The organism is Pseudomonas flexibilis, assembly GCF_000806415.1.
Classification (GTDB): Bacteria; Pseudomonadota; Gammaproteobacteria; order Pseudomonadales; family Pseudomonadaceae; genus Serpens; species Serpens flexibilis.
This window is the reverse complement of the sequence record NZ_JTAK01000003.1, coordinates 167,876-268,610: the sequence shown is the minus strand read 5'-3', so window position 1 is coordinate 268,610 and position 100,735 is coordinate 167,876. Positions and strand designations below refer to the sequence as shown.

Below are 100,735 nucleotides of genomic sequence, written 5' to 3'. Positions count from 1 at the left end.
GTTTTTGATTTTGTGGTGTTGGCAGGTTGGCGCCTAATCGGAGACGTGTGGTATCGTCGGCAGCGTCAGATGTGTATCAGAGTGAGAAGCAGATTGGGTGATGGTGAAGTCGACCAAACCGAAAATTTGCAACGAACCGCAAAGCCGACAGACATCACATACCCGTTTCGGGGTAGCGCCTTAACCGCGATGCCCCAACCGAATTGCTTGACGACCATAGAGCGTTGGAACCACCTGATCCCATCCCGAACTCAGCAGTGAAACGACGCATCGCCGATGGTAGTGTGGGGTCTCCCCATGTGAGAGTAGGTCATCGTCAAGCACCTAAAACCAAAACCCCAATCCGCAACCGCGGGTTGGGGTTTTGTCTTTGTTGGCTTTGCAAATTCAACTTTTCGCCCGTCAGGCCGTTAACTTCTTACATTCATTTTCTAGGCGCTCCGCAATGGCTGTTCAACAAGACAACGCTCTGATCAATGACCTGATGGAACAGGTACTATTCCTGGTTTCCCACCCCACTCTGAATGCGGAAGCGCCTGATCAACAGGAAGTGGATCAACTGTTCGCCGAGGTTCGCCAGAACATCTGGCACATGCTGTCCGAAAAACTGGACCTGGCTGGCAGGGAACTCAACGAGCACACCGCCAAAGCCCTCGATGCCATCATTTATGTGGTCACCGGGCTGGGTCAGTCCATTGGTGGGGCGGCCGACGAAGAGGCGCAGTTGGCTCTGCTGAACAAGGCGCGCGGAGAGGTCTGGTACGTGGTAGAAAACCACATCCTCTGACCCGGTGCTGGGCCCACTCGTTATTGCAGCGGGCCCAGCAGTGTGTTGACATCCTCTTCGCTGAGTTGCCAGCCACCCTCAGCGCCGCGAAGCAGGCCGTCGGCCAGCTGTGCCTTGTGGCGTTGCAGCTGCTGAATTTTTTCTTCCACACTGCCCCTGGCGATCAGCTTGTAGACGAAAACTGGTTTGTCCTGCCCGATGCGATAGGCGCGGTCACTGGCTTGCGCTTCGACAGCCGGGTTCCACCATGGATCGAAGTGGATCACCGTATCTGCAGCCGTCAGGTTGAGGCCGGCGCCTCCGGCCTTGAGGCTGATCAGAAAGACCGCATGCTTGCCAGCCTGGAATTCGCGCACTGGCGTGGCGCGATCCCGGGTGCTCCCGGTCAGCAGGGTGTAGCTGATATGGCGACGTTTCAGTTCCTGTTCGATCAGCTCCAGCATGGCGGTGAACTGCGAAAACACCAGTACCCGTCGGCCTTCGGCACTCAGTTCCTCCAGCATCTCGAGTGTGGCCACCAGCTTGGCCGAGTGTTCCGCCCTGCCGTGCCCTTCATCCAGTAGGCGTAGGTCGCAACAGGCCTGACGCAGACGCAGCAAGGCCTCAAGGATCACCAGCTGGCTGCGTGCCAGCCCCTGGCGCTGGATCTCCTCGCGCACCTTGCTATCCATTGCCAGGCGCAAGGCCTCGTAGCGATCACGCTGGGCCGGGGTCAGTTGTACCCACTGAGTGATCTCGGTCTTCGCTGGCAGTTCGGGGGCAACCTGTTGCTTGGTGCGGCGCAGCAGGAAGGGCTGCACCCGTGCGCGCAGCAGGGTAAGTCGTTCGAGATCGCTGTGTTTTTCGATGGGAGTTCGGTAATGGCGGGCGAACTCCTGCTCCCGTCCCAGCCAGCCCGGCATCAGGAAGTGGAAGAGCGACCAAAGTTCACCCAGATGATTTTCCAATGGCGTCCCGGTCAGACAGAGGCGTTGCCGGGCGTTGAACATTCCCAACGCCAACGCGGCCTTGCTGCGTGCGTTCTTGATGTTTTGCGCCTCGTCAAGGATCAGCAGGTGCAGGTGCTGACGGCTCAGTCGCTCGGCATCACGCGGCAGCAGGGCGTAGCTGGTCAACAGCAGATCATATTCCGCAAGCCGTCCGAATTCCTGATGGCGGCGCGGCCCTTGAAGAGCCAGAACCTTCAACTGCGGGGTGAATCGTGCGGCCTCATCCAGCCAGTTGGGAATCAGGCTGGTGGGCATGACAATCAGCGCCGGCGCGGTCAGTCGCCCTGCATTCTTCTCCGACAGGATGAACGCCAGGGTCTGCAGTGTCTTGCCCAGCCCCATGTCGTCGGCCAGTACACCGCCCATACCCAGCTCACCCAGCGCACGCATCCAGGCCACACCCTGTTGTTGATAGGGTCGCAACTGGGCCTGCAGGCCGGCGGGTTGTGGCATAGGCTGCGAACTCAGGGTGTTGAGCCGGTGCGCCAGTTCTCGCAACCGTTCACCACCCTCCCAGCGCAAGGCATCGTCCGCCGCCTCCAGCCGCTGCAGGCGTGCCGCATCGGCCAGCGGCAGGCGTAGCTGCTGCAGATCGGCCGGTTGCTCCTGGAAGTACAGCTCGCCCAGGTTCTGCAGCAGCGGCCTGAGGCGAGCCAGTGGCAAGGCTACGCGCTGTCCGCCGGGCAAGAGGGCGAAGAGAACCTCGTCATCCGCGGCGTCCTGCGCGTCGGCCGTCAGCAACCAGGGCCGGCTGCGAATGGCCTGCAGCAGAATGGGTAACAGGCTGATGCGCTGCCCGTCCACTTCGATGCCCATTTCCAGATCGAACCAGTTCGGATCGCTCGCTTCGTTGACGTGGGCATACCAGTGATCCACCTGGGCGAGGTTGAAATGAAAGTCCGGCAGGATGGTGATATTCCAACCCTCCTGGCGCAGCATTGGCACGCCATCGCGGGTGAACTGCATCCAACTGGTGGTATCGGGCAATTCGAAAGGCTCGCCATCCTTTTCGCCAAGGGCCTCGCTGACCCGCAGGGCGATGCTGAACCCCAGCTCGGCGAGGCGCTGGCGATAGAGGGTTTCGCGCTCCACATCACGGCGGATACGCAACTGGCGGCCCGGAGCGATGAAGCGCAGCAGGTCGCCGGTGGCCTTGCCGTGTACACGCTGTCCGTCGTACTCGAATGTCAGCGCGGCGCGGTGCTGGATCTGCTCGGTCATGCGCCCTTTGCGGGCATCGAAATGCACACGGACATGGCTGTTGAGCAGCAGGTGTGGCCGCGGTTCCAGGTCGGTGCGCAGGATCTGTTCGACTTCGGGCTCGCTGGCCCGCGGTGCGATGCCTCGGCGATGGGCATCCTCCAGGGCCAGCAGGGCTGCTACCACGTGCTTGCAGTTGTACCCCACCGGGCAGCTGCACAGGCCGTGCACTTCCCAAGGGGCGTTACTGCGGGGCTGCAGGCGTATGGACTGCCGATAGTCGTGCTCTTCGGAGCCCCGGCAGCGGGCTTTGAGAATCTGCCCTTCGATGGCGAGCAACGTGGAGCGGCCCTGTTCCGCGTAGCGCCGACCGCGCGCCACGCAGCCCCCTTCGAAACGCTCGAGCCAGTCGCGCTGGGTCACCCTGCGGATGTCGGCGCTCATGAGCGGCGATCCGCTGTTGGAGAAAGGTACAGGTCGAACTGCATCAACTTCACAGGCCGAATCAGGGAAACCGCAAATTCTCGCACGGCCGCCGGCACCTGGGCAGCCCCGGGCGATGCGTTGCATCGTTACAGGGCAGGATTGCGAGCGAGTTGCCGCGATGGTGCGCACCCGTGCGCAACCGGAAACGCCGCGATGCTCTGGAATGCCATAGTTGCCGTTGGTCGGAAGCCGCGCAAGCTGGTGCGCCCCTTGCTCTGCCTGTGATGAGACTTACCAACGGCGAGGGCGGCAACCATGTTCGATCCCTATCGGTACCTGAGGCTCGCCTTTGCGGATGACTTTCGCGTGTGCTTCAGCCCGCAGCGGGCGGATGGCAGCCGCCTGCTGGTGCTGTGCGATCGTCAGAACCGGCTGATCCGGCGCCGGCTGTCGGCGCGCGAGCTGCAGGATCCGGACGCGTTGCGCCGGCTGATTCGCAGCATTCGATTTGGCATCGCCATCGAACGTGGCCAGGCATTGCTCTGGCTGATCAGAACTGACGCCGTAGACCGAAACGCTTGCTCAGCACGCGATCCAGCACGCCGCCGGGTAACCAGGCGGCCATGAGCGGCAGGCTGCGGCTGCCGTTGCCCAGGCGCAGCACGCGGGGGCGTCTGCGCGCCTGGACAGCGGCGAGCACCGCGCGGGCGAAGTCCGCCGCGGGTGTCGGGTTTTGCTGGGAGGCTCTGGCACGGGCCCGGATGCCATCTCGCATTGGCCACCAGGGGGAGGACTCGTTCAGCATTGCCTCGGCCTGCTGGCTGGCATGAGCACCGAAGCTGGAGGCGATGGCGCCGGGCTGGACTTCCATGACCTGGATACCGAACGGTGCCAGTTCCAGGCGCAAGGCGTCGGAGAGTGCATGCACCGCAGCCTTGGAAGCGCAGTAGGCGCCAGCGAACGGCGTGACCAGCACACCGGAGACACTGCCTATGTTGATCACCAGGCCACGGCTGTCGCGCAGCAGGGGGAAGCAGGCGCGGGCCAGCTCGATCGGGGCGAACACATTGGTCTCGAACTGCCGGCGCAGCGCGTCGGCACCACCATCCAGCAGTGGGCCCATGGCGCCGTAGCCGGCGTTGTTGACCAGTACGTCGAGCCGTCCGGCCCGCTTTCGCAGATCATCGCCCAGCTCCAGTACCGCTTGGGCGTCGTTGACGTCCAAGGCCACGGCGGTGAATCCCGCCGCGGCCAGGGCGGCGAGATCCTCGGGTTTGCGGGCGGTGGCCCATACGCGGTAGCCGGCCGAGAGGAATGCATCGGCCAGGGCGCGGCCGATGCCACTGGAGCAGCCGGTTATCAGGGCAACAGGTTGGGTCATGGCGTGCCTCGCTCGTTGTTATGTCGGGCACTGTAAACAAAAAAGGGAGCGCCTGGCGCTCCCTTGTTTTGCATGGCCTGCTAGTCGAACAGGCCGAAGGTCAGGCGGCTCCACCAGGAGCGCTTGCGTTCCGTCTTCAGCTCGTCGGGCAAGGCGTCCTCGGCTTCCTCGTACTGGCGTTGCACGTCCTGGCTGGCCCGGGTTTCGCCGGGTTCCAGGGTGGTGTCGGTCTCTACCAGCCCAAGGGTCGCGCGGGCCAGCCAGCCGCGTTCGTCCATGCTTTCCCGCGGCACGAAGCGGCCGTTGTCCAGGCTCGGGTGCTGCGGGTAGTTGAGCTTCAGAGTCGCCAGGCTGCTGGCCGCGAGGTCATCCAGCCCCAGGTGCTGATAGGCTTCGACCATCAGGGCCAGGCCGTCACCCACCGCTGGCGTTTCCTGGAAGTTCTCCACCACATAGCGGCCGCGGTTGGCGGCCGCCACATAGGCCTTGCGGGTCAGGTAGTACTGGCCGACATGCACTTCGTTGGCGGCCAGGCGGTTGCGCAGGAAGATCATGCGCTGCTTGGCATCCGGGGCGTAGCGGCTGTTGGGATAGCGGCTGGTGAGTCGGGCGAATTCGTTGTAGGAGTCGCGCGCCGCGCCGGGATCGCGCTTGGACATGTCCAGCGGCATGAAGCGCGCCAGCAGTCCGTTGTCCTGGTCGAAGGCAGCCAGGCCCTTGAGGTAGTAGGCGTAGTCGACCTGCGGGTGCTGCGGATGCAGGCGGATGAAGCGATCGGCGGCGGACTTGGCAGCCTCCGGCTCCATGTTCTTGTAGTAGGCGTAGATCAGTTCCAGCTGCGCCTGCTCGGCGTAGCGGCCGAAGGGGTAACGGGACTCCAGGGCCTTGAGCTTGTTCACGGCGGTGGTGTAGCTCTTGTCGTCCAGCGCGGACTGCGCCTGGCGATACAGCTCGGCTTCGCTGAGTTCGTCGTCCTTGGACTCCTGGGAGGCGCAGGCGGCAAGGGCCAGGGTGGCGATCAGCAACAGATGTTTCACGTGCATGGCGGCTTGCGTCCCTGTGACGGCCGCGGGCCGTCCTGATATAGTGTGCGGCCCGGAACTCCGGGCCAGGACGCCGTATTTAATCACAAGCGCCGCCCCAGTCCAAAGGCCGCGCCCCGTTGCCCAGCATGTCACCGACTCCCACGCAAACCATTCAGCTGCGCGCCGAAGTTCCCTACGAACTGGGTGGCCAGCGCCTCGACCAGGTTGCCGCACAGCTGTTCGCCGACCATTCGCGCTCGCGCCTGACCAGCTGGATCAAGGACGGCCGCCTGACCGTCAACGGTGCGGTGCTGCGTCCGCGCGACATCGTGCACGGCGGCGCCGTGCTGGAGCTCGAGGCCGAGCAGGAAGTGCAGGGCGATTGGGTAGCCCAGGACATCGCCCTGAACATCGTCTACGAAGACGACCAGTTGATGGTGATCGACAAGCCGGCCGGCCTGGTGGTGCACCCGGCGGCCGGGCACGCCGACGGCACGCTGCTCAATGCGCTGCTGCACCATGTGCCGGGTATCGATCAGGTACCGCGTTGCGGCATCGTGCATCGTCTGGACAAGGACACCACCGGCCTGATGGTGGTGGCCAAGACCCTGGAAGCCCACACCACGCTGGTGGATCAGCTGCAGAAACGCACCGTCAGCCGCATCTACGAGGCCATCGTGATCGGCGTGATCACCGCCGGCGGCACCATCGACGCGCCCATCGGCCGTCATGGCACCCAGCGCCAGCGCATGGCGGTGAGCGTCGGCGGCAAGCCGGCGGTCAGCCATTACCGGGTGCTGGAACGCTTCCGCTCGCACACCCACGTGCGGGTCAAGCTGGAAACCGGGCGCACCCACCAGATCCGCGTGCACATGACCCACATCGGCTATCCGCTGGTCGGCGACCCGGTGTACGCGGGCCGCTTCCGCATTCCGCCGGCGGCCAGCCCCACGCTGGTCGACAGCCTGAAAAACTTCCCCCGGCAGGCGCTGCACGCGCGCTTCCTGGAGCTGGAGCACCCGACCACCGGCAAGCGCATGAAGTGGGAATCGCCGCTGCCCGAAGACTTCGTCTGGCTGCTCTCCCTGCTGCGCCAGGACAGCGAGTCCTTCGTCTGATGATGACCGACTGGCTGGTCCCCGACTGGCCGGCGCCGGCCGGCGTACGCGCCTGCGTGACGACCCGCAGCGGCGGCATCAGCCAGTCGCCGTTCGACAGTTTCAACCTCGGCGATCACGTGAATGACGATCCGCAGGCGGTGGCCGAGAACCGCCGCCGCCTGCGGGACGCCCTCGACTGCCAGCCTGCCTGGTTGAGCCAGGTGCATGGCATCCGCGCGGTGGAAGCCGATCCCGCCCGCGTCCAGGAAGCTGATGCCAGCTGGAGCGCCACGCCGGGCGTGGCCTGCGCCATCCTGACCGCCGACTGTCTGCCCGCGCTGTTCTGCGACCGCGCCGGTACCCGCGTGGCAGCGGCGCATGCCGGCTGGCGCGGGCTGGCCGGCGGCATGCTGGAAGCCACCCTCGATGCGCTGGATTGCCTGCCCGGAGAGGTGCTGGTCTGGCTCGGCCCGGCCATCGGGCCGGAGGCGTTCGAAGTGGGGCCGGAAGTGCGCGAGGCCTTCCTGGTTGGACATCCGCAAGCGGACGCGGCGTTCCGGCCGAGCGCCAATTCCGGCAAGTACCTGGCCGATCTTTATCAGTTGGCGCGCATCCGCCTGGCCGCGCGCGGCGTCACCGCCGTGTATGGCGGCGGGTTGTGCACCTGGAGCGACCCACGCTTCTACTCGTACCGCCGCGCCGCGCGTACCGGGCGTTTCGCCTCGCTGATCTGGCTGGCGCCGCGATAACAGGCACCGCTGCCGATTGTGTAGGGGCCGAGCCGCGATGCGCTTGTGCAGGCGCCACCCAGGAGCTCGCGACTGAAGTCGCTCCTACAGTTGACCCTGCAGCTTCTCGGCACCTGCGACCTGGCGTCACGGCTCGCCCGGCGCCCTTGAATCCTTGGGCATCATCCTCATCTAAGGAGCATCCACGGGCCGTTCACCGCCCGCTCGCTTCTCAATGAGGAACCTCTTCATGCGTATCGATCGTTTGACCAGCAAGCTGCAGCTCGCGCTGTCCGACGCGCAGTCCATCGCGGTGGGCTTCGATCACCCGGCCATCGAACCGCTGCACCTGATGCAGGCGCTGCTGGAGCAGCAGGGCGGCTCGATCAAGCCGCTGCTGATGCAGGTCGGTTTCGACGTCAACAGCCTGCGCCAGGCGCTGACCCGCGAGCTCGACCAGTTGCCCAAGCTGCAGAACCCCACCGGCGACATGAACCTGTCCCAGGACCTGGCGCGCCTGCTCAACCAGGCTGACCGCCTGGCCCAGCAGAAGGGCGACCAGTACATCTCCAGCGAACTGGTGCTGCTCGCCGCGCTGGACGAGAACACCAAGCTTGGCAAGTTGCTGCTCGGCCAGGGCGTGAGCAAGAAAGCGCTGGAGAACGCCGTCACCAACCTGCGCGGCGGCGCTGCGGTCAACGATCCCAACGCCGAGGAAGCGCGCCAGGCGCTGGACAAGTACACCGTCGACATGACCAAGCGCGCCGAGGAAGGCAAGCTCGACCCGGTGATCGGCCGCGACGACGAGATCCGCCGCACCATCCAGGTACTGCAGCGCCGCACCAAGAACAACCCGGTGCTGATTGGCGAACCCGGCGTGGGCAAGACCGCCATCGTCGAGGGCCTGGCCCAGCGCATCGTCAACGGCGAGGTGCCGGACGGCCTGAGGGACAAGCGCCTGCTGTCGCTGGACATGGGCGCGCTGATCGCCGGCGCCAAGTTCCGCGGCGAGTTCGAGGAACGCCTGAAGGCGGTGCTCAACGAGCTGGCCAAGCAGGAAGGTCGGGTGATCCTGTTCATCGACGAGCTGCACACCATGGTCGGCGCCGGCAAGGCCGAGGGCGCCATGGACGCCGGCAACATGCTCAAGCCGGCCCTGGCCCGTGGCGAGCTGCACTGCGTGGGTGCCACCACGCTGGACGAGTATCGCCAGTACATCGAGAAGGACGCCGCCCTGGAGCGCCGCTTCCAGAAGGTGCTGGTCGACGAGCCCAGCGAGGAGGACACCATCGCCATCCTGCGCGGCCTCAAGGAGCGCTACGAGGTGCACCATGGGGTGACCATCACCGACGGCGCGATCATCGCGGCCGCCAAGCTCAGTCACCGCTACATCACCGACCGCCAGCTGCCGGACAAGGCCATCGACCTGATCGATGAGGCCGGCAGCCGCATCCGCATGGAAATCGACTCCAAGCCCGAGGAGCTGGACCGCCTGGATCGCCGCCTGATTCAGCTGAAGATCGAGCGCGAGGCGCTGAAGAAGGAAGACGACGAGGCCACCAGGAAGCGCCTGGAGAAACTCGAGGACGACATCGCCAAGCTGGAGAAGGAATACGCCGACCTGGAGGAAATCTGGAAGTCGGAGAAGGCCGAGGTGCAGGGCACCGCGCAGATCCAGCAGAAGATCGAGGTGGCTCGCCAGGAAATGGAGGCCGCGCGGCGCAAGGGCGACCTGGAAGCCATGGCGCGCATCCAGTACCAGACCATTCCCGACCTGGAACGCAGCTTGCAGATGGCCGAGCAGCATGGCCAGGTGGAAAAGCAGCTGCTGCGCAACAAGGTCACCGACGAGGAAATCGCCGAGGTGGTCTCCAAGTGGACCGGCATCCCGGTGGCCAAGATGCTGGAAGGCGAGCGCGAGAAGCTGCTGAAGATGGAAGACATGCTGCACCAGCGCGTCATCGGCCAGCACGAGGCGGTGGTCGCGGTGGCCAACGCGGTGCGCCGCTCGCGCGCCGGCCTGGCCGACCCGAACCGTCCTAGCGGTTCGTTCCTGTTCCTCGGCCCGACCGGCGTGGGCAAGACCGAGCTGTGCAAGGCGCTGGCCGAGTTTCTCTTCGACACCGAGGAGGCGATGATCCGTATCGACATGTCCGAGTTTATGGAGAAGCACGCCGTGGCTCGCCTGATCGGCGCGCCGCCCGGCTATGTCGGCTACGAGGAAGGCGGCTATCTGACCGAGGCGGTACGCCGCAAGCCGTACTCCGTGGTGCTGCTGGACGAGGTGGAGAAGGCCCACCCGGACGTGTTCAACATCCTGCTGCAGGTGCTGGAAGACGGCCGGCTGACCGACAGCCATGGCCGCACCGTGGATTTCCGCAACACGGTGGTGGTGATGACCTCCAACCTCGGCTCGGCGCAGATCCAGGAACTGGTCGGCGACCCGGACGCGCAGCGCGCGGCGGTGCTGGATGCCGTCAGCCATCACTTCCGGCCGGAGTTCATCAACCGCATCGACGAGGTGGTGGTGTTCGACCCGCTGGCCCGCGAGCAGATCGCCGGCATCGCGCAGATCCAGCTGGGCCGCCTGCGCCAGCGCCTGGCCGAGCGCGAGCTGAGCCTGGAGCTCTCCGACGAGGCCATCGACAAGCTGATCGCGGTCGGCTACGACCCCGTATACGGCGCCCGCCCGCTCAAGCGCGCCATCCAGCGCTGGATCGAGAACCCGCTGGCGCAGCGCATCCTGGCCGGCGACTTCGCACCCGGCGCGGTGGTGCAGGCCAAGGTGGAGGGAGACGAGATCGTCTTTGCCTAACCTGTTTCGTCTACGACCAATGAACAACGGGGGCCTCTGGCCCCCGTTTTCGTCTGCGGGCATGCTGCAGGTTCAATTTTGCCTTGGAGACCTGCCCATGCTGATGCGCGCCGACCGTTCGACCCTGCTGGTCATCGATATCCAGGAACGCCTGTGCCCGGCCCTGCACGAGGCCGAGGCGCTGGTGGACAACAGCGCCTGGCTGATCCGTGTGGCGCGCAAGCTGAACGTGCCGGTGCTGGTCAGCGAGCAGTACCCGAAGGGGCTGGGCCCGACCGTGGCGGCCTTGCAGCCGTTGCTGGAGGGCGTGACGCCGGTGGAAAAGGTGCGCTTTTCCACCGCCCGGGAAGCGGCGCTGCTGGCCCAGCCCGGCGGCGAGCGTGAGCAGTTCGTGGTGTGTGGTGCGGAGACCCACGTCTGCGTGCTGCAGACGGTGCTGGAACTGCTGGAAGCCGGCCGGCAGGTGTTCGTGGTCGAGGAGGCGGTGACCTCGCGCACGCCGGCCAACAAGCAGCTGGCGCTGGCGCGCATGCGGCAGGCCGGCGCGCAGATCGTCTCGGGCGAGATGGTGGCCTTCGAGTGGATGGAACGGGCGGGGACCGAGACGTTCAAGGAAATCAGCCGGACGCTGATTCGCTGAACTGCCAAAGAGTTGGCGATATCGCGCCGATATCATGGCAGGCTTCTTGCTGGCGCACGGACTAACGTCAATCCCTGCACCATTTGGAGGCACGATGAGGCCTGTTCCGTTGCACAGCCCTTGGCGCGACCGTCGCCACCGACTCTATGCACTGCTCGTCTGGATGCTGGTCGGCCTGCTGCTGACCCGTCCGCAGACCCAGACCGGTGTTTTCATCGCGCTGGGTGTCTTTCCGCTGCTGGGCATCCTGGCCTTGCTGCTGCACCGCTGGTGGATCAATCGTTTCGCCCGCAGCAACCTGATGCACGCCATCTACGTCGGGCTGGTCATGCTGGTGAGTGGCGGGGTGTTCGAAGCCATCCAACTGCTGCGGCCCTACCTGGGCGAACATTTTCTCTGACGCGCCGCAGGCGCGCCGTGCCCGGCGCGCGCGATGGTGGACAGGAGAAACGCTGTCCGCCCTACGGGTCCGCGCCGTTTCGTAGTGTGGATCGCGCTCCACCGATCCACCATGCGCGCCGTCAGGCAGCGCTAGCCGCCTTCTCCGCCCTGCCAGCCCTTGCGCCAGGCCTCGCGCTGCTTGGGCGTCAGGAAGGTCCATGACACGAAGCGGCTTTGCTTCTGGCCCTGCGCCATCGGCGTGATGCGGATATCGCGCGCGCCCAGCGCTTGCAGGCGGCTCTCCAGGCCCGGCAGGTTGCCCGCCTTGGACACCAGCGTGCTGAAGCGGTAGACCTGCGTGGCGAACTGCGCGCTTTCATGGGCCAGCGTGTCGATGAACGCCGCTTCGCCCCCGGGACAGTGCAGCTCGTTGCTCTGCCCACCGAAGTTGAGCACCGGCAGGGCACGCTTGGGGTCCAGCTTGCCGAGGTTGCGCCACTTGCGCCGGCTGCCGCTCAGCGCTTCGTCCGCCGAGGCGTGGAACGGCGGGTTGCACAGGGTCAGGTCAAAGCGCTCGTCCGGCTGGATCACGCCCTGGAAGATATGTGCGGGGTCGGCCTGCTGGCGCAGCTCGATACGTTCCTGCAGGCGATTGGCACGCAGGATCTCCGCCGCCGCCTTAAGCGCGGTGGCATCGATGTCCGCACCGACGAAACGCCAGCCGTATTCATGCAGGCCGATCAGCGGGTAGACGCAGTTGGCGCCGCTGCCCACATCCAGCACCCGAATCCGCGGGCCCTCTGGGATGCGGTTGCCGTTGTCGCCGGCCAGCAGATCGGCCAGGCCGTGCAGGTAATCGGCGCGGCCGGGAATGGGCGGGCACAGGTAACCGGCCGGAATGTCCCAGTGGCGCAGGCCGTAGTGCTGGCGCAGCAGCGCGCGGTTGAACACCTTCACCGCTTCGGGATTGGCGAAGTCGATGCTCGGCTTGCCATAAGGATTGGTGATGACGAAACGCGCCAGTTCCGGACAGATTTTGATCAGGGCGGGAAAGTCGTAGCGTCCCTGGTGGCGGTTGCGTGGGTGCAGGGCGGGGGCAGCGGTGGACATCGGGAAACATCGGCGGGCGGATAGGGCGGCGATTTTCCCATATCCATGCGGGTGGAGGGGAGCGTCGCTCGCTCGTGGGTGCGCCCCCTCTACCCGGCCCTCTCCCGCGAGGGGAGAGGGGGAAGCCGACTCAGCCGCGCTTGCCCAGCACGCCGCGCAGGGTTTCCTGGATATCGGCGGGGATCAGCACGGTCTTGGCGTTGGTGCTCTTGCTTAGGCCTTCCATGGCGGCGATGTACTTCTCGCCGAGCAGGAACATCATCGGGCCGGTTTCGTTGCCGATGGCCGAGGTCACGCGACGAATCGCCTCGGCCGACGATTCCGCCAGGGTCACCTGGGCATCGGCGTCGCGCTTGGCCGATTCCAGGCGGGCCTCGGCCTCCAGGATCGCCGCCTGCTTGGCGCCTTCGGCGCGGGTCACGGTGGCCTTGCGCTCACGCTCGGCGGCGGCCTGCATTTCCATGGCGCGCTGCATGGATTCGGACGGCTTGATGTCCTGGATCTCCACCGACTTCACGGTCAGGCCCCAGTCCACGGCCTCGTCGGCGATGCTCTCGCGCAGGCGGGCCTTGATCTTGTCGCGCGAGGACAGCGCCTCGTCCAGCTCCATCTCGCCGACGATCGAACGCAGCGTGGTCATGATCAGGTTGCGGATCGCCTCGGAGAAATCGGTCACCCCGTATACCGCCTTCACCGGATCGGTGACCTTCACGAAGGCGATGGCGTTGGTGAGGATCACCGCGTTGTCGCGGGTAATCACTTCCTGCTCCTGCACGTCGAGGATGATGTCCTTGGTCACCAGCTTGTAGGCCACCCGATCCAGATAGGGAATCAGGATGTTCAGCCCCGGTCGTAGCGTGCTGTGGTACTTGCCCAGGCGCTCGACCACCCATTCCTCACCCTGCGCCACCAGGCGCACACCTTTGGCGACGGTGACCAGAATGAACACCAGCAGCACTACCGCAACGATCAATCCTTCATTCATGGATCTACTCCTTAAGCCTTGGCAACCTTGAGAAAACTGCCTTCCACGGAAATCACCCGCACGCGCTCACCGGCGGCAATTGCGGATTCGGCCACGCAGGCCCATTCATCGGCGCCGAGGATCGGGCGCTGGAAGCGCACCTTGCCGCGCTGGAACGGCTCGACCGCGCCGACCAGCAGGCCGACTTCGCCCAGCACCGTGCCGTCGGCGGTGCCGATCAGGGTCTTGTGCCGGTCGCGGCGGAACACCTTGAACCACAGCGCCACCATGGCCAGCGAGGCCAGCCCCCAGACCAGCAGCTGCGTGGTCAGCGCCAGAGCGCCGGCCAGCAGCATCAGCAGGCCGACCAGCAGCGCGCCCAGGCCGAACCAGAGTACGAAGAAGGCGGGGATCGCCAGCTCCAGCAGGATCAGCAGCACGCCGCCGACCACCCAGTACCACCATTCGATCGTCATCGTTTCCCTCCGGGATGAATCGCCCGCGCAGCCTACCAGTTCGACCGCCGCATCGCCCGTCGCAGACGCTTACAGCGGAAACACCAGCGGCACCAGCAGTACCGTCACCAGCATCACCAGCAGGGTGAAGGGAACGCCGATCTTCACGAAATCGCCGAAGCGATAGCGGCCCGGTCCGAGCACCAGGGTGTTCACCGGTGAGGAGATCGGTGTCATGAACGCCGCCGAGGCGGCCAGCGCCACGGTCATGGCGAAGGGGTAGGGCGACACACCCAGCTGTTGGGCCAACGAAAGCGCAACGGGCGCCATCAGCACGGCGGTGGCGGTGTTGGAGATGAACAGCCCGGTCAGCGCCGTGACGGTGAACAGGCAGGCCAGCAGCACCTGCGGGCCGGCGTCGCCGAGCAGCGCAAGCAGGCCGTCCACCGCCAGCGCGATACCGCCGGTCTTCTGCAGGGCCAGGGCAAACGGCAGCATGCCGACGATCAGCACCAGGCTCGGCCAGTGGATGGACTTGTAGGCGCTGTCCATGTCGATGCAGCGGAAGGCGCCCATCAGCAGGCAGGCCAGCAGCGCGGCCAGGGCATTGGGCACCAGGCCGCTGACCATCAGCAGGATCATCACCGTCAGGCTGAACAGCGCGTGCGGCGCGCGGTCGCCGGCCGGCACCACCTCGTTCACTTCCATCGGCAGGCTGAGCACCAGGAAGTCACGGGACAGGCCATGCAAACGGTCGATGTTCTTCCAGGACCCGGCGACCAGCAGGGTGTCGCCAGGGCGCAGCTTGTCGTCGACCAGCACGCCTTCCAGCGCTTCGCGGTTGCGGCGCAGGCCCACCACGTTGAGCTGATGGCGGCTGCGGAAGCCCAGCTCCTGGATGGTCTTGCCCGGCAGCGTCGATTCCGGCGGCAGCGCTACCTCCGCCAGGCCCAGCTCATGGGCGTGGTCCGCGTAGTAGGAACTCTTCAGTTGCAGTGGCGCCAGGCCCAGCTCGTCATAGGCGCCCAGCAGGGCGATGGCGGGGCTGGCCAGGTCGACCAGCAGGATGTCGCCGGCCTGCAGGTTGGTGCTGCCGGTGGCCATCATCAGTTGGTTGCGGAAGCGCCCGTGGCGTTCGACGGCGATCACGTTGATGCCGTACTGGCTGCGCAGCTCCAGCTCGTTGAGCAGGCGGCCGGCCAGCGGCGACTCCGGCAGCACCCGCAGGCGCCGCTCGCGTTCGGAAAGCCGGTAGTCGCGCGCCAGATCGGCCAGGGTATGGCGCGAGCGGTCGCCGGCCGACTGGCCGTCGTCGCTGCGCAACCAGCGCCGGGCGAACAGCATGTAGCCGATGCCCAGCGCCAGGATGGCGAGGCCTATGGGGGTGAAGGCGAAGAAATCGAAACCGCCCAGCCCGGCGCGGCGCAGCTCGCTGTGCACCACCAGGTTCGGCGGGGTTGCCACCAGTGTCAGCATGCCGCTGATCAGCCCGGCGAAGGCCAGCGGCATCATCAGCCGGCCGGGATTGATGCGCAGCCGCGCGGCGATGCCCATGACGATCGGGATGAAGATCGCCACCACGCCGGTGGAACTCATCACCGAGCCGAGGGTGGCCACCGCCAGCATCAGCAGCACCAGCAGGCGCGTCTCGCTGCTGCCGGCGGTGCGCACCAGCCAGTCGCCCATGCGGTAGGCGATACCGGTGCGCACCAGGCCATCGCCGATGATGAACAGTGCGGCGATCAGCACCACACTCGGGTCGCTGAATCCGGCCAGTGCCTCCGGTACCGTGAGAATGCCCAGCAGTGGCAGCGCCACCATGGCCAGGACGGCTACCACGTCCATGCGCGGTTTATTGCGTACGAACAGTGCGACACAGCAGGTGAGCAGGGCGAGAACCAACAGCAGATCAAGGGTCATGGAGATACGACAAGGAAGGCGTGGCGAAATGCCGGCATACGATACCGGTAACCGGGGTTTTTGGAAGGCCCCGGGTCGCGGGGGTATCAGGGGTAGCCGAGGATGGCCTTCAGTTGCGGCAGATGGTTTTCGATCCAGCGCGGATCGATCGGGCCCCAGTCGCGGATGCGGTAGCGGCCGGCGTTGTGGCGTTCGCCGTCGCCTTGCTCGAAGGTGCAGTCGATGTCCAGCTCGGCCAGTGCCTCCAGGGTGTCCTGGGCGGTGCGGCGCGGCATGCCGGTGGCGGCCATGATGGCCGGCACGCTGCTGGCGGTTTCGCTGTGGATCAGCCAGGCCACGTACAGGCGGCGGTAGAAGCTGGTCTTGGTCTTGCTCGGTGGCATGGAGGTGACTTCCCTGTCAGGCGGGGCGCCGTAGCGCCCCGGAGGAGGAACATCAGAGCATATTGATCGCGAAGTAGGCGGCCGCGCCGGCGGTATACCCGAGGAAGGCCAGCAGAGTGACGCGACGGATGTACCAGAAGAAGCCTATGCGTTCCATGCCCATCGCCGCCACACCAGCCGCAGAGCCGATGATCAGCGAGCTGCCGCCGGTACCGGCGCAGAAGGCCAGCAACTCCCAGAAGCGTCCGTCGGTGACGAACTGGGCGAGCCAACCGCTTTCCTCGGCCGCGGCGGAGGCCAGCATGCCATCGCTGACCAGCGGGTACATCTTCATGGCACCGGCTACCAGCGGCACGTTGTCGACCACGGCAGAAAGCAGGCCGATGGCGTAGTTGATGGCGAAGATGTTGCCCAGGCTGTCGCGCAGCAGAGTGGCAACCTGGGTCAGGTGACCGGCGGTGGCCAGCGAGGATACCGCCAGCAGGATGCCGAGGAAGAACAGGATGCTCGGGGTGTCGACGCGGTGCAGCACGCCGATCACCGACAGCGGGTGCTTGTGCTCGGCGAGCTTGTTGCGGTGCAGCATCTCGGTGGCGACCCACAGCACGCCGAGGCCGAACAGGATGCCCATGTAGGGTGGCAGGCCGGTGACGGTCTTGAACACCGGTACGAACAGTAGGGCGCCCAGACCTAGGGCCAGTACCAGGTTACGCTCGAAGTCGGTGGTGACGGGCGGGTGTTTCTCGCCCAGGTGCTTCTGGCTGCGCGGACGCGGCGCCTCGCCGTGCAGGCGGAAGCTCAGCACGATCAGCGGCACCAGTAGGCAGATCAGGCTGGGAATGAACAGCTGGGTGATCACGCCCTGGGCGCTGATCTGGCCGCCGATCCACAGCATGGTGGTGGTCACGTCACCGATCGGCGACCAGGCGCCGCCGGCGTTGGCGGCGATCACCACGACGCCCACGTACAACCAGCGCTCCGGACGGCCGCGTACCAGCTTGCGCAGCAGCGAGATCATCACGATGGTGGTGGTCAGGTTGTCCAGTACTGCGGACAGGAAGAAGGTCAGCAGGCCGATGATCCACAGCAGCGACACACGCTTGCGGGTGTGGATGCGGTCGGTGATCACCTTGAAGCCGCCGTGGGCGTCGATCAGCTCGACGATGGTCATGGCGCCGAGCAGGAAGAACAGGATCTCGGCGATCTCGCCCAGGTGGTGACGCAGCTCGCCCACCACGAAGACGGAGGAGTCCGCCGGGTTATGGGTGCCGAGCTCCAGCAGCGGCAGGATCTGGTCGGCGCCCAGAACAAGCACCGCCCAGGTGAGGGCGGCGGTGAGGAGGGCCGAGGCGGCCTTGTCGAGCTTGAGCGGATGTTCGAGCGCGATGCACAAATAGCCAACGATAAAGATGGCTGCCATCAGGAGATACATGGACATGACTCCAAAGTGAGGGGATTCGTGCGCGGGAGGCTCGGCTGGCGTGGAGCTGATGAGGTAATAGCCAGGCGCCATCATCCGTCATGGCTGGGCATTATGCCTGTTTGGACGGGTGAGCGAAATTGTCGCAGGTCAAGCGTGCGGTAAAACCCGGAAACAGATCGCGAATCGATCTGCTCCGGGCTTCGGGGGAGGGTTACAGCGTGGCGATGCGCTCGCGCTGTTCAGCCAGCTTGGCCAGGGCCTGTTCGGCCTCGGCCAGCTTGGCGCGCTCCTTGTCGATTACCGCCGGCGGGGCCTTGTCGACGAAGCTGGCGTTGGACAGCTTGCCGCCGACGCGCTGTACCTCGCCCTGCAGGCGGGCAATTTCCTTGTCCAGGCGCGCCAGCTCGGCATCCTTGTCGATCAGCCCGGCCATCGGCACCAGCACGCGCATCTCGCCGACCAGGGCGATGGCGGCCAGCGGCTCGCGCTCCTCGGCGCCCAGTACGCGCACCGATTCCAGCTTGGCCAGCTTGGCCAGCAGTGGCTCGAAGTCGCGCAGGCGGCGGCGATCCTGCTCGCTGGCGTTGGCCAGCACCACGTTGATGCGCTTGGCCATGGAGATGTTCATCTCGCCGCGAATCTGCCGCACGCCGAGCATGAAGGTCTTCACCCAGGCGATGTCGGCCTCGGCATCGGCGTCCAGCCTGGCCTCGTTCGCCACCGGCCAGGGTTGCAGCATCAGGGTCGGGCCTTCCTTGCCGGCCAGGCCCTTGATGCGCTGCCAGATCTCTTCGGTGATGAACGGCATGATCGGATGGGCCAGGCGCAGGATGACTTCCAGCACGCGCACCAGGGTGCGGCGGGTACCGCGCAGGCGCTCGGCGGGCGCGTTCTCGTCCCACAGCACCGGCTTGACCAGCTCCAGGTACCAGGCGCAGTACTCGTCCCAGATGAACTCGTAGAGGGCCTGGGCGGCCAGGTCGAAGCGGAAGGCGTCCAGGTGGCGGGTGACATCGTCCTCGCAGCGCTGCAGCGCGGAGATGATCCAGCGGTCCACGGCGGACAGCTCGACGGGCTCATCGTTGACGCCGCAGTCCTTGCCGTCGGTGTTCTCCAGCACGAAGTTGGTGGCGTTCCATAGCTTGTTGCAGAAGTTGCGGTAGCCCTCGACGCGGCCCATGTCGAACTTGATGTCGCGGCCGGTGGAGGCCAGCGAGCAGAAGGTGAAGCGCAGGGCGTCGGTGCCGTAGCTGGCGATGCCTTCCGGGAACTCGGCGCGGGTCTGCTTGGCGATCTTCTCGGCCAGCTTGGGCTGCATCATGCCGCTGGTGCGCTTGGCCACCAGGGTTTCCAGGTCGATGCCGTCGACGATGTCCAGCGGGTCGAGCACGTTGCCCTTGGACTTGGACATCTTGTGGCCCTGGCTGTCGCGCACCAGGCCATGGACATAGACGGTTTTGAACGGGATCTCGCCCATCAGGTGGGTGGACAGCATGATCATCCGGGCGACCCAGAAGAAGATGATGTCGAAGCCGGTGACCAGCACGTCGGTGGGGTGGAAGGTCTTCAGGAAGTCGGTCTGCTGCGGCCAGCCGAGGGTCGAGAAGGTCCACAGGCCGGAGCTGAACCAGGTGTCCAGCACGTCGTCATCCTGGCGCAGCGCCTCGTCGTTGCGGATGCCGTGCTTCTTGCGCACTTCGGCCTCGTCGCGGCCGACGTAGACGTTGCCCGCTTCGTCATACCAGGCCGGAATGCGGTGACCCCACCACAGCTGGCGGCTGATGCACCAGTCCTGGATGTCGCGCATCCAGCTGAAGTACATGTTCTCGTACTGCTTGGGCACGAACTGGATCTCGCCGGTCTCCACCACGGCGATGGCCTTCTCGGCCAGCGGCTTGGTGGACACGTACCACTGGTCGGTCAGCCAGGGCTCGATGACCGTGCCGGAACGGTCACCCTTGGGCACCTTCAGCGCGTGATCGTCGATCTTCTCCAGCAGGCCCATGGCCTCGAACTCGGCGACGATGGCCTTGCGGGCATCGAAGCGGTCCATGCCGGCATAGGCGGCCGGCAGTTCGGCATCGACGTGCTCGTTGACGCTGCCGTCCAGGTTGAACACCTGGGCGCGCGCCAGCACGGCGGCGTTCTTGTCGAAGATGTTGATCAGCGGCAGGTTGTGACGCTTGCCGACTTCATAGTCGTTGAAGTCGTGGGCCGGGGTGATCTTCACGCAGCCGGTGCCGAACTCGCGGTCGACGTAGTCGTCGGCGACGATGGGAATCAGGCGGTTGACCAGCGGCAGCAGCACGTGGCGGCCGATCAGGTCCTTGTAGCGCTCGTCCTCAGGGTGTACGGCCACGGCGGCGTCGCCGAGCATGGTTTCCGGGCGGGTGGTGGCCACCACCAGGTAGCTCAGCCCTTCGGCGGTCTTCGCGCCCTCGGCCAGCGGATAGCGCAGGTGCCAGAGATGGCCCTTCTCGTCGTGGTTCTCCACTTCCAGGTCGGAAATGGCGGTGTGCAGCTTGGTGTCCCAGTTGACCAGGCGCTTGCCGCGGTAGATCAGGCCGTCCTCGTGCAGGCGCACAAAGGCTTCCTTGACTGCCTCGGACAGGCCTTCGTCCATGGTGAAGCGCTCGCGCGACCAGTCCACCGAGCTGCCCAGGCGACGGATCTGCCGGGTGATGGTGCCACCGGACTGCTCCTTCCATTCCCAGACCTTCTCCAGGAACTTCTCGCGGCCCAGATCATGGCGCGACAGGTTCTGCGCGGCCAGCTGGCGCTCCACCACCATCTGGGTGGCGATGCCGGCGTGGTCGGTGCCCGGCTGCCACAGGGTGTTGCGACCCTGCATGCGGCGGAAGCGGATCAGCGCATCCATGATCGCGTTGTTGAAACCATGGCCCATGTGCAGGCTGCCGGTCACGTTCGGCGGCGGCAGGGCGATGGTGTAGGACTCGCCGGACCCTTGCGGGGCGAAATAGTTGTTCGCCTCCCATTCGGCGTACCAACGGGATTCAATGGCGTGCGGCTGGTAGGTCTTGTCCATGCGGCGGGACCCTTAACGGCTGATCGGAAAAAGCCGGTGAGTATAAGGCAAAGCCGCGATGCCTGTGGGAGCGGCTTTTGCCGCACGAGTTTCCCTGCGGCGCGTTCCCGTTACGACTTCCCGGCGCGGATCAGGGTGCCCATGCGCTGGCGCAGCCGCTTGCGGATTTCGTCCTCGATGCGCGGCAGGTACTCATCCAGCACTTCCTGGAAGACCAGCTCGGCCGCATTGCGCAACTCGTCGTTGCTGCGCCGCTCGGTACTCGGCGCGGCGGCCGGCTTTGGCGGAAGAACGCCCGGCTCGAGCACATCGCTGAGCACGGGAATGCCATCGGCATCCAGGGCATCGGTGAGCAACGGCGGCTCGGGGGCGACCCGAGGGCGTTGCGCGCCCGGACTTTGCAGCGGGGAAGTGGGGCGGGGCGGCGGTTTGCGTTCCATGACGGCTGGTGGACGCTCAGAGTTCGACACGCTGTGGAGCATAGCCGCGTTGGCGGTACTGACGGAAATGTTCCCGGCAGATGGTCAGCAGCTCGGGCGCCTGGTTGACGATCTCGATCACCCGGCTGTAGCGCTCGGGGTCGGCAGGCAGATCGGGGTGCAGGTTGATCAGCAGACCCTGCGCATGGGCCGGTTGCTGGTCGACGCCGATCACCACCGGGGCATCCGCGCCATCCTCGTGGCGGTTGTGGGGGATGAAGCTGGCGCTGCGGTAGCTCCACAGCAGGTTGTCCAGCGCTTCGCAGTCGGCCTCGTCCGCGCCGCGGATGAACACGGTCAGGCCGGCGCGCCAGGCCTTGCCGGCCAGCTGGCAGGCGACCTTGAGGCGCTGGCGCGGATCGCTATCGGGCAGGACGTAGAACTCGACGCGTGGCATGCGGCTTCCGGGTCAGGTGAGGCGGGCGCCGGATCTCGACGCCCGCGCGGGAGGATCAGCCCTCGCTGCGGTCCAGCAGGTACTGGGTCAGCAGCGGGACCGGGCGGCCGGTGGCGCCCTTTTCCTTGCCGCCGCTGATCCACGCGGTGCCGGCGACATCCAGGTGCGCCCAGGGATACGCCTTGGTGAAGCGCGACAGGAAGCAGGCGGCGGTGATGGTGCCGGCCTTCGGGCCGCCGATGTTGGCGATGTCGGCGAACGGACTGTCCAGCTGTTCCTGGTAGTCGTCGAACAGCGGCAGCTGCCAGGCGCGGTCGTCGGCGGCGACGCCGGCGCCCAGCAGCTGCTGCACCAGGGCGTCGTCGTTGCCCATCAGGCCGGAGGTCTGGCTGCCCAGCGCGACGATGCAGGCGCCGGTCAGGGTGGCGATATCCACCACGGCCTTGGGCTTGAAGCGCTCGGCGTAGGTCAGGGTGTCGCACAGCACCAGGCGGCCTTCGGCGTCGGTGTTGAGGATCTCCACGGTCTGCCCGCTCATGGTGGTGACGATGTCGCCCGGGCGGGTGGCGCGGCCGCTCGGCATGTTCTCCGCGCAGGCCAGCAGGCCGACCAGGTTGATCGGCAGGCCGAGTTCCAGCACGGTCTTGAAGGTGCCGAGCACGCTGGCGGCGCCGCACATGTCGTACTTCATCTCGTCCATGCCCGGGCCGGGCTTGAGGCTGATGCCGCCGGTGTCGAAGGTGATGCCCTTGCCGACCAGCACGTAGGGCTGCTCGCTTTTCTTCTTCGCGCCCTGGTACTGCAGGACGATCAGTCGCGGCGGCTGCTCGCTGCCCTGGGCCACGGCGAGGAAGGCGCCCATGCCCAGCTCACGCAGCTTTTTCTCGGTGAGAATTTCGACCTTCAGGTGCTTGTGTTCGACGGCCAGCGCCTCGGCCTGTTCGGCCAGGAAGCTCGGGTGGCACAGGTTCGGCGGCAGGTTGCCCAGATCGCGGGCCAGTGCCATGCCGGCGGCGATGGCGCTGGCCTGGCGGGTGGCGCGCTCGGCGTCATCGGTGGCGGCGGTCAGCAGGGTGATCTTCTTCAGCTTGCGCGGCTTGGCCTTTTCGCTCTTGAAGCGGTCGAATACGTAGTTGCCGTCGGCCAGGCACTCGGCGATCAGGCGGGCGCGGCCGTAGGCGTCGCGGTCCTTGACCTGCACGTCGTCGAAGGCCAGCGCGGCATCGCCGCCGGCCAGTTCCTTGAGCACGCCGAAGGTGGCGCCGAGCACCTTGCGGAACTGCTTGGCGGACAGGGAGTCTTCCTTGCCGCGGCCGACCAGCAGGATGCGCTCGGCCTTGATGTTCGGCAGGCCCTGCAGCAGCAGAGTCTGGCCCGGCTTGCCGGCCAGGTCGCCACGCTTGAGCAGCGCGCCCAGCGCGCCCTCGCTGGCGGTGTCCACCGCACGGGCCTGCTCGCCCAGCTGCTGGTCTTCGCCGACCGCCAGCACCAGCGTGGCGGTCTTCAGGGTTTCCGGGCGGGTATTTTTGACAAGGAATTCCATTGCTGTGTGTCCCCAAGACAAAGGGTCGGCTTTGCAGGATAATCGCCGGCTGATTTCAGTGGCTCGCCGGACGGTGGGCCGGCCCGAGAATGCGGCTAGTGTGAGCGTTGCCGCCCGCGGCTGACAACCCTGGAGTGCCCCGTGTGATCATCTTCCGCTACCTGTCCCGCGAGCTGTTGGTCACCGCCACCGCGGTCAGCGCCGTGCTGCTGGTGATCATCATGAGCGGGCGCTTCATCAAGTACCTGGCACAGGCGGCGCAGGGCATGCTCGACCCCAGCGTGCTGATGTGGGTGATGCTCTATCGCATGCCGGGTTTCCTGCAGTTGATCCTGCCGCTGGGCTTCTTCCTGGCGATCATGCTCAGCTACGGCCGCCTGTACCTGGAAAGCGAAATGGCCGCGCTGTCGGCGTCCGGCATGAGCCAGCAGCGCCTGCTGCTCTACACCCTGGGGCCGGCCGCGCTGCTGGCGCTGGTGGTGGGCTGGCTGTCGCTGGCGCTGGCGCCGACCAGCGCCCAGTCCTCGTGGGAACTGCTGGCGTCGCAGAAGAACCTGAGCGAACTGGAGACGCTGTCCGCGGGGCGCTTCCAGGAGCTGAGCTCCGGCAGCCGGGTGACCTACACCGAGTCCCTGAATGCCGAGCGAACGGTGCTGAACGGCGTGTTCATCACTGAGCGTGACAAGAATGGGCAGATCACCAACCTGGTGGCCGAAACCGGTCGGCAGCTGATCCAGGAGGATGGCCGACGCTATCTGGTTCTGGAGAACGGCTACCGGTACGACGGCGTCCCGGGCCATGCGGATTACCGGGTGCTGCGGTACGACCGCTACGGCGTGCTGCTGCCCAGCCCGGAGGGCGGCCTGACCCCTAATCGCAGCCTGGATGATGATCCCACCGCCAGCCTGTGGGGACACGCCGGCCGGGCCCAGCAGGCGGAGCTGCAGTGGCGTCTGTCGCTGCCGCTCATCGTGCTGGTGATGACCCTGTTCGCCGTGCCGATGGCCAAGGCCAACCCGCGCCAGGGCCGTTACCTCAAGCTGCTGCCGGCGCTGTTTCTGTACATGAGTTATCTCGGCCTGCTGATCGCCATGCGCAGCCAGGTGGAAAAGGGCGGCATCCCCCCGCAGATCGGCCTCTGGTGGGTGCACCTGCTGTTCCTGATCATTGGCGCGCTGATCTTCTTCTGGGAGCCGCTGTCGTTGAAGTGGGCCGCGCTGCGCGCCGCCCGGCAGGAGGGTCGCCCATGAACCGGCTGGATCGTTACATCGGTCGCCAGGTGCTGATGTCCATTCTGGCGGTCCTCGGGGTCCTGTGGGGATTGTCGCTGCTGTTCGCGCTGATCGATGAGCTGGCTTTCATGCGCGGCCAGTACGGCGTGCCCGAGGTGATCGAGTATGTGCTGCTGACTTCGCCACGCCGTCTGTATGAATTGCTTCCGATGGGCGCGCTGATCGGCTGCCTGATCGGCCTGGGCACGCTGGCGAGCAGCAGCGAACTGACGGTGATGCGCGCTTCCGGTGTGCCGCTGGTGCGTATCGTCGGGGCGGTAATGGCGCCGATGCTGCTGCTGATGGTGCTGGGCCTGGCGTTGTCCGAATTCGTGATGCCGAAAACCGAGGTACTCGCCGATTTCAAGCGCGAAATGGCGCGCAACGGTGGTCAGGCGCTGAGCTCCAAGGGGTTGTGGCATCGGGAAGGCAACCAGTACGTGCACATCAACGCCGCGCGCAGCGATGGCGTGATGCTGGGTATCACGCGCTTTACCTTCGATGACGCGCGGGTACTGCGGGAGTCGAGCTTTGCCGCCCGCGCCGAGTTCGTCGGCGATCACTGGGTCCTGCACGAAGTGGTCGGCACGCGTTTCGCCGAGCAGAGCACCGAGGTCATCCGACAGCCCACCGAGATCTGGCGGGTGGAACTGACGCCGCAGCTGGTCGGCACCCTGATCACCGAGCCGGACGCCCTGTCCATCAGTGGCCTGTGGCAGTACGCGCGCTTCCTCGGCGGCCAGGGGCTGGACAACGGCCCCTACTGGCTGGCGTTCTGGGGCAAGGTGCTGCAGCCGCTGATCACCGCCTCGCTGGTGATCCTGGCCATCTCCTTCATCTTCGGCCCGCTGCGCTCGGTGACCCTCGGCCAGCGCATCTTCACCGGCGTGCTGGTGGGCTTCGTGTTCCGCATCATCCAGGACCTGCTCGGCCCGGCCAGTCTGGTATTCGGCTTCTCGCCCCTGCTGGCGGTGGTGCTGCCGGGCGCGGTCTGCGCCCTGATCGGCCTGCGGCTGTTGCAGCGCGCAGGCTGACCTGAAGGATTCAGCGCTGGCGGCGCCAGGCGTTGCCAGCGATCACCAGCAGGGTGACGGCGGTCAGCGGCAGGGCGTAGCCGACCAGGGCATGACCGAGAATGCTGGCTTGCGGCAAGCCGACGCTGAACAGCACCAGATAGCTGGTGTAGGCGACGTAGTAAGCCAGGAACAGAAGGCCTTCCCAGCGGTTGATCCGGTAGCCGACGAAGAACACCGGTAGGCAGGCCACGGCCACGGCGATCATCACCGGGAAATCGAAGGCCAGGGCGTTGGGGGAGACCGAGATCGCCGCAGGCGATACCAGCGAGGCCAGGCCCAGCACGCAGAGCAGGTTGAAGATGTTGCTGCCGACAATGTTGCCTACCGCGATATCGCGCTCGCCCTTGACGGCGGCGATCAGCGAGGTGGCCAGCTCTGGCAGCGAGGTGCCGACCGCGATCACCGTCAGGCCGATGACCAGCTCGGAGAAGCCCAGCGCCCGCGCCAGCGACACGGCACCTTCCACCAGCAGGTTGGCGCCACCCACCAACAGCGCCAGACCGGCGACCAGCAACAGCAGATCGCGGGCCCAGGCGTAGGGCCTGGGTGTCTCGTGCAGGCCGTATTCGGTGCCGAACTCATCGCTGGCACTGCCCGGATCCTTGCGGCTCTGCACGATCAGGAACAGCGTGTAGATCACCACGGCGGCAAACAGCAGGGCGCCGTCGAGGCGGCTCAGCTCGCCATCCCAGGCCAGGGCAAACACCACCAGGCTGGCGCCGATCATGATCGGCACGTCCAGGCGGATCAGCTGGCGCGACACCGTGAGCGGCGCGATCAGCGCGGTGAGGCCGAGGATCAGCAGCACGTTGGCGATATTGCTGCCCACCACGTTGCCGATCGCCAGGTCGCCGCTGCCGGCCAGTGCCGACTGCACGCTGACGGCGGTTTCCGGCGCGCTGGTGCCGAAGGCCACCACGGTCAGGCCGATCACGAGGGGTGAGATGCCGAAGCGCGCGGCCAGGCGCGCGGCGCCCCGTACCAGCAGCTCGGCGCCGATCACCAGCAGGATCAGCCCCGCGATCAGATAGACGAACGTCATCAGACTCATGAATGTGCATCCTGGAAGCGGGCCGGCGGGCCCGAAGGGTTTCGTTCAGCGGGGCCGCGCTTGTGCCGGCCACGCCATCAGGGCGAGAAAAAGGTATTCAATTGCGGCTGGTCAATCGCTCCACGCGCACCTGGGCGACACCGCTGCGCAGCATGTCCAGACGTTTGGCGGCGGCGCGCGACAGATCGATCACCCGTCCCTTGGCATAGGGGCCGCGGTCGTTGATGCGCACCACCACCGACTTGCCGTTCTTCAGGTTGGTGACTTTCACACGCGTGCCGAAGGGCAGGCTGCGATGGGCGGCGGTGAGGTCATGCTGGTCGAAGGGCTCGCCGCTGGCGGTCTTGCGACCGTGAAAGCGGGGGCCATACCAGGAGGCCTTGCCTTCCAGGGTCTTGTGCGGGCTGGCTTCGACCGGGGCGGGAAGCAGCGCGGTGTGCTGGTTGCCGGGGTTGCTGCAGGCGAATAACAGAACGGCGCTGAGCAGGATAAAGAGATAACGCATGCGAGGACCGGATGGGTTAGGCGCCCACGATGGGCAGGATAACGGCATGCCGGTGATCCGCCCGGATACGGCATGCCCCGGTGCCGGCCTTCCATGGCCGACGGGTAATCAACCTTCGAGTTTCTTCTTGAGCAATTGGTTCACCTGGCCGGGGTTGGCCTTGCCCTTGGAGGCCTTCATGGCCTGGCCGACGAAGAAGCCGAACATCTTGGCGCGCTTGGCCTCGTCGCTGGCGCGGTACTGCTCGACCTGCTCGGCGTTGGCCGCCAGCACCTCATCCAGCATGGCTTCGATGGCGCCGCTGTCGGTGACCTGCTTGAGGCCCTTGCTTTCGATGATCGCATCGGCCGTCGCGCCTTCGCCGGCGGCCAGGGCTTCGAAGACCATCTTGGCGATCTTGCCGCTGATGGTGTTGTCCTGGATGCGCTGGATCAGCCCGCCGAGCTGGGCGGCAGAGACCGGCGACTGCTCGATGTCCAGGCCTTCCTTGTTGAGCAGGCTGGACAGCTCGCCCATCACCCAGTTGGCGGCCAGCTTGGCGTCGCCGCAGACCTGCTGCACGGCCTCGAAGTAGTCGGCCATTTCGCGGCTGGCGCTCAGAACGCCGGCGTCGTAGGTCGACAGGCCGAACTGGCTTTCGAAGCGTGCGCGCTTCTCGGTCGGCAGCTCCGGCAGCTCGCCGCGCACCTGCTCGATGAAGCTGTCCTCCAGCACCACCGGCAGCAGGTCGGGGCAGGGGAAGTAGCGGTAGTCGTTGGCTTCTTCCTTGCCGCGCATGGAGCGGGTCTCGTCCTTGTTCGGGTCATACAGGCGGGTTTCCTGAATGACCTTGCCGCCGTCCTCGATCAGCTCGATCTGCCGCTGGATCTCGTGGTTGATCGCCTTCTCGATGAAGCGGAACGAGTTGACGTTCTTGATCTCGGCGCGGGTGCCGAACGCTTCCTGGCCTTTGGGGCGCACCGACACGTTGCAGTCGCAGCGCAGCGAGCCTTCGGCCATGTTGCCGTCGCAGATCCCCAAGTAGCGCACCAGGGCGTGGATGGCCTTGACGTAGGCCACCGCTTCCTTGGCCGAACGGATGTCCGGTTCGGAGACGATTTCCAGTAGCGGCGTGCCGGCGCGGTTCAGGTCGATCCCGGACATGCCATGGAAGTCCTCGTGCAGGCTCTTGCCGGCGTCTTCTTCCAGGTGCGCGCGGGTGATGCCGATGCGCTTGACCGTGCCGTCTTCCAGGGTGATGTCCAGGTGGCCCTTGCCGACGATGGGGTGGTCCATCTGGCTGGTCTGGTACCCCTTGGGCAGGTCCGGATAGAAGTAGTTCTTGCGCGCGAACACATTGGTGCGGCCCAGTTCGGCGTCAATGGCCAGGCCGAACTTCACCGCCATGCGCACGGCCTGCTCGTTGAGCACCGGCAAGGTGCCCGGCATGCCCAGGTCGATCAGGCTGGCCTGGGTGTTGGGCTCGGCGCCGAAGGTGGTGGCGCTGGCCGAGAAGATCTTCGATTGGGTGGAGAGCTGGGCGTGGATTTCCAGGCCGATCACGGTTTCCCATTGCATGTGGGGCGTTCCTCGAATTCTGTAAGCCCCTCTCCCCTCGCGGGAGAGGGGTTGGGGAGAGGGGGCAAGCCTTTTAAAACCCTTCCGGCGCGCGGGTGTGCCAGTCGCTGACCTGCTGGTACTGGTGCGCCACGTTGAGCAGGCGGCCTTCCTGGAAATACGGCGCCAGCAGCTGCACGCCCACCGGCAGGCCGTCGACGAAGCCAGCCGGCATGGACAGGCCCGGAATACCGGCCAGGTTGGCGGTGATGGTGTAGATGTCTTCCAGGTAGGCGGCGACCGGGTCGTTGGCCTTCTCGCCGAGCTTCCAGGCCGGGTTCGGCGTGGTCGGGCCGAGGATCAGGTCCACCTCGCTGAAGGCGGCGACGAAGTCGTTCTTGATCAGCCGGCGGATCTTCTGCGCCTTCAGGTAGTAGGCATCGTAGTAGCCGGCCGACAGCGCGTAGGTGCCGACCATGATGCGGCGCTTCACCTCGGCGCCGAAGCCTTCACCGCGCGAACGCTTGTACAGGTCTTCGAGGTTGACCGGGCTCTCGCAGCGGTAGCCGAAGCGCACGCCGTCGAAGCGCGACAGGTTGGAGCTGGCCTCGGCCGGGGCGATCACGTAGTACGCCGGGATGGCGTGCCGCATGTTCGGCAGGCTGATGTCCTTCACGGTGGCGCCGAGCTTCTTCAGCTCTTCCACCACGGCCAGCACGCGCTCGGCGATACGGCTATCGAGACCGTCACCGAAGTATTCCTTCGGCAGGCCGATGCGCAGGCCGGCCAGCGGCTGGGTCAGCGCGGCCAGGTAGTCGTCCACCGGCTGGTCGACGCAGGTGGAATCCTTCGGGTCGAAGCCGGCCATGGCGCCGAGCAGCAGCGCGCAATCCTCGGCGGTGCGGGCGATCGGGCCACCCTGGTCGAGGCTGGAGGCGTAGGCGATCATGCCCCAGCGCGACACACGCCCGTAGGTGGGCTTGAGGCCGGTGAGGTTGGTCAGCGCGGCCGGCTGGCGGATCGAGCCGCCGGTGTCGGTGCCGGTGGCGGCCGGGATCAGTCGCGCGGCCACGGCGGCGGCCGAGCCGCCGGAGGAGCCGCCCGGTACGCGGCTGGTATCCCAGGGGTTTTTCACCGGGCCGTAATGGCTGGACTCGTTGGCCGAGCCCATGGCGAACTCATCCATGTTCAGCTTGCCGAGGCTGACGGCGCCGGCGGCGGCGAGCTTCTCGACCACGGTGGCGTCGTACGGCGCCTTGAAGCCGGTGAGGATCTTCGAGGCGCAGCTGGTCAGCACGCCCTGGGTGCAGAACAGGTCCTTGTGGGCAATCGGCGCGCCGAGCAGGGCGCCGCTCTCGCCGGCGGCGCGACGAGCGTCGGCGGCGCGGGCCTGTTCGAGGGCCAGGTCCTCGGTGACGGTGATGAAGCTGTTCAATTGCGGGTCGAGCTGGTGGATGCGGCCCAGTAGCGCGCGGCTCAGCTCTTCGGCGGAAAACTGCTTGGCGGCCAGCGCGCGGGCGATCTCGGCCAGGGTCAGTTGGTGCATGGGAAACCCTTTCCTTTATTCGATGACTTTCGGCACGAGGTACAGGCCGTTCTCCACGGCCGGGGCGATGGCCTGGTAGTCATCGCGATGATTCTGCTCGGTGACCACGTCGGCGCGCAGGCGCTGGGTGGCTTCCAGCGGGTGGGCCAGCGGCTCGACACCGTCGGTGTCCACAGCCTGCATGGCGTCGATCAGGCCGAGGATGTTGTTCAGGGTCTCGGTGGTTTGCGGAATCTCGCTTTCGCCGAGCCCCAGGCGGGCCAGGTGGGCGATCTTTTCCACGTCGGAGCGTTCAAGCGCCATCGGGGAGTCTCCAGGAAACGCGCGGAAGGCGGGGCCGCGATGGCGCTGCCCCGCGAAATGCCGATGCATCGGGCCTCTGGCCCGGTCGTGAGCGTGGCAATCTAACACAGAGCCAGCCTTGCCCAAAATTCCCCCACTTTGCTAGAGTCAGCTGCCTTTTTTCCACGCGTTGCCTTTAGGGTCCCCGACTAATGTTCAAAAAACTGCGTGGCATGTTTTCCAGCGATCTGTCGATCGACCTGGGCACAGCCAATACCCTGATTTATGTGCGCGAACGCGGCATCGTGCTCGACGAACCCTCTGTCGTCGCCATCCGTAGCACCGGAAACCAGAAAACCGTCGTCGCTGTTGGTAGCGAAGCCAAGCGCATGCTGGGTCGTACCCCGGGCAACATCGCAGCCATCCGTCCGATGAAGGACGGCGTGATCGCCGACTTCAGCGTCTGCGAGAAGATGCTGCAGTACTTCATCAACAAGGTGCACGAGAACAGCTTCCTGCAGCCGTCGCCGCGCGTGCTGATCTGTGTGCCCTGCAAATCCACCCAGGTGGAGCGCCGCGCCATTCGTGAGTCCGCGCTCGGCGCCGGCGCCCGCGAAGTGTTCCTGATCGAAGAGCCCATGGCTGCCGCCATCGGCGCCGGCCTGCCGGTCGAGGAGGCCCGTGGCTCCATGGTCGTCGACATCGGTGGCGGCACCACCGAGATCGCCCTGATCTCCCTGAACGGTGTGGTGTATGCCGAATCCGTGCGTGTCGGTGGCGACCGTTTCGACGAAGCCATCGTCACCTACGTGCGCCGCAACTACGGCTCGCTGATCGGCGAATCCTCTGCCGAGCGCATCAAGCAGGAAATCGGTACCGCGTTCCCGGGCGGCGAAGTCCGCGAGATGAACGTGCGTGGCCGCAACCTGGCCGAAGGGGTGCCGCGCAGCTTCACCCTCAACTCCAACGAAGTGCTGGAAGCCCTGCAGGAATCCCTGGCGACCATCGTCCAGGCGGTCAAGAGCGCCCTCGAACAGTCGCCGCCGGAACTGGCCTCGGACATCGCCGAGCGCGGCCTGGTGCTGACGGGCGGCGGCGCGCTGCTGCGCGACCTGGACAAGCTGCTGTCCCAGGAAACCGGCCTGCCGGTGATCATCGCCGAGGACCCGCTGACCTGCGTGGCTCGTGGCGGCGGTCGCGCACTGGAGATGATGGATCGCCACTCCATGGACCTGCTGTCCACCGAGTGAGCCTTGTAGCGGCGTCCGGCCCTCGGGCAACGCGGCTTTGCGGCCGGACGCACTGACCAGGCACCCAGCGAGGATCCGCCCATCAAACCCTTATTCGTCAAAGGCCCTGCGCTGAGTGTGCGCCTGCTGGTGCTTGCCGTGCTTTCGGTCGTGCTGATGGTGGTGGATGCCCGCTTCGAAACCCTCAAGCCGCTGCGCAGCCAGCTTGGCCTGTTGCTCACCCCGGTCTATTGGCTGACCGACCTGCCGCTGCGGGTCTGGGAAGGCATGAGCGAGCAGGTGGCCAGCCGCAGCGAACTGATTGCCGAGAACCAGCAACTGAAGACCGAGGCGCTGCTGTTGCAGCGCCGCCTGCAGAAACTCGCCACCCTCACCGAACAGAACGTGCGTCTGCGCGAACTGCTCAACTCCGCCGCGCTGGTCGATGACAAGGTCATCATCAGCGAGCTGATCGGTCTCGATCCCAGCCCCTTCACCCAGCGCATCATCATCGACAAGGGCTCGCGTGACGGCGTGTTCGTCGGCCAGCCGGTGCTCGACGCCAGCGGGCTGATGGGCCAGGTGGTCGAGGTGATGCCCTATACCGCGCGGGTCCTGCTGATTACCGACAGCGTGCACAGCGTGCCGGTACAGGTGAACCGCAACGGGCTGCGTGCCATCGCCAGCGGCAGCGGTTCCGACTATCTGGAGCTGCGCCACGTGCCGGAAACCTCGGACATCAAGGAAGGCGACCTGCTGGTCAGCTCCGGTCTGGGCCAGCGCTTCCCGGCGGGCTATCCGGTGGCACGGGTCAAGTCCGTGGTGCATGACGCCGGCCAGGCTTTCCTGCAGGTCCAGGCACTGCCGACCGCGATGCTCAACCGCAGCCGACACCTGCTGCTGGTGTTCAGCGATGCACGCACGCCCGAGGAACGCGCCAGCGCCGCCGGCCTCGCGCAGGATCGGGTCGACGCCGATCACGAGGTGGAGCCGCCGAGCGAGCCGGTCGAGGCGCAGGATCAGGAGCTGGAGCCGTGAGCAGCGAACGTCCCAACAACGGCTGGGTTATCTGGGCCACCCTGCTGGTCGCCCTGCTGCTCAGTGTCGCGCCGCTGCCCGGGAACCTGGATCTCATCCGCCCGCTGTGGCTGGGCCTGGTGGCTGCCTACTGGGCGCTGGCCCTGCCGCATCGCGGCGGCATGGCGCTGGCCTGGGGCTTCGGGCTGCTGCTGGATGTGCTGTCCGGCACCTTGCTGGGGCTCAATGGCATCCCGCTCGCGCTGATCGTCTTTCTGGTGCTGAACCTGCAGCAGCGCCTGCGCATGTTTCCGCTCTGGCAGCAGGCCATGGTGCTGATGGTGATTCTCGGCATCGCGCAGCTGGTGCTGCTGTGGCTCAACACCCTGGCGGGCAACCGGCCGCCGACGCTGCTGTTCCTGGTGCCGGTCCTGACCAGCTCGATTCTCTGGTTCTGGCTGTACCTGGCCCTGCACTGGCTGCGCCGTCGCTTCGACGTCTATTAGCCGCCCGCTAGGAATCTTGCCGGCTGCGTAACCGCTGTACGCGTAGCCGGGCTTCGGATATTTGGAAGGATCTGACATGCCCGCGCTATACCTCGCCTCGGCCTCGCCGCGACGCCGCGAATTGCTGACCCAGATCGGCGTCGTGCACGACCTGCTGCCGGTGGACATCGACGAGACTCCCCGACCTAACGAAGCTCCCGCCGCATACGTGCAGCGCCTGGCGCAGGAGAAGGCTCAGGCCGCGCTGGCGCGCCTGGACCCCGCGCAGCCGCTGTGCGTGCTGGGGGCCGACACCACCGTGGTGCTGGCCGGCCGGATCCTTGGCAAGCCGGCCGATCGCGCCGACGGGCTGGCGATGCTCGCGGCCCTGTCCGGCCAGACTCACCAGGTGCTGACCGCCGTGGCCCTCGCCGATGCCCGGCGCTGCGAAGTGCGCCTGGTGGAAAGCCGCGTCACCTTCCGCGCCATTGCGGACGAGGAAGCCGCCCGCTACTGGGACAGCGGCGAGCCCGCCGACAAAGCCGGTGGCTATGCGATTCAGGGGCTGGGCGCGGTGTTCGTGCGCGAACTGCAGGGCAGCTATTCCGGGGTGGTCGGCCTGCCGCTGTGCGAAACCGCCGAACTGCTGGCCGCGTTCGGCGTGCCCTGTTGGTCGGGAACGTTATAGGCTGGGAACAGGATGTTCACGCGAAGCCGTCATCCGGCTTCGGTCATTTTTCAGGAATCAGCCATGAGCGAAGAAATTCTGATCAACATCACGCCGATGGAATCGCGCGTGGCCGTGGTCGAGAACGGTGTGCTGCAGGAGGTGCATGTCGAACGCACCCAGCGTCGCGGCATCGTCGGCAACATCTACAAGGGCAAGGTCGTCCGCGTGCTGCCCGGCATGCAGGCGGCCTTCGTCGACATCGGCCTGGAGCGGGCCGCCTTCATCCATGCCTCGGAGATCTCCCAGCGCGAAGGCAGCGCCATCGAGCCGATCAGCGCCCTGGTGCACGACGGCCAGAGCCTTGTGGTTCAGGTCACCAAGGACCCCATCGGCACCAAGGGCGCGCGGCTGACCACGCACCTGTCGATTCCTTCCCGCTACCTGGTCTACATGCCGCGCACGCGCCATGTGGGCATCTCCCTGAAGATCGAGGGCGAGGCCGAGCGCGAGCGCCTCAAGCAGGTGGTGGCCGAGTGCGTGGCGAAGGAGGGCATCGAGCAGGCCGGCGGCTTCATCCTGCGCACCGCCGCCGAAGGTGCCGGCGCCGACGAAATTCTCGCCGACATCCGTTACCTGCACCGCCTGTGGGGGCAGATCGCCGCGCAGATGCAGACCGCCGAGGCCCCCTCGGTGATCTACGAGGACCTGCCGCTGGCGCTGCGCACCCTGCGTGACCTGGTGCATCCGGGCATCGAGAAGATCCGTATCGACTCGCGGGAAACCTTCCAGAAGGTCGGCCAGTTCGTCGCCGAGCTGATGCCGGAAATTGCTGATCGCCTGGAGCACTACCCCGGCGAGCGGCCGATCTTCGACCTCTACGGTGTGGAGGACGAGATCCAGAAGGCCCTGGAGCGCAAGGTGCTGCTCAAGTCCGGCGGCTACCTGATCATCGACCCCGCGGAGGCGATGACCACCATCGACGTCAACACCGGCGCGTTCGTCGGCCATCGCACCCTCGAAGAGACCATCTTCAAGACCAACCTCGAAGCGGCCATGGCCATCGCCCGCCAGCTACGGCTGCGCAACCTGGGTGGCATCATCATCATCGACTTCATCGACATGGAGGACGAGGAACACCGCCGCCAGGTCCTGCGCACCCTGGAGAAGCAGGTGGAGCGCGATCACGCCAAGACCAACATCATCGGCATCACCGAGCTGGGCCTGGTACAGATGACCCGCAAGCGCACCCGGGAAAGCCTCGAACAGGTGCTCTGCGAGCCCTGCAGCGCCTGCCAGGGGCGCGGCAAGCTGAAGACGGCGGAAACCATCTGCTACGAGATCTTCCGCGAGATCCTGCGCGAGGCGCGCGCCTTCCAGGCCGAAGCCTACCTGGTGCTGGCCAACCAGAAGGTGGTCGACCGCCTGCTGGACGAGGAGTCCGGCAACGTGGCGGACCTCGAGGCGTTCATCGGGCGCACCATCAAGTTCCAGGTCGAGCGTGAATACTCGCAGGAACAGTACGACGTGGTGCTGCTCTGACGTGATTTCGCCGCTTCGCCTGCTCAACAGTCTGTTGCGCCTGTGCCTGGGTCTGCTGGCGGCTGGGCTGGTGCTGGCCGCCCTGTACGTCAGCCTGGGCCGCGAGCTGGCGCCCCTGTTCGCCGACTATCGCGAGACGCTGGAGCAGCGGGCCAGCGAGGCGCTGCGCACGCCGTTGCGCATCGGCCGCCTGAGCGCGCGCATGAACGGCTTCCTGCCGGAGCTGGTGGCACGCGACATCAGCCTGGGTGAGGAAGCCGGCCTGCGCATCGACCAGCTGCGCCTGCGTCCCGATCTGCTGGGCAGCCTGCTGCACTGGCAACCGCGCCTGCAGGGGCTGGAGTTGGGAGGTGTACAGCTGCTGTTGCGTCAGGATCAGGACGGACGCTGGTCTCTGGCCGGCGTGCCGCAGGGGCAGGTGCAGAGCGAGGCGCAGAGTGGCGTGGACCCCGCCCACTGGCTGCGGCAGTTGCGCCGCTTCAAGCATGTTTCTGTGGTGGACAGCCAACTGATCGTGCAGCCACGCCAGGGCGTGCCGCTGAATCTCTCCTACCTGAATCTCAACCTCGACCTCAGCGAGGGGGGTGACCTGCACCGATTGGATGGCCGCCTGCTGCTGCCGGACGGCAAGCCGCTGGCCCTGCATCTGGATCTCCGGCTACGTCCCAGCCGCTGGCAGGAGGCCAGCGCCGATCTCTACCTGCGCTTGCCGCAGAGCGACTGGGCGCGCTGGTTGCCCGAGGGCTTGCTGGGCGACTGGCACCTGCAACGGCTAGTGGGTGGCGGTGAAGTCTGGGCGCGCTGGTCAGAGCGCACCCTGCAGCGTGCGGTGATGCGGCTGCACCTGCCGCTGGCGCAGGTGAGTTATGCCGATCAGGCGCCGGTGCGCCTGGAAGAACTCAGCCTCAGTACCTATTTCGAACCCGGTCCGAACGGCCGGCGCCTGCTTGTGGACTCGCTGGCGGTGACGCTCGACGGCACGCGCTGGGGCGAGGCGCGCCTGCGCCTGGAGGAACAGCGGGATACCGGCCGTTGGGACCTGGCCAGCGATCGCCTGAGCCTGGCGCCGCTGGTGCCGCTGGTCCAGCAACTGGCGCCGCTGCCGGAGCCGGCGCGCGAGTGGCTGCAGGCGCTGCGCCCGGAAGGTCAGCTGCGCAACATCCAGTTGAGCTATCAGCCGGATGCCGAGCCGGCCGAGCGGCTGCGCTATACGCTGAACCTGGAAGGCGTTGGGTTCGCCGCGCATCGCGGCGTACCGGCCGCGGCGGGGGTGAGGGGGCGTCTGGACGGCAATCTGGCGGGCGGCGAACTGCAGATCGACAGCCGTGACCTGATGCTGCATCTGCCGCAGCTGTTTCCCGCGCCCTGGCGGTACCGTCGTGCCCAGGGACGGCTGGGCTGGCGTCTGGGCGAGGAGGGCTTCAGCCTCTGGGCCCCCTATCTTTCGCTGGATGGCGAGGAAGGCCGCCTGGCCGGGGATTTCATGCTGCGGTTTGCCCATGATCCGGCCGCCGAAGATTACATGGATTTGCGTGTCAGCCTGCGCGAGGGGGACGCGCGCTTCGCCGGCAAGTACCTGCCCACCGCCAGCGCAGCCCTTAGTCCGGCGCTGGCCGACTGGCTGCAGCGGGCCATCCGAGGTGGCGAGCTGGAGCAGGGTTTCTTCCAGTATCAGGGTGCGCTCAATGCGGGCGTGCCACCCGAGGCGCGCAGCCTGGCGCTGTACTTCAAAGTGCGCGATGCAGAGCTGGACTACCAGCCAGGCTGGCCGATGTTGCGCGAGGGGCGTGGCGAACTGTTCGTCGAGGATAGCGGCGTGCGTGTCGCGCTCAGCGATGGCCGCCTGCTGAACAGCCGCATCCGCGAGGCCAGCTTCGCGGTCCCGCATGCCGAACCCGGCCAGCCCAGCCGTCTGCTTGTGAATGCGCGGTTGCTCAGCTCGGTAACCGATGCTCTGCAGATCCTGCGGAACAGGACTATGCCTACTGCCGAGGCGTTTGCCGGATGGGAGGGGGAGGGCGACGTGGAAGCGGCGCTGCGCCTGGACATTCCCCTGGATGCCGGCCATGCCCCCCAGGCCGACGTGCAGTTCACGCCCAAGGGCGCGCGGCTCAGGTTGCCGTACCTGCCCGGCCTGGAGCTCGACAGCCTCTACGGCGAATTTCGTTACCAGACCCGGAGCGGCCTCAGCGCTCGAGGGCTGCGCGCGCGCTTCCTGGAACAAAGCCTGCAGGGGCGGATCGACAGCGATACCGTCGGCGGCCGCCAGCGCACCTTGGTGGATGTCCAGGGGCGCATGCCGGTTGATCGCCTGGCCCAGTGGCTGGGGCAGGGCCGGCCGCTGCCGGCCAGTGGCCTGCTGCCGTATCGCCTGCGCCTGCGCCTGGACGGCAATGACAGTCTGTTGCGCGTGGACTCCAGCCTGCAGGGTGTCGCTCTCGACCTGCCGGCCCCGTTCGGCAAGCGCGCGGCCGAAGCGCGGTATGCCGACTGGCGCATGAGTCTGGGCGGCCCACAGCAGCGCTACTGGCTCGACTACAACGATTTCCTCAGCCTGGCGCTGAGCATGCCGGGGCAGGACTGGCAGCAGCTGCGCGGCGAGGTGCGCCTGGGGCTGGGCCTGGCACCGCCGCCGAGCGCCGAGGGTGTGCGGCTGCGCGGCCGGCTTGACAGCGTTGACGTCCCCGCCTGGCGTACCTTCTGGCAGCGCTACGGCAGCAGCTCGGGTGAGCCGGGCGGTCCGCCGCTGCTGCGCGAGGGGCAGCTGCATATCGGGCGCCTGACCGGCGTGGGAATCGACCCGCAGGATCTGCTGGTGCGCGTACGTCGTGTATCACAGGCCTGGGCGCTGGACCTGGACAGCCGGGTGATTGCCGGTGACGTCCTGGTGCCCGACGATGCCGCGCGGCCGCTGCGCGTACAGCTGGAACAGCTGCGTCTGCCGGCGCCGACCGCCGACAGCAAGAGGGGAGATGCGCTGGCGGGCATCGATCCGCGCACGCTGCCAGCCGTCGATCTGCGCATCGACCAGGTGCTGCTGGGCGACGAGCCACTGGGCGCCTGGTCGTTTCTTGCGCGTCCGAGTGGCAGTGGCTGGGCGCTGCGCGAGCTGGCCCTCGACTTAAAGGGCCTGAAGATCAATGGCGAGGCCGGCTGGTCGCGCCTCAACGGCGCGGATGCCAGTTGGTTCCGCGGCCGCCTGCACGGGGGCGACCTGAGCAAGATCCTCAAGGCCTGGGGCTTCGCCCCGACGGCCAGCAGCGAGCGCTTCAGCCTGCAGGTCGATGGCAACTGGCCGGGTGCGCCGAGCGCGCTGCGCCTGGCCAACTTTTCCGGCACCCTGGATGCCGATCTGCGCAACGGCCAGTTCTCCGAACTGCAGGGCTCCGCCTCGGCGCTGCGGGTATTCGGCCTGTTGAACTTCGATGCCATCGGCCGTCGCCTGCGGCTGGACTTTTCCGATCTGTTCGGGCGTGGCCTCAGCTATGATCGGGTCCGGGGCAAGCTGCTGGCCCGCAATGGTCTGTACACCAACCTGGCACCGACGACCCTGACCGGCCCTTCGGCCAACCTGGAAATGACCGGCAGCCTGAACATGGTCAGCGAGCAGGTGGATGTGCGCATGCTGGTAACCCTGCCACTGACCAACAACCTGCCGCTGGCCGCACTGATCGCCGGTGCGCCGGTACTGGGCGGGGCACTGTTCCTGGTGGACCGCCTGCTGGGCAACCAGATGTCGCGTTTCGCCGCCGTGGAGTATTCCATCAGCGGCCCGCTCAATGCGCCCCGCATCGTACCCGGGAAGCCGAGGGACTGAAGCCATGAACCTTGCCGTTATCCAGATGGTCAGCGGCGCCGATGTGCCGACCAACCTGCGCAGTGCGCGCGGTCTGCTGGAGCAGGCCGCCGCCGAGGGTGCGCGACTGGCGGTGCTGCCCGAGAACTTCGCCGCCATGGGGCATGCCGACCTGGCCGCGCTGGGGCGGCTGGAGGCGCAGGGCGACGGCCCGGTCCTGCCCTGGTTGCGCCGAACGGCGCGCGAGCTGGGCCTGTGGATCGTTGCCGGTACCTTGCCGCTGCCACCGGATGACAGGCCCACTGCCAAGCCGCGTGCCTGCTCGTTGCTGATCGACGCCCACGGCGAGCGGGTGGCGCGCTATGACAAGCTCCACCTGTTCGATGTCGCTGTCGGTGATGCCCGGGGCAGCTATCGTGAGTCGGCGGACTTCGATCCCGGCGAGCATCTGGTGGTGGCGCAGACACCGGTCGGCCGTCTGGGGCTGACCGTTTGCTACGACCTGCGCTTCGCGGAGCTGTATGCGGCGCTGCGTGAGCGCGGTGCCGAATTGATCAGCGCGCCAGCGGCCTTTACGGCGGTGACTGGCGCGGCGCACTGGGAGGTACTGATTCGCGCCCGAGCCATCGAGACCCAGTGCTACCTGCTGGCGGCCGGGCAGGGCGGCGAGCACCCGGGACCGCGGGAAACCCACGGCCATTCGGCGATCGTCGACCCCTGGGGCGTGTTGCATGCCGCCCCGCCACGTGGCGAGGGTCTGTGTCTGGCGCGGCGCGATGCGCAGGCGCAGGCCGGGGTTCGCCAGAACATGCCGGTGCACCGTCACCGGCGCTTTTCAGTGTCGCTCGCGGCGTCGCGGGCGAAGTATTCGGAGTGACCATGAACGATCTGTTATTGCCTGTCAGCGAGCGGCTGCTGGCCCCAGGTGGCCTGAGCATCGAGCAATTGCCGCGTCTGCTGGGCGAGCTGGCGGGTCCGGGCATCGACGCCGCCGACCTGTACTTCCAGTCGCTGGTGTCGGAGTCCTGGATCCTGGAGGACGGCATCGTCAAGGAAGGCAGTTTCCACCTGGATCAGGGGGTCGGCGTGCGCGCCCAGTCCGGCGAGAAGACCGGCTTCGCCTACAGCAACGCCATCGACGAAACGGCCCTGGCCGCGGCCTGCCGCGCCGCCCGCTCGATCGCGCGGTCCGGCCAGCAGGGCCGGGTACAGGCGTTCTCCGCGCCGCAGGTGCGCCACCTGTATGCCCATGTCAATCCGCTCGACGTGCTGGAGCGCTCGGCCAAGGTGGAGCTGCTCAAGCGCATCGACCGGGCGACGCGCGCGCTGGACCCGCGCATCCAGCAGGTGACGGTCAGTCTGGCCGGCGTCTGGGACCAGGTGCTGATCGCCGCCAGCGATGGCAGCCTGGGTGCCGACATCCGTCCGCTGGTGCGTTTCAACGTGAGCGTGATCGTCGAGCAGAACGGCCGCCGCGAACGGGGCAGCCATGGCGGCGGCGGGCGCACCGACTATCGCTTCTTCCTCGAACAGCTGAACGAGCATGAGGACCGGGCGATGGGCTACGCGCGCGAGGCCCTGCGCCAGGCGCTGGTCAACCTGGAGGCGATCGCCGCCCCGGCCGGCACGCTGCCGGTGGTGCTCGGCCCCGGCTGGTCCGGCGTGCTGCTGCACGAGGCGGTCGGCCATGGCCTGGAGGGCGACTTCAACCGCAAGGGCAGCTCGGCCTACAGCGGCCGGATCGGTGAACAGGTGGCCTCGCCGCTGTGCACCATTGTTGATGACGGTACGCTGGCCAAGCGCCGGGGCTCGCTGAGCCTGGACGACGAGGGCACCCCGACCCAGTGCACCACGCTGATCGAGAACGGCGTGCTCAAGGGCTACATGCAGGACAAGCTGAACGCCCGCCTGATGGGCGTGGCCTCCACCGGCAACGGGCGGCGCGAGTCCTACGCGCACCTGACCCTGCCGCGCATGACCAACACCTACATGCTGGCCGGGCAGAGCGAGCCGGAGGAGATCATTCGTTCGGTGAAGCGCGGGCTGTTCTGCGCCAGCCTCGGCGGCGGCCAGGTGGACATCACCAGCGGCAAGTTCGTGTTCTCCACCAGCGAGGCCTACCTGATCGAGGACGGGCGCATCACCGCGCCGGTCAAGGGTGCGACCCTGATTGGCAATGGTCCGGAGGTGATGAACCAGGTGTCGATGGTCGGCAACGACCTGGCGCTGGACAGTGGCGTGGGCACCTGCGGCAAGGACGGTCAGTCGGTGCCGGTGGGCGTCGGCCAGCCGACGCTGAAGATCGATGCGATCACCGTGGGCGGAACCGGGAATTGAATGCCGTAGGGTAGACAACGGCGCAGCCCTGTCTACCGGCGCGCAGGCGGTGGGCAATCGCTGCGCGAGTTGCCCACCCTACGAACGTTCGAGTTGGATTAGCGCAGCCCGCGCTGAAGCTCGTCCAGCTCGCGCAGGTACTTGAACACCTTGCGCGCGGCGGCCGGTGGTTTGTTGTGGGCCGCCTCGTGCTGGGCCTGGCGCAGCAGGCCGCGCAGGTGCTGGCGGTCGGTGTCCGGATAGGCCGTCACGAAGGCGTCCAGGTCCGCATCGCCGCCGCCCAGCAGGCGGTCGCGCCAGCGCTCCAGGGCGTGGAAGCGCTCGTTGTATTCGCGGGTGGAGGCGTCCATCTGGTCAACCAGGGCGAGAACGGCCGGGATGTCCTGCTCGCGCATCAGCTTGCCGATGTACTGGACGTGGCGCTTCTTGGCCACATTGGCGGTGTGCTTGGGTGCATCGGCCAGGGCGCGACGCAAGGCCTCGGTGATCGGCAGCCGGTCCAGCAGCTCGGGCTTGAGGGTGGTCAGGCGCTGGCCCAGCTCCTGCAGTGCATGCAGCTCGCGCTTGACCTGGGATTTGCTCTTCTCTTCGGGGAAGTCGTCGTGGAATTCAGACATGGGGCGCATCCAGTGGATAATGCGCGTCATGATAACAGCAGCCCGTTTGCGCAGCTCGCCAGCCGGGCGCGGGACGGATGAGGGGCGTGGCCAGCGGTCACGACCGGGGAGTCGCCATGAATGCTAGTGAAAAGGTGGGGCCGCAGACGCTGCCGTCCCTGCAGGAAAAGGTCGAACGGATCATCGCCGAGGCGCGCCGTCAGGGCGCCAGCGACTGTGAGGTGTCGGTCAGTGCCGGCCAGGGCCTGAGCACCACGGTGCGCCAGCGCGAGGTGGAAACTGTCGAGTTCAACCGCGATCAGGGCTTCGGCATCACCGTGTTTGTCGGCCAGCGCAAGGGCTCGGCCAGTACCTCCGCCGTCGAGGAGGACGCCATTCGGGAAACCGTGGCGGCGGCCCTGGCCATCGCCCGGCATACCTCGGAAGACGAGTGCGCCGGCCTGGCCGCCCCCGAGCTGATGGCCCGTGAGCTGCCCGACCTGGACCTCTACCGCCCCTGGGACATCGAGCCGGAAGCGGCCATCGAGCTGGCGCTGCGCTGCGAGGCAGCGGCATTCGACCATGACCCGCGCATCCGCAATGCCGACGGCACCAGCCTGAGCAGCTACCTGGGCTGCCGCGTCTACGGCAACAGCCATGGCTTCGTCGGCGGCTATGCCAGCAGCCGGCACAGTCTGAGCTGCGTGATGATCGCCGAGGACGGCGGCCAGATGCAGCGCGACTACTGGTACGACGCCAGCCGCATCGGCAGCGCGCTGACCGACGGCGCCGTCATCGGCCGGCGCGCCGCCGAACGCGCGGTCAGCCGCCTCGGCGCGCGCGCCGTGCCGACCTGCGAGGTGTCGGTGCTGTTCTCGCCGGAGCTGGCCACCGGGCTGTTCAATCATTTCCTGGCGGCGATCGCCGGCGGCAACCTGTACCGCAAGGCGTCGTTCCTGGAGGGCGCTTTGGGCCAGCGGCTGTTCCCTGACTGGCTGACCCTGGACGAGCGCCCGCATATCCCGCGCGCGCTGGGCAGTTCCGCCTTCGATGGGGATGGGCTGGCCACCTATGCCAAGCCCTTCATCAAGGACGGCGAGCTGGTTTCCTACGTGCTGGGCACCTATTCGGGCCGCAAGCTGGGCCTGCCGAGCACGGCGAATGCCGGTGGGGTGCACAACCTGTTCGTCACTCACGGGAATGAGGACCAGGCGGCGCTGCTGCGGCGCATGGGCCGCGGCCTGCTGGTCACCGAGCTGATGGGGCAGGGCCTGAACCTGGTGACCGGCGATTACTCGCGGGGCGCCGGCGGCTACTGGGTGGAGAACGGCGAAATCCAGTTTCCGGTGCAGGAAGTGACCATCGCCGGCAACCTGCGGGATATGTTCCGGCAGATCCTGGCCATTGGCAGCGACCTGGAAACGCGCGGCACCATTCGCACCGGCTCGGTGCTGATCGAAAGGATGACGGTGGCAGGACGTTGAGTCGTCGGGGCCGGCCAGCGCCGGCCCTTCTGTCTTATTCGCCTTCGCCGAAGCGGTCGTTGATCAGTTCCACCAGGGCGTCGAGCGCCTGCTGATCCTGTTCGCCTTCGGCGTGCAAATGCAGCGGAGTGCCCTGGCCGGCGGCCAGCATCATCACCGACATGATGCTCTTGCCATCCACCAGGGCATCTGCCGTGTGGCCGACGCGTACTCGGCAGGGAAAACGCCCGGCAGTGGCGACGAACTTGGCTGCCGCGCGGGCATGCAGGCCAAGCTTGTTGACGATCAGGACTTCGCAGGCAGGCATGGGGCTTTCGGATTCCTAGGGCTTCTAGCGCAGGTCGCGATGACGGACCTGGACATTCTTCAGTTGGGCCTTCAGGGCCGCTCCCAGGCGCTCGGCCAAGTACACCGAGCGGTGCTGGCCGCCGGTGCAGCCGACCGCGATGGTGACATACGATCGGTTGCTGGCGGCGAAGCGCGGCAGCCACTTGTGCAGATAGACCGCGAGGTCCTGATACATCTCCTCGACCTCCGGCTGGGCGGCCAGGTAGTCGATAACCGGTTGGTCGAGGCCGGTGAAATCGCGCAGCTCCGGCTTCCAGTAGGGGTTGGGCAGGCAGCGCACATCGAACACCAGGTCGGCATCCACTGGCATGCCGCGCTTGAAGCCGAAGGACTCCACCAGGAAGGCGGTGCCCGGCTCGGGCTTGTTGAGCAGGCGCAGCTTGAGGGTGTCGCGCAGCTGGTAGAGGTTCAGGTGGGTGGTGTCGATCTTCAGGTCGGCCAGGTCGCTGATCGGCCCGAGCAGCAGGCTCTCGTCCTGGATCGCCTCGGCCAGCGACCGGGTGTCATTGGTCAGCGGATGGCGGCGGCGGGTTTCCGAGAAGCGCTTGAGCAGCGTCTCCTCGTCGGCGTCCAGATACAGCACATCGCAGTGGATGTGCCGGCCACGTACTTCTTCGAGCAGTTCGGGGAAGCGCTGCAGATGGCTGGGCAGGTTGCGCGCGTCGATGGACACGGCAACCAGTGGATGCAGCAGTTCGGTATGGATCAGCGCGCGCTCGGCCAGCTCGGGCAGCAGGCCGGCGGGCAGGTTGTCGATGCAGTAGAAGCCGCTGTCCTCGAGGACATCCAGCGCGGTGCTCTTGCCCGAGCCGGAGCGGCCACTGACGATGATCAGGCGCATGTCAGTGCCCGCCCAGTTCGTCCACCACGGTCTGGTAAAGCGCCTCGTTGCTGGCGGCGCCACGCAGGCGTTCACGGATGTCGGCACGTTCCAGCAGGCCGGCAATCTGGCGCAGCAGTTCAAGGTGCTCGTCGGTGGCGGCGGGCGGCACCACCAGCACGAATAGCAGATCGACCGGGACACCGTCGATGGAGTCGAAGTCGACCGGGGCGTCCAGGCGCAGGACGGCGCTGATCGGCGCGTTGCAGTTCGGCAGGCGGCAGTGCGGAATGGCGATGCCGTTGCCGAACCCCGTGGAGCCCAGGCGCTCGCGCGCGATCAGCGCTTCGAACAGCTCGCCGGCATCCAGCCCGGGCTGCTCGCGCGCGATCAGGTTGGCGATGAATTCGAGGACACGTTTCTTGCTGCCGCCCGGTGCGTTCACCTGGGAACGCCCGGGGGTCAGGATGCTTTCGAGTCGGATCATGGAGTCGGAGTCAGCGGACGGTGGCGCCCTGCTCCCGGTCGAGGCGCTTTTCCTTGGCCTTGATCAGTTGGCGGTCGAGCTTGTCGACCAGCAGGTCGATGGCCGCATACATGTCGGTGTGCTCCGCGTTGGCAACGACTTCGCCACCGGCGATATGCAGGGTGGCTTCGATCTTCTGCTGCAGTTTTTCCACCTGCATGATCACCTGAACATTGGTGATGCGGTCGAAGTGGCGCTCCAGCCGGGAGAACTTCTCCTCGACATAGCCGCGCATGGCCTCAGTCACATCCAGCTGGTCACCACTGATGTTGACTTGCATACCTGTTCTCCTTCTTGCCGTAGGGAGAGGACCGACCTCTGGTCGACCCTCCGAATCACTTTGACGCGCCAAGGGGTTCTGGGCATTGACCCTAATCATTCCGGCGCCGTTAAACAAGCCCACTGAACGTTTTACATCAGGCGCTTACGCTCGCTCGACGGCGCGATGCCCAGGGATTCCCGGTACTTGGCCACTGTGCGGCGTGCCACCTGGATGCCCTGTTCTTCCAGCAGGCTGGCGATCTTGCTATCGCTCAGCGGTTTCTTGGCGTTTTCCGCCGCCACCAGTTTCTTGATGATCGCCCGGATGGCGGTGGACGAGCACTCGCCGCCTTCGGACGTGCTGACATGGCTGGAAAAGAAATACTTCAGTTCGAAGATGCCGCGCGGGGTGTGCATGTACTTCTGGGTGGTCACCCGCGAGATGGTCGATTCATGCATGCCCACCGCCTCGGCGATGTCGTGCAGCACCAGCGGCTTCATGGCTTCCTCGCCGTACTCGAGGAAGCCGCGCTGGTGCTCGACGATCTGGCTGGCCACCTTCATCAGCGTCTCGTTGCGACTCTGCAGGCTCTTGATGAACCAGCGCGCCTCCTGCAGCTGGTTGCGCATGAAGGTGTTGTCGGCGCTGGAATCGGCGCGGCGCACGAAGCCGGCGTGCTGGGGGTTCACGCGCAGGCGCGGCACCGCCTCCTGGTTGAGCTCCACCAGCCAGCGGCCGTTGTGCTTGCGCACGATGACGTCGGGCACGATGTATTCGGGTTCGCTGGACTCGATCTGCGAGCCGGGGCGGGGGTTGAGGCGCTGGATCAGTTCCACCACCTGGCGCAGCTCGTCTTCCTTGAGCTTGAGGCGGCGCATCAGCTGGCTGTAGTCGCGGCCGCCGAGCAGGTCGAGGTAATCGCCGACCAGGCGCTGCGCCTCGCTGCGCCAGGGGGTGTCTTCCGGCAGCTGGCACAGCTGCAGCAGCAGGCACTCGCGCAGGTCGCGGGCGCCGATGCCCACGGGTTCGAAATGCTGCACGCGGCGCAGCACGGCTTCGATCTCGTCCAGCTCGATGTCCAGTTCCGGATCGAAGGATTCGAGGATCTCCTCGAGGGATTCTTCCAGGTAGCCCTGGTCATTGATGCAGTCGATCAGGGTCGCCGCGATCAATCGGTCGGTGTCCGACATGGGCGCCAGGTTGAGCTGCCAGAGCAGATGGCTCTGCAGGCTCTCGCCACCGCTGGTACGGGCGGTGAAGTCCCATTCGTCATCGTCGTTGCTGGGCAGGCTGCTGGCGCTGGTCTGGTAGACATCTTCCCAGGCGGTGTCCACCGGCAGCTCGCTGGGGATGCGTTCGCTCCAGTCGTTGACCTCCTCGAGGTTCTCGACGCTGCTCTGGGTCTCCTGGTAGGTGTTTTCCGGAGGGGGGCTGCCGGCGGCGTCGTCACCGTCGGCGAGCGGATCGCTGTTGTCGAAGTCCTCGCCTTCCTCCTGCCGTTCCAGCATGGGATTGGATTCGAGGGCTTCCTGGATTTCCTGCTGCAGGTCCAGGGTGGAAAGTTGCAGTAAGCGAATGGCCTGTTGCAGCTGCGGGGTCATCGTCAGCTGCTGGCCCATCTTGAGAACGAGCGATGGTTTCATGGCAGACCTTGTGTTCCGGCGGGTGTTCGCCTGTCCCTGCGGCGCGCCGGGGCGCCGACCGCAAGCAATTTATATGCCCGGCGACGAATTGTATATCCCGTTGGTGTGTCCGCCAGTCGCTCTACAGGCGGAATTCGTGCCCCAGGTAGACTTCCTTGACCAGCTGGTTGGCCAGGATGGCCTCGGCGTTGCCCTCGGCGATCAGGCGGCCTTCGCTGACGATGTAGGCGGTCTCGCAGATGTCCAGGGTCTCGCGCACGTTGTGGTCGGTGATCAGTACACCGATGCCTTTGGATTTCAGGTGCTGGATGATCTGTTTGATGTCGCCCACCGAGATGGGGTCGACGCCGGCGAAGGGTTCGTCGAGCAGGATGAACTTGGGTGCGCTGGCCAGCGCGCGGGCGATCTCCACCCGGCGCCGTTCGCCACCGGACAGGCTCATGCCGAGGCTGTCGCGGATATGGGTGATGTGGAATTCCTCGAGCAGCCCTTCCAGGGTTGCCCGACGGCCTTCGGCGTCGAGGTCCTTGCGGGTTTCCAGGATCGCCATGATGTTGTTGGTGACGGTGAGCTTGCGGAAGATCGAGGCTTCCTGGGGCAGGTAGCCGATGCCGGCGCGCGCGCGACCGTGCATGGGCTGGTGACTGACGTCCAGGTCGTCAATCAGCACCTGGCCGTGATCGGCGCGCACCAGGCCGACGACCATGTAGAAGGTGGTGGTCTTGCCGGCCCCGTTGGGGCCGAGCAGGCCGACGATCTGGCCGCTGTCGATGCGCAGACTGACGTCGCGGACCACCTGGCGCTTCTTGTAGCTCTTGGCCAGGTGACGGGCAATGAGGGTGGCCATTATTCGCTGGACTCCGCGGGCTTCTTGCGTGGCTGGATCACCATGTCGATGCGTGGCCGGGGCGTGGTGACGTTGCCGTCCTGGGCACGGCCGGCGTTGACCACCTGGGTGCGGGTGTCATAGACGATGCGTTCGCCTTCGAAGGTATTGCCGTCGCGCACCACCTTGGCCTGGTCGGTGAGCACGATGCGCTCGTTGCTGGCGAAGTACTCGATGGTGCGTCCGTAGGCATGCACCAGCGATTCGCCGACTTCCGGCTGCTGCTCGTAGTAGGCGGGGCGCCCCTGGGCGGTGAAGGTGTCGATCTCGCCGCGGGCGTTGCGGGTGACGGTCACGGTGTTGCCGGTGATCTTCAGAGTGCCCTGGGTGATCACCACGTCGCCACGGTAGATGGCCTTGCCCTGGCGGTCGTCCAGCTCGGCGCTGTCGGCCTGCACGTGGATCGGCTGGTCACGGTCGGTGGGCAGCGCCCAGGCGCTGCAGGCGGCGGCCAGGCAGCCGAGCAGCAGAAGCGGTTTAGCGAACGTCATGTTGGCCTCTTACGTTGGACAGCAACAGCACCCTGCCTTCCTTGACGTAGGCTTGCATGCCGGTGGCGGTGGTCACGCCATCGGGGTTCTCGATGCGCACCGGCTGGGCTGTCTCGGCATATTCTCGCTCGGGGAATACGGTCAGGCGGCTGGTGGTCAGCCGGGTGAAGCGGTTCGGGGGAATGGTCTGCTCGATGCGCACGTCATCGATCAGTTCCACCTGGGTGCCCTGGGGGGCGACCTCGCCGCGCAGGCTGCGCACGCGCCAGGGCTGTTCGCCGGCGCGATGGATCAGCAGGTCGGGCTGGTACAACAGGTTCGTATCGCTGTCCCTGAGGTGCTCCAGGCGCTCGGAGGTCAGCTCGTAACGCAGGCTGCCATCGGCCTGGTACTGCCGCGAATAGGCGTTCTGCACGAAGAAGTCCACCGAGGGCGGTGGCTGCTCGGCCTGCGGTTGATCAAGAAAACGCTCCGGCGAGATGTTCCAGTAGCCGATGGCGGCGAACACCAGGGCGATGATGATCAGCGGCAGAAACGTACGCAATTTGCCGAGCATGGCGGTGATCGTCTCTTCAGAGATAGGCGGACTGGGCTTCTTCGAGGTTGCCCTGGGCGCGCAGGATCAGTTCGCAGAATTCCCGCGCCGCGCCCGCGCCACCGCACGCCTGGGTCACGCCATGGGCGTGCTGGCGCACGAACGGATCGGCGCTGGCGACGGCCATGCCCAGGCCGACGCGGCGAATCACCGGCAGGTCGGGCAGGTCGTCACCCAGATAGGCGACCTGCTCATAATGGAGTCCCAGCTCGGCGAGCAGTTCATCGAGCACCACCAGCTTGTCCTCGCGCCCCTGGTAGAGGTGCTGGATACCCAGGTCGCGGGCGCGCTTCTCCACCACCGGCGTCTTGCGGCCGGAGATGATCCCCGTGCGCACGCCGGAACGCATCAGCATCTTGATGCCCTGGCCGTCGAGGGTGTTGAAGGTCTTGAACTCGCTGCCGTCGGCAAGGAAGTACAGACGGCCATCGGTCAGCACGCCATCGACGTCGAAGATGGCCAGGCGGATCTGGCGAGCACGTTGCAACAGGCTGTTCATCACATCACTCCGGCGCGCAGCAGGTCATGCATGTTGAGTGCGCCGACCGGCATATGGTTGTCGTCGACCACCACCAGCGCGCTGATCTTGTGGTCTTCCATCAGTTTCAGGGCCTCGGCGGCCAGCGCGTCGGCGCGGATGGTCTTGCCGGGGATGGTCATCAGCGCGTCGATGCCGGCGTCGCGCACGTCCACGCCGCGATCCAGCGCGCGGCGCAGGTCGCCGTCGGTGAACACGCCGGCCAGACGGCCATCGGCTTCGGCCACCAGGGTCATGCCCAGGCCCTTGCGGGTCATTTCCAGCAACGCCTCGCGCAGAGGGGTCCCCCGTCGGACCAGCGGCAGCTCGGCGCCCTGGTGCATGACGTTCTCGACCTTCAGCAGCAGGCGTCTGCCCAGCGCGCCGCCCGGGTGGGAGAAGGCGAAGTCCTCGGCAGTGAAGCCGCGCGCCTCCAGCAGGGCGATGGCCAAGGCATCGCCCAGCACCAGCGACACGGTGGTGGAGGAGGTGGGCGCCAGGTTGAGCGGGCAGGCCTCCTGGCTGACGCCCGCGTCCAGGTTCACCGCGGCGGCCTGGGCCAGCGGCGAGGCGGGATTGCCGGTCATGCTGATCAGGGTGATCCCCAGGCGCTTGATCAGCGGCAGCAGGGTGACGATCTCGCTGGTGGAGCCGGAGTTGGACAGGGCCAGCACCACGTCGTCGCGGGTGATCATGCCCATGTCGCCATGGCTGGCCTCGCCGGGATGCACAAAGAAGGCGGCGGTGCCGGTGCTGGCCAAGGTGGCGGCGATCTTGCGACCGACGTGCCCGGACTTGCCCATGCCGACCACGACCACACGACCCTTGCACTGAAGGATCAGTTCACAGGCGCGGGTGAAGTCGCCATTGATGCGCTGCAACAGGGCTTCGATGGCTTCGAGCTCCAGGCGAATGGTGCGCTGGGCGGATTGGATCGGCGTGCTGGTCTGGTTCATGGCACAGGGAACCGCTGGAAGGAAAAGGCGGGATTATAACGACAAAGGCGGTGGCGCTCATCAGGCCGCGCGGAATGCTTTGATGTCTGGTCATCTATATGAATAGATGTCGAGATGTGTCATTATTCTGATATCAAATTAATGGCGCTGGCGGGCAAGGCTTGCGCTCCGAGTGGATGAGTCTGATGAGCGAATGGTTGGCGAATCTCAGTGTGACCTTGAAGCTGGCCCTGGGCTTCGGTCTGGTCCTGGTATTCACCGCGACGCTGGCGGTGGTCAGCTGGAACGGCCTGGACCGGGTGATCGAGCGCGGCGGCTGGGTAGCCCAGATCAACGAGCTGGGCGAGCTGCTGGGGCGGTTGCGCGCCGAGCGGCTGGGCTATCAGCTCAGCGTGGGCGACGAGCAGCAGGCCGAGCGGGTACAGCAGGCGCTTGAAGACTACAGCCGGCGACATCAGGAAGTGCTGCGGCATTTCCCTGCCGGTGAGGGTGGCGAGCTGCTGCGCGAGCAGGCAGGGCAGCTCGCTCTCTATCAGGAGTCCCTGGCGCGTATGCGCGAGGCCTATCGCGCGGCCTGGTCGGCGCGCAATCGCATGGGCGAGCTGGCCCGGGCCTCCTTCGTCGACATCCACCAGGTGCTGGCCGATGTGCTGTCGTTGCCCAGCGGGGCCGCATCACGCTTTGCGCGCTATCAGGCCATCCGTGACGTCAATGAGCAGCTGCAATTGGTGCGCTACGAGGTGCGCGGCTACACCGCCAACCCGACTACCAGAACCGAGCAGGCGGCGCGCGCCCAGTTCGTCCGGGCGTTCGATGCCATCGGGGCGGCGGCGACGACGTTTGGCGCCGACCATCGCCAGGCCATGACCAGCGTGCGGGCGCGCCTGGAGGCCTATCAAGGCGCGGTGGAGGCGTTTCGGGTGGCACACGCCGAGATCCTGGCTGCCCAGGAGCAGCAGCTCGGGCACGGCAACGAAATCGCCCGTCTCAGCAAGGCGCTGAGTGCCGATCAGTTTCAGCGTCGCGACCAGGAAACCGCCTCGGCACGCCAGGTGCTGATGGTCGGCGCGCTGCTGGCGCTGCTGCTGGGCGTGCTGTCCGCCTGGCTGATCACGCGACAGATCACCGGGCGCCTGGGCGAGACGCTGAAGGTCGTCGAGCGCATAGCGTCCGGCGATCTCAGCGAGCTGTCGCTGTCAGTGCGTCGCGACGAGATCGGCGTGTTGCAGCAGGGCGTGCAGCGCATGGGCCGGACCCTGCGTGAGCTGATCGGCGGCATCCGCGATGGCGCCGGTCAGGTGGCCAGCGCGGCGGAGGAGCTGTCGGCGGTCACCGAGCAGGCCCGGGCCGGTATCGGCCGGCAAAAGGACGAAACGGACCAGGTGGCTACCGCCATGCAGGAAATGTCCGCCACCGCGCAGGACGTGGCGCGCAACGCCGGGCAGGCTTCCCAGGCCGCTACCCGCGCCGATGCCGAGGCGCGCCAGGGTAGCCAGGTGGTGGTTGAGGTGCTGCAGCAGATCGAGCGGTTGGCCGCCGAGGTGCACCGCTCCAGCGGCGCGATGGCCGACCTGGAGCAGGAGAGCGACAAGATCGGTCGGGTGCTGGATGTGATCCGCGCGGTGGCCGAGCAGACCAACCTGCTGGCGCTGAACGCGGCCATCGAGGCGGCCCGGGCCGGAGAGGCGGGGCGCGGCTTCGCGGTGGTAGCCGACGAGGTCCGCACGCTGGCGCAGCGCACCGCCGAGTCCACGGCGGAGATCGAACAACTGATCGTCGCCCTGCAGGCCAGCGCCCACAGGGTTGCCGGTCAGTTGGAGAACAGCCAGGCGCTGGCGTCCAGCAGCGTGGGTTTGAGCGGCGAAGCCGGTGACGCGCTTCAGGGCATCACCCGGGCGGTGTCGAGCATCGAGACGATGAACCAGCAGATCGCCGCGGCGGCCGAACAGCAGAGCGCGGTGGCCGAGGAGGTCAGTCGGCGCATCGTCAGTGTGCGCGACGTCACCGAGCAGAGCGCAACGGCCAGCGGCCAGACGGCCGTGTCGAGCGTCGAGCTGGCGCGACTCGGTAATCAGCTGCAGGGGCTGGTCAGTCGCTTTCGGTTGTGAGCCGCCGGCCCCGTCAGGAAATCTCGATCTGGTAGCGGAAGGTGTCGGCGGCGGCGCGGGAGACGCGGTACTCGATGGGCTGGCGATCGTAGCCCAGGGCCAGGCGTTCAATCACCACCACCGGATTGCCGGCTTCCAGGCCCAGGGTGGCGGCGATATCCGCGCCGGCCGGCTCGACGGTGAGGGTTTCCTTGGCCGAAGCCACACGCTGGCCGCAGGTTTGCTCGTAGAAGGGGTACAGCAGATTGCCGAAGGCTTCCGGCTGGATATCAAGCAGGGCGGCAAAGCGGGTCGCCGGTAGCCAGATCACCTCATGGAACAGCGGCAGGCCATCAATCAGGCGCAGCCGCAGCAAGCGGAGGGTTTGCTCGCCGCTGGCCAGCCCGAGGGCCTGTGCCACCGAGGCCGGCGGGGTTTCCAGGCTGCGCGAGAGGATGCGCCCTTCCGGTACCTGTTCGCCGCCTCGGAAGAAGCGCAGCAGCGAGCCGTCGAAATTCGGTCGGCGCAGGAAGGTGCCGCGACCCTGAATGCGTTGCAACAGGCCTTCCGCCACCAGCATGTCCACCGCCTTGCGCACCGTGCCGACCGCCACTCCGTAGTGGCGCGTCAGCTCCGCCTCGGTGGGAATGGCCTGGTCGGGCAGCCAGGTGCCGTCGGCGATCTTGTCCAGCATTTCGTCTTTCAGGCGCTGATAGAGCGGCAGCCGCTCGTCATGCCCCAGGCTCGCGTGGGCCATGGCCGTCCTCCCCGGCAGGAAAATCGCGCAACTCTACCACCCGGCGTGCGGTTGACAAGGTTTTACCGCTAGAGATATGGTCAACCGATCATCTAATCATATAGATGAATTAAGCACCCCCGCAGTGGGGCTTCGGCTTGAACAATGATCATCAAAGGTAAGCCGTGATGCCTTCATCCGCTTGTTCCGGGATTTCCGGAATCGATACCCATGCGCACATCTTCCGCCGCGACCTGCCACTGGCGAGCGGCCGTCGCTACAGTCCCGACTACGATGCCAGCGTTGAGCAGTTTCTCGCCCAGCTGGATCGCTGCGGGCTTTCCCATGGGGTGCTGATCCAGCCCAGCTTCCTGGGCACCGACAACCGCTTCATGCTCGAGGCGCTGCGTCGCTACCCCGAACGGCTGCGCGGAGTGGCCGTGGTCTCGCCGGATATCGACGACGCCGAACTGGATGAGCTGGGCGCGGCCGGTGTGGTGGGGGTTCGCCTGAACCTGATCGGCCAGCCGCTGGAGGATTACCAGGTGCCGCGCTGGCAGGAATTCTTCAAGCGCCTGGCACAGCGAAGCTGGCATGTCGAAGTGCAGCGGGGGTTCGATGATCTGGCGTACGTCATCCGGCCGATGATCGATGCCGGTGTGAACGTGGTGGTGGACCATTTTGGCCTGCCGCGCGGTGGAATCGACATGAACAATGCCGCCCACCGGGCAGCCCTGGCTCTGCTGGGACAGGCGCCGGTGTGGGTCAAGCTGTCGGCGGCCTACCGCAGCGAGAGCGATCTTGCACAAGCGGCTGTCGTGCTGGCGCAGTTGCGCCAGGCCTGCGGCGGAGTGGGGCGTTTCCTGTGGGGTAGCGACTGGCCGCATACCCAGTTCGAGGAGCATACCGACCATGCGGCGCAGTTCGCTTTCCTTGAGCGGCTGTTGCCCGATCCCGCCGAGCGTGCCCGCGTGCTGGTGGAAAATCCCGCCGAGCTTTTCGGCTTCCTGGCCCGATAGCCGCCGCACAGAGAGAATTTCATGATCAGCATGTTAGTGGTTGCCGCGATCGTCATCGCGGTGGTGCTCGGGTACCGCACCAAGATCAATATCGGCCTGTTCGCCATCGCCTTCGCTTACCTGATCGGCTGCTTCGGCATGGGCCTCAAGCCCGCCGAGGTGATCGGCATGTGGCCACTGAAGATCTTCTTCGTGATCTTTTCGGTGTGCCTGTTCTACAGCTTCGCCATTGTCAACGGCACGCTGGAAAAGCTTGCCGAACACCTCATCTATGGCTGTCGCCGCTTGCCGCACCTGCTGCCCTATGCGGTGTTCGTCGCCTCCAGCCTGATCGCCGGCATGGGCGCCGGTTTCTATACGGTGCTGGCGTTCATGGCGCCGATCACGCTGCTGCTGTGCGAGCGCACCGGCATGAGCATGATCCTTGGCGCGCTGGCGGTTAACTATGGCGCGCTGGGTGGGGCCAACTTTGTATCCAGCCAGAGCGGCATCATCTTCCGCGGCCTGATGACTACCGCTGGCGTGCCGGAAAGCGAGGCCTTCATCCACAGCTTCGCGATCTTCGTCAGCACCATGGTCGTGCCCCTGGTGGTGATTTCCGCCTTCGTGTTCTTCTCGCGCAGCGGCCGAGCGCTCAAGGACGCCAGCTTCGCAGCCAGCGTGCCGAGCCCGCTGAACCGTGAGCAGAAGACCACCCTGTGGCTGACCCTGGCCATGATGGCCATCGTGTTGGCCGCGCCGGTGCTGCACATGGCTTTCCCGGACAGTCCGACCTTTAAGCTGATCAACGCCAAGATGGATATCGGCCTGATTGCCAGCCTGTTCTCGGTGCTGGCGTTGCTGCTCAAGGTCGGTGACGAGCGCAAGGCCATGGCCGCAGTGCCCTGGGGGACGCTGGTGATGATCTGCGGGGTTGGCATGCTGATCGCCGTGGCGATCAAGGCCGGCACCATTGATGCGCTGGCCTCCTGGATCGGGGCCACCATCCCGCCGCTGCTGGTGCCGGTGGTGTTCGGTGTGGTGGCGGCGTTCATGTCGCTGTTCGCCAGCACGCTGGGGGTGGTCACGCCGGCGCTGTTCCCCATGGTGCTGCCGATCGCCGCGCAGATGGGGCTGGACCCGATGGTGCTGTTTGTCAGCATCGTGGTGGGTTCCCAGGCCACCGCCATCTCGCCGTTCTCTTCCGGTGGCAGCCTGATCCTGGGCTCCTGTCGCACCGAGCAGGGGCGTGCGGAGCTGTTCCCGCAGCTGCTGTTGCGCGCGGCGCCGATCGGTTTTGTCGCCGCCATGCTGTTCAACGTGGTGTTGACCTTCGCCTTCTGATGAGGCGCCTTCCGCCCGCCTGACTGTTGTCGGGCGGGCGGCATCCTTCGCTCCTGTGCTGTCGCCGCTTTCGGATCATACGTTCAGTGATGAATGTTTGATGAAGGTGGTATAGTGCGCGCCGTTTTCGCCGCCACCCAGGTGGCTGCCGAGAGGCGCTACAGGAGGTTGATGTGACTGACCACGAGCATGCGGTCGAGCTGAAGGGGTTGACCTTCCGGCGCGGCGAGCGGGCCATCTTCGACAACGTGGACCTGGTGTTTCCGCGCGGGAAAGTCACCGGAATCATGGGGCCCTCCGGTTGCGGCAAGACCACCTTGCTGCGGCTGATCGCCGCCCAGCTGCGCCCCGAGAAGGGCGAGGTCTGGGTCAACGGCGTCAATCTGCCGACCCTCGGTCGCGGCGCGCTGTTCGACATGCGCAAGCAGTTCGGCGTGCTGTTCCAGAGCGGTGCGCTGTTCACCGATCTGAACGTGTTCGAGAACGTCGCCTTCCCGCTGCGCGTGCACACCGAGTTGCCCGAAGAGATGATTCGCGACATCGTGCTGATGAAGCTGCAGGCCGTCGGCCTGCGCGGCGCCATCGAGTTGATGCCCGACGAGCTGTCCGGCGGCATGAAGCGCCGCGTGGCGCTGGCGCGAGCCATCGCCCTCGATCCGCAGATCCTTCTGTATGACGAGCCCTTCGTCGGCCAGGATCCGATCGCCATGGGCGTGCTGGTGCGCCTGATCCGCCTGCTCAACGACGCGCTGGGCATCACCAGCATCGTCGTCTCCCATGACCTGGCGGAAACCGCCAGCATCGCCGATTACCTGTATGTGGTCGGCGATGGCAAGGTGCTGGGCCAGGGCACGCCCGACGAGCTGATGAATTCCGATGATCCACGGGTACGCCAGTTCATGCAGGGCACCCCGGACGGTCCGGTGCCCTTCCATTATCCGGCGGTGGATTACCGCGCCGACCTGCTGGGAAGCCGCTGATGCGCACGAAGTCTCCCCTTGAACGTATCCGCCTGCTCGGCAAGGCCGGCCTGGATGTCTGCCAGGCCCTGGGTCGCTCGACCCTATTCCTGTTCCATGTGCTGGCGGGCCGCAGCGGACTGGGCAACGGCCTGCAGTTGCTGATCAAGCAGCTGTATTTCGTCGGCGTGCTGTCGCTGCCGATCATCGTGGTGTCCGGCATCTTCATCGGCATGGTGCTGGCGCTGCAGGGCTTCAACATCCTCAGTGATTTCGGCTCCGAGCAGGCCGTCGGCCAGATGGTCGCGCTGACCCTGCTGCGCGAGCTGGGCCCGGTGGTCACCGCACTGCTGTTCGCTGGCCGCGCCGGCTCGGCGCTGACCGCCGAGATCGGCAACATGAAGTCCACCGAGCAGTTGTCCAGCTTCGAGATGATCGGCGTCGATCCGCTCAAGTACGTGGTCCTGCCGCGCCTGTGGGCCGGTTTCATTTCCATGCCCCTGCTGGCCGCCATCTTCAGCGTGGTCGGCATCTGGGGCGGCGCCATGGTCGCGGTGGACTGGCTGGGCGTCTACGAGGGTTCCTACTGGGGCAACATGCAGAACAGCGTGCGCTTCATGGAAGACGTCGTGAATGGCGTCATCAAGAGCGTGGTGTTCGCCTTCGTGGTTACCTGGATCGCCGTGTTCCAGGGCTATGACTGCGAGCCGACCTCCGAAGGCATCAGCCGCGCCACCACCCGTACCGTCGTCTACGCCTCGCTGGCCGTGCTCGGCCTCGACTTCATTCTGACTGCCCTGATGTTTGGAGACTTCTGATGCAAAGCCGCACTCTGGAAATCGGCGTGGGCCTGTTCCTGCTCGCCGGCCTGCTTGCCCTGCTGCTGCTCGCCCTGCGCGTCAGCGGCCTGTCGGCGGTCGGCTCCGGTGATACCTACCGGCTCTACGCCTATTTCGACAACGTCGCCGGGCTGACGCCGCGCGCCAAGGTAACCATGGCCGGTGTGACCATCGGCAAGGTGGTCGCCGTCGACCTGGACAAGGAACGCTACACCGGTCGGGTCACCCTCGAGGTCGACCGTGCGGTGGACAACCTGCCGACCGACTCCACCGCCTCGATCCTCACCGCCGGCCTGCTGGGCGAGAAGTACATCGGTATCAGCGTCGGTGGCGAGGAAGAGGTGCTGCGCGAGGGTGGCGAGATCCGCGACACCCAGTCGGCACTGGTACTCGAGGACCTGATTGGCAAGTTCCTGCTCAATACCGTGAACAAAGAGGGCCAATGATGACTGTTCTGATCAATGCCGTTCGGCACACCCTCCTGACCCTGCTGCTCGGCTTGCCGCTGCTGGCCAGTGCCGCGCCCACCGCCCAGCAGGTGGTGGAACAGAGCGTCGAGCGCATGCTCGGCGACCTGAAGGCCAACAAGGAGCGCTATCGCACCGACCGCGAGGCGTTCTACCAGGCCCTGAACGAGATCCTCGGTCCGGTGGTGGATGTGCGCGGGATTTCGCGCAGCATCATGACCGTCAAGTACTCGCGCCAGGCCAGCGAGGCGCAGATGCTGCGTTTCGAGGACAACTTCAAGCGCAGCCTGATGCAGTTCTACGGCAACGCGCTGCTTGAGTACGACAACCAGGGTATTCGCATCCTGCCTGGTCGCCAGACCGAGCCGGATCGCGCCAGCGTCGGCATGGAGGTGATCGGCCAGAACGGCGTGGTCTATCCGCTCTCCTACACCATGGTCAAGCAGGGTGATACCTGGCTGCTGCGCAACGTGATCATCAACGGCATCAACGTCGGAAAGCTGTTCCGCGACCAGTTCGCCGAGGCTATGCAGCGCAATGGCAACGACCTGGACAAGACCATCGACGGCTGGGTGCAGGTGGTCGAGCAGGCCAAGGATAGCGCCGAGGCCCAGCAGGCGAGCGGCCGATGAGCGCAAGTATCCATGCCGAGTCCGACGGACGGCTACAACTTGCCGGTGTGCTGGATTTTCGCACCGGCCCCGGCCTGCGCGAGCAGGGTCGCGCGCTGATCCGCAACAACCAGAGTGGTGCGCTGTGCCTGGATCTGTCGGCGGTGGAGAAATCCAGCAGCGTCGGTCTGGCGCTGCTGCTGGCTTTCCTGCGTGACGCCGAGGCGGCCGGGAAGACACTGCGGGTACAGGCGCTGCCCGCCGACATGCGGCAGATCGCCGAGGTCTGCCAGCTGCTGGAAATCCTGCCCGCGGACGCCAGTGCGTGAGTCGCGACGTCCGGGCTTTTTTTGTATGATGCCCGGCTCGCGAGCCCAGGGCTCCGTACTATCCGAACGCGCCGAGCGAGGTTGAGATGCAGGCACTGGACGTTAAGAACTTTCTTGAAGAGCAACTGCCGGGCGTGCAGGTCGAAGTGGAAGGCGCGGGCTGCAGCTTCCAGCTGAACCTGATCGACGACGCGCTGGCCGCGCTCAGCCCGGTCAAGCGCCAGCAGCAGATCTACGCGCACCTCAATCCCTGGATCGCCGACGGCAGCATCCATGCCGTCACTATGAAATTCTACAGCCGCGCCCAGTGGGCCGAGCGCTCCTGAGGCGTCGACGCCGAGAGACCTATGGACAAACTGATCATCACCGGTGGCAATCGCCTCGACGGCGAAATCCGCATTTCCGGGGCGAAGAACTCCGCCCTGCCGATCCTGGCTGCCACCCTGCTGGCTGATACGCCGGTCACCGTGTGCAACCTGCCGCACCTGCATGACATCACCACCATGATCGAGCTGTTCGGTCGCATGGGCGTGCAGCCGATCATCGACGAGAAGCTCAGCGTCGAGGTGGATGCCAGCAGCATCCAGACCCTGGTGGCGCCCTACGAACTGGTCAAGACCATGCGCGCGTCGATCCTGGTGCTCGGCCCGATGGTTGCCCGCTTCGGTCAGGCCGAGGTGGCGCTGCCTGGCGGCTGCGCCATCGGCTCGCGCCCGGTGGACCTGCACATCCGCGGCCTGGAAGCCCTGGGCGCCGAGATCGAGGTGGAGGGCGGCTACATCAAGGCCAAGGCGCCGGCTGGTGGCTTGCGTGGCGGACGCTTCTTCTTCGACGTGGTCAGCGTGACCGGCACCGAGAACATCATGATGGCCGCGGCGCTGGCCAACGGTCGCACCGTGCTGGAAAACGCCGCGCGCGAGCCGGAAGTGGTCGACCTGGCCAACTTCCTCAACGCCATGGGCGCGCAGGTCAGCGGCGCCGGTACCGACACCATCACCATCGAGGGCGTGAAGCGCCTGGGTGGCGGTCGCTACAGCGTGATGCCCGACCGCATCGAGACCGGCACCTACCTGGTGGCGGCCGCCGCGACCCGGGGCCGCGTGAAGCTCAAGGACACCGATCCGACCATCCTGGAGGCCGTGCTGGCCAAGCTTGAGGAAGCTGGCGCGCACATTTCCACCGGCAGTGACTGGATCGAACTGGACATGAAGGGCAATCGTCCGCGCGCGGTTAACGTGCGTACCGCGCCCTATCCGGCGTTCCCCACCGACATGCAGGCGCAGTTCATCGCCATGAACGCCGTGGCCGAAGGCGTCGGCACCGTGGTGGAAACGGTGTTCGAGAACCGCTTCATGCACGTCTACGAAATGAACCGCATGGGTGCGCAGATCCTGGTCGAGGGCAACACCGCCATCGTCACCGGCGTGCCGCAGTTGAAGGCCGCCCCCGTGATGGCCACCGACCTGCGCGCCTCCGCCAGCCTGGTGATCGCCGCGCTGGTGGCCGAGGGCGAGACGCTGATCGACCGCATCTACCACATCGACCGTGGCTACGAGTGCATCGAGGAAAAGCTCCAGCTGCTGGGCGCCAAGATTCGTCGCGTGCCCAACTAAGGCCTTTGACGGGAGCCTGGCGCTCCCGTCGTCCGTTTCTCAAGGATTCACCATGCTCACCATTGCGCTGTCCAAGGGCCGCATTCTCGATGACACCCTGCCGCTGCTGGCCGAAGCCGGCATCGTTCCCACCGAGAATCCGGACAAGAGCCGCAAGCTGATCATCCCCACCAGCCTGGAGGATGTGCGCCTGCTGATCGTGCGTGCCACCGACGTGCCCACCTATGTGGAGCAGGGCGCCGCCGATCTCGGCGTGGCGGGCAAGGACGTGCTGATGGAGTTCGGTGGCCAGGGTCTTTACGAGCCGCTGGACCTGAAGATTGCCAATTGCAAGCTGATGACCGCCGGCAAGGTCGGCGCGCCCGAACCCAGGGGCCGGCTGAAGGTGGCCACCAAGTTCGTCAATGTCGCCAAGCGCTACTACGCCGAACAGGGCCGCCAGGTGGACATCATCAAGCTGTACGGCTCCATGGAGCTGGCGCCGCTGGTCGGCCTGGCCGACAAGATCATCGACGTGGTCGACACCGGCAATACCCTGCGCGCCAACGGCCTGGAGCCCCAGGAGCTGATCGCCACCATCAGCTCGCGGCTGATCGTCAACAAGGCGTCCATGAAGATGAAGCACGCCCGCATCCAGGCGCTGATCGAAACCCTGCGCGAGGCGGTCGAGCGACACCACGTTTGATCGGCCTATCCGCGTCATAGCCTTTTTCTCGGGCGTCCACGCGGCGGGCTTGATAGTCTAGCGACGCCCGAGCCACTGCCATTACGAGGCCTGCCATGACTGCTGATCTTTCCCTGCGTCGACTCAATGCCGCTGATCCGGAGTTCGCCCGACACCTGGATCATCTGCTGAGCTGGGAAAGCGTGTCCGACGATGCGGTCAACCAGCGCGTGCTGGAGATCATCGCCAACGTGCGCAGTCGCGGCGATGCCGCGCTGGTGGAATACAGCCAGCGTTTCGACCAGGTCGAAGCGACCTCGATGGCCGATCTGATCCTGCCGCGCGAGCGCCTGGAGCTGGCGCTGCAGCGCATCACGCCCGAGCAGCGCCAGGCGCTGGAAACCGCTGCGGCGCGGGTGCGCAGCTACCACGAGAAGCAGCGCCAGGATTCCTGGAGCTACACCGAGGCCGACGGCACCGTGCTGGGCCAGAAGGTCACCCCGCTGGACCGCGCCGGCCTGTACGTGCCGGGCGGCAAGGCCGCCTATCCGTCGTCGGTGCTGATGAATGCCATTCCCGCCAAGGTCGCCGGTGTGCCCGAGGTGGTCATGGTGGTGCCGACGCCGCGCGGCGAGCTCAACGAGATCGTGCTGGCCGCCGCCGCCATCGCCGGCGTCGACCGGGTGTTCTGCATCGGCGGCGCCCAGGCCGTGGCCGCGCTGGCCTATGGCACCGAGAGCGTGCCGCCGGTGGACAAGATCGTCGGCCCCGGCAACATCTACGTGGCCACCGCCAAGCGCCACGTGTTCGGCAAGGTCGGCATCGACATGATCGCCGGCCCGTCGGAAATCCTCGTGGTCTGCGACGGCCAGACCGATCCGGACTGGATCGCCATGGACCTGTTCTCCCAGGCCGAGCACGACGAGGACGCCCAGGCCATCCTGGTCAGCCCGGACGCCGCCTTCCTCGACCGCGTGGCCGCCAGCATCGCCAAGCTGCTGCCGACCCTGGAGCGCGAAGCCATCGCCCGCACCTCGCTGCAGGGTCGCGGCGCGCTGATCCAGGTAGCCGACATGGCCCAGGCCATCGAGGTGGCCAACCGCATCGCCCCCGAGCATCTGGAGCTGTCGGTGGAAAATCCCGAGCAGTATCTGCCGCAGATCCGCCACGCCGGCGCGATCTTCATGGGCCGCTACACCGCCGAGGCGCTGGGCGACTACTGCGCCGGCCCCAACCACGTGCTGCCCACTTCCGGCACCGCGCGCTTCTCCTCGCCGCTGGGCGTCTACGACTTCCAGAAGCGCTCGTCGATCATCCACTGCTCGGCCGAGGGCGCCTCGGCGCTGGGCAAGGTGGCCTCGGTGCTGGCGCGCGGCGAGTCGCTGACCGCCCACGCACGCAGCGCCGAGTACCGCATCAAGTAAGCCGCCGGGCGGAAAAGGCCGCCGGCCTTTTCCGTCCGACCTCACCCGGTGGAAACGCTGCGCGGATTTCCACCCTACGCCAAACCGAAATCCATTCGAGGAGAGAAGGGCGATGAGCCGATTCTGGAGCCCTTTCGTCAAGGACCTGGTGCCGTACGTGCCGGGTGAGCAGCCCAAACTGGCCCGGCTGGTCAAGCTCAACACCAACGAGAACCCCTACGGGCCGTCGCCGAAGGCCATCGCCGCCATGCAGGCGGAGCTGAACGACAGCCTGCGCCTGTACCCGGACCCCAACGGCGAGCGCCTCAAGCAGGCCGTGGCCACCCATTACCGGGTGCGCCCCGAGCAGGTGTTTGTCGGCAACGGTTCCGACGAAGTGCTGGCGCACATCTTCCACGGGCTGTTCCAGCATGATCGCCCAGTGCTGTTCCCGGACGTCACTTACAGCTTCTACCCGGTGTATTGCGGCCTGTACGGCATCGATTTCGAAACCGTGGCGCTGGACGAGGCATTCCAGATCCGCGTCGACGACTACGCGCGGCCCAACGGCGGCATCATCTTCCCCAACCCGAACGCGCCGACCGGCCGCCTGCTGGGCCTGGCCGAGATCGAGCGACTGCTGCAGGCCAGCCCGGACAGCGTGGTGGTGATCGACGAGGCTTATGTGGATTTCGGCGGCGAGAGCGCCATCGCGCTGGTCGACCGCTACCCGAACCTGCTGGTCACCCAGACGCTGTCCAAGTCGCGCTCGCTGGCCGGCCTGCGTGTCGGCCTGGCGGTCGGTCATCCCGAGCTGATCGAGGCGCTGGAGCGCATCAAGAACAGCTTCAACTCCTACCCGCTGGATCGCCTGGCGATTGCCGGTGCGGCGGCGGCGTTCGAGGACCGCGACTATTTCGAGGACTGCTGCCGCAAGGTGATCGACAGCCGCGAGCGACTGGTCGGCGAACTGACCGGGCTGGGCTTCGAGGTGCTGCCGTCGGCCGCCAACTTCATCTTCGCCCGCCACCCGGGACAGGACGCCGCCACCCTGGCCGCCGGCCTGCGCGAGCAGGGCGTGATCGTGCGCCACTTCAAGCAGCCACGCATCGCCCAGTTCCTGCGCATCACCGTGGGCACGCCGGAGCAGAACCAGGCGCTGGTCGAGGCGCTGCGCGGAATGTGCGGTTGAGGTAGAGATTCGGCTGAAGCCGCGAGGCGGCCGCTTTTTGTGGGTGCGCCTTCTGTCGCGATGCTTTTAGTGCAATCCCGCTCAAACGCTCGCGACTGAAGTCGCACTCACCGCCCGCTGCGGTTCGTGGGCGCGGGCGTCAGGGGCGTTCGGTGCTGGAAGGGACCGGCGGGCGCAGGCCGACTTCCGCGTCGAGCGTCAGCGGCTTGCCGTTACGCAGGATCTCGATGCTGATCTGCTGTCCCGGCCGGGCGCGGGCCACCTGGTTCATGGCGCCGCGACCGTCGACGATCGCCTGGTCGTCCATGCGCAGGATCAGGTCGCCCGGCTGCAAACCGGCGCGCTGTGCCGGCCCGTCCCGATACACGCCGGCGACGATTACGCCGCTGCGCGCGCCCAGGCCGAAGGATTCCGCCAATTCGGGCGTCAGCGCCTGCACTTCGATGCCCAGCCAGCCGCGAATCACCTGGCCGTGTTCGGTGATCGACTGCATCACCTCCAGGGCCAGCTTGACCGGGATGGCGAAGCCGATGCCCTGCGAGCCGCCGGACTTGGAGAAGATTGCCGTGTTGATGCCGATCAGGTTGCCGTGGGCATCCACCAGCGCACCGCCGGAATTGCCCGGGTTGATGGCCGCGTCGGTCTGGATGAAGTCCTCGTAGGTGTTCAGGCCCAGCTGGTTGCGGCCGGTGGCACTGATGATGCCCATGGTCACCGTCTGACCGACGCCGAACGGGTTGCCGATGGCCAGGGTCACGTCGCCGATGCGGATGCCGTCGGAGCGCCCGAGCGGGATCGACGGCAGGTTGGGCAGGTCGATCTTGAGCACCGCCAGGTCGGTCTCCGGGTCGCTGCCGATCACCCGGGCCAGGGTCTCGCGGCCGTCCTTGAGTGCCACCACGATCTGGTCGGCGCCGCTGGTCACGTGGTTGTTGGTCAGCAGGTAGCCGTCATGGGTCATGATCACCGCCGAGCCGAGGCTCGACTCCAGGCGGCGCTGCCGCGGCAGGCTCTCGCCGAAGAAGTGGCGAAACAGCGGGTCCTGGTAGAGCGGATGGTCCGGCTTGCTGACCACCTTGGTGGTGTACAGGTTGGCCACCGCCGGCGCGGCGCGATCCACGGCGCGGGAGTAGGAGACCGGACCTTCCAGGGCGGGCAGGGGAAACACCGCCGGGGTCGGGGCACCGGACAGGCCAACCCATTCGGGATGCCGCTCGATCAGCAGCAGCGCCAGCAGCAGGCCGGTCAGCAGCGGCCAGCCAAAATAGCGCAGTGTCCTGCGCAGCTGTTGAGGATCGAGGGTGCGTTCGCCGAGCCAGCGCGGCATGGCGCGGCTCATGCGGCTGCGGAAGGTTTTGCCCTCGGCACGGGCCCGCAGTAGCGGGTGAGTGTTCAAGGCCCGCAGCAACGGTAAGATTCGCTTTCTCGACACGAGCGACCCCTCGATGAAGTCGCGACATTATACGGACGCGCATCGCAAAGAAGCAGCCGTCCGGCTGTTAAAAGGAACTGCCCATGGGTATCGACCTGTCTACTCTGGTTTTCGAAGCCGATCGTTATCTTGCGGCGGCGAAGATCGCCGATTATTGCCCCAACGGCCTGCAGGTCGAAGGCCGCTCCCGGGTGCGTCGGATCGTCAGCGGGGTGACCGCCAGCCAGGTCCTGCTGGATGCCGCGGTGGTGGAGGGTGCCGATCTGGTGTTGGTACACCACGGCTATTTCTGGAAGAACGAGAGCCCCTGTGTCGTCGGCATGAAGCAGCGACGGCTGAAGACCCTGCTGACCCACGACATCAGCCTGCTGGCCTATCACCTGCCGCTGGACGTGCACCATGAGGTTGGCAACAACGTGCAGCTGGCGCGGCGCCTCGGCCTGCAGGTGGACGGTCCGCTGGAGCCCGACAATCCGCGCTCCGTTGCCTTGGTGGGCCATCTGCCCGAGCCGATGAGCGCCGCGGATTTCGCCCGGCAGGTGGCCGTGGCCCTCGACCGGGAGCCGCTGCTGGTGGATTGCGCGCGCCCCATCCAGCGGGTGGGCTGGTGCACCGGGGGTGGCCAGTGTTACATCGACCAGGCGATCGCCGCCGGGGTCGACCTGTACCTGACCGGCGAGGCGTCCGAGCCGACCTTCCACAGCGCTCGGGAGAACGGCATCGGTTTCATCGCGGCCGGTCACCATGCCACCGAGCGCTACGGGGTGCAGGCGCTGGGCGACTATCTGGCGCAGCGCTTCGGCATCGAGCACCGCTTCATCGACTGCGACAACCCGATTTGATCGCTATATGAATATGAAACTTTGTTCTAGATGTCGGGATTCTTAGAAGAAACCCCGGGTGCTATGGTGCGCGCTCGCCCACGGCCCGTAGGCCGAAACCCCGCACGTGTGAGTAGTCATGGTCGAGAAACTGACGCACCTGAAGCAGCTGGAAGCGGAAAGCATCCACATCATTCGTGAAGTGGCCGCCGAGTTCGATAACCCCGTGATGCTGTATTCCATCGGCAAGGACTCGGCTGTCATGCTCCACCTGGCCCGCAAGGCCTTCTATCCCGGCAAGCTGCCGTTCCCGGTCATGCATGTGGATACCCAGTGGAAGTTCCAGGAGATGTACCGCTTCCGCGACCGCATGGTCGAGGAAATGGGCCTGGAGCTGATCACCCACACCAACCCGGACGGCATCGCCCAGGGCATCAACCCCTTCACCCACGGCAGTGCCAAGCACACCGACGTGATGAAGACCGAGGGCCTGAAGCAGGCGCTCGACAAGTACGGCTTCGATGCCGCCTTCGGTGGCGCGCGCCGCGACGAAGAGAAGTCCCGCGCCAAGGAGCGCGTGTATTCCTTCCGCGACAGCAAGCACCGCTGGGACCCGAAGAACCAGCGCCCCGAGCTGTGGAACATCTACAACGGCAAGGTGAAGAAGGGCGAGTCGATCCGCGTCTTCCCGCTGTCCAACTGGACCGAGCTGGACATCTGGCAATACATCTACCTGGAAGGCATTCCGATCGTGCCGCTGTATTACGCGGCGGAGCGCGAAGTGATCGAGATGAATGGCGCGCTGATCATGATCGACGACGAGCGCATCCTCCAGTACCTGACCGCCGAGCAGAAGGCGAGCATCCAGAAGAGGATGGTGCGTTTCCGCACCCTGGGCTGCTACCCGCTGACCGGCGCGGTGGAATCGACCGCCACCACGCTGCCGGAAATCATCCAGGAAATGCTGTTGACGCGTACCTCCGAGCGCCAGGGCCGAGTGATCGACCACGATCAGGCGGGCTCGATGGAAGAAAAGAAACGCCAGGGCTACTTCTGAGGACCACGCATCATGTCGCATCAATCCGAACTGATCAGCGAGGACATCCTCGCCTACCTGGCCCAGCACGAACGCAAGGAGCTGCTGCGCTTCCTTACCTGCGGCAACGTGGACGACGGCAAGAGCACGCTGATCGGCCGTCTGCTGCACGACTCCAAGATGATCTACGAGGACCATCTGGAAGCCATTACCCGCGACTCGAAGAAAGTCGGCACCACCGGCGATGACGTCGACCTGGCGCTGCTGGTGGATGGCCTGCAGGCCGAGCGCGAGCAGGGCATCACCATCGACGTGGCCTATCGCTACTTCAGCACCGCCAAGCGCAAGTTCATCATTGCCGACACCCCCGGCCACGAGCAGTACACACGCAACATGGCCACCGGCGCCTCGACCTGCGACCTGGCCATCATCCTGGTGGACGCCCGCTACGGCGTGCAGACCCAGACCCGCCGGCACAGCTACATCGCCTCGCTGCTGGGCATCCGCCACATCGTGGTGGCCATCAACAAGATGGACCTGATGGATTTCGACCAGGGCGTGTTCGAGCGCATCCGCGCCGACTACCTGGACTTCGCCGAGCGCATCGGCCTGGATCGCCAGGCCAGCTCGCTGCACTTCGTGCCCATGTCCGCCCTCAAGGGCGACAACGTGGTCAACCGCTCCGAGCGTGCGCCCTGGTACACGGGCCAGCCGCTGATGGAAATCCTCGAGACGGTGGAGATCGCTGCCGATCGCAACCTCGACGACATGCGTTTCCCGGTGCAGTACGTGAATCGCCCGAACCTGAACTTCCGGGGCTTTGCCGGTACGCTCGCGTCGGGCGTGGTTCGCAAGGGTGACGCGGTGGTGGCGCTGCCCTCAGGCAAGGCGAGCCGCATCAAGTCGATCGTCACCTTCGAGGGCGAGCTGGAACAGGCCGGCCCCGGCCAGGCCATCACCCTGACCCTGGAGGACGAGATCGATGTGTCGCGCGGCGACATGCTGGTGCACGCCGACAACCGTCCGCAGGTCAGCGACAGCTTCGAAGCCATGCTGGTCTGGCTGGGCGAGGAGCCCATGCAGCCGGGGCGCAAGTACGACTTCAAGCGCGCTACCAGCTACGTGCCGGGGACGATCCCGTCGATCATCCATCAGGTGGACGTCAACAGCCTCGGGGAATGCGCGGCCAGCAGCCTGCCGTTGAACGGCATCGCGCGGGTCAATGTCAGCCTGGACGCGCCGATCGCCCTGGATGGCTATGCGGATAACCGCACCACCGGCGCGTTCATCGTCATCGATCGGCTGAGCAACGTCACCGTGGGCGCCGGCATGATCATCGCACCGGCAGCCGGCCATGGACATCAGGCCGTAGGCGGGCATGTCAGCCGTGAGGAGCGGGCCGTACGCTTCGGCCAGCAGCCGGCCACCGTGCTGTTCAGCGGCCTGTCCGGCGCTGGCAAGAGCACCTTGGCCTATGCCCTGGAACGCACACTGTTCAACATGGGGCGCGCGGTGTTCGTGCTGGACGGCCAGAACCTGCGTCATGACATCAACAAGGGGCTGCCGCAGGATCGCGCCGGCCGTGCCGAGAACTGGCGTCGTGCCGCCCTGGTGGCACGCCAGTTCAACGAAGCCGGCCTGCTGACCCTGGCGGCTTTCGTGGCGCCGAGCGCGGAAGGGCGTGAGCAGGCGCGGGCGATCATCGGCGCCGAGCGCCTGATCACCGTGTACGTGCAGGCGTCGCCGATGGTCTGCCGCGAGCGGGATCCGCAGGGTCTGTACGCCGCCGGCGAGGACAACATTCCCGGCGAGTCCTTCCCCTACGATGTGCCGCTGGACGCCGACCTGGTGGTCAATACCCAGTCGCACTCCGTCGAGGAGTGCGTGCGCGAAGTGCTGGCGCTGTTGCGTGCCCGGGCGCTGATCTAGTCCAGGCTGCATGAACGAACAGGCCCGCCATCTGGCGGGCCTGTTCGTTCTGGCCGCAGGTGCTATTGGCCGGCGATCTGCTCGGCGTTCAGCAGCTTGCGGGCATGGGCGACTTCCAGGGCCTCCATGGCGTTCGCCGGCGGCAGGCTGACGGCCCGTTGCAGGTGCTCCAACGCCTTGGCCCGTTCCTTCTTCCCGTACACGTAGTTCAGCGCGTTGGCGTACTCGTAGTGGCCGATGGGCAGGCTGTCGGCCTGCTGGAAGGAGCGCTGGAAGTAGTTCTCCATCTTGTCGGGGCTGGCGCCGTAGGTCATGCGGCCGACCAGCTTGCCCACCTTGCGGATCACGCCAGCGTGATAGCCGCCATACAGGGCCAGGGCGTAGGGATGCTTGGGGTGCTGCTTGAGCAGTTCATCCAGCTGATCCGGGATCTGCGAGGTGTAGCCGCGCTTGAGCACCACCGGCACGGACAGTTCCTCGCCCAGGCGAGCCTTGGCATACACGCCGCCGAACATGGCCACCGAGTCGGCGCGGATCAGCTCCCCGGCCTGTTCGTTGTATTCGATCACTTCCTCGAGCAGGCGGTGCTTCTCTTCCTGGCTGTCGGCCAGGAACATGGCGTAGATCACCTGGGCATACATGGCCGGCACCTGGCCGCCAATCCCCAGGGCCATGCCACGCGCCTTGGCTTCGGCGAAATCGCCACGGAACAGCAGACGCCAGACCTCCTGCAGCTCGGCTGCGTACACCTCCGCGTCTCCGGGCGCGCCGGAGAAGCCCGTTTCGGCCGTGGTGCGTTGCAGCGCTTCGGGATTTTCCTCCGCCATGCGGCGAACCCAGGCGGCGTCGGGGAACGGGTAATCGCCGAAGCCCAGGGTGAGGCGCGGCCACGCCTGGCGCAGCTTGTCGCCGCTGTAGTCGAAGGCGCTTTGGTCGTGGGGGAAGGCTTTCCAGTCGGGGTTGGCCTGTGCGCCGAGACTGAACAGGGCGAGCAGGACGAACAGGATGCGCATGGCGATTGAACCCTTGTTTATTGTTGTGATGGGTCGCCAGCATAGACAGGTGGCCGAGGCCGGCCGCCCCATCCTATGTTCTGTGCGGGGCGGGCCGGGTCGCGCTCGCCTGCGGTTCCTTGGGCGCGGCGTGCTGACGATACTGGTTTGGTGACAGGCCTGTGTGCTGGCGAAACAGTCGGGCGAAGAAACTGGCGTCGTCGTAACCCACTTCGTAACTGATGGTCTTGATGCTCTTGCGCGAGGCGCCGAGCAGGCTCTTGGCGGTTTCGATGCGCAGTCGCTGCAGGTAGTGCAGGGGCTTGTCGCCGGTGGCGGCCTGAAAGCGCCGCATGAAGTTGCGGATGCTCATGCCGTGGCGACTGGCGACGTCCTCGAGGCGGAATTTCTCAGTGTAATGCTCCTCCAGCCAGTGCTGGATCTGCAGGATGGCCATGTCGCGGTGCAGCTTCTGGCCGCCGAAGCCGATGCGCCCCGGCGTATAGCTGCGCTGCACCTCGTGCAGCACGTCGCGGGCGACGGTCTGGGCAATGTCCAGGCCGCAGAAACGCTCGATCAGGTGCAGATACAGGTCGCAGGCCGAGGTGCTGCTGGTGGTGCAGTACAGGCGGTCGGCGTCGGTCAGGTGTTTGTCGCGGTTGAGCTGCACCTGCGGAAAGCGTTGCGTGAACTCGTCGAAGAAGCGCCAGTAGGTGGTGGCCTCCTTGCCGTCCAGCAGGCCGGCCTGGGCGATCCAGAACACGCCACTGGCTTCGCCGCACAGCGTGCTGCCGGCGGCGTGGCTGGCCTGCAGCCACTCGAGCACCTGTGGGTGGCGCTGACGAAGCGCATCGAAATCGCCCCAGAAGGCGGGCAGGACCAGAATGTCCGCAGCCTCGAGGCCGCCGTCGACAGGCAGGTGCACGCCGCTGAAGCTGCGTACCGGCTGACCGTCGGCGCTGACCAGGCGTGTCTGGAACGCCGGGGTGGTGCCCAGGCCCTGGCGCTTGCCCAGGCGCAGGCTGGCCATGTGGAACAGGTCGCAGGCTTGCATCAGGGTGGAAGCCAGGACGCCTTCGCAGGCCAGGATGCTGACCCGGCTGAGGGGGAGAGTTGGCATGCTCATTGTTGTTATTAAGGTGAATTAGCCAATGGGTGGCTGGATCGTCGGGTTTTTTGGCGCAACTGTCCAGTTTGAAGCCGGGCGCGGCTGACCTAGAGTCTGGACATCCATCGCAACGGCTATCAGGTGATAACAATGATTCCAAGAACCCTGTTCAGTGCTGACCACGAACTCTTCCGTGCCAGCGTTCGGAAGTTCCTCGAGCAGCACGCCGTCCCCTTCCATGCGCAATGGGAGAAGGATGGACATGTGGATCGCGCCCTGTGGAGCAAGGCCGGCGAGGCGGGTCTGCTGTGTTCGCATATCCCGGAAGCCTATGGCGGCATGAGTGCTGACTTCCTCTACAGCGCCGTGGTGATCGAGGAGGTTGCCCGGCTCGGCCTGAGTGGCATCGGCTTCTCCCTGCATTCGGACATCGTGGCTCCATACCTGCTGCATTACGGCTCGGAGGAACAGAAGCAGCGTTACCTGCCGCGCATGGTGAGCGGAGAGCTGGTCAGCGCCATCGCCATGACTGAGCCGGGCGCCGGTTCCGACCTGCAGGGCGTGCGCACCAGCGCGGTGCTGGACGGTGATGAGTATGTGCTGAATGGCTCCAAGACCTTCATCACCAACGGCTGGCTGGCTGATCTGGTGGTCGTGGTGGCCAAGACCGATCCACAGGCTGGCGCACGGGGCACCAGCCTGTTCCTGGTGGAAAGCGGCACGCCGGGCTTCAGTCGCGGTCGGCGCCTGGAAAAAGTCGGCATGAAGGCTCAGGACACTTCGGAGCTGTTCTTCCAGGACGTGCGGGTGCCAAAGGAGAACCTGCTGGGTCAGCCGGGCATGGGCTTCGCCTACCTGATGCAGGAGTTGCCGCAGGAGCGCCTGACGGTCGGCGTCGGCGCGCTGGCCTCGGCCGAGGCAGCGTTGCGCTGGACCCTCGACTACACCCGCGAACGCAAGGCGTTCGGCAAGGCGGTGGCAGACTTCCAGAACACCCGCTTCAAGTTGGCGGAAATGGCGGCGGAGATCCAAGTGGGTCGGGTGTTCACCGACCGCTGCCTGGAGCTGCATCTGCAGGGCAAGTTGGATGTGCCGACGGCGGCGATGCTCAAGTACTGGTCGACCGAGCTGCAGTGCCGCGTGCTGGACGAATGCGTGCAGCTGCATGGCGGCTACGGTTACATGTGGGAATACCCAGTGGCGCGCGCCTGGGCGGATGCCCGTGTGCAGCGCATCTATGCGGGGACCAACGAAATCATGAAGGAGATCATCGCGCGGTCGCTGTGATCCGCGAGACAAGCCATGGTTGCTCGTTACGACGCCGATCCACATTGTTTTCCTGGCTGGGACGGTACCGTCGCCGGGGCGCGCCGACTGCAGCAACAGCTCGCGGCGCAGGTGCGGCTGCGGGACGAGTTTACCGAGCCGCTGCGCCTGATTGCCGGGCTGGATGTCGGCTTCGAGGAGCGGGGCAGCATCACTCGGGCGGTGGCGGTGCTGCTGGATGCCGAGAGCGCCGAAGTGCTGGCCGAAGCGGTGGTGCGGCGCGCGACCAGCATGCCGTATATCCCGGGGTTGCTGTCCTTTCGCGAGCTGCCGGCGCTGCTGCAGGCGTTGGGTGAGCTGCCGCATCGGCCTGATTTGCTGTTCATCGACGGGCAGGGTATTGCGCATCCACGACGACTGGGCATTGCGGCTCACCTGGGAATAGTGGCGGACCTGCCGAGCATCGGCGTGGCCAAGACGCTGCTGGTTGGCGCCGCCGGACCGCTGGGGGAGAAGCGGGGCGAACGGAGTCAGCTGCTCGACGGTGAAGAGCAGGTGGGCTGGCTGCTGCGCAGCAAGGATGGCGTGCGACCGTTGGTCGTCTCGCCTGGGCATCGGGTAAGCCTGTGCAGCGCGCCCGATCTGGTGCTGCGCTACGTGACGCGCTACCGGCTGCCGGAGCCCACGCGCCTGGCCGACAGGTTGGCCTCGCGGCGCGTTTCCGGGATGCGCTAGTTGCAATTTTCCGAGGCTTGGGCATAATCCCGCGACTTTCCCGCGGGGACCGCCTAGCTCCTCGGGAAATAGGTGGGGATGCCTAGCCCGCCGCGCGATTCCTTGTTCTGCCAATGCGGACGCGAAGACCCGAGCCCCCGATAGCGTCTGCCGCGGCCCGGCCCTGGCCTTGCCAGGGTACGTACTATTCAGTAAGATTCGCCGTCTTATTTTCAGGGCGGCCCCTGAGGCTTATAACGAATGAAAACTTTTTCTGCTAAACCGGAAACCGTAAAGCGCGACTGGTACGTCGTCGACGCTGCCGGTCAGACCCTGGGTCGTCTGGCCACTGAAATCGCGAGCCGTCTGCGTGGCAAGCACAAGCCGGAATACACCCCGCACGTTGATACCGGCGACTACATCGTCGTGATCAATGCCGAGCAGGTACGTGTCACCGGCGCCAAGGCCACCGACAAGAAGTACTACTCGCACTCCGGCTTCCCGGGCGGCATCAAGGAAATCAATTTCGAGAAGCTGATCGCCAAGGCTCCCGAGCGTGTGATCGAGACCGCGGTCAAGGGCATGCTGCCCAAGAACCCGCTGGGTCGCGACATGTATCGCAAGCTGAAGGTGTACAAGGGTTCCGTGCACCCGCACGCCGCTCAGCAGCCTCAAGAACTGAAGTTTTAACGGGAATAGCTCATTATGTCGGCGACTCAAAATTACGGCACTGGCCGTCGCAAGACTGCTACCGCTCGCGTCTTCCTGCGTCCGGGTACTGGCAAGATCACCATCAACAACCGCACCCTGGAAAACTTCTTCGGTCGTGAAACCGCTCGCATGGTGGTTCGCCAGCCGCTGGAGCTGACCGAAAACACCGAGAAGTTCGACGTGTACGTCACCGTTCTGGGTGGCGGCGTGAGTGGCCAGGCTGGCGCCATTCGCCACGGTATCACCCGTGCGCTGATCTCCTACGACGAAACCCTGCGCAGCTCGCTGCGCAAGGCCGGTTACGTGACTCGCGACGCCCGCGAAGTCGAGCGTAAGAAGGTCGGTCTGCGCAAGGCGCGCAAGCGTCCGCAGTACTCCAAGCGCTAACTTCGGTTACCGCTTCAGAAGACGCCCGGTCCTTATGGACCGGGCGTTTTTTTATGCGGCAAAAACACTCGTGCGACAACGTGCCACAGCCCGGGAAGCCGCGTGGCTCAAGGGTTTTGCCCAGGCTGTTACCTTGCCAGCAGGGGGGCTTTTCTTTAACATTCAGCAAATTTTTCGGGCTCGTCCTTGAAAATTTACTTCAAGACCCGGGCTCAACCGGGTCGCAAAGCTGATGGGAGACGACTGAATGAGCAATGACGGCGTGAATGCTGGCCGGCGTCGCTTCCTGGTCGCAGCCACCTCCGTGGTGGGTGCGGCTGGAGCGGTGGGGGCAGCGGTCCCGTTCGTGGGATCGTGGTTCCCGAGCGCCAAGGCCAAGGCCGCAGGTGCACCGGTGAAGGTGAATATCAGCAAGATCGAACCGGGCCAGCAGATGGTCGCCGAATGGCGTGGCCAGCCCGTATTCATCCTGCGTCGCACCGAAGAAACGCTGAAGAACCTGACTGGTCTGGAAGGCACCGTGGCCGACCCGGCTTCGCAGGCTTCCGAGCAGCCGGCTTATGTGGATCCGAAGCACCGCGCCATCAAGCCGGAAATTCTGGTGGTGGTCGGTCTGTGCACTCACCTGGGTTGCGCACCCTCCTTCCGTCCCGAAGTGGCTCCGGCCGACCTGGGCGCCGACTGGATGGGCGGCTATTTCTGCCCGTGCCACGGTTCCAAGTATGACCTGGCCGGTCGCGTCTACAAGGCGCAGCCCGCTCCCTTGAACCTGCCGGTGCCGCCGCATTCGTATGAGTCGGATGACGTCATCGTCATCGGTGTGGACCAGGAGAACGCCTGATGAGCAAATTCATGGAATGGGTCGATGCCCGCTTCCCCGCGACCAAGATGTGGGAAGACCATCTGTCCAAGTACTACGCCCCGAAGAACTTCAACTTCTTCTACTTCTTCGGCTCCCTGGCGCTGCTGGTCCTGGTAAACCAACTGCTGACCGGCATCTGGCTGACCATGAGCTTCACCCCCAGCGCCGAAGAGGCCTTCGCATCCGTCGAGTACATCATGCGCGACGTGGAGTACGGCTGGATCCTGCGCTACCTGCACTCCACCGGCGCTTCCGCGTTCTTCGTGGTGGTGTACCTGCACATGTTCCGCGGCCTGCTTTACGGTTCCTACCAGAAGCCGCGTGAGCTGGTGTGGATCTTCGGCATGCTGATCTACCTGGCGCTGATGGCCGAAGCCTTCATGGGCTACCTGCTGCCCTGGGGCCAGATGTCCTACTGGGGCGCCCAGGTGATCATCTCGCTGTTCGGTGCCATCCCGGTGATCGGTGCCGACCTGACCGAGTGGATCCGTGGTGACTACCTGATCTCCGGCATCACCCTGAACCGCTTCTTCGCACTGCACGTGATCGCGCTGCCGATCGTCCTGCTGGGCCTGGTTGTGCTGCACATCCTCGCGCTGCACGAAGTGGGCTCCAACAACCCGGATGGCGTCGACATCAAGAAGACCAAGGACGAGAATGGCGTTCCGCTGGACGGCATCCCGTTCCACCCCTACTACACCGTCAAGGACATCGTCGGCGTGGTGGTCTTCCTGTTCGTGTTCTGCGCCGTGGTGTTCTTCTTCCCAGAAATGGGCGGCTACTTCCTGGAGAAGCCCAACTTCGAAGAAGCCAACCCGCTGAAGACGCCTGCGCACATCGCTCCGGTCTGGTACTTCACCCCCTTCTACGCCATCCTGCGCGCCGTGCCGGACAAGCTGCTGGGCGTGGTCGCCATGGGCGCCGCCATCGCCGTGCTGTTCGTGCTGCCGTGGCTGGACCGCAGCCCGGTCAAGTCCATGCGTTACAAGGGCTGGCTGAGCAAGATCTGGCTGGTGGTGTTCTGCATCAGCTTCGTGATCCTGGGCGTGCTGGGTGTACTGGCGCCGACCGACGGCCGCACCCTGCTGGCGCGGATCTGCACCGTGCTGTATTTCGCCTACTTCCTCCTGATGCCGTTCTACACGCGCATGGAGAAGACCAAACCCGTTCCGGAAAGGGTGACTGGCTGATGAAAAAGCTCTTCGCTGCACTGATGTTTTCCGTTCTGCCGCTGACCGCCATGGCGGCAGGGCCGGAGGTTCCGCTGGACAAGGTGGATATCGACCTGACCGACAAGGCGGCGCTGCAGGATGGTCTGAAAACCTTCGCCAACTACTGCATGGGCTGCCATGGCGCCAAGTTCCAGCGCTATGAGCGGGTGGCCAACGACCTGGGCATTCCGGAAGAAGTCATGATGGAAAACATCGTCTTCTCCGATGCCAAGATCGGCGACCACATGAAGATCGGCATGCAGCCGTCCGACGCCAAGGTCTGGTTCGGTGCCGCACCGCCGGACCTGACCCTCGTGGCGCGCGTACGCGGCACCGATTGGCTGTATACCTACCTGCGCACTTTCTACGAAGATCCGAAGCGTCCGCTGGGTGCCAACAACGTGGTCTTCCCGAACGTGGGCATGCCCAACGTGCTGTCCGACCTGCAGGGTCGCCAGGTGATTGGCTGCAAGCAGGTGCAAGTGGTCGAGAATGGCAAGAAGGTCTTCGATCCGCTGACCGGCACCCCGGTCACCGAAGAGGCGTGCGATCAGCTGACCATCGTCCCGGGCACTGCCAAGCAGACCGAGGCCGAGTTCGACGAGACCGTCAAGAACCTGGTGACCTTCCTGGCCTACTCGGCCAACCCGGTCAAGCTGGAGAGCCAGCGCATCGGCACCTACGTGCTGCTGTTCCTGGCGTTCTTCTTCGTGGTGGCCTACCTGCTCAAGCGTGAGTACTGGAAGGACGTCCACTGATCACTCGCTGATCTGACCGAAAGCGCGCGCGCCCCATGGCGCGCGCGCTTTTTTCCGTTTATCGACTTCCGTTTTCAGGAGGGACGCCATGGCCGCCAATCGTCTGGCCTGCTTTTCCGATCCCGCCAATCATTACAGCCACCGGGTTCGCCTGGTGCTGGCTGAGAAGAGCGTTACCGCTCACATCATTGACGTTCCTGCTGGCCAATGTCCTGCCGAGCTGCTGGAGGCCAATCCCTACGGAGAGGTGCCGGCACTGGTGGACCGCGATCTGGCGCTGTTCGAGCCGGGCGTCCTGCTCGAGTATCTTGAGGAGCGCTATCCTCACCCCGCGCTGTTGCCCAGCTATCCGCTGGCGCGCGCCAATGTCCGCCTGCTGATGCACCGTATCCAGCGCGACTGGTGTGCCAAGGTCGATGCGATTCTCGACCCGTCACGAAGCGACGAGGCTAGGGAGCAGGCACGCCAGGCGTTGCACGACAGCCTGACAAGCATCGCTCCGGTGTTCGCCGGCAAGCCGTTCTTCCTGAGCGACGAGCCAACCCTGGCGGACTGCTGCCTGCTGCCAGTGCTGTGGCGTCTGCCGCTGCTGGGCGTGGAGCTGCCGCGCACCGCCAAGCCCCTGCTTGACTATATGGAGCGGGCCTTTGCGCGCCCGGCGTTCCAGGCCAGTCTTTCCAACCAAGAGCGCGAGATGCGCTGACCCAGACAGGAGCCGTCGCATGAAATCCAGTCGCCCCTACCTGCTGCGTGCCCTCTACGAGTGGATCGTGGACAACGATTGCACGCCGCACCTGCTGGTGGACGCCGAATATCCTCAGGTTCGTGTGCCTGCCGGCTATGCCCAGGATGGGCAGATTGTGCTCAATGTGTCGCCCGGTGCGGTGCGCCAGCTGCACATGGACAACGAGGGCATCAGTTTCGAGAGCCGCTTCGGTGGTGTCGCCCATGGCATCTACCTACCGATTGCCTCGGTGCTCGCCATCTATGCCCGCGAGAACGGACAAGGCATGGTGTTCGAGCTGGAGGCTCCCGACGTAGAGGCAGCGGAAGATGAGGATGATCTGCCACCGCCGGAAACGCCGCGCCCGGGTGGTCGGCCCAGCCTGAAAGTGGTCAAGTGACCGCTGTCCAATGGAAATGCACAAGGGCGCCAGAGGCGCCCTTGTTGTCAGTACGTTCAGTCGGTGTACTGGAATAGCCTGACGATGCGCTGGACGCCCGAGACGTTCTGGGCAACGGCGGTTGCCTGGTTGGCCTGGGCGCGAGTGACAATGCCCATCAGGTAGACGATGCCATTTTCGGTGACCACCTTGATGTGGCTGCTGGGTACGCCGCTGGTTACCAGCATGCTGCTCTTGATACGCGTGGTCAGCAGCGAGTCGTTGCTGCGTGCCAACGCCGACGCCGGCTGCTGGATCTGCAGCTCGTTGTGCACCTTCTTGACACCCACCACCAGGCGGGCGGCCTGCTCGGCCTGGTCGCGCAACTCCGCGCGCGGGGTCTGACCAGCGAGCAGGATCACGCCGTTGTAGGCGGTCACCACCACGCGCGAAGTAGGCGCCGCCAGGTCCGGGTTGGCGTCCTGGATACGCGAGAGAACCTTGGGTTCGAGGAATTGATCGTCAATCTTGTTGCCGATACTGCGGTTGCCGCACCCGGTCAGTACCAGCGCCAGGGTCAGGAAAACGAGGATCAGCGGATTGCGCGTCATTCTTCACTCCCGAACAGTTGGGTGTCGATCTGGTCGCACAGGCAGTGGATCACCAGCAGGTGGACCTCCTGGATACGGGCGGTGACCTTGGCGGGCACGCGAATCTCCACGTCTTCGGGCAGCAGCAGCGAGGCCATGCCACCCCCGTCGCGGCCGGTCAGGGCGACCACGGTCATCTCCCGATCATGGGCGGCCTGGATGGCCTGGATCACGTTGGCCGAATTGCCGCTGGTGGAGATGGCCAGCAGCACGTCGCCCGGCTGTCCGAGGGCGCGGATCTGCTTGGAGAAGACTTCGTTGTAACTGTAGTCGTTGGCAATCGACGTGATGGTCGAGCTGTCGGTGGTCAGCGCCACGGCGGGGAGGCTCGGGCGCTCACGCTCGAAGCGGTTGAGCAGTTCCGAGGAGAAGTGCTGGGCATCGCCAGCCGAACCGCCGTTGCCGCAGGAGAGGATCTTGCCCTCGTTGAGCAGGGCCCGGACCATCGCCTGACTGGCCTGCTCGATGTAGGGGATCAGCACTTCCATGGCACGCTGCTTGGTTTCGATGCTGGCCTGGAAGTGCTGGCGGATACGGGATTGCATGTCCATCGAGTGTTGACCTTTGAATGGCGGCTTTATCAGGAGTCGAACGCGTTGCGGATCCAGTCCGGGGGTTGGGTCGCTTGATCGTGGCCCAGGGCGACCACGTCGAAACGGCAAGGGTTGTTCGCCCAGCGCTGTTCGCGCTGCAGGAACAGTTGTGCGGCGATGACAAGCCGTTGGCGCTTGCGCCAGTCGATGCTTTCAATCGCGCCACCCCATGCGCGGTGTCGGCGGTAGCGGACTTCGACGAATACTACTGTATCGCCGTCGAGCATGACCAGATCGAGCTCGCCGCGCCGGCACCGCCAGTTCTGGCTGAGCAGGCGCAGCCCCTGCTGGAGCAGGTAGCGGCAGGCCAGCGCCTCGGCCTCGCGGCCGCGCTGTCCAGCGGTGCCGCCCTGCATCAGTAGACGTAATCCGGCAGGCGGCGGATCCGGCCATTCTGGATCTGGGCCCAGGGGAGTTCGCGCTCGATGCGCTGCTGCTCGGTCAGGCTGAGTGTGCCGGTCTGGCCGTGAATGCGGGTCTCCGGCAGTGCCTTGAGCTGCGAAAGGCGCGGCGCCAGCAGATAGGCGTCGATACCCATGGCGTAGAGCCGGCCGAGGCTGCCGCTGGCCTGCGGCCATTGGCGAGCGACCTGCTCGCGCAGCGGATTGTGCTCGTCGAGGAGCCAGGGGGTTTCGCTGAAGCGGATGCCGTTCAGGTCTTGCAGCTGGGTGCCGTCGCGGCTGCCGGTATACAGATGGGAAGTCGCATACACGGGCACGTCGCCAGCGTACTGGAAGGTCAGGGTCGGGCGAATCTGCTGGGCCTGCAGCGGTGTCGCCGCCAGGAAGATGAAGTCGACGTCGGCGCGTCGCGCCGGTTCCGCCGCAAACTCGACGCCCAGCACTTCCTTCAGGCGTTGGGCGCGTGCCTCACTTTGCCGCAACTGGAACAGGTCGGCGATCTGCTGGGCCAGTTGCACCGGTTGGTCGATGCGCTTGGCGGCCAGCAGTGTGCCGCCCTGTTGTTGCCAGCCGCGGTTGAAGGCCGCCAGTACGCGATCGCCCCACTCGCCGCGCGGCACCAGTGCCACGGCGCGACGCATGCCGTCCTGCCAGGCGCGCCGGGCGGCGGACAGCGCCTCGTCTTCGGCGGCCAGGCCGAACTGGAAGAGCTGGGCGGGACCGGATTCGTTGCTGTCGTCGTAGTTGAGCGCCAGGGTCATGATCGGCAGCTGCGGCAGTTGGCCCAGGTCCTTGACCAGGTTCTTCTCCAGGGGGCCGACCACCAGCTGGATGCCTTGCGCCTTCGCCAGGGTGTAGAAGTTGTCCAGCGAGACGATCTCGGTGGAGTCGAACAGAATCACCTCGGGCGGGTTCTGGCCGGTCTGCTGGGCGTGGTAATAGGCGGACATGAAGCCGTCGCGCAGGGCGCGTGACACATTCGCCAGTTGGCCCTGCATGGGCAGCAGCAGGGCAATCTTGCGCAGCGGTTCGGCGGGCAGCTCCTTGAGCTTGCGCAGCGGCTCGGGCAGGTTCAGCGCGGCGGGGTGCTGCGGGTTGGCGCTCAGCCAGCGGTCGATGCCGGCCTGCTGCATTTCCACCGTCAGCGCGTCTCGCACGGCAATGCCCAGGGTCAGCCAGCCGGCCAGATCGCCCTCGCTGGGGGTGGTCAGCTGCGTGCCGTTGAGGCGCGCCACCAGGGACCAGATCGCCTCGTGGTTTTCCTCGGCGGGCTGGCCCGTGAGCAGGGGGGCGGCGAAAACCCGCTCGCGGGTGGCGTCCAGCAGTTGGTTGTCCTCCTCCAGCGCGCGCGCCCTGGCCATGTGGGCGCGAATCTGCAGGTCGTTCGGCAAGCGGCCGATCTGCTCAAGGCTCGGATGCTGGAGGAACTGCCAGGCCGCCTGGGGGCGCTGGCGATAGAGCGAGAGTTCGGCATTGAGAATGCTGGCCAGCGCCTGCTCGGTACGCCCCAGCTGATCGAGCGGCACCTGCTGAATGATATGGGCGGCGCGTAGGGGATTGCCCAAGGCATAGGATTTGTCCGCGGCGGCCAGGCGCAGTTGGGCGGCTTCCTTGGGCGAGCTTTGCGCAGCCTTGAGCAGCAGTTGGTCGACACTGGCTTGCGGCGTCTTGGGCAGGTCGCCGGCAGGCGGCTTTGGCGTACCGGAGCAGGCGGCCAGCAGGCCGAGCAGGCACAAGACCGAGAGCAGACGCAGGCGAGAGATCATGGGTCGGTTTCCGATGCGCTGGCAAAAGGGACCCTGGATTGTACTCAAGGCTTGCGGGGTTCGCGATGTGGAATTGGCAAACCGAGTACACTGTGTGTTTTTTCAGGCTGGAGGTGTTCCGTGGCCGACCCGACGTCCGCTGGCGTGCTGTATGTGGTAGCCACGCCCATTGGCAATCTCGACGACATCAGCGCGCGGGCGCTGCGCGTCCTGGGCGATGTGGCCCTGATCGCCGCCGAGGATACGCGTCATTCCCAGCGCCTGTTGCAGCACTTCGGGATCACGACGCCACTGCAGGCCTGCCATGAACACAACGAGCGCGAGCAGGGGGGGCGTTTCCTGAGTCGCCTGCTGGCCGGGGATGACGTGGCGTTGATCTCGGACGCCGGAACACCGCTGATCTCGGATCCGGGCTTCCATCTGGTGCGCCAGGCGCGCGCGGCAGGGGTTCGCGTGGTGCCGGTGCCCGGACCCAGTGCGCTGATCACGGCCCTGTCCGCGGCCGGGTTGCCATCCGACCGCTTCATCTTCGAGGGCTTCCTTCCTGCCAAGGCCGCCGGTCGGCGGGCGCGCCTGGAGGCGCTGCGCGAGGAGCCGCGCACGCTCATCTTTTATGAGGCGCCGCATCGTCTGCTGGAAAGTCTGGAAGCACTGCGCGACACGCTGGGCGCCGAGCGGCAGGTCGTGCTGGCCCGCGAACTGACCAAGACGTTCGAGACGCTCAAGGGGCTGCCGGCGGGCGAGCTGTGTGAATGGGTGCGCGCCGATGCCAATCAGCAGCGTGGTGAGTGCGTCCTGCTGGTGGCTGGCTGGCAGGCACCCGAGGGGGACGAGGCGGTCTCTGCCGAAGCCCTGCGGGTGCTGGATCTGCTGCTGGCCGAGCTGCCAGTCAAGCGTGCGGCGGCGTTGGCGGCGGAGATCACCGGGGCGCGCAAGAATCTCCTCTACCAGGTGGCGCTGGAGCGGCAATCCAAGTAACCTTCGCGCCGAGAGTCGGCCGGGCAGTCGCCGCCTTCGCAAGAAGGGGGAGGAAAGTCCGGGCTCCGCAGGGCAGAGTGCCAGGTAACGCCTGGGAGGCGCGAGCCTACGGAAAGTGCCACAGAAAACTACCGCCTAAGCGCGCAAGCGCCGGTAAGGGTGAAAAGGTGCGGTAAGAGCGCACCGCACGGCTGGTAACAGTCCGTGGCTAGGCAAACCCCACTCGGAGCAAGACCAAATAGGGATCCATTGGCGTGGCCCGCGCTGGATCCGGGTAGGTTGCTAGAGGTGGTCAGTGATGGCCATCGTAGATGAATGACTGTCCTCGACAGAACCCGGCTTACAGGCTGACTCTCTCTTTTTATTTCCATCCGCACCCTGGCGGATATCCTGCGTCGCGCAGTTAAGGCAATGCTTCAAGTTCCTGCCCTATCCACATAAACGCCATCGCTATCGTGCGGCGGGCGCCTTTTGCGCTTCGTCTCAAATATTTCCACTCGTCGCTAAATTCCTGGCCTGCAAGGGTTTTCTGCCTTTGGGCAACCTTGACGCTGGGCAAGGCGCGTTCCTATAGTGTGTTCAAGTGGTGCAAAGTGGCAGGAAGTGGGTAGTGCAGGCATGACCAGCTAATCAGAGTGGGGAAGCGTCGACGTGTTTCGCGGAGCCAACGCAGTCAGCCTGGATGCCAAGGGGCGCCTCGCAATGCCGAGTCGGCATCGTGACGAGCTCTCTTCGCGCTGTGGTGGCCAGTTGGTGGTGACTGTCGACGCGTTGGATCCCTGCCTGTGCATCTACCCCCTGCCCGAATGGGAGCGGATCGAGACCACGCTGTGCGCTCTGCCTTCGCTGCACGAGGAAACCCGCCGCCTGAAGCGTCTGCTGATCGGCAACGCCGTTGACCTGGAGCTGGATGGCAGCGGGCGCCTGCTGATACCGCCGCGGCTGCGCGAGTACGTTGGCCTGGACAAGCACGTCATGCTGGTAGGCCAGCTGAACAAGTTTCAGCTGTGGGATGAACAAGCCTGGAACGCCATGGAGCAGGCCGACCGTGAAGCCGTCAAGAAGCCCGGCGGTATGCCGGCTGAATTGCTCGATCTGACTCTGTGACTATGACCAGCACCTTTCGCCACATCACCGTATTGCTGGAGGAAGCCGTCGACGCGCTGGGCGTGCGTCCGGACGGCTGCTATCTGGACGGCACCTTCGGACGCGGCGGTCACAGTCGCCTTATTCTCGAACAGCTGAACGAGCGGGGGCACCTGCTCGGCTTCGACAAGGATCCCCTGGCCATCGCCACCGGGCAGGCGCTGATGGCTGAAGACCCGCGCTTCACCATCGTGCAACGCAGCTTCGCCGAGCTCGGCCAGGCCGTGACCGAGCAGGGCCTACAGGGGCGCATCGCCGGCGTACTGCTGGACCTCGGTGTGTCGTCCCCGCAACTGGACGATCCCGAGCGCGGCTTCAGCTTCCTCAATGATGGTCCGCTGGACATGCGCATGAATCCGGGGCTGGGACAGAGCGCCGCCGACTGGATCGCTTCGGCTGATGAAGAGGAAATTGCCCGGGTCTTCAAAGATTACGGCGAGGAGCGTTTCGCCCGGCGCATGGCAAAGGCCATCGTCCAGCGGCGCGCCGAGAAGCCCTTTACCCGCACGGCCGACCTGGCCGCGGTGATCACCGAGGCCAACCCGGCCTGGGAGAAGGGCAAGAACCCGGCCACGCGGGCGTTCCAGGGGCTGCGCATCCATATCAACAACGAGCTGGGCGATCTGGAGCAGGGGCTCGAGGCAGCCCTCGACGTGCTTGAGGTGGGCGGACGTCTGGTGGTGATCAGCTTCCACTCCCTCGAAGATCGCATCGTCAAACAGTTCATGCGGCGCCAGGCCAAGGGCGAGGCCGATACGCTGCCTCGCGATCTGCCGATTATTCCCAAGGCCTTCGAGCCGCGTCTGAAGCTGCTCGGCAAGCCACAATATGCCTCCGAGGCCGAAGTCCGTGCCAATCCGCGCTCACGCAGCGCGGTGATGCGTGTGGCGGAGAAGTTGCGGTGAATGCCCATCGGCGGCTTCCCCGAGGCAGCCTGCTGCTGCCGGCGCTGTTCGCGGCCATCGTGCTGTCCGCCCTGGCGGTCACCTGGTCGGCGCACCACCATCGGCAACGGGTCAACCTGCTGTACGGGGAGCTCAACGAGCGTGACCGTGTGCTGGCGGAGTGGGGCCGGCTGGTGCTGGAGCAAAGCACCTGGACGGCCCATAACCGTATCGAGACTCTGGCCACCGAGCGGCTCGGCATGCGCATTCCCGAGCCCGCCGACGTCCAACTGGTGCGGCCATGATCGGGCTATTCGGCAAACACCTCGTCGGGCGTTTCGGCCTGGTCCTGGCGCTGTTCGCGCTGATGGTGGCCGCAGTCGCGTGGCGCATCATCGACCTGCATGTGTTCGAGCAGGACTTCCTCCAGCATCAGGGGGACGCCCGCAGCGTGCGGCATATACCCATCCCGGCGCACCGCGGCGTAATCACCGATCGGCATGGTGAGCCGCTGGCGGTCAGCACCCCGGTCTCCACCCTGTGGGGCAACGGGCGGGAACTCAAGGAAGTGCCGGAGCGCTGGTCGCAGCTGGCCCAGGCGCTCGGCCAGAGCCCGCAACGGCTGGCGGAACGTCTCGAGAAATCGGCCGATCGCGACTTTCTCTACCTGGCGCGAGGCCTGACCCCGGAGCAGGGCGAGGCGGTGATGGCGCTGAAGATTCCGGGTGTCTACCACATGGAAGAGTTCCGCCGTTTCTATCCGGCGGGCGAGGTGGCCACTCATGTGGTGGGCTTCACCGATGTGGACGACGTGGGGCGCGAAGGCATCGAGCTGGCCTTCAACGAGTGGCTGGCCGGGGTCCCGGGGCAGCGTCAGGTCATCAAGGACCGTCGCGGTCGTGTGGTGCGCGACGGCGATGTCGTGCGCAACGCCAAGCCGGGTGGCAACATCGAGCTGTCCATCGACATGCGCCTGCAGTACCTGGCGCATCGGGAATTGCGCAACGCCCTGCATGAGTTCGGTGCCCGTGCCGGCAGCCTGGTCATGGTGGACGTGAAGAGCGGCGAAATCCTCGCCATGGTCAACCAGCCGACCTACAACCCCAACAACCGCAAGCAGCTCGATCCGGCGGCGATGCGCAACCGCGCCATGATCGATGCCTTCGAGCCGGGCTCCACCGTCAAGCCGTTCACCATCGCGGCAGCGCTGGGCACCGGTCGCTGGCAGCCGGACTCCGTGGTTGACACCACGCCCGGCTGGATGCGTCTGGGCCGCTACACCATCCGCGACGTGTCGCGCGGCGGCAAGCTCGACCTCACCGGCATCCTCAAGAAGTCCAGCAACATTGGCATCAGCAAGATCGCCCTGGATATCGGCGCCGGGCCGGTCCACGCCATGATGCGTTCCGCCGGTTTCGGCGAGATCACCGGCCTGGGCTTCCCTGGCGAGCGCGCCGGCGTACTGCCCAACCACCGCATCTGGAACGAGGCGGAAACCGCCACCCTGGCCTATGGCTATGGCCTGTCGGTCACGGCCGTGCAGCTGGCCCATGCCTATGCCGCGCTGGGCAACGAAGGGCGCAGCGTGCCGCTGTCGCTGATGCGGCGCGGGCGGCCCGAGGGCGGCCATCAGGTCATGGATCCGGCGATTGCCCGCGAGGTGCTGCACATGCTGCGCGCTGTGGTTGAAGAGCCGGGCGGCGGCGGCACCCGCGCCCAGGTGCCCGGCTACCAGGTGGGCGGCAAAAGCGGCACGGCCAAGAAGGTTTCCAGCAGTGGCGGCTACACGGACGATGCCTACCGCTCGTTCTTCGCCGGCCTGGCTCCGCTCAGCAACCCGCGCATCGCCGCCGTGGTGGTACTCGACGAGCCCAGCAAGGGCGGCTACTACGGCGGACTGGTCTCGGCACCGGTGTTTGGCCGCGTCATGGCCGGCGCTCTGCGTCTGATGAACATTACCCCTGACAACCTGCCGACGGTGGAGCGTACCGCCGGCACCAGCGCCGGCAAAGGAGGGCGTATCTGATGCCCATGCCGCTCAACCAACTGCTTCCCCAGGCCCAATCGGGGACGCTGATCCGTGAACTGACCCTGGACAGCCGCAAGGTTCGCCCCGGCGATCTGTTTCTCGCCGTGCCTGGCACCAGCCAGGACGGGCGCGCGCACATCGCCGATGCCCTGGCCCATGGTGCGGCCGCCGTGGCTTATGAAGCTGAAGGCGCGCCGCCGCTGTCAGCTGGGGCGGGCGCAGAGCTGCTGCCGGTGCGCGGGCTCGCCGGGCAGTTGTCGGCCATTGCCGGGCGGTTTTATGGCGAGCCTAGCCGCAGCCTCAACCTGATTGGTGTGACCGGCACCAACGGCAAGACCAGTGTCAGTCAGCTGCTGGCCCAGGCCCTGGACCTGCTCGGCCAGCGCTGCGGCATCATCGGCACCCTGGGTACCGGCTTCCATGACGCCCTGGAAAGCGGCCGGCACACGACCCCCGACCCGCTGGCCGTGCAGGCCACGCTGGCCCGTCTGCACAGGGCAGGCGCCAAGGCGGTGGCGATGGAGGTGTCGTCCCACGGGCTGCAGCAGGGTCGCGTGGCTGCGCTGGCCTTCGATATTGCAGTGTTCACCAACCTGTCCCGCGACCATCTGGATTACCACGGCAGCATGGAAGCCTACGGTGCCGCCAAGGCGCGCCTGTTCGAGTGGTCCGGGCTGGCCTGCCGGGTGATCAATCTCGACGATGCGTTCGGTCGTGAGCTGGCTGCGCGTCCTGGCGCCCGGCTGCTGGGTTACAGCCTGGAAGATGTCGGCGCCGCGGTGCACTGCCGCAACATTCGTTTCGACGACGAAGGCGTCAGCGCGGAGCTGATCACGCCGCAGGGCAAAGGCCTGCTACGTAGCGCGCTGCTGGGTCGTTTCAATCTCAGCAACCTGCTGGCGGTCATCGGCACGCTGCTGGCCATGGAATATTCGCTGGACAGTATCCTGCGCCTGTTGCCCCGCCTGCGTGGTCCGGTCGGGCGCATGCAACGTCTGGGCGGTGGCGACAAGCCGCTGGTCGTCGTGGACTACGCGCACACGCCGGATGCCCTGGAGAAGGTCCTCGAAGCCCTGCGTCCGCATGTCAAGGGTCGCCTGTTCTGCCTGTTCGGCTGCGGTGGCGACCGGGATCGCGGCAAGCGCCCGCTGATGGCCGCTGTCGCCGAGCGGCTCGCCGATGGCGTGCTGGTCACCGACGACAACCCGCGCAGCGAGGAGCCGTTGGCCATTCTCGACGAGATCCGTGGCGGCTTCGTCCATCCCGAGGCGGTGCGCTTCGTGCCGGGGCGTGGCGAGGCGATCGCCCAGCTGATCGGCGAAGCCGCTGCCGATGACGTGCTGCTGCTGGCCGGCAAGGGTCACGAGGACTACCAGGAGATTGCCGGCGTGCGCCATCCCTTCTCCGATCTTGACGAGGCGACCGCCGCCCTGGCGCGCTGGGAGGCCGCTCATGCTTGAAGTCCTGCGCCTCAGTCAGCTGGTCGAGCCCTTGCAGGGGCGCCTGGAAAACGGCGATGCCTCATTCGGCGCGGTGTCTACCGATAGCCGCGCCATCCAGCCCGGCCAGCTGTTCATCGCCCTGGTCGGACCGCGCTTCGACGGCCATGACTATCTTGCCGATGTGGCGGCCAAGGGCGCGGTGGCGGCCTTGGTCTCGCGGCGGGTTCCCGAGGTGGATCTGCCGCAACTGGTGGTGGCCGATACCCGCCTGGCGCTGGGGCGACTGGGTGCGCTCAATCGCGATGCGTTCAAGGCGCCGCTGGCAGCGGTGACCGGCTCCAGCGGCAAGACCACCATCAAGGAGCTGCTCGCCAGCATCCTGCGTGCCGGCCTTCACGGCCCGGTGCTGGCCACCCGGGGCAACCTGAATAATGACCTGGGCGTGCCGCTGACCCTGCTGGAGCTGGCGCCGGAGCATGTCGCGGCAGTGATCGAGCTCGGCGCCAACCATGTGGGTGAAATTGCCTATACGGTCGGCCTGACCCGGCCGCACGTGGCCATCATCAGCAATGCCGGCAACGCCCATGTCGGTGAATTCGGTGGTCCGGAAAAGATCGTCGAAGCCAAGGGCGAAATTCTTGACGGCCTGGCGGCGGACGGTGTGGCGGTGCTCAACCTGGACGATGCGGCCTATCCGATCTGGCGCCAGAGGGCTGGCGCCCGCCGTGTACTGGCCTTTTCCCTCGAATCGGAACAGGCCGATATCCGCGCCACCGATCTGCATCGCGACGCGCGCGGCTGCATGGCCTTCCATTTGCATACCCCGTCAGGCTGCACGTCGGTGCAACTCAATCTGCTGGGCAGACACAACGTGGCGAACGCGTTGGCGGCTGCGGCTGCGGCCCATGCGCTGGGTATTTCCCTTGAACATATCCGTTCGGGCCTAGAGCAACTGCGGCCGGTCAAGGGGCGCGCCGTGGCGCAACTGGCCCCCGGCGGCTTGAGGGTCATCGACGACAGCTACAACGCCAATCCTCTGTCGATGTGTGCCGCGGTCGATATTCTCGCCGGGTTCTCCGGTCGCCGGCTGCTGGTGCTGGGTGACATGGGGGAGCTGGGTGAGTGGGCCGAGGAAGGACATCGTCAGGTGGGTGCGTACGCTGTCGGCAAGGTGGATGGGCTGTATGCCGTGGGACCGTTGATGGCACATGCCGTGGCGGCTTTTGGTGAAGGTGCGAAACATTTTGCCGACCAGCAAGGTCTGATCGACGCTCTGCGCCAGGAGGCTCGGGGCGAAACCACGCTTTTGATCAAGGGTTCGAGAAGTGCGGCAATGGACAAGGTCGTCGCCGCGTTGTGCGAACCCGAGGAGAATCCTTGATGCTTCTGCTCCTGGCAGAGTACCTGCAACAGTTTCACAAAGGTTTTGCCGTCTTCCAGTACCTGACCCTGCGCGGCATGCTCGGGGTGCTCACCGCGCTGGTGCTGGCCCTGTGGCTCGGGCCCTGGATGATTCGCACCCTGCAACTGCGCCAGATCGGCCAGGCCGTGCGTACCGACGGCCCGCAGTCGCACCTGTCCAAGAAGGGCACCCCGACCATGGGCGGCGCGCTGATTCTCTCCGCGATCACCATCAGCACCTTGCTGTGGGCTGACCTGTCCAACCGTTATGTCTGGGTGGTGCTGGCCGTGACCCTGCTGTTCGGTGCCATTGGCTGGGTGGACGACTACCGCAAGGTGATCGAGAAGAACTCCCGCGGCCTGCCGAGCCGCTGGAAGTACTTCTGGCAGTCGGTGTTCGGCCTGGGCGCGGCGCTGTTTCTCTACCTGACCGCCGAGAACCCGATCGAGACCACCTTCATCCTGCCGTTCTTCAAGGATGCCGTGCTGCCGCTGGGCATCGGGTTCGTCGTGCTGACCTATTTCGTGATCGTCGGCTCCAGCAACGCGGTGAACCTCACCGACGGCCTGGACGGCCTGGCCATCATGCCGACCGTGCTGGTCGGCGGTGCCCTGGGCATCTTCTGCTACCTGTCCGGCAACGCCAATTTCGCCCAGTACCTGCTGATCCCCTACGTGCCGGGCGCGGGCGAGCTGATCGTCTTCTGCAGCGCGCTGATCGGCGCCGGCCTGGGTTTCCTGTGGTTCAACACCTACCCGGCCCAGGTGTTCATGGGCGACGTGGGTGCCCTGGCCCTCGGCGCCGCGCTGGGCACCATCGCGGTGATCGTCCGCCAGGAAGTCGTGCTGTTCATCATGGGCGGCGTGTTCGTCATGGAAACCCTGTCGGTGATGATCCAGGTCGCCAGCTTCAAGTTGACCGGCAAGCGCGTGTTCCGCATGGCGCCGATCCACCACCATTTCGAACTCAAAGGCTGGCCCGAGCCCCGGGTGATCGTGCGCTTCTGGATCATCACGGTGGTCCTGGTGCTGATCGGTCTTTCCAGTCTGAAGCTGCGTTGAGGCGCCGTATGTCATGAGCCTGATCGCTTCCGACCAATTCCGCATCGTTGTCGGCCTCGGCAAGAGCGGCATGTCCCTGGTGCGCCATCTGGCGCGCCGGGGATTGCCGTTTGCGGTGGCCGACACCCGCGCCAATCCGCCCGAGCTGGCAACCCTGCGCCGCGACTTCCCGCAGGTGGAGGTGCGCTGCGGCGCGCTGGACGTCGACTTTCTCTGCCGTGCAAGCGAGCTGCTGGTCAGCCCCGGCCTGGCGCTGGCCACGCCGGCATTGCAACAGGCCGCCGCGCGCGGCGTGAAGCTTTCCGGCGACATTGAGCTGTTCGCCCGCGAGGCGAAGGCGCCGATCGTCGCCATCACTGGCTCCAACGCCAAGAGCACCGTCACCACCCTGGTGGGGGAGATGGCGGCGGCGGCCGGCCGGAAGGTGGCGGTGGGTGGCAACCTCGGCACGCCGGCGCTCGACCTGCTGGCCGATGATGTCGAGCTGTACGTGATCGAGCTGTCCAGCTTCCAGCTGGAAACCACCGACTGGCTGAATGCCGAGGTGGCCACCTGCCTGAACGTCAGCGAAGACCACATGGACCGCTACGCCGGCCTGCAGGCCTATCACCTGGCCAAGCACCGCATCTTCCGCGGCGCCCGCCAGGTAGTGGTCAACCGCGACGATGCGTTGTCCCGGCCGTTGGTGGCCGACCAGCTGCCGTGCTGGACCTTCGGGCTCGGCAAGCCGGACTTCCGCGGCTTCGGCCTGATCGAGGAACAGGGCGAGAAGTGGCTGGCCTTCCAGTTCGAGCCGCTGATGCCGGCCCGCGAACTGAAGATCCGTGGCGCCCACAACCAGGCCAACGCCCTGGCGGCGCTCGCGTTGGGGCATGCCGTCGGCCTGCCCTTCGCGCCGATGCTGGAGACCCTGAGAACCTTTGCCGGCCTGCCGCACCGCTGCCAGTGGGTGCGCGAGCGCCGCGAGGTGAATTACTACGACGATTCCAAGGCCACCAACGTGGGTGCTGCCCTGGCGGCCATCGAAGGCCTGGGCGCGGATATCCGCGGCCAACTGGTGCTGATCGCCGGTGGCGACGGCAAGGGTGCGGATTTCTCCTCGCTGCGCGATCCGGTGGCCCGGCACTGCCGCGCCGTGGTGCTGCTCGGTCGTGACGCCGGGCTGATTGCCGAGGCCCTGGGAGACGCCGTGCCACAGGTGCGCGTCGCCAGCCTGGACGAGGCCGTGCAGCGTTGTGCCGAGCTGTCCGAGCCGGGCGACGCGGTGCTGCTGTCGCCGGCCTGCGCCAGCCTGGACATGTTCAAGAACTTCGAGGAGCGCGGTCGTCTGTTCGCCGCCGCCGTGGAGGCGCTGCCGGCATGATGACCTTCCTGCGCCCGTCGCCGTCACCGCTGCTCAGCCCTCGGGGAGTCGATCTGGACGTCCCGTTGCTGCTGGGCTGCCTGGTGCTGCTCGGGCTCGGGCTGGTGATGGTCACCTCGGCGTCCTCGGAAGTGGCCGCCGCCCAGTTGAGCGGACCGCTGCACTACGGCATTCGCCAGGGCAGCTTCCTGCTCATCGGGCTGGTCGCCGGAGCGGTGGTGCTCATGGTGCCGGTGGCCACCTGGAAACGGCTGGGCTGGCTGCTGCTGGCGGCGGCCTTCGTCCTGCTCCTGCTGGTGCTGCTGGTGGGTCGCGAGATCAATGGTTCGATCCGCTGGATTCACCTGGGGCCGCTGAACCTGCAGGCCTCCGAACTGGCCAAGGTGTTCGTGGTGGTCTACCTGGCCGGTTATCTGGTGCGCCGCCAGGAAGAAGTACGCGAAAGCTGGCGCGGGTTCCTCAAGCCGATCGCCGTGCTGATCCCCATGGCCGTGCTGCTACTGCTCGAGCCTGACTTCGGCGCCACCGTGGTGTTGCTGGGTGCGGCGGCCGGCATGCTGTTCCTCGGTGGTGTGGGCCTGGTGCGCTTCGGCCTGTCCGCCGGTCTGGCCATCGGTGTGGTCTGGCTGCTGGTCAAGACCCAGCCGTACCGGGTGGCGCGCCTGACCACCTTCACCGATCCCTGGTCCGATCAGTTCGGTGCCGGCTACCAGCTGACCCAGGCGCTGATCGCCTTCGGGCGTGGCGAATGGTTCGGGGTCGGCCTGGGCAACAGCATCCAGAAACAGTTCTACCTGCCCGAAGCACACACCGATTTCGTGTTCGCCATCCTCGCCGAGGAACTGGGCATGATCGGCGCGCTGGCCACCCTGGCGCTGCTGGTGTTCGTCTGTTTGCGTGCCCTGTACATCGGCCTGTGGGCCGAACAGGCCAAGCAGCATTTTGCCGCCTATGTGGCCTACGGCCTGGCCCTCCTGTGGATCGGTCAGATTCTCATCAACATCGGCGTGAACGTCGGCCTGCTGCCGACCAAGGGCCTGACCCTGCCGTTCCTCAGCTACGGCGGCAGCTCGCTGATGATCTGCTGCGTCAGCCTGGCGATGCTGCTGCGCATCGACTGGGAACGCCGGCAGTTGCTGGGCGGGGCGACGGAATTCAGCGAGAAGGATCTTGCCGAGGAGGAAGTGATACATGCCCGGTAATGTCCTGATCATGGCTGGCGGCACCGGGGGCCACGTGTTCCCGGCGCTGGCCTGCGCGCGCGAATTCCAGGCGCGCGGTTACCGCGTGCACTGGCTGGGCACCCCGCGCGGTATCGAGAACCGCCTGGTGCCGGAGGCCGGTCTGCCGCTGCACCTGATTCAGGTCGGCGGCCTGCGTGGCAAGGGTCTGAAGGCCCTGCTCAAGGCACCGTTCGAGATCTTCGGCGCCCTGCTGCAGGCGCGCCGGATCGTGCGCGAGCTCAAGCCGGTGTGCGTGCTGGGCATGGGTGGCTATGTCACCGGCCCGGGCGGGCTCGCCGCGCGTCTGGCCGGCGTGCCGCTGATCATCCACGAGCAGAACGCGGTGGCCGGTACCGCCAATCGCCTGCTGGCGCGCTTTGCGAAACGCATCTGCGAAGCCTTTCCGAATACCTTCCCGGCCGGTGCGCAGCGTCGCACCACCGGCAATCCGGTGCGCAGCGAGGTGTTCGCGGTGCCGGCGCGGGCCGCGCTGCTCGGCCGCCAGGCCAACCTGCTGGTGCTGGGCGGCAGCTTGGGCGCCGAGCCGCTGAACAAGCTGGTGCCGGCGGCGCTGTCCCACCTGCTGGATGCGGAGCGCCCGGCCGTGGTGCACCAGACCGGTACCGCCCATGCCGACATCACCAAGGCCCGCTATGACGAGGCCGGGGTGAAGGCCCATGTGGTGCCCTTCATCGAAGACATGGCCGGTGCCTATGCGTGGGCCGACCTGGTGATCTGCCGTGCTGGTGCGCTGACCGTCAGCGAGCTGGCCGCCGCCGGGCTGCCGTCCTTCCTGGTGCCGTTGCCGCACGCCATCGACGACCACCAGAGCCGCAACGCCGAATTCCTGGCACGCGAGGGCGCCGCCGTCCTGCTGCCGCAAGCCACTACTGATGCGGCCGGGCTGGCCGCGCAGCTAAACGAGGTACTGATGCAACCGCAACGACTCGAGGCCATGGGCTCCGCCGCCCGGACGTTGGCCAAGCCGAATGCCACCCGTGACGTGGTGGATATCTGCCTGGAGGTGGCCCGTGGCTAAGTCGCCCGCTGCCGCCAAGGCTGAAGTACGGCGCATGCGTCGCATCCGCCGCATCCATTTCGTCGGCATCGGCGGGGTGGGCATGTGCGGCATCGCCGAGGTGCTGCTCAACCTTGGCTATGAAGTGTCCGGCTCGGATATCAAGGCCTCGCCGGTGACCGCGCGCCTGGAAGGCTTCGGTGCCCATGTGTTCATCGGCCACCAGGCCGAGAACGTCGAGGACGCCGATGTGCTGGTGGTCTCCAGCGCCATCAACCACAGCAACCCGGAAGTGGCCCGCGCCCTGGAGCGCCGTATCCCGGTGGTGCCGCGCGCCGAGATGCTTGCCGAGCTGATGCGCTACCGCCATGGCATCGCGGTGGCCGGCACGCACGGCAAGACCACCACCACCAGCCTGCTGGCCTCGGTGTTCGCCGCCGCCGGGCTGGATCCGACCTTCGTGATCGGCGGCAAGCTGACCGCCGCCGGCACCAATGCCCAGCTGGGCGGCAGTCGCTACCTGATCGCCGAAGCCGACGAGAGCGACGCCAGCTTCCTGCATCTGCAGCCGATGGTGGCCGTGGTCACCAACATCGACGCCGACCACATGAGCACTTACGAGGGTGACTTCAACAAGCTGAAGAAGACCTTCGTGGACTTCCTGCACAACCTGCCGTTCTATGGCCTGGCGGTGCTGTGCATTGACGACCCGGTGGTACGCGAGATCCTGCCGCAGATCGGCCGGCCGACCGTTACCTACGGCTTCACCGAAGATGCCGACCTGCGCGCCGTGGACATCCGTCAGGAAGGCATGCGCACCCATTTCACCGTGCTGCGCGAAGGCAAGGCGCCGATGCCGGTCACCGTGAACATGCCCGGCGTGCACAACGTGCTCAACGCCCTGGCCACCATCGCCATCGCCAGTGACGAAGGCATCGAGGACGACGCCATCGTCGCCGGCCTGGAGGGTTTCCAGGGGGTCGGCCGGCGCTTCCAGGTCTATGACGAGCTGCCGGTGGACGGCGGCGGCGTGATGCTGGTGGACGACTACGGTCACCACCCGCGCGAAGTGGCGGCGGTGATCAAGGCGGTGCGAGGTGGTTGGCCGGAGCGCCGCCTGGTGATGGTCTATCAACCGCACCGCTTCACCCGTACCCGCGACCTGTACGAGGACTTCGTCCAGGTATTGGCGGACGCCAACGTGCTGCTGCTGATGGAGGTCTATCCGGCCGGCGAGGAGCCGATACCCGGCGCCGACAGCCGCAATCTGTGCCACAGCATCCGCCAGCGCGGCCAACTGGACCCCATCTACGTCGAGCGCGGCACCGATCTGGCCCCGGTGCTCAAGCCGCTGCTGCGCGCCGGCGACATCCTGCTCTGCCAGGGCGCTGGTGACATCGGCAGCCTGGCGCCGCAGCTGGTCAAGCATCCGCTGTTTGCCGCAGCCGAGGAGGGCGCAGCATGAACGCCGCAGTGATCGACCCCCGCGACTTCGGCCGGGTGGCCGTGCTCTACGGCGGTCGCAGCGCGGAGCGCGAGGTGTCGCTGAAATCCGGCGCCGCCGTGCTCCAGGCCCTGCGGGACGCCGGTGTGGACGCCTTCGGCATCGACGTCGGCAGCGACCTGCTGGCGCGACTGCAGGGCGAGAAGATCGACCGCGCCTTCATCGTCCTGCATGGGCGTGGCGGTGAAGACGGCAGCATGCAGGGCCTGCTGGAGTGCCTGGGTATTCCCTACACCGGCAGCGGCGTGCTGGCTTCCGCGCTGGCCATGGACAAGCTGCGCACCAAGCAGGTCTGGCAGAGCCTGGGCCTGCCGACGCCGCGCCACGCCGCGCTGGCCAGCGTCGAGGACTGTCACGCGGCTGCCCGCGAGCTGGGCTTCCCGCTGATCGTCAAGCCGGCCCACGAAGGCTCCAGCATCGGCATGGCCAAGGTGGAGAGCGCCGAGGCGCTGGTGGCCGCCTGGCAGGAGGCCAGCCGTTTCGATTCGCAGGTGCTGGTCGAGCAGTGGATCCAGGGGCCGGAATTCACCATCGCCATGCTGCGGGGCGAGGTGCTGCCACCGATTGCGCTGGGCACGCCCAACAGCTTCTACGACTACGAGGCCAAATACCTCTCCAACGATACCCAGTACCGCATCCCCTGCGGCCTGAGCGCCGACAAGGAAGCCGAGCTGCGTGAGCTGACCGCGCGTGCCTGCGCGGCGGTGGGCACTCGGGGCTGGGCGCGTGCGGACGTGATGCAGGACGCCGAGGGTCGCTTCTGGCTGCTGGAAGTGAACACCGTGCCGGGCATGACCGATCACAGCCTGGTGCCGATGGCGGCTCGCGCCGCGGGCCTGGACTTCCAGCAACTGGTCCTGGCGATCCTCGCCGACAGCCTGGAGGCACGCTCCTGACATGCTGAGCATCCTGCTTCGTCATCAGCAACCCGGGCCCGGCCGCAAGCCGGCGCCGCGGGGCGCCAGCCGTCCGGTGGTCCGGACGCCGCTGCGCGAGCGTTTGCCGAAGCCGGATTTCAGCGCATTCAAGCGTTTCACCTGGCCGTTGCTGCTGGTGGCGCTGCTGATGAGCAGCGTCGCGCTGTTCCAGCAGTTGCAGCCTTATTTGGACCGGCCGATCGCGCGCATCGGCATCGCCGGCAAACTGACCTTCACCGCGCCGGAAGAAGTCGAGCGGGTCATCGAGCCCTACGTAAGCACCCGCTTCTTCGGCGTGGACCTGGAAGGTCTGCGGCATGATCTCGAGGCGCTGCCGTGGATTGCCCACGCGCAGGTGCGGCGCGTTTGGCCGGACGAAGTGGAGATTGAATTGAACGAGCACCTGCCCATCGCCCGCTGGGGAGAGGGTGCGCTGCTGAACAATCGTGGCGAGGCCTACGCCTTCGAGGCCATCGAGCGCTATCGGCAATTGCCCCAGTTGCTCGGACCTGAGCGGGCGCGCCAGGGGATGATGCAGCAGTACCAGGTGCTCAGTCAGATGTTGCGGCCGCAGGGGTTTGCCATCGCACGTCTGGAGCTGCGCGAGCGCGGCAGCTGGTTCGCCACCCTGGAGGCGAAGGAAAGTGGGCAGCGCATCGAACTGCTGCTCGGTCGGGATCATGTGGTGGAGAAGGTCCGGCGGTTCCTGACCATCCACGACAAGACTCTCAAGGACCGGATCGAGAACATCGCACGCATCGACTTGCGTTATGCCAACGGCCTGGCGGTCACCTGGCTGGCGGCGGCGGATGCGGGCACACGGGCCGCCGGCGGCGGCGCCGTGAATTAAGGAGAAAGCGACAGCTATGTCTACTGTGCAGAGCGGCAAGATGATCGTCGGCCTGGACATCGGCACGTCCAAGGTGGTGGCGCTGGTCGGTGAAGTGCGTGAGGACGGCCGGTTGGAAATCGTCGGCATTGGCTCCCACCCCTCTCGCGGCCTGAAGAAAGGTGTGGTGGTGAATATCGAGTCCACCGTGCAGTCCATCCAGCGTGCGGTGGAAGAAGCCCAGCAGATGGCGGGCTGCTACATCCACTCGGCCTATGTGGGATTGGCAGGCAGCCACATCCGCAGTCTGAATTCCCATGGCATCGTGGCCATCCGCGACCGCGAGGTGACCCGTGCCGACCTGGACCGGGTGCTGGATGCCGCCCAGGCGGTGGCCATTCCCGCCGACCAGCGTGTGCTGCATACCCTGCCGCAGGACTATGTGGTGGATAACCAGGAAGGGGTGCGCGAACCGCTCGGCATGTGCGGTGTGCGTCTGGAGGCCAAGGTGCATGTGGTGACCTGCGCGGTGAATTCGGCGCAGAACATCGAAAAGTGTGTGCGGCGTTGTGGCCTGGAAGTTGACGACATCATTCTCGAACAACTGGCATCGGCGTATGCGGTATTGACCGAGGATGAAAAAGAACTGGGGGTGTGTCTGGTGGATATTGGTGGCGGTACCACCGATATCGCCATCTTCACCGAAGGTGCGATTCGTCACACTGCGGTTATTCCCATTGCGGGTGACCAGGTGACCAATGACATTGCCATGGCCTTGCGCACACCGACCCAGTATGCCGAGGAGATCAAGATTCGGTATGCTTGCGCGCTTGCCAATCTGGCAGGAGCGGGTGAAACAATCAAAGTTCCCAGCGTGGGCGATCGCCCGCCGCGGGAATTGTCCCGTCAGGCCCTGGCGGAAGTGGTGGAGCCTCGTTACGACGAGTTGTTCACCCTGATCCAGGCCGAACTTCGCCGCAGCGGATATGAAGACATGATTCCGGCCGGAATCGTGCTCACCGGTGGCACGGCGAAAATGGAAGGGGCTGTAGAACTGGCGGAAGAAATCTTCCATATGCCGGTACGCCTGGGAGTTCCGCACAGCGTCAAGGGACTGATCGATGTTGTGCGCAATCCCATTTATTCAACAGGCGTGGGCCTGCTGCTGTACGGCTTGAAAAAACAGGCCGAAGGCTTCGTCGTGTCGAGCCCGGGCATGTACGACGAAGAACCCAGTGTTTCTGTCCTGGAAAAAATGAAGCGGTGGTTCCAGGGCAATTTCTGAATAAGTGGTAGCAGTGGGCGATAAAGACGAGAAGAGAGGAGAGGGATTATGTTCGAGCTAGTAGACAACGTGACGCCAAGTGCGGTCATCAAAGTCATCGGTGTGGGCGGTGGTGGCGGTAACGCCGTCAACCACATGGTGCGCAGCAGCATCGAGGGCGTGGAGTTCATCTGTGCCAACACCGATGCCCAGGCGCTGAAGAATGTGCACGCCCGCACCATCCTGCAGCTGGGTCGCAGTGTGACCAAGGGGCTGGGTGCCGGCACCAATCCGGAAGTAGGCCGTCAGGCCGCCCTGGAGGATCGCGAGCGCATCGCCGAAGTACTGCAGGGCGCCGACATGGTCTTCATCACCACTGGCATGGGCGGCGGCACCGGTACCGGTGCGGCGCCGATCATCGCCCAGGTCGCCAAGGAAATGGGCATCCTGACGGTAGCCGTGGTGACCCGTCCGTTCCCGTTCGAGGGCAAGAAGCGCCAGGTGGTGGCCGACGAGGGCATCCGCCAGTTGTCCGAGAGCGTCGACTCGCTGATCACCATCCCCAACGAAAAGCTGCTGACCATCCTCGGCAAGGATGCGTCGCTTCTGTCGGCCTTCGCCAAGGCCGATGACGTGCTGTGCGGCGCGGTACGTGGCATTTCCGACATCATGTTGCGCGAAGGTCTGATGAACGTGGACTTCGCCGACGTGAAGACCGTGATGGCCGAAATGGGCATGGCCATGATGGGTACCGGCAGCGCCAGCGGCCCGAACCGTGCCCGCGAGGCCACTGAGGCGGCGATCCGCAACCCGCTGCTGGAAGACGTCAACCTGCAGGGCGCGCGCGGCATCCTGGTCAACATCACCGCGGGTCTGGACCTGTCCCTTGGCGAGTACTCGGCCGTGGGCGAGATCGTCAACGCCTTCGCTTCCGAGCACGCGACCGTCAAGGTGGGTGCCGTGGTGGATCCGGAACTGCGCGACGAGCTGCATGTCACCGTGGTGGCGACCGGTCTGGGTCCTCAGGTGCGTCAGGAGAAGCCGGTCAAGGTGGTGGACAACACCCAGGTCGCCCAGGCCGCCGCACCTGCTCCGGCCGCAGCGGGTCGTGCCGAGCAGCCGGTCAATTACCGGGATTATGACCGGCCAACGGTGATGCGCAGCACGGGTCCGTCCACCGCGGCCAAGCAGAACCCCCAGGAAGATCTCGATTACCTGGACATTCCGGCCTTCCTGCGTCGTCAGGCAGATTAATAAAAACTATGAAGGGTGAAGGATTGATTGGTGTTCACTTAAGGCCGGGTCTGCTATGATTCCGGCCTCATTTGACACGTATTCGCAATCCTATCAACAGCAGCCACTGCCATGATCAAGCAACGCACTCTCAAGAACGTCATCCGTGCCACTGGCGTTGGCTTGCACTCGGGGGAAAAGGTTTACCTGACCCTGAAGCCCGCGCCCGCGGATGCCGGCATCGTCTTCCGTCGTGTCGACCTCGATCCTGTCGTGGAAATCCAGGCGACCGCCGAGAATGTCGGCGAGACCACGATGTCGACCACTCTCTACAACGGCAGCGTGAAGGTGGATACCGTCGAGCATCTGCTCTCCGCCCTGGCCGGGCTGGGCATCGATAACGCCATTGTCGAGCTGTCCGCGCCGGAAGTGCCCATCATGGACGGTAGCGCCGGTCCCTTCGTGTTCCTGATCCAGTCCGCGGGTCTGCAGGAGCAGGATGCGCCGAAGAAATTCATTCGCATCAAGCGTGAAGTCACCGTCACGGACGGCGACAAGCGCGCCACCTTCCGTCCCTTCGACGGCTTCAAGGTCGGCTTCGAAATCGATTTCGACCACCCGGTATTCCACGGTCGCACCCAGATCGCCAGCGTGGACTTCTCCAGTACCTCGTTCGTCAAGGAAGTCAGCCGCGCGCGCACCTTCGGCTTCATGCGCGACATCGAATTCCTGCGCTCCCACAACCTGGCCCTGGGCGGCAGCGTCGAGAATGCCATCGTGGTCGATGAGCAGGGCGTGCTCAAC

Annotated in this window: 97 protein-coding genes, 1 rRNA gene, 1 other RNA gene and 1 pseudogene (1 of these 100 only partly in view); 63 read left to right on the top strand and 37 right to left on the bottom strand. The window is 65.9% G+C overall.

All coding sequences use genetic code 11. From position 1 onward, the window contains the following. Nucleotides 1–206: 206 nt before the first annotated feature. Both rrf and PT85_RS09255 read left to right on the top strand, forming a co-directional pair. Nucleotides 207–322, top strand: a 5S ribosomal RNA gene (gene rrf, locus PT85_RS09260). Between the two features lie 123 nt (nucleotides 323–445). Further along, complete coding sequence (locus PT85_RS09255) at nucleotides 446–787, top strand: hypothetical protein (protein WP_039606489.1); 342 nt, start codon at nucleotides 446–448, stop codon at nucleotides 785–787. 20 nt (nucleotides 788–807) lie between these two features. Here PT85_RS09255 and PT85_RS09250 read toward each other — a convergent pair whose 3' ends face one another. Next, nucleotides 808–3,420, bottom strand: a complete 2,613-nt coding sequence (locus tag PT85_RS09250) for a DEAD/DEAH box helicase (RefSeq protein WP_039606488.1) — start codon at nucleotides 3,418–3,420, stop codon at nucleotides 808–810. Nucleotides 3,421–3,717: 297 nt separating this feature from the next. On the opposite strand from PT85_RS09250, the gene PT85_RS17775 reads away from it, so the two are divergent. Then, nucleotides 3,718–4,029, top strand: coding sequence for a DUF3509 domain-containing protein (locus PT85_RS17775; protein WP_074467543.1), 312 nt, complete (start codon nucleotides 3,718–3,720; stop codon nucleotides 4,027–4,029). Here the strand turns inward: PT85_RS17775 and PT85_RS09245 are convergent. Together PT85_RS09245 and PT85_RS09240 are read right to left on the bottom strand one after the other, a co-directional pair. After that, nucleotides 3,953–4,783: an SDR family oxidoreductase gene (locus PT85_RS09245; RefSeq protein WP_027590545.1), complete on the bottom strand. Its 831-nt coding sequence runs from the start codon at nucleotides 4,781–4,783 to the stop codon at nucleotides 3,953–3,955. The two genes, PT85_RS17775 and PT85_RS09245, sit on opposite strands and share 77 nt — an antisense overlap. Before the next feature lie 80 nt (nucleotides 4,784–4,863). Continuing rightward, entirely contained in the window at nucleotides 4,864–5,826 is a 963-nt protein-coding gene (locus PT85_RS09240) for an outer membrane protein assembly factor BamD (RefSeq protein WP_027590546.1), read from the bottom strand. 128 nt (nucleotides 5,827–5,954) lie between these two features. On the opposite strand from PT85_RS09240, the gene rluD reads away from it, so the two are divergent. From rluD to PT85_RS09215, 5 genes are all read left to right on the top strand, one after another. Further along, nucleotides 5,955–6,926 carry a 23S rRNA pseudouridine(1911/1915/1917) synthase RluD gene (gene rluD / locus PT85_RS09235; RefSeq protein ID WP_027590547.1) on the top strand — a complete coding sequence of 324 codons (972 nt, stop codon included), beginning with the start codon at nucleotides 5,955–5,957 and terminating at the stop codon, nucleotides 6,924–6,926. A 2-nt stretch (nucleotides 6,927–6,928) separates the two neighbouring features. Continuing rightward, complete coding sequence (gene pgeF / locus PT85_RS09230) at nucleotides 6,929–7,657, top strand: peptidoglycan editing factor PgeF (protein WP_027590548.1); 729 nt, start codon at nucleotides 6,929–6,931, stop codon at nucleotides 7,655–7,657. A 229-nt stretch (nucleotides 7,658–7,886) separates the two neighbouring features. After that, on the top strand, nucleotides 7,887–10,451 hold the full coding sequence (gene clpB / locus PT85_RS09225; protein ID WP_027590549.1) for an ATP-dependent chaperone ClpB: 2,565 nt from the start codon (nucleotides 7,887–7,889) through the stop codon (nucleotides 10,449–10,451). 97 nt (nucleotides 10,452–10,548) lie between these two features. Next, nucleotides 10,549–11,091 carry a hydrolase gene (locus PT85_RS09220; protein ID WP_039606487.1) on the top strand — a complete coding sequence of 181 codons (543 nt, stop codon included), beginning with the start codon at nucleotides 10,549–10,551 and terminating at the stop codon, nucleotides 11,089–11,091. Between the two features lie 94 nt (nucleotides 11,092–11,185). Further along, nucleotides 11,186–11,491 (top strand): hypothetical protein, encoded by a 306-nt coding sequence (locus PT85_RS09215; protein WP_139182057.1) that lies wholly within the window; start codon nucleotides 11,186–11,188, stop codon nucleotides 11,489–11,491. A gap of 131 nt (nucleotides 11,492–11,622) precedes the next feature. Here PT85_RS09215 and rlmF read toward each other — a convergent pair whose 3' ends face one another. The 10 genes from rlmF to PT85_RS09165 all read right to left on the bottom strand — a co-directional run bounded on the left by rlmF (nucleotide 11,623) and on the right by PT85_RS09165 (nucleotide 23,192). Next, nucleotides 11,623–12,582, bottom strand: a complete 960-nt coding sequence (gene rlmF, locus PT85_RS09210) for a 23S rRNA (adenine(1618)-N(6))-methyltransferase RlmF (RefSeq protein WP_039606486.1) — start codon at nucleotides 12,580–12,582, stop codon at nucleotides 11,623–11,625. Nucleotides 12,583–12,712: 130 nt separating this feature from the next. Further along, nucleotides 12,713–13,567, bottom strand: a complete 855-nt coding sequence (locus PT85_RS09205) for an SPFH domain-containing protein (protein WP_039560811.1) — start codon at nucleotides 13,565–13,567, stop codon at nucleotides 12,713–12,715. 11 nt (nucleotides 13,568–13,578) lie between these two features. Then, nucleotides 13,579–14,022 (bottom strand): NfeD family protein, encoded by a 444-nt coding sequence (locus tag PT85_RS09200; RefSeq protein WP_027590554.1) that lies wholly within the window; start codon nucleotides 14,020–14,022, stop codon nucleotides 13,579–13,581. 69 nt (nucleotides 14,023–14,091) lie between these two features. Then, the gene (locus PT85_RS09195; protein WP_027590555.1) at nucleotides 14,092–15,921 is read right to left on the bottom strand and encodes an SLC13 family permease; all 1,830 of its coding nucleotides are present in this window, start codon (nucleotides 15,919–15,921) and stop codon (nucleotides 14,092–14,094) included. A gap of 86 nt (nucleotides 15,922–16,007) precedes the next feature. Continuing rightward, a complete protein-coding gene (locus PT85_RS09190) occupies nucleotides 16,008–16,304 on the bottom strand; it encodes a winged helix-turn-helix domain-containing protein (RefSeq protein ID WP_027590560.1) in 297 nt (98 codons plus the stop codon). Between the two features lie 52 nt (nucleotides 16,305–16,356). Further along, complete coding sequence (nhaD, locus tag PT85_RS09185; RefSeq protein ID WP_039606485.1) at nucleotides 16,357–17,736, bottom strand: sodium:proton antiporter NhaD; 1,380 nt, start codon at nucleotides 17,734–17,736, stop codon at nucleotides 16,357–16,359. 202 nt (nucleotides 17,737–17,938) lie between these two features. Then, the gene (locus PT85_RS09180) at nucleotides 17,939–20,773 is read right to left on the bottom strand and encodes a valine--tRNA ligase (protein ID WP_039606484.1); all 2,835 of its coding nucleotides are present in this window, start codon (nucleotides 20,771–20,773) and stop codon (nucleotides 17,939–17,941) included. Between the two features lie 110 nt (nucleotides 20,774–20,883). Then, nucleotides 20,884–21,213 carry a DNA polymerase III subunit chi gene (locus PT85_RS09175; RefSeq protein WP_234702687.1) on the bottom strand — a complete coding sequence of 110 codons (330 nt, stop codon included), beginning with the start codon at nucleotides 21,211–21,213 and terminating at the stop codon, nucleotides 20,884–20,886. A gap of 16 nt (nucleotides 21,214–21,229) precedes the next feature. Continuing rightward, nucleotides 21,230–21,649, bottom strand: coding sequence for a DNA polymerase III subunit chi (locus tag PT85_RS09170; protein WP_039606483.1), 420 nt, complete (start codon nucleotides 21,647–21,649; stop codon nucleotides 21,230–21,232). 55 nt (nucleotides 21,650–21,704) lie between these two features. Beyond that, entirely contained in the window at nucleotides 21,705–23,192 is a 1,488-nt protein-coding gene (locus PT85_RS09165; protein WP_027590564.1) for a leucyl aminopeptidase, read from the bottom strand. 143 nt (nucleotides 23,193–23,335) lie between these two features. On the opposite strand from PT85_RS09165, the gene lptF reads away from it, so the two are divergent. Together lptF and lptG are read left to right on the top strand one after the other, a co-directional pair. Continuing rightward, nucleotides 23,336–24,442 (top strand): LPS export ABC transporter permease LptF, encoded by a 1,107-nt coding sequence (gene lptF / locus PT85_RS09160; protein ID WP_027590565.1) that lies wholly within the window; start codon nucleotides 23,336–23,338, stop codon nucleotides 24,440–24,442. Then, nucleotides 24,439–25,497, top strand: coding sequence for an LPS export ABC transporter permease LptG (gene lptG / locus PT85_RS09155; RefSeq protein WP_027590566.1), 1,059 nt, complete (start codon nucleotides 24,439–24,441; stop codon nucleotides 25,495–25,497). Before lptF ends, lptG begins: the two co-directional genes overlap by 4 nt. Before the next feature lie 10 nt (nucleotides 25,498–25,507). On the opposite strand, the gene PT85_RS09150 is transcribed toward lptG, so the two are convergent. The 5 genes from PT85_RS09150 to gatC all read right to left on the bottom strand — a co-directional run bounded on the left by PT85_RS09150 (nucleotide 25,508) and on the right by gatC (nucleotide 30,480). After that, nucleotides 25,508–26,590 carry a calcium/sodium antiporter gene (locus PT85_RS09150; RefSeq protein ID WP_039606482.1) on the bottom strand — a complete coding sequence of 361 codons (1,083 nt, stop codon included), beginning with the start codon at nucleotides 26,588–26,590 and terminating at the stop codon, nucleotides 25,508–25,510. 97 nt (nucleotides 26,591–26,687) lie between these two features. Further along, complete coding sequence (locus tag PT85_RS09145) at nucleotides 26,688–27,095, bottom strand: septal ring lytic transglycosylase RlpA family protein (RefSeq protein WP_037008957.1); 408 nt, start codon at nucleotides 27,093–27,095, stop codon at nucleotides 26,688–26,690. 108 nt (nucleotides 27,096–27,203) lie between these two features. Continuing rightward, a complete protein-coding gene (gatB, locus tag PT85_RS09140; RefSeq protein ID WP_039606481.1) occupies nucleotides 27,204–28,652 on the bottom strand; it encodes an Asp-tRNA(Asn)/Glu-tRNA(Gln) amidotransferase subunit GatB in 1,449 nt (482 codons plus the stop codon). A gap of 73 nt (nucleotides 28,653–28,725) precedes the next feature. After that, entirely contained in the window at nucleotides 28,726–30,177 is a 1,452-nt protein-coding gene (gene gatA, locus PT85_RS09135) for an Asp-tRNA(Asn)/Glu-tRNA(Gln) amidotransferase subunit GatA (RefSeq protein ID WP_039606480.1), read from the bottom strand. Nucleotides 30,178–30,192: 15 nt separating this feature from the next. After that, nucleotides 30,193–30,480, bottom strand: coding sequence for an Asp-tRNA(Asn)/Glu-tRNA(Gln) amidotransferase subunit GatC (gene gatC, locus PT85_RS09130; RefSeq protein ID WP_027590570.1), 288 nt, complete (start codon nucleotides 30,478–30,480; stop codon nucleotides 30,193–30,195). A 191-nt stretch (nucleotides 30,481–30,671) separates the two neighbouring features. Here gatC and mreB point away from each other — a divergent pair, with 191 nt between their 5' ends. The 8 genes from mreB (at nucleotide 30,672) to tldD (ending at nucleotide 41,532) form a co-directional block, all read left to right on the top strand. Continuing rightward, nucleotides 30,672–31,709, top strand: coding sequence for a rod shape-determining protein MreB (gene mreB / locus PT85_RS09125; protein WP_027590571.1), 1,038 nt, complete (start codon nucleotides 30,672–30,674; stop codon nucleotides 31,707–31,709). 117 nt (nucleotides 31,710–31,826) lie between these two features. Continuing rightward, nucleotides 31,827–32,726, top strand: coding sequence for a rod shape-determining protein MreC (gene mreC, locus PT85_RS09120; RefSeq protein ID WP_052237647.1), 900 nt, complete (start codon nucleotides 31,827–31,829; stop codon nucleotides 32,724–32,726). Continuing rightward, a complete protein-coding gene (mreD, locus tag PT85_RS09115; RefSeq protein WP_027590572.1) occupies nucleotides 32,723–33,211 on the top strand; it encodes a rod shape-determining protein MreD in 489 nt (162 codons plus the stop codon). The genes mreC and mreD overlap by 4 nt, the downstream gene beginning before the upstream one ends. Before the next feature lie 76 nt (nucleotides 33,212–33,287). Beyond that, nucleotides 33,288–33,878, top strand: a complete 591-nt coding sequence (locus tag PT85_RS09110; RefSeq protein ID WP_027590573.1) for a Maf family protein — start codon at nucleotides 33,288–33,290, stop codon at nucleotides 33,876–33,878. A gap of 63 nt (nucleotides 33,879–33,941) precedes the next feature. Then, complete coding sequence (gene rng, locus PT85_RS09105) at nucleotides 33,942–35,399, top strand: ribonuclease G (protein WP_027590574.1); 1,458 nt, start codon at nucleotides 33,942–33,944, stop codon at nucleotides 35,397–35,399. A gap of 1 nt (nucleotide 35,400) precedes the next feature. Beyond that, complete coding sequence (locus PT85_RS09100; RefSeq protein WP_039606479.1) at nucleotides 35,401–39,216, top strand: YhdP family protein; 3,816 nt, start codon at nucleotides 35,401–35,403, stop codon at nucleotides 39,214–39,216. 4 nt (nucleotides 39,217–39,220) lie between these two features. Beyond that, nucleotides 39,221–40,072 (top strand): carbon-nitrogen hydrolase family protein, encoded by an 852-nt coding sequence (locus tag PT85_RS09095; RefSeq protein ID WP_039606478.1) that lies wholly within the window; start codon nucleotides 39,221–39,223, stop codon nucleotides 40,070–40,072. A gap of 2 nt (nucleotides 40,073–40,074) precedes the next feature. Next, complete coding sequence (gene tldD / locus PT85_RS09090; RefSeq protein WP_039606477.1) at nucleotides 40,075–41,532, top strand: metalloprotease TldD; 1,458 nt, start codon at nucleotides 40,075–40,077, stop codon at nucleotides 41,530–41,532. A gap of 98 nt (nucleotides 41,533–41,630) precedes the next feature. Here tldD and yjgA read toward each other — a convergent pair whose 3' ends face one another. Next, the gene (gene yjgA / locus PT85_RS09085; RefSeq protein WP_027590578.1) at nucleotides 41,631–42,149 is read right to left on the bottom strand and encodes a ribosome biogenesis factor YjgA; all 519 of its coding nucleotides are present in this window, start codon (nucleotides 42,147–42,149) and stop codon (nucleotides 41,631–41,633) included. 116 nt (nucleotides 42,150–42,265) lie between these two features. Here yjgA and pmbA point away from each other — a divergent pair, with 116 nt between their 5' ends. Beyond that, nucleotides 42,266–43,612, top strand: a complete 1,347-nt coding sequence (pmbA, locus tag PT85_RS09080; RefSeq protein WP_039606476.1) for a metalloprotease PmbA — start codon at nucleotides 42,266–42,268, stop codon at nucleotides 43,610–43,612. A gap of 34 nt (nucleotides 43,613–43,646) precedes the next feature. On the opposite strand, the gene PT85_RS09075 is transcribed toward pmbA, so the two are convergent. The 10 genes from PT85_RS09075 to PT85_RS09030 form a co-directional block, all read right to left on the bottom strand. Then, nucleotides 43,647–43,919 carry an HPr family phosphocarrier protein gene (locus PT85_RS09075; RefSeq protein WP_027591466.1) on the bottom strand — a complete coding sequence of 91 codons (273 nt, stop codon included), beginning with the start codon at nucleotides 43,917–43,919 and terminating at the stop codon, nucleotides 43,647–43,649. Nucleotides 43,920–43,943: 24 nt separating this feature from the next. Next, on the bottom strand, nucleotides 43,944–44,801 hold the full coding sequence (rapZ, locus tag PT85_RS09070; protein ID WP_027591465.1) for an RNase adapter RapZ: 858 nt from the start codon (nucleotides 44,799–44,801) through the stop codon (nucleotides 43,944–43,946). A gap of 1 nt (nucleotide 44,802) precedes the next feature. Further along, the gene (gene ptsN / locus PT85_RS09065) at nucleotides 44,803–45,267 is read right to left on the bottom strand and encodes a PTS IIA-like nitrogen regulatory protein PtsN (protein WP_027591464.1); all 465 of its coding nucleotides are present in this window, start codon (nucleotides 45,265–45,267) and stop codon (nucleotides 44,803–44,805) included. A 10-nt stretch (nucleotides 45,268–45,277) separates the two neighbouring features. Next, complete coding sequence (gene hpf, locus PT85_RS09060; protein WP_027591463.1) at nucleotides 45,278–45,586, bottom strand: ribosome hibernation-promoting factor, HPF/YfiA family; 309 nt, start codon at nucleotides 45,584–45,586, stop codon at nucleotides 45,278–45,280. Between the two features lie 131 nt (nucleotides 45,587–45,717). After that, nucleotides 45,718–47,211 carry an RNA polymerase factor sigma-54 gene (locus PT85_RS09055; protein ID WP_039606475.1) on the bottom strand — a complete coding sequence of 498 codons (1,494 nt, stop codon included), beginning with the start codon at nucleotides 47,209–47,211 and terminating at the stop codon, nucleotides 45,718–45,720. Nucleotides 47,212–47,332: 121 nt separating this feature from the next. Then, entirely contained in the window at nucleotides 47,333–48,058 is a 726-nt protein-coding gene (gene lptB / locus PT85_RS09050) for an LPS export ABC transporter ATP-binding protein (RefSeq protein ID WP_027591461.1), read from the bottom strand. Then, nucleotides 48,058–48,588, bottom strand: coding sequence for a lipopolysaccharide transport periplasmic protein LptA (lptA, locus tag PT85_RS09045; protein ID WP_027591460.1), 531 nt, complete (start codon nucleotides 48,586–48,588; stop codon nucleotides 48,058–48,060). Before lptA ends, lptB begins: the two co-directional genes overlap by 1 nt. Beyond that, nucleotides 48,575–49,144 carry an LPS export ABC transporter periplasmic protein LptC gene (gene lptC, locus PT85_RS09040; protein WP_027591459.1) on the bottom strand — a complete coding sequence of 190 codons (570 nt, stop codon included), beginning with the start codon at nucleotides 49,142–49,144 and terminating at the stop codon, nucleotides 48,575–48,577. The genes lptA and lptC overlap by 14 nt, the downstream gene beginning before the upstream one ends. Before the next feature lie 16 nt (nucleotides 49,145–49,160). Then, nucleotides 49,161–49,682: a KdsC family phosphatase gene (locus tag PT85_RS09035; protein WP_027591458.1), complete on the bottom strand. Its 522-nt coding sequence runs from the start codon at nucleotides 49,680–49,682 to the stop codon at nucleotides 49,161–49,163. Next, on the bottom strand, nucleotides 49,682–50,656 hold the full coding sequence (locus tag PT85_RS09030) for a KpsF/GutQ family sugar-phosphate isomerase (protein ID WP_027591457.1): 975 nt from the start codon (nucleotides 50,654–50,656) through the stop codon (nucleotides 49,682–49,684). The genes PT85_RS09035 and PT85_RS09030 overlap by 1 nt, the downstream gene beginning before the upstream one ends. Before the next feature lie 176 nt (nucleotides 50,657–50,832). Here PT85_RS09030 and PT85_RS18550 point away from each other — a divergent pair. Both PT85_RS18550 and PT85_RS18545 read left to right on the top strand, forming a co-directional pair. Then, nucleotides 50,833–51,909, top strand: a pseudogene (locus PT85_RS18550) (methyl-accepting chemotaxis protein); the annotation flags it as partial. Next, nucleotides 51,901–52,764, top strand: a complete 864-nt coding sequence (locus PT85_RS18545) for a methyl-accepting chemotaxis protein (RefSeq protein ID WP_407681085.1) — start codon at nucleotides 51,901–51,903, stop codon at nucleotides 52,762–52,764. The pseudogene PT85_RS18550 and the gene PT85_RS18545, both read left to right, overlap by 9 nt. A gap of 13 nt (nucleotides 52,765–52,777) precedes the next feature. Here the strand turns inward: PT85_RS18545 and PT85_RS09020 are convergent, their stop codons facing one another. Beyond that, a complete protein-coding gene (locus PT85_RS09020; RefSeq protein ID WP_027591455.1) occupies nucleotides 52,778–53,500 on the bottom strand; it encodes a GntR family transcriptional regulator in 723 nt (240 codons plus the stop codon). A gap of 167 nt (nucleotides 53,501–53,667) precedes the next feature. Here PT85_RS09020 and PT85_RS09015 point away from each other — a divergent pair, with 167 nt between their 5' ends. The 12 genes from PT85_RS09015 to hisC all read left to right on the top strand — a co-directional run bounded on the left by PT85_RS09015 (nucleotide 53,668) and on the right by hisC (nucleotide 63,898). Next, on the top strand, nucleotides 53,668–54,498 hold the full coding sequence (locus PT85_RS09015; protein ID WP_027591454.1) for an amidohydrolase family protein: 831 nt from the start codon (nucleotides 53,668–53,670) through the stop codon (nucleotides 54,496–54,498). A gap of 21 nt (nucleotides 54,499–54,519) precedes the next feature. Continuing rightward, the gene (locus PT85_RS09010; RefSeq protein ID WP_027591453.1) at nucleotides 54,520–55,821 is read left to right on the top strand and encodes an SLC13 family permease; all 1,302 of its coding nucleotides are present in this window, start codon (nucleotides 54,520–54,522) and stop codon (nucleotides 55,819–55,821) included. 173 nt (nucleotides 55,822–55,994) lie between these two features. Then, nucleotides 55,995–56,801, top strand: coding sequence for an ATP-binding cassette domain-containing protein (locus tag PT85_RS09005; protein ID WP_027591452.1), 807 nt, complete (start codon nucleotides 55,995–55,997; stop codon nucleotides 56,799–56,801). Further along, the gene (mlaE, locus tag PT85_RS09000; RefSeq protein WP_027591451.1) at nucleotides 56,801–57,598 is read left to right on the top strand and encodes a lipid asymmetry maintenance ABC transporter permease subunit MlaE; all 798 of its coding nucleotides are present in this window, start codon (nucleotides 56,801–56,803) and stop codon (nucleotides 57,596–57,598) included. Before PT85_RS09005 ends, mlaE begins: the two co-directional genes overlap by 1 nt. Beyond that, nucleotides 57,598–58,065, top strand: a complete 468-nt coding sequence (gene mlaD / locus PT85_RS08995; protein ID WP_027591450.1) for an outer membrane lipid asymmetry maintenance protein MlaD — start codon at nucleotides 57,598–57,600, stop codon at nucleotides 58,063–58,065. The genes mlaE and mlaD overlap by 1 nt, the downstream gene beginning before the upstream one ends. 8 nt (nucleotides 58,066–58,073) lie before the next feature. Beyond that, nucleotides 58,074–58,718: an MlaC/ttg2D family ABC transporter substrate-binding protein gene (locus PT85_RS08990; protein WP_027591449.1), complete on the top strand. Its 645-nt coding sequence runs from the start codon at nucleotides 58,074–58,076 to the stop codon at nucleotides 58,716–58,718. Beyond that, nucleotides 58,715–59,026 carry an STAS domain-containing protein gene (locus PT85_RS08985; RefSeq protein WP_027591448.1) on the top strand — a complete coding sequence of 104 codons (312 nt, stop codon included), beginning with the start codon at nucleotides 58,715–58,717 and terminating at the stop codon, nucleotides 59,024–59,026. The genes PT85_RS08990 and PT85_RS08985 overlap by 4 nt, the downstream gene beginning before the upstream one ends. An 86-nt stretch (nucleotides 59,027–59,112) precedes the next feature. Next, nucleotides 59,113–59,352, top strand: a complete 240-nt coding sequence (locus tag PT85_RS08980; RefSeq protein WP_027591447.1) for a BolA family protein — start codon at nucleotides 59,113–59,115, stop codon at nucleotides 59,350–59,352. 21 nt (nucleotides 59,353–59,373) lie between these two features. Then, complete coding sequence (gene murA / locus PT85_RS08975) at nucleotides 59,374–60,639, top strand: UDP-N-acetylglucosamine 1-carboxyvinyltransferase (RefSeq protein ID WP_027591446.1); 1,266 nt, start codon at nucleotides 59,374–59,376, stop codon at nucleotides 60,637–60,639. Nucleotides 60,640–60,691: 52 nt separating this feature from the next. Continuing rightward, a complete protein-coding gene (hisG, locus tag PT85_RS08970) occupies nucleotides 60,692–61,324 on the top strand; it encodes an ATP phosphoribosyltransferase (protein ID WP_027591445.1) in 633 nt (210 codons plus the stop codon). A gap of 95 nt (nucleotides 61,325–61,419) precedes the next feature. Continuing rightward, nucleotides 61,420–62,727, top strand: coding sequence for a histidinol dehydrogenase (gene hisD, locus PT85_RS08965; RefSeq protein WP_027591444.1), 1,308 nt, complete (start codon nucleotides 61,420–61,422; stop codon nucleotides 62,725–62,727). Between the two features lie 112 nt (nucleotides 62,728–62,839). Continuing rightward, on the top strand, nucleotides 62,840–63,898 hold the full coding sequence (gene hisC / locus PT85_RS08960) for a histidinol-phosphate transaminase (RefSeq protein ID WP_039606473.1): 1,059 nt from the start codon (nucleotides 62,840–62,842) through the stop codon (nucleotides 63,896–63,898). A gap of 139 nt (nucleotides 63,899–64,037) precedes the next feature. Here the strand turns inward: hisC and algW are convergent, their stop codons facing one another. Beyond that, entirely contained in the window at nucleotides 64,038–65,225 is a 1,188-nt protein-coding gene (algW, locus tag PT85_RS08955) for a Do family serine endopeptidase AlgW (RefSeq protein WP_407681084.1), read from the bottom strand. 188 nt (nucleotides 65,226–65,413) lie between these two features. Here algW and PT85_RS08950 point away from each other — a divergent pair, with 188 nt between their 5' ends. From PT85_RS08950 to cysN, 3 genes are all read left to right on the top strand, one after another. Further along, entirely contained in the window at nucleotides 65,414–66,172 is a 759-nt protein-coding gene (locus PT85_RS08950) for a Nif3-like dinuclear metal center hexameric protein (protein ID WP_039606472.1), read from the top strand. A 118-nt stretch (nucleotides 66,173–66,290) separates the two neighbouring features. Continuing rightward, the gene (cysD, locus tag PT85_RS08945; protein WP_027591440.1) at nucleotides 66,291–67,208 is read left to right on the top strand and encodes a sulfate adenylyltransferase subunit CysD; all 918 of its coding nucleotides are present in this window, start codon (nucleotides 66,291–66,293) and stop codon (nucleotides 67,206–67,208) included. 12 nt (nucleotides 67,209–67,220) lie between these two features. After that, the gene (cysN, locus tag PT85_RS08940; RefSeq protein WP_039606471.1) at nucleotides 67,221–69,116 is read left to right on the top strand and encodes a sulfate adenylyltransferase subunit CysN; all 1,896 of its coding nucleotides are present in this window, start codon (nucleotides 67,221–67,223) and stop codon (nucleotides 69,114–69,116) included. Nucleotides 69,117–69,178: 62 nt separating this feature from the next. Here cysN and PT85_RS08935 read toward each other — a convergent pair whose 3' ends face one another. Both PT85_RS08935 and PT85_RS08930 read right to left on the bottom strand, forming a co-directional pair. Beyond that, the gene (locus PT85_RS08935) at nucleotides 69,179–70,129 is read right to left on the bottom strand and encodes a hypothetical protein (RefSeq protein WP_039606470.1); all 951 of its coding nucleotides are present in this window, start codon (nucleotides 70,127–70,129) and stop codon (nucleotides 69,179–69,181) included. Between the two features lie 73 nt (nucleotides 70,130–70,202). Next, on the bottom strand, nucleotides 70,203–71,234 hold the full coding sequence (locus PT85_RS08930) for a GlxA family transcriptional regulator (RefSeq protein WP_052237646.1): 1,032 nt from the start codon (nucleotides 71,232–71,234) through the stop codon (nucleotides 70,203–70,205). A gap of 123 nt (nucleotides 71,235–71,357) precedes the next feature. Between PT85_RS08930 and PT85_RS08925 the strand changes: the two genes are divergently transcribed. The 9 genes from PT85_RS08925 (at nucleotide 71,358) to PT85_RS08885 (ending at nucleotide 78,249) form a co-directional block, all read left to right on the top strand. Next, on the top strand, nucleotides 71,358–72,503 hold the full coding sequence (locus tag PT85_RS08925; protein WP_175444374.1) for an acyl-CoA dehydrogenase family protein: 1,146 nt from the start codon (nucleotides 71,358–71,360) through the stop codon (nucleotides 72,501–72,503). Between the two features lie 15 nt (nucleotides 72,504–72,518). Further along, on the top strand, nucleotides 72,519–73,217 hold the full coding sequence (gene nfi / locus PT85_RS08920) for a deoxyribonuclease V (RefSeq protein WP_039606469.1): 699 nt from the start codon (nucleotides 72,519–72,521) through the stop codon (nucleotides 73,215–73,217). A 240-nt stretch (nucleotides 73,218–73,457) separates the two neighbouring features. Continuing rightward, nucleotides 73,458–73,886: a 50S ribosomal protein L13 gene (gene rplM, locus PT85_RS08915; protein WP_027590729.1), complete on the top strand. Its 429-nt coding sequence runs from the start codon at nucleotides 73,458–73,460 to the stop codon at nucleotides 73,884–73,886. Between the two features lie 15 nt (nucleotides 73,887–73,901). After that, the gene (gene rpsI, locus PT85_RS08910; RefSeq protein ID WP_027590730.1) at nucleotides 73,902–74,294 is read left to right on the top strand and encodes a 30S ribosomal protein S9; all 393 of its coding nucleotides are present in this window, start codon (nucleotides 73,902–73,904) and stop codon (nucleotides 74,292–74,294) included. Nucleotides 74,295–74,541: 247 nt separating this feature from the next. Further along, the gene (petA, locus tag PT85_RS08905; protein WP_027590731.1) at nucleotides 74,542–75,135 is read left to right on the top strand and encodes a ubiquinol-cytochrome c reductase iron-sulfur subunit; all 594 of its coding nucleotides are present in this window, start codon (nucleotides 74,542–74,544) and stop codon (nucleotides 75,133–75,135) included. Next, nucleotides 75,135–76,346 carry a cytochrome b gene (locus PT85_RS08900; protein ID WP_027590732.1) on the top strand — a complete coding sequence of 404 codons (1,212 nt, stop codon included), beginning with the start codon at nucleotides 75,135–75,137 and terminating at the stop codon, nucleotides 76,344–76,346. Before petA ends, PT85_RS08900 begins: the two co-directional genes overlap by 1 nt. After that, nucleotides 76,346–77,125, top strand: coding sequence for a cytochrome c1 (locus PT85_RS08895; protein ID WP_027590733.1), 780 nt, complete (start codon nucleotides 76,346–76,348; stop codon nucleotides 77,123–77,125). Before PT85_RS08900 ends, PT85_RS08895 begins: the two co-directional genes overlap by 1 nt. A gap of 88 nt (nucleotides 77,126–77,213) precedes the next feature. After that, the gene (locus PT85_RS08890) at nucleotides 77,214–77,828 is read left to right on the top strand and encodes a glutathione S-transferase N-terminal domain-containing protein (RefSeq protein ID WP_027590734.1); all 615 of its coding nucleotides are present in this window, start codon (nucleotides 77,214–77,216) and stop codon (nucleotides 77,826–77,828) included. Between the two features lie 19 nt (nucleotides 77,829–77,847). Further along, nucleotides 77,848–78,249: a ClpXP protease specificity-enhancing factor gene (locus tag PT85_RS08885; protein ID WP_027590735.1), complete on the top strand. Its 402-nt coding sequence runs from the start codon at nucleotides 77,848–77,850 to the stop codon at nucleotides 78,247–78,249. 56 nt (nucleotides 78,250–78,305) lie between these two features. Here PT85_RS08885 and PT85_RS08880 read toward each other — a convergent pair whose 3' ends face one another. Genes PT85_RS08880 through PT85_RS08865 form a run of 4 tightly spaced genes read right to left on the bottom strand, consistent with a single transcriptional unit; the run spans nucleotide 78,306 to nucleotide 81,638 of the window. Then, nucleotides 78,306–78,839 carry a BON domain-containing protein gene (locus tag PT85_RS08880; protein WP_027590736.1) on the bottom strand — a complete coding sequence of 178 codons (534 nt, stop codon included), beginning with the start codon at nucleotides 78,837–78,839 and terminating at the stop codon, nucleotides 78,306–78,308. Then, nucleotides 78,836–79,429: a phosphoheptose isomerase gene (locus PT85_RS08875; RefSeq protein WP_027590737.1), complete on the bottom strand. Its 594-nt coding sequence runs from the start codon at nucleotides 79,427–79,429 to the stop codon at nucleotides 78,836–78,838. The genes PT85_RS08880 and PT85_RS08875 overlap by 4 nt, the downstream gene beginning before the upstream one ends. Nucleotides 79,430–79,458: 29 nt before the next feature. Then, entirely contained in the window at nucleotides 79,459–79,827 is a 369-nt protein-coding gene (locus PT85_RS08870) for a YraN family protein (protein WP_027590738.1), read from the bottom strand. Then, entirely contained in the window at nucleotides 79,827–81,638 is a 1,812-nt protein-coding gene (locus PT85_RS08865; protein ID WP_027590739.1) for a penicillin-binding protein activator, read from the bottom strand. The genes PT85_RS08870 and PT85_RS08865 overlap by 1 nt, the downstream gene beginning before the upstream one ends. A gap of 120 nt (nucleotides 81,639–81,758) precedes the next feature. Here PT85_RS08865 and rsmI point away from each other — a divergent pair, with 120 nt between their 5' ends. The 18 genes from rsmI to lpxC form a co-directional block, all read left to right on the top strand. Continuing rightward, nucleotides 81,759–82,616: a 16S rRNA (cytidine(1402)-2'-O)-methyltransferase gene (gene rsmI / locus PT85_RS08860; protein ID WP_162172924.1), complete on the top strand. Its 858-nt coding sequence runs from the start codon at nucleotides 81,759–81,761 to the stop codon at nucleotides 82,614–82,616. Nucleotides 82,617–82,627: 11 nt separating this feature from the next. Next, nucleotides 82,628–82,975, top strand: an RNA gene (rnpB, locus tag PT85_RS17490) — RNase P RNA component class A. Nucleotides 82,976–83,267: 292 nt separating this feature from the next. Continuing rightward, the gene (gene mraZ / locus PT85_RS08855; RefSeq protein WP_027590741.1) at nucleotides 83,268–83,723 is read left to right on the top strand and encodes a division/cell wall cluster transcriptional repressor MraZ; all 456 of its coding nucleotides are present in this window, start codon (nucleotides 83,268–83,270) and stop codon (nucleotides 83,721–83,723) included. A 2-nt stretch (nucleotides 83,724–83,725) separates the two neighbouring features. Beyond that, nucleotides 83,726–84,667, top strand: a complete 942-nt coding sequence (gene rsmH / locus PT85_RS08850; protein WP_175444373.1) for a 16S rRNA (cytosine(1402)-N(4))-methyltransferase RsmH — start codon at nucleotides 83,726–83,728, stop codon at nucleotides 84,665–84,667. Further along, on the top strand, nucleotides 84,664–84,951 hold the full coding sequence (gene ftsL / locus PT85_RS08845) for a cell division protein FtsL (RefSeq protein ID WP_027590743.1): 288 nt from the start codon (nucleotides 84,664–84,666) through the stop codon (nucleotides 84,949–84,951). The genes rsmH and ftsL overlap by 4 nt, the downstream gene beginning before the upstream one ends. Further along, nucleotides 84,948–86,672 carry a peptidoglycan D,D-transpeptidase FtsI family protein gene (locus PT85_RS08840; protein WP_027590744.1) on the top strand — a complete coding sequence of 575 codons (1,725 nt, stop codon included), beginning with the start codon at nucleotides 84,948–84,950 and terminating at the stop codon, nucleotides 86,670–86,672. Before ftsL ends, PT85_RS08840 begins: the two co-directional genes overlap by 4 nt. Further along, nucleotides 86,672–88,135 (top strand): UDP-N-acetylmuramoyl-L-alanyl-D-glutamate--2,6-diaminopimelate ligase, encoded by a 1,464-nt coding sequence (locus tag PT85_RS08835; protein ID WP_039606467.1) that lies wholly within the window; start codon nucleotides 86,672–86,674, stop codon nucleotides 88,133–88,135. The genes PT85_RS08840 and PT85_RS08835 overlap by 1 nt, the downstream gene beginning before the upstream one ends. Continuing rightward, a complete protein-coding gene (locus PT85_RS08830) occupies nucleotides 88,128–89,498 on the top strand; it encodes a UDP-N-acetylmuramoyl-tripeptide--D-alanyl-D-alanine ligase (RefSeq protein ID WP_039560752.1) in 1,371 nt (456 codons plus the stop codon). The genes PT85_RS08835 and PT85_RS08830 overlap by 8 nt, the downstream gene beginning before the upstream one ends. Further along, a complete protein-coding gene (gene mraY, locus PT85_RS08825) occupies nucleotides 89,498–90,580 on the top strand; it encodes a phospho-N-acetylmuramoyl-pentapeptide-transferase (RefSeq protein WP_027590747.1) in 1,083 nt (360 codons plus the stop codon). The genes PT85_RS08830 and mraY overlap by 1 nt, the downstream gene beginning before the upstream one ends. Before the next feature lie 13 nt (nucleotides 90,581–90,593). After that, a complete protein-coding gene (murD, locus tag PT85_RS08820; RefSeq protein WP_039606466.1) occupies nucleotides 90,594–91,943 on the top strand; it encodes a UDP-N-acetylmuramoyl-L-alanine--D-glutamate ligase in 1,350 nt (449 codons plus the stop codon). Further along, complete coding sequence (ftsW, locus tag PT85_RS08815) at nucleotides 91,940–93,145, top strand: putative lipid II flippase FtsW (protein WP_027590749.1); 1,206 nt, start codon at nucleotides 91,940–91,942, stop codon at nucleotides 93,143–93,145. Before murD ends, ftsW begins: the two co-directional genes overlap by 4 nt. Next, nucleotides 93,135–94,205, top strand: coding sequence for an undecaprenyldiphospho-muramoylpentapeptide beta-N-acetylglucosaminyltransferase (murG, locus tag PT85_RS08810; protein ID WP_039560747.1), 1,071 nt, complete (start codon nucleotides 93,135–93,137; stop codon nucleotides 94,203–94,205). Before ftsW ends, murG begins: the two co-directional genes overlap by 11 nt. A gap of 34 nt (nucleotides 94,206–94,239) precedes the next feature. Next, on the top strand, nucleotides 94,240–95,649 hold the full coding sequence (gene murC / locus PT85_RS08805) for a UDP-N-acetylmuramate--L-alanine ligase (protein ID WP_037009079.1): 1,410 nt from the start codon (nucleotides 94,240–94,242) through the stop codon (nucleotides 95,647–95,649). Then, complete coding sequence (locus PT85_RS08800) at nucleotides 95,646–96,584, top strand: D-alanine--D-alanine ligase (RefSeq protein WP_039606465.1); 939 nt, start codon at nucleotides 95,646–95,648, stop codon at nucleotides 96,582–96,584. The genes murC and PT85_RS08800 overlap by 4 nt, the downstream gene beginning before the upstream one ends. A gap of 1 nt (nucleotide 96,585) precedes the next feature. Then, nucleotides 96,586–97,455, top strand: a complete 870-nt coding sequence (locus PT85_RS08795) for a cell division protein FtsQ/DivIB (RefSeq protein WP_052237645.1) — start codon at nucleotides 96,586–96,588, stop codon at nucleotides 97,453–97,455. 16 nt (nucleotides 97,456–97,471) lie between these two features. Further along, on the top strand, nucleotides 97,472–98,719 hold the full coding sequence (gene ftsA / locus PT85_RS08790; RefSeq protein WP_027590753.1) for a cell division protein FtsA: 1,248 nt from the start codon (nucleotides 97,472–97,474) through the stop codon (nucleotides 98,717–98,719). 48 nt (nucleotides 98,720–98,767) lie between these two features. Further along, on the top strand, nucleotides 98,768–99,952 hold the full coding sequence (gene ftsZ, locus PT85_RS08785; RefSeq protein ID WP_027590754.1) for a cell division protein FtsZ: 1,185 nt from the start codon (nucleotides 98,768–98,770) through the stop codon (nucleotides 99,950–99,952). 111 nt (nucleotides 99,953–100,063) lie between these two features. After that, nucleotides 100,064–100,735: the 5' portion of a UDP-3-O-acyl-N-acetylglucosamine deacetylase gene (gene lpxC, locus PT85_RS08780; RefSeq protein WP_027590755.1), read on the top strand. It continues 240 nt past the right edge of the window; 672 of the gene's 912 nt are visible here — the first part of the coding sequence; the start codon lies at nucleotides 100,064–100,066; its stop codon lies beyond the right edge, outside the window.

Excerpts from the sequence above, each read along its gene's own strand:
- PT85_RS09190 (WP_027590560.1), bottom strand. The coding sequence starts at position 16,304 with ATGCCACCGAGCAAGACCAAGACCAGCTTCTACCGCCGCCTGTACGTG.
- murC (WP_037009079.1), top strand. The coding sequence starts at position 94,240 with ATGCGTCGCATCCGCCGCATCCATTTCGTCGGCATCGGCGGGGTGGGC.
- PT85_RS08840 (WP_027590744.1), top strand. The coding sequence starts at position 84,948 with ATGATCGGGCTATTCGGCAAACACCTCGTCGGGCGTTTCGGCCTGGTC.
- murG (WP_039560747.1), top strand. The coding sequence starts at position 93,135 with ATGCCCGGTAATGTCCTGATCATGGCTGGCGGCACCGGGGGCCACGTG.
- PT85_RS08935 (WP_039606470.1), bottom strand. The coding sequence starts at position 70,129 with ATGCGCATCCTGTTCGTCCTGCTCGCCCTGTTCAGTCTCGGCGCACAG.
- gatA (WP_039606480.1), bottom strand. The coding sequence starts at position 30,177 with ATGCACCAACTGACCCTGGCCGAGATCGCCCGCGCGCTGGCCGCCAAG.
- PT85_RS08930 (WP_052237646.1), bottom strand. The coding sequence starts at position 71,234 with ATGAGCATGCCAACTCTCCCCCTCAGCCGGGTCAGCATCCTGGCCTGC.
- PT85_RS09020 (WP_027591455.1), bottom strand. The coding sequence starts at position 53,500 with ATGGCCCACGCGAGCCTGGGGCATGACGAGCGGCTGCCGCTCTATCAG.
- rapZ (WP_027591465.1), bottom strand. The coding sequence starts at position 44,801 with ATGCGCCTGATCATCGTCAGTGGCCGCTCCGGCTCGGGCAAGAGCACC.
- lptB (WP_027591461.1), bottom strand. The coding sequence starts at position 48,058 with ATGGCCACCCTCATTGCCCGTCACCTGGCCAAGAGCTACAAGAAGCGC.
- PT85_RS08830 (WP_039560752.1), top strand. The coding sequence starts at position 88,128 with ATGCTTGAAGTCCTGCGCCTCAGTCAGCTGGTCGAGCCCTTGCAGGGG.
- ptsN (WP_027591464.1), bottom strand. The coding sequence starts at position 45,267 with ATGATCCGACTCGAAAGCATCCTGACCCCCGGGCGTTCCCAGGTGAAC.
- PT85_RS09095 (WP_039606478.1), top strand. The coding sequence starts at position 39,221 with ATGAACCTTGCCGTTATCCAGATGGTCAGCGGCGCCGATGTGCCGACC.
- PT85_RS09010 (WP_027591453.1), top strand. The coding sequence starts at position 54,520 with ATGATCAGCATGTTAGTGGTTGCCGCGATCGTCATCGCGGTGGTGCTC.
- ftsW (WP_027590749.1), top strand. The coding sequence starts at position 91,940 with ATGATGACCTTCCTGCGCCCGTCGCCGTCACCGCTGCTCAGCCCTCGG.
- PT85_RS09150 (WP_039606482.1), bottom strand. The coding sequence starts at position 26,590 with ATGAGTCTGATGACGTTCGTCTATCTGATCGCGGGGCTGATCCTGCTG.
- algW (WP_407681084.1), bottom strand. The coding sequence starts at position 65,225 with ATGCCGCGCTGGCTCGGCGAACGCACCCTCGATCCTCAACAGCTGCGC.
- rng (WP_027590574.1), top strand. The coding sequence starts at position 33,942 with ATGAGCGAAGAAATTCTGATCAACATCACGCCGATGGAATCGCGCGTG.
- nhaD (WP_039606485.1), bottom strand. The coding sequence starts at position 17,736 with ATGTATCTCCTGATGGCAGCCATCTTTATCGTTGGCTATTTGTGCATC.
- rpsI (WP_027590730.1), top strand. The coding sequence starts at position 73,902 with ATGTCGGCGACTCAAAATTACGGCACTGGCCGTCGCAAGACTGCTACC.
- PT85_RS09075 (WP_027591466.1), bottom strand. The coding sequence starts at position 43,919 with ATGCCTGCCTGCGAAGTCCTGATCGTCAACAAGCTTGGCCTGCATGCC.
- hisD (WP_027591444.1), top strand. The coding sequence starts at position 61,420 with ATGACTGCTGATCTTTCCCTGCGTCGACTCAATGCCGCTGATCCGGAG.
- clpB (WP_027590549.1), top strand. The coding sequence starts at position 7,887 with ATGCGTATCGATCGTTTGACCAGCAAGCTGCAGCTCGCGCTGTCCGAC.
- yjgA (WP_027590578.1), bottom strand. The coding sequence starts at position 42,149 with ATGTCTGAATTCCACGACGACTTCCCCGAAGAGAAGAGCAAATCCCAG.
- PT85_RS09220 (WP_039606487.1), top strand. The coding sequence starts at position 10,549 with ATGCTGATGCGCGCCGACCGTTCGACCCTGCTGGTCATCGATATCCAG.
- PT85_RS09035 (WP_027591458.1), bottom strand. The coding sequence starts at position 49,682 with ATGAACAGCCTGTTGCAACGTGCTCGCCAGATCCGCCTGGCCATCTTC.
- lptA (WP_027591460.1), bottom strand. The coding sequence starts at position 48,588 with ATGACGTTCGCTAAACCGCTTCTGCTGCTCGGCTGCCTGGCCGCCGCC.
- PT85_RS09205 (WP_039560811.1), bottom strand. The coding sequence starts at position 13,567 with ATGAATGAAGGATTGATCGTTGCGGTAGTGCTGCTGGTGTTCATTCTG.
- hisC (WP_039606473.1), top strand. The coding sequence starts at position 62,840 with ATGAGCCGATTCTGGAGCCCTTTCGTCAAGGACCTGGTGCCGTACGTG.
- PT85_RS08870 (WP_027590738.1), bottom strand. The coding sequence starts at position 79,827 with ATGCAGGGCGGCACCGCTGGACAGCGCGGCCGCGAGGCCGAGGCGCTG.
- rplM (WP_027590729.1), top strand. The coding sequence starts at position 73,458 with ATGAAAACTTTTTCTGCTAAACCGGAAACCGTAAAGCGCGACTGGTAC.
- PT85_RS08980 (WP_027591447.1), top strand. The coding sequence starts at position 59,113 with ATGCAGGCACTGGACGTTAAGAACTTTCTTGAAGAGCAACTGCCGGGC.
- PT85_RS09030 (WP_027591457.1), bottom strand. The coding sequence starts at position 50,656 with ATGAACCAGACCAGCACGCCGATCCAATCCGCCCAGCGCACCATTCGC.
- PT85_RS08795 (WP_052237645.1), top strand. The coding sequence starts at position 96,586 with ATGCTGAGCATCCTGCTTCGTCATCAGCAACCCGGGCCCGGCCGCAAG.
- PT85_RS09245 (WP_027590545.1), bottom strand. The coding sequence starts at position 4,783 with ATGACCCAACCTGTTGCCCTGATAACCGGCTGCTCCAGTGGCATCGGC.
- PT85_RS08880 (WP_027590736.1), bottom strand. The coding sequence starts at position 78,839 with ATGACGCGCAATCCGCTGATCCTCGTTTTCCTGACCCTGGCGCTGGTA.
- PT85_RS08885 (WP_027590735.1), top strand. The coding sequence starts at position 77,848 with ATGAAATCCAGTCGCCCCTACCTGCTGCGTGCCCTCTACGAGTGGATC.
- petA (WP_027590731.1), top strand. The coding sequence starts at position 74,542 with ATGAGCAATGACGGCGTGAATGCTGGCCGGCGTCGCTTCCTGGTCGCA.
- rluD (WP_027590547.1), top strand. The coding sequence starts at position 5,955 with ATGTCACCGACTCCCACGCAAACCATTCAGCTGCGCGCCGAAGTTCCC.
- PT85_RS08865 (WP_027590739.1), bottom strand. The coding sequence starts at position 81,638 with ATGATCTCTCGCCTGCGTCTGCTCTCGGTCTTGTGCCTGCTCGGCCTG.
- hisG (WP_027591445.1), top strand. The coding sequence starts at position 60,692 with ATGCTCACCATTGCGCTGTCCAAGGGCCGCATTCTCGATGACACCCTG.
- PT85_RS09250 (WP_039606488.1), bottom strand. The coding sequence starts at position 3,420 with ATGAGCGCCGACATCCGCAGGGTGACCCAGCGCGACTGGCTCGAGCGT.
- mreB (WP_027590571.1), top strand. The coding sequence starts at position 30,672 with ATGTTCAAAAAACTGCGTGGCATGTTTTCCAGCGATCTGTCGATCGAC.
- PT85_RS09255 (WP_039606489.1), top strand. The coding sequence starts at position 446 with ATGGCTGTTCAACAAGACAACGCTCTGATCAATGACCTGATGGAACAG.
- mlaE (WP_027591451.1), top strand. The coding sequence starts at position 56,801 with ATGCGCACGAAGTCTCCCCTTGAACGTATCCGCCTGCTCGGCAAGGCC.
- PT85_RS09170 (WP_039606483.1), bottom strand. The coding sequence starts at position 21,649 with ATGCCACGCGTCGAGTTCTACGTCCTGCCCGATAGCGATCCGCGCCAG.
- PT85_RS09110 (WP_027590573.1), top strand. The coding sequence starts at position 33,288 with ATGCCCGCGCTATACCTCGCCTCGGCCTCGCCGCGACGCCGCGAATTG.
- rlmF (WP_039606486.1), bottom strand. The coding sequence starts at position 12,582 with ATGTCCACCGCTGCCCCCGCCCTGCACCCACGCAACCGCCACCAGGGA.
- PT85_RS18545 (WP_407681085.1), top strand. The coding sequence starts at position 51,901 with ATGGGCCGGACCCTGCGTGAGCTGATCGGCGGCATCCGCGATGGCGCC.
- PT85_RS08900 (WP_027590732.1), top strand. The coding sequence starts at position 75,135 with ATGAGCAAATTCATGGAATGGGTCGATGCCCGCTTCCCCGCGACCAAG.
- PT85_RS08890 (WP_027590734.1), top strand. The coding sequence starts at position 77,214 with ATGGCCGCCAATCGTCTGGCCTGCTTTTCCGATCCCGCCAATCATTAC.
- PT85_RS09055 (WP_039606475.1), bottom strand. The coding sequence starts at position 47,211 with ATGAAACCATCGCTCGTTCTCAAGATGGGCCAGCAGCTGACGATGACC.
- ftsZ (WP_027590754.1), top strand. The coding sequence starts at position 98,768 with ATGTTCGAGCTAGTAGACAACGTGACGCCAAGTGCGGTCATCAAAGTC.
- rsmH (WP_175444373.1), top strand. The coding sequence starts at position 83,726 with ATGACCAGCACCTTTCGCCACATCACCGTATTGCTGGAGGAAGCCGTC.
- PT85_RS09200 (WP_027590554.1), bottom strand. The coding sequence starts at position 14,022 with ATGACGATCGAATGGTGGTACTGGGTGGTCGGCGGCGTGCTGCTGATC.
- PT85_RS09240 (WP_027590546.1), bottom strand. The coding sequence starts at position 5,826 with ATGCACGTGAAACATCTGTTGCTGATCGCCACCCTGGCCCTTGCCGCC.
- hpf (WP_027591463.1), bottom strand. The coding sequence starts at position 45,586 with ATGCAAGTCAACATCAGTGGTGACCAGCTGGATGTGACTGAGGCCATG.
- lptC (WP_027591459.1), bottom strand. The coding sequence starts at position 49,144 with ATGCTCGGCAAATTGCGTACGTTTCTGCCGCTGATCATCATCGCCCTG.
- mlaD (WP_027591450.1), top strand. The coding sequence starts at position 57,598 with ATGCAAAGCCGCACTCTGGAAATCGGCGTGGGCCTGTTCCTGCTCGCC.
- PT85_RS17775 (WP_074467543.1), top strand. The coding sequence starts at position 3,718 with ATGTTCGATCCCTATCGGTACCTGAGGCTCGCCTTTGCGGATGACTTT.
- PT85_RS08800 (WP_039606465.1), top strand. The coding sequence starts at position 95,646 with ATGAACGCCGCAGTGATCGACCCCCGCGACTTCGGCCGGGTGGCCGTG.
- PT85_RS09175 (WP_234702687.1), bottom strand. The coding sequence starts at position 21,213 with ATGGAACGCAAACCGCCGCCCCGCCCCACTTCCCCGCTGCAAAGTCCG.
- PT85_RS09145 (WP_037008957.1), bottom strand. The coding sequence starts at position 27,095 with ATGCGTTATCTCTTTATCCTGCTCAGCGCCGTTCTGTTATTCGCCTGC.
- mraY (WP_027590747.1), top strand. The coding sequence starts at position 89,498 with ATGCTTCTGCTCCTGGCAGAGTACCTGCAACAGTTTCACAAAGGTTTT.
- PT85_RS08985 (WP_027591448.1), top strand. The coding sequence starts at position 58,715 with ATGAGCGCAAGTATCCATGCCGAGTCCGACGGACGGCTACAACTTGCC.
- murA (WP_027591446.1), top strand. The coding sequence starts at position 59,374 with ATGGACAAACTGATCATCACCGGTGGCAATCGCCTCGACGGCGAAATC.
- gatB (WP_039606481.1), bottom strand. The coding sequence starts at position 28,652 with ATGCAATGGGAAACCGTGATCGGCCTGGAAATCCACGCCCAGCTCTCC.
- lptG (WP_027590566.1), top strand. The coding sequence starts at position 24,439 with ATGAACCGGCTGGATCGTTACATCGGTCGCCAGGTGCTGATGTCCATT.
- PT85_RS09015 (WP_027591454.1), top strand. The coding sequence starts at position 53,668 with ATGCCTTCATCCGCTTGTTCCGGGATTTCCGGAATCGATACCCATGCG.
- nfi (WP_039606469.1), top strand. The coding sequence starts at position 72,519 with ATGGTTGCTCGTTACGACGCCGATCCACATTGTTTTCCTGGCTGGGAC.
- pgeF (WP_027590548.1), top strand. The coding sequence starts at position 6,929 with ATGACCGACTGGCTGGTCCCCGACTGGCCGGCGCCGGCCGGCGTACGC.
- PT85_RS08875 (WP_027590737.1), bottom strand. The coding sequence starts at position 79,429 with ATGGACATGCAATCCCGTATCCGCCAGCACTTCCAGGCCAGCATCGAA.
- PT85_RS08950 (WP_039606472.1), top strand. The coding sequence starts at position 65,414 with ATGGGTATCGACCTGTCTACTCTGGTTTTCGAAGCCGATCGTTATCTT.
- cysD (WP_027591440.1), top strand. The coding sequence starts at position 66,291 with ATGGTCGAGAAACTGACGCACCTGAAGCAGCTGGAAGCGGAAAGCATC.
- gatC (WP_027590570.1), bottom strand. The coding sequence starts at position 30,480 with ATGGCGCTTGAACGCTCCGACGTGGAAAAGATCGCCCACCTGGCCCGC.
- cysN (WP_039606471.1), top strand. The coding sequence starts at position 67,221 with ATGTCGCATCAATCCGAACTGATCAGCGAGGACATCCTCGCCTACCTG.
- PT85_RS09215 (WP_139182057.1), top strand. The coding sequence starts at position 11,186 with ATGAGGCCTGTTCCGTTGCACAGCCCTTGGCGCGACCGTCGCCACCGA.
- murD (WP_039606466.1), top strand. The coding sequence starts at position 90,594 with ATGAGCCTGATCGCTTCCGACCAATTCCGCATCGTTGTCGGCCTCGGC.
- PT85_RS08895 (WP_027590733.1), top strand. The coding sequence starts at position 76,346 with ATGAAAAAGCTCTTCGCTGCACTGATGTTTTCCGTTCTGCCGCTGACC.
- PT85_RS09195 (WP_027590555.1), bottom strand. The coding sequence starts at position 15,921 with ATGACCCTTGATCTGCTGTTGGTTCTCGCCCTGCTCACCTGCTGTGTC.
- pmbA (WP_039606476.1), top strand. The coding sequence starts at position 42,266 with ATGAATGCTAGTGAAAAGGTGGGGCCGCAGACGCTGCCGTCCCTGCAG.
- PT85_RS08835 (WP_039606467.1), top strand. The coding sequence starts at position 86,672 with ATGCCCATGCCGCTCAACCAACTGCTTCCCCAGGCCCAATCGGGGACG.
- ftsA (WP_027590753.1), top strand. The coding sequence starts at position 97,472 with ATGTCTACTGTGCAGAGCGGCAAGATGATCGTCGGCCTGGACATCGGC.
- PT85_RS09165 (WP_027590564.1), bottom strand. The coding sequence starts at position 23,192 with ATGGAATTCCTTGTCAAAAATACCCGCCCGGAAACCCTGAAGACCGCC.
- tldD (WP_039606477.1), top strand. The coding sequence starts at position 40,075 with ATGAACGATCTGTTATTGCCTGTCAGCGAGCGGCTGCTGGCCCCAGGT.
- PT85_RS09180 (WP_039606484.1), bottom strand. The coding sequence starts at position 20,773 with ATGGACAAGACCTACCAGCCGCACGCCATTGAATCCCGTTGGTACGCC.